This window comes from Sulfitobacter aquimarinus, from assembly GCF_040149565.1.
Taxonomy (GTDB): Bacteria; Pseudomonadota; Alphaproteobacteria; order Rhodobacterales; family Rhodobacteraceae; genus Sulfitobacter; species Sulfitobacter aquimarinus.
The window spans coordinates 224,322-333,103 of record NZ_JBEFLO010000001.1 but is presented as its reverse complement, the minus strand read 5'-3'; the positions used below and the strand labels follow the sequence as shown (position 1 = coordinate 333,103).

The window sequence follows — 108,782 nt, the reverse complement described above, 5'->3', positions numbered from 1 at the left end:
CGATGTGGCGGCGGTGCGCAAGGGCAAGAAGACCATCGCGCTCTCGATTTCCGGCGTGGCCATTGCCCTGCCGCTCGCCGCCTTTCCCGATCCGCCCGAAGCCGCGCGCGCCTTGGCCGCGATGCAAAGCTGGCAAGAGGCGGCGCAATGACGTCATCTCAGATGCGCTATCTTGTGCCTGATGCGGCATTGCCTGCCGGCACCGCAGCTGACGCCTTCCGCGTCGACCTAAATACATGGATCGAGGCCACACGATGAAGCAACCCTTGGGCGTTATTCTTGCAGGCGGGCAGGCCACGCGCATGGGCGGTGGCGACAAGGGCTTGCGGCTGTTGGGCGGTCAAACCCTGCTGGCGCGGGTCGAGGCGCGGCTGGCGCCCCAGGTGGCGGATGTCGCGCTCAATGCCAACGGCGATCCTGCACGGTTCGCTGCGATGGGGATGCCCGTGATCGCCGACAGTCTGGAGGGGTTCAACGGCCCGCTTGCGGGCGTTTTGGCCGGCCTTGATTGGGCAGCTGCACAAGGGGCCGAGACGATCGTGACGGTTGCCGCTGACACGCCGTTCTTTCCCTGCGATCTGGTGCCGCAGCTTCTGCTTGCGTCCGAGGGGATGGCCCATCCGCTGGTCCTTGCCGCCACGCCCGATGCCAAGCGGGGGCGCGCACGGCATCCGACCTTTGGCCTGTGGCCCGTGGCTTTGCGCGACGATTTGCGTGACGCGCTGAACGGCGGTCTGCGCAAGGTCGTGCTGTGGAGCGATCAGCATCAGGGCCGCGAGGCGATGTTCCCTGATGAGACTGCCTTTTTCAACGTGAACACCCCCGATGATCTGGCCCATGCGGAGACGATGTTATGAATATCTACGGTGTCACGGGCTGGAAGAACGCTGGCAAAACCGGCCTGATGGAACGGTTGGTGACCGAGATCACGGGCCGCGGTATGACCGTTTCAACAGTGAAGCACGCGCATCATAGTTTTGACGTCGATCACCCCGGCAAGGACAGCTTTCGCCACCGCGAGGCTGGGGCCAGTCAGGTGCTGCTGGCCTCGCGCAATCGCATCGCCCTGATGCACGAATTGCGCGACGCGCCAGAGCCGCCTTTGGCCGATCTGCTTGCGCAACTGGCCCCTGTCGATCTGGTGCTGGTCGAAGGCTATAAGCGCGACAGCCACGCAAAGATCGAGGCGCACCGCAGCATTACGGGCAACCCGCTTATTGCACCCGATGATCCCACCATTCGGGCTGTTGCCTCGGATACGGCGCTTGCGCTGGACCGCCCTGTTTTTGATCTGGATGACACAACGGCCATCGCAGATTTCATCTTGCGGGACTTGGGGATGTGAGCGGCTTTGACACGATCCTTGTGGCCGATTGGTCCGCGGGCAAACGCGCAGGACCAACCCCGCGCAAGGATGCCATTTGGATCGGGATCACCCGCGATAGTGTCTCGCACGACCCCGTCTATTGCCGCAGCCGCCAAGAGGCCGAGGCGCAGATCGCGCAAATCATCGCGGAAGAGGTCGCCGCAGGCCGCCGGGTGCTCTGCGGCTTTGATTTCCCCTTTGGCTATCCCATAGGGTTCGCCCGCCATGTGACGGGGGCGGATGATCCCTTTGCTCTGTGGGACTGGTTCGAGAGGCAGATCACCGACGCCCCTGACGGCACCAACAACCGCTATGACGTGGCCGAGACGTTGAACGCGATGTTCGAGGGCGCAGGCCCGTTCTGGGGCAAGCCACATGCTGAAAAATGGCCGGATGTTCCTTACCGCAAAGCGGGTATCGTCTATGACCTATGCGCGGAAAAGCGGGTGTGCGATGCACGGGCCAAAGCGTCCTCATCGTGTTTTCAGCTGGCTTTTCCGCCCACGGTCGGAGGGCAGATGATGGTGGGCCTGCCCATGCTCAACCGCTTGCGGCGGATGCAGGGCGTGGCCGTTTGGCCGTTCCAGCCATGGGAGGACGCGCCCGTGGTGCTGGCCGAAGTCTGGCCGGGCGTGATTGAGGGGGCCGTTCGGTCGCAGCTGGCGCAGGAGGGTGCGGATGCGATCCGCGACAGCGTGCAGGTGCGGCTGCTGGCCGATGCGTTGGCGCGGCTGCCCGCGCCCGAGCTTGCCGCGCATATGGCCGATCTCGCGCCCGAAGCGAGCGAGGAAGCGTGGATTTTGGGGGCCGGCCTGACGGACCGTTTGGAGGCACTGGTGCAGCCTGCGCCGACCTTGCGAAACGACTGTTTTGCGCTTCCTCAAGGTGTGCATTGGACACCCGTGGACGAGGCGTTGGACCTTTTGCGGGCGCGACTAGCCTGTGTGACGCGGCACGAAACAGTGCCGTTGGCCGATGCAAAAGGCCGCATTGCGGCCTGCGATTTGGGTGCGGTGCGCGCCAATCCGCCGTTGCCCAATACGGCTGTGGATGGCTACGGGTTTGCTGGTGGGCGGGCGGATGGACGGCACCGTCTGCCTTTGGTCGTGGGGCGTGCGGCGGCGGGGGATGCGCCAACCGTTGTCCCGACGGGGCACGCGATACGCGTGCTGACGGGGGCGGCGCTGCCGCAGGGCGTGGATACCGTGATCTTGCAAGAGGACGTCACGGTTGCAGACGGCCACGTCATCTTTCAAGGCGCAATGAAACAGGGCGCAAACACCCGCAAATCGGGCGAAGACGTAGAGGCGGGCGACCCCGTTCTGCACCGAGGGCGCGTGATCACGGCGGCTGATCTGGCGCTGTTGGCCGCGACGGGAGTGGCCGAGGTTGTGGTGCATACCCCCCTGCGCGTCGGCGTGCTGTCGACGGGGGATGAATTGGTCGAGGCAGGCGCATATGCGGCTGAAGGCCAGATATATGACGCCAACCGCCCTATGTTGCTGGCGCTGATTGCTGCGATGGGGCACCGGCCCGTTGATCTGGGCCGCGCCCCTGATGACCGCGCTGCGTTGCGCGGGTGTCTGGACGGCGCGGTGGGGCAGGTGGATGCCGTGTTGACCAGCGGTGGTGCGTCTGCGGGCGACGAAGACCATGTCTCGGCGCTGCTGCGGGAGGCAGGGGCCATGGCGCTTTGGCGCATCGCAATCAAACCGGGCCGCCCGCTCGCGCTGGGCATGTGGAGCGGGGTGCCGGTGTTTGGCCTGCCGGGCAATCCGGTGGCCGCGATGGTGTGCAGCCTGATCTTTGCCCGCCCTGCTTTGGCGCAGTTGGCAGGTGCGCAATGGCAAAGCCCCCAAGGTTTCATGGTGCCCGCAGCATTCACAAAAACCAAAAAGGCAGGTCGCCGTGAATACCTGCGCGCGCGCATGCGCGAGGGCCGTGTAGAGGTCTTTTCCTCCGAAGGATCGGGGCGTATTTCGGGGCTAAGCTGGGCAGAAGGTCTGGTCGAGCTAGATGACAAAGCGCAAGAGGTGAAAGAGGGCGATCCGGTCCGTTATATCCCTTTTGCCAGTTTTGGCGTTTAGGAGACGAGATATGTGGAAGACATCCATCGCACTGATGTGTCTGGCGGGCGCGGCCCAGGCCGCGGATTGCACGGGCGCGTCCTTGCGGTTTGTAGAAAGTGCACCGCGCGACCGTTTTGAATTGCAGATCGGCACGCAGCCGTTGCGGGCCGTGACGGTTGATTTGCGCGGCTCTGCGGGGCGGTTGATCTTTGACACCGAAGACGGCGGCACGGGCGTCGAGGTGTTCCAACCCCTGCGTGATGAAGGTGGCACGCAGGCAAGCGATGTGGCCGACGGGGCAGAGGTGATCAAGGTCGCGCTGCGCGAAACAGCTGCGGGCGGGCGGGCCGCGTTCTCGATTGATGTGGACGACAGGATGACGTCATCCGATTTGGGGCAAATCCGCGTGACAGGGGGCGAGATGGCAGGCGCCACCGCGATCTTCGAGACGGCGGATGGCACGCAGATCAAGGCGGTGTTTGACGACCGCAACCGTGCGCAGGTCTGTTCCTGACGGGTTAGTCGAAAGTTCCCGCAACGCGCCCCAGCAACATAAAGGCGCGTGCGCTGCGGGTGTCTGCCATGGCGGATACTTCGGCGTCGCTGGCGACTTTTTCAAACTCTGAAAACAGCTTGTCAAAGCGGCGCAAAAAGTGGTGTGCGGCGTCGCGGAAGATCGGGTCTTGCTTCATGCGCCCTGCCGTCAGCGCAAGAGACGAGCGGTCGCGGATACCGCCCAATGCGGCTACAGCGCGGCCACGGGACCCTTGGCCGAACATGCGCCAGATTTCGGGGCGGGCGCGGTCTGGGCGTAAATCATCCATATAGATGCCGTCCTGGCTGAGCAGGGTCAAAATGTCCTGCGCGGCCTGTATCAGTTGCGATGCGTTTCGGTCCTGCATGGCGCGGCGGAGCGCGGCAAAGCCTTCCTCGTCCTCGGCGGTTTCGGGGAAATTCAGCGCACGGATCAGATCATCCCCCTCAACGGGCGGGGCCATATCGGTGGTCTGGGTGCCCAGCTCAAGCGCGGGTTGATCTTGTGAGGGGGCTTCGGCAACGGGGGCGGCAACGGCGCGGGGCGGGTCTTCGCGGCGGGTCGAGAAGGTGGCAAGCGCGGTTTCAGTCTTGCGCGTGGCTGCTGCGATCTCGTCCAGTTTGCGGCTGACCGATGGGCCTGCGCCGCCTTGTTGCTGCGCGATATAGGCCTGACGGATGGCATCAATCGCGGCCTGCAAACGCTGGCTTTCTTCGCGCATGACACGGCTTGCCCGCGCCGCTGTGGCCGCGACCCAGATCATGGCGACAGGCATAAAGATCGCCAGCATCGTCATCAGAAAGCGCAATCCGCCCTGACCTTCGGGGGTCGGGGCCTGTGGCAGGAAGACGAAAAAGATCAAACAGCCCAGCAACCACAGGACAGACATGACCACGGCTGTGATCTCGATCCCTGTTATGCCTTCGGACCGCGCCTTGTCATAGATACCAAGGGGGGTGGGGCGGCTGGCCGCGGGCTTGCCGCTGCTTTTGCGTGCCGCCGCAGGGGCGCGAACGGGGGGCTGTTCGGGGGCAGAGGCTGCAGAGGGGGCGTCAGACATGATCCGCACTCCGCTTACGCATAGACGATCTTGAGAACCTCATAGGATTTCCCACCCCCCGGTGTGCGCACTTCGACACTATCCCCTTCGTCCTTGCCGATCAGTGCACGGGCGATGGGCGACTTGATGTTGAGCAGGCCTTTCTCGATGTTGGCCTCGTATTCTCCAACAATCTGATAGGTCTTTTCCTCATCGGTATCTTCATCCACCAACGTCACGCGCGCGCCGAATTTGATGGTGCCGGACAGCTTGGCGGGGTCGATCACCTCGGCCAGTGAAATAGCACCTTCCAGCTCTTTCACGCGGCCTTCGATGAAGGACTGCTTTTCCTTGGCCGAATGGTATTCGGCGTTTTCGGACAGATCGCCGTGCTCACGCGCTTCGGCGATGGCCGTGATGATGGCGGGGCGCTCAACGGTTTTGAGGTGCTTAAGCTCGGTCTCGAGGGCGATGTGGCCCTCGCGGGTCATTGGAATTTTTTCCATGGCGTATCATGTCCGTCATACTAAGGCGCGCCCCGATGGAATTTCGGAGCGCGTGTTGGTGTTGCCTGTTACCTGACCCAAGTTATGCGTCAAATGCAAGCGGATAAGGCGCGGGCGCTGGCGTGGTTTCGCCTAGTGGCAGCGGGGTGTGATATAGTTGGCGAGCTCGTATTCGGTGTCGTCATGGTTCTGGATATAGCGCCGCCTTGCCAGCGGGTGTGCGAGCCAAACAGGCTTTGCATCCAGCTGGCCGCCGCGCCCACTGCCTGAGCCTTGATGCGTGTGCGCTGAACAACCCTGCCGATGCGGCGGCAGCCAAGGGGGAGGGGTCCGCTATGTGATGGGCGACATGCGCTGTTAGCGCTCACTGCGGAAGTGTCAGGCAGAAAATGATAAATCTGCACGGAAATTGACCCCTTCGGGCCGTTTTTACGCCTCGTCGTGATTGCAAAGATGCAGGCCAGCCGCTACCTCGGTCCAAACCGTTTTTACGCAAAGGGAGCGCCCACATGGCCGAGATGACACGCGAAGCGATGGAATATGACGTTGTAATCGTGGGGGCGGGTCCTGCGGGCCTGTCGGCTGCGATCCGGCTCAAACAGCTGGACGCCGATTGCAACATTGTTGTGCTTGAGAAGGGCTCGGAAGTGGGCGCGCATATCCTGTCGGGCGCTGTGCTGGACCCGTGTGGCCTTGATGCGCTGATTCCTGACTGGAAAGACAAAGGCGCGCCGCTGAACGTGCCGGTGATCGAGGATAACTTTTACGCATTGGGCGAGCAGGGCGAAGTACGCATCCCCAACTTCCCCATGCCCCCGCTGATGAACAACCACGGCAACTACATCGTCTCCATGGGCAACGTCTGCCGCTGGATGGCAGAACAGGCCGAGGAAATGGGCGTGGAGATTTTCCCCGGCATGGCGTGCTCGGAACTCGTCTATGGCGAGAACGGCGAAGTCAAAGGTGTTGTCGCGGGCGAGATGGGCTTGGGTGCCGATGGCAAGCCCGGCCCCTCATACGAGCCGGGCATGGAGTTGCATGGCAAATACGTGTTCCTGTCCGAGGGCGTGCGCGGCAGCCTGTCCAAGCAGGTGATCGCGAAATACGATCTGGCCAAAGGCAAAGAGCCGCAGAAATATGGCCTTGGCATGAAAGAAATCTGGGAGATTGATCCCGCCAAGCACAAAGAAGGTTCCGTCACGCATACGATGGGCTGGCCATTGGGCAGCAAAGCGGGCGGCGGTTCGTTCATCTACCACCTTGAAAACAATCAGGTCTATGTGGGTTTTGTCGTCCATCTTGGCTATAAAAACCCGCATGTCTTCCCCTATATGGAATTCCAGCAGTTCAAGCATCACCCGATGGTGGCCGAACTGCTGAAAGGCGGCAAACGTGTCGCTTACGGTGCGCGTGCGATCACCGAAGGCGGCTACCAGTCCATGCCCAAGATGGTGGCCCCCGGCGTGGCGCTGCTGGGCTGTTCTGTCGGCATGGTCAACGTGCCGCGCATCAAGGGCAACCACAACGCGATGCTTTCGGGCAAAGCGGCGGCCGAAGCGGCACATGCTGCGATGGCGGCGGGCCGTTCAGGCGATGAGCTGCCTGACTATGAGGCAGAGGTCCGTGACGGCGAGATCGGCAAAGACCTCTACAAAGTGCGCAACGTCAAGCCGCTGTGGTCGAAATTCGGCCTCGTTGCCTCGCTGGCCGTTGGTGGCTTTGACATGTGGTGCAACACGCTGTTCGGCGGCTCGCTTTTGGGTACCATGGGGCACGGCAAATCCGACGCCGACGCGACCGAGGAAGCCTCCAAGCATGAAGAGATCAAATACCCCAAGCCGGACGGCACGCTCAGCTTTGACCGCCTGACCAATGTGGCGTTCTCGTTTACCAACCACGAAGAAAGCCAGCCCGCGCACCTGACGTTGAAAGACGAGACTGTGCCTGTGGAAGTGAACCTTGCAAAATACGCGGGCCCCTCGGCACGCTATTGCCCTGCGGGTGTGTATGAGTTCGTCGAGAAAGACGGCAAGGACGCCTTTGTCATCAACTTTCAGAACTGTGTGCATTGTAAAACATGTGACATCAAAGACCCCAGCCAGAACATCGTCTGGACCACGCCTCAGGGCGGGGACGGTCCGAACTATCCTAACATGTGATACGCATCTTAATGCGATAGGAACTGCCGCTCCCTATGACGGGGGCGGCAGTTTGCGTTTGTAGGGGGCGGTTCACGCTGGCGTGTGATTGTGCGGGTGCCATTGCGTGGCCGCGCAAACATGCTAGCCTGTGATAAAAGAAAAGAGGCATGAGCAGATGCAGAAATTTATGAAAACAGCCAGCGCGGTGGCCTTGGTGTTGGCCTTGGCCGCTCCTGCGGGCGCGCAGTCGCTGGCGGGGTCCTATCTGGCGGGGCGCAGCGCGGCGGTGAACAATGACTTCAAGGCAGCGGCTGAATACTACAGCGCGGCCATGGCGCGGGATGCGGGCAACGTCGAGCTGATGGACGACGCGGTGCTGGCCTATCTGGCGCTGGGTCGGATTGACCGCGCATTGCCGCTTGGCCGTGCGATCATCGCCTCGGGCCAACGCTCGCAGGGGGCGCGGATGGTGTTGACCGCCGGTATGATCGACGACGGCGAATATGCCGCATTGGCGCAGCGCGAAATCCAGACCGAAGGCATCAGCCCGTGGGTCGACGGGTTGGTCAAGGCGTGGTCGCTGATCGGTGCAGATGATGTTGACGGGGCGATGGCGCAATTCGACGCCATCTCGACCGAGGCGGGGATGACGGGCGTTGTCTCCTACCACAAGGCCTTGGCGCTGGGCACATTGGGCCGCTACGCCGAGGCAAACGCCTTGTTTGAAGGCGACGGGCCCGGTGCCGCTGCCCGTACGCGGCGCGGTGTGATTGCGCGGGCCGAGATTTTGTCGCAACTGGATCGCAACGCAGACGCCGTCAAGCTGATTGCCGATACGTTCAACGGTGCCACAGATCCCGAACTGGACAGCCTGATCCAACGGCTCGACGCGGGCGAGACGCTGCCCTTTACCCACGCCCCCACCGCCCGTGCGGGACTGGGTGAGGTTTTCTATACCTTCGCGGCCCTTTTGCGTGCCGAACAGGCCAGCGATTATTACACGTTGCTCTACGCCCGCATCGCCCGCCACCTGCGCCCCGAGCATGTGGATGCGCTGTTGCTGACGGCAGATTTGTTGGAAAGCCTTGGTCAGAATGAACTGGCGATTGATGAATACCGCAAGATTGACGCGAATGACCCCGCCTATCACGTGGCCGAGCTGGGCCGTGCCGCGGCGCTGCGTCGGTTGGACAAGGCCGACCAAGCGATCGAAGTGCTGGAGCAATTGGCCAAAAGCCACGGTGATCTGGCGGTTGTGCACTCGACCCTTGGTGATGTGCTGCGCGCCCAAGACGAAGAACAGGCCGCGATCGAGGCTTATACCCGTGCGCTGGACCTCACTGCCGAGGGCGACAACCGTGCGTGGTTCTTGCACTTCTCGCGGGGCATCGCCCATTCGCGTGATGGGGATACCGTAAAGGCCGAAGAGGACTTTCGCGCCGCCCTTGCGATCAACCCTGACCAGCCGCAGGTTCTGAATTACCTTGGCTATTCACTGGTGGAGGAACAGCGCAAGCTGGACGAGGCGCTGGATATGATCGAACGCGCTGTCGCGGCCAGCCCCGACAGTGGCTATATCGTGGACAGTCTGGGTTGGGTCTATTTCCGCCTTGGCCGCTACCCCGAGGCGGTCGTGCAGATGGAACGCGCCGTTGAGCTGGAGGCCGTGGACCCCGTGGTCAACGACCACTTGGGCGATGTCTATTGGGCCGTGGGCCGCAAGCGCGAGGCGCAGTTCCAGTGGAAGCGTGCCCTGTCGTTTATCCAGTTCAGCACCTCGGACACCGAGGCCGACCCCGACCGCATCCGCCGCAAGCTGGAGGTCGGGCTGGACGAAGTGCTGGCAGAGGAAGGCGCCGAGCCGTTGACGCTGGCCAATGACGACTGAGGCGTTTGCGCCCGCAAAGATAAACCTCACACTGCATGTGACGGGCCAGCGGGCTGACGGGTATCACTTGTTGGACAGTCTGGTGGTTTTTGCGGATGTGGGGGACCGGCTGCGGTTCGATCCGGCGGGTGATTTGCGTCTGACGGTGGACGGGCCATTTGCGGACGGTGTGCCAGCGGACAATCGCAATCTGGTCTGGAAGGCGGCGGAGCTTGCGGGCTGGACGGGGCATATCCATCTGACAAAGAACCTGCCCCATGGCGGCGGGATCGGCGGCGGCTCGTCCGATGCGGCGGCGGTGCTGCGCGTGCTGAACTATGGGGCGGACGCCTTGTCATTGGGCGCGGATGTGCCCGTTTGCCTGCAGCCCCGCGCCGCACGGATGCAAGGGATCGGGGGCGATGTGACGCCCCTGCACGATGATCTGACGTTCTTTGCCGTGCTTGTGAACCCCGCTTTGCATGTCCCGACACCTGCGGTCTTCAAAACCCTGAAGGAAAAGGAAAACCCCGCGATGGCGGCGTTTCCTGCGGAGGGGGTGGCACTGAGCGCATGGATGGATTGGTTGAAGGCGCAACGCAATGATCTGGAGGCGCCCGCCATTGCGGCCGCCCCACAGATCGCCGATGTCCTTACGGCTCTGCGCGGGACACCTGATGTAATGCTTGCGCGCATGTCAGGCTCTGGCTCGACCTGTTTCGGGCTTTATCCAACGGCGCAGACGGCGCGTGCGGCAGCGGCCGCACTGGCCGCCGAGTATCCGCAGTGGTGGTGCGTGGAAACGGTGCTTAGTTAATCCGCGCCACGACGTAGTCGGCCATATCGGTCAGCATGTCCTTGATCTCATGCGCGGGCAGGGCGTCCAATGCCGCTTTTGCCTTTGCCGCCCACGCCAGCGCGTCTTTGCGCGTGGTGGCAAGCGTGCCGTGCTTGTTCAGCAGCGCCAGCGCGTGATCCAGATCACCGTCTTCTTGCTGGCCCTTCTCGATCGTACGGACCCAGAAGGCGCGCTCGTCCGCGTCGGCCAGTGCAATGGCTTTAATCACGGGCAGGGTCAACTTACGCTCGCGGAAATCATCGCCGATGTTCTTACCCGTGGCAGAGGCATCGCCCTGGTAATCCAGCAGGTCATCCACGATCTGAAAGGCGATCCCCAAAGCATCGCCATAGTCAAAGAGTGCCTGAACCTGACTTTGTGGCGCGTCTGCAATCAGACCGCCGACCTCGGTCGCCGCTGAGAACAGCGCCGCCGTCTTGCCGCGCACGATTTGCAAATATGTGCTCTCGTCCGTGGCCAGATTGCGGGCGGCGGTGAGTTGCAGCACTTCACCCTCCGCAATGGTCGCGGCCGCGTTGGACAGGATGCGCATGACGGGCATCGATCCCGGCTCGGTCATCAACTGGAAGCTGCGGGCAAACAGATAGTCGCCCACCAGCACGGACGATTGGTTGTCCCAGAGCAGGTTCGCCGTCGGCCGCCCGCGCCGCTGTTCGCTTTCATCCACGACATCGTCGTGCAGCAGCGTGGCGGTGTGAATGAACTCCACCGTGGCGGCCAGATGGATGTGGTAGGGGCCGCCGTAGCCACACATGGCCGCCGCCGCCAGTGTCAGCATCGGGCGCACGCGCTTGCCGCCTGCGCCAACCAGATGGGCGGTGACTTCGGGAATGCGCGGCGCGTGTTCCGAGGCCATACGCTCGGTGATCAGCGCGCTCACGGCCTCCATCTCTGTTGCCAAGGCGGTGGCCAGTCGTTCGTGTGGTTTCCGGCTCATCTGGTCGCTCATTTTACCGCATCCTAGCGCTCGACATTGGGGCGTGCCCCAGATTACATCACTGTCATGAAAGAACTACTGCGCAGCACCGATCCTACGATCATCGCCTTTGCCACAGCCCTGTTGCAGGGCGAGGATATAGACTGCTTCTCGCTCGACGACAATATGAGCATCCTTGAAGGCGGCATCGGGATTTTCCCGCGCAGATTGATGGTGCGCGAGGATGATCACACAGCCGCCCTGCGCGTGATCACCGACAACGAGATTCCGTTGGGCAAGTGAGCGACGACGACCTCAGCCATGACGCGTTTCTGGGCGGCCTGTTGCATCTGTGGCAGCCCCGCACGGGATACCGCGCAGGCGTCGATCCCGTGCTGCTCAGCGCCACTATACCAGCGGTTTCGGGGCAATCGGTGCTGGAGCTGGGCTGTGGTGTGGGGGCGGCAATCCTGTGCCTTGGGGCGCGTGTATCGGGGTTGCAGCTGACAGGCGTCGAGCGTGAACAGATCTATGCGCGGCTTGCCGAACGCAATGGCGCGGACAGTTTGGAGGTGGTCGAGGCGGACATCGCAGCCCTTCCATTGACGTTACGTCAGCGTCAATTTGACCACGTTCTTGTGAACCCGCCCTACTGGCGACGCAGTGCTTCGGTCGCGGCGGACAACCGCGTGCGCGAGGCCGCCCTGGGCGAGGCGACTCCGCTGGCGTTGTGGATCACCACGGCGGCCAAACGGTTACGCCCGCGTGGCCAGCTGCATGTGATCCACCGCGCCGAGCGGTTGCCCGATCTGTTGGCAGCACTTCCCCACGATATGGGCAGCATCGAGGTCCTGCCCATCGCAGCCCGCACAGGCCGCGCGGCAGAGCGTGTGATTTTGCGAACGATCAAATCGGGACGGGCGGATTTTCGCCTGCATGCGCCGCTGATTCTGCATCGCGGCGACAGCCATGCGGACGGGGACCAGTATACGCCACAGGTCCGTGCGGCCTTGCGTGCTGGGGCGATGCTGGAATTTTAAGCGGCGTTAAGGCGTTGTTCACACCTTCTGGGCCTATGCTGCGGGGCGGCGTGACTTTGGAGGGAAGTCATGCTTGACTGAAGATGCACTTTAACAACTGGAGGAAGTATGTCCCTAAACGCACATCTTGAAACGTTGAAAAAGAAGCACCGCGACATGAGCGAGGCGATTGAGGTTGCCCAACGTGCCCCGGGCGTAGACGGTTTGGAACTGTCCAATATGAAAAAGCAAAAAATGCGGTTGAAGGAAGAAATCACCCGTCTATCGAGTTAGCGGTTTTCTGAAAAGCTGGCGCGCGCTGCGATCAGCGCGCCGCCAGTGATTAACAACGCGGCCCAAAGCAGGGTCATGCTGGGCGCTGAGATGCCCACAGCCACCAAGACAAGCGTAGACAAAAGCGGCGCGGCATAGGAGCTGGTTCCAAGAAGCTGAATGTCCCCGCGCTTGCACCCGATGTCCCAAACATAGAACGCAAAGCCGACTGGCCCAAGGCCCAGTGCCGCGATGCTGGCCCAGCCCACCATGGTTGCGGGCAGGACGGTGTCCTCGAACATCAGGTGTAGTGGAAACGACAGTAGGCTGGTCCCGATGCAAAACACTGCCACGCTGGCCGTGGGCGCATCCCCCACCAGCCGTGACAACACCGAATACCCCGCCCAAGTGAAGGCTGCCAGCAAAGCCAGCAAGTAGCCCGATAGGGATGCTGTGTTCAGGCCCGTGCCTCCGCCGCCGATAATCAGCGCCGCACCGGCAAAGCCAAGGATTGCGCCGATCACATGGCCCGCACGCAGCTTTTCGGAGGGGAGCAGCCCCGAGAATACGACAATCAGCAAAGGCCAAAGATAGGCGATCAGCCCCGCTTCGGCAGCGGGGGCAAGGCGGAGGGCCGAGAAATACATCAAATGGTAGGCAAATAGACCCAGCGTGCCGAAGAGGTAGACGCGCAGCGGCACCTGCCGCATCTGGGCCGCACTGCCTGTGACCGCCGCCCAAACCAGCCCGACCACACCGCCGATCCCGAAGGCCAATGTATTGAGCAGCAACGGCGGTGTCGGGGCAGAGCCTACGGTAAACAGCGCCAGCAGCGCCCAAAGAAGAACTGCTACAAATCCGGTGGCTGTGGCTTTGGTACGGGTCATCAAGAGGCGCCTTCAATGATGGTGAGGTTGGCGGTGATATGCGCGGTTTTCTCGATCTCCGCTAGTATCCAGTCGCGGAACATTGCGATTTGGGGGCGTGTCTCCATCCCCTTCAGGCACAAAAAGCTGAACCGCGCCCCCGTGTTGAGGGCGGTCGGAAAAGGCGCGACCAGCCGCCCCTCGTCCAGATCCTTGACCACCAAGGCGCGGCGGCCCAGCACCATGCCAACACCAGCCAATGCCGCGTCGACGGCATGATCCGCCTGCGAAAACCGTGGGCCGTTGACCGGAGTGAATGGCGTACCCATCGCTTCGAACCACGTCGACCATCCCATCGGCGCGGGCAGGAAGCTGATGGATTCGTCAAAGATCAGCGGGGCGTCTTTGAGGCTCTCTACCGTTGGATATTGCGCGGCAAGTGCGGGCGTCATCACCGGCATGATCCATTCGTCGGCGAGCGGGATTGAATAGAGGTCCGGCGTGGCCTTGTCACTAAACCTGATCGCCACATCGACATTGTCGCGGGCCAGATCCATCCTGTGCAACCCAGCGGCAAAGCGCAGCTCGACCTCGGGGTGTGCTTGGGCAAAGTCATATAGGCGCGGGGCCAGCCATTTGGCAGTAAAGGCGGGGCCTGCGGTCACGGTCAGGGTTTGCGTATCTTGGGTGCGTTGCGCGGCACGCCATGCGGTGGCGAGGGTTTGGAAGCCCTCGGCGGCCCCCGTGGACAGGGCTGCGCCCGCCTCGGTCAGTTCAACAGCGCGGTTCAGGCGACGAAACAGCGGCGCGCCCAGATGTTCCTCAAGGGATTTGATCTGGAATGACAAGGCGGCGGGGGTCACGTTGAGCTCGGCCGCCGCTTGAGCAAAGGACATATGTCGCGCAGCGGCGTCAAAGGCGCGTAGCGCGGTGAGAGGAGGAAGGCGGTTGGACATGCTTCAGTTAAGTACAGCTTAAGTGAAGCATTGGAAAGTCTCGTTTGTACGAATGCTATGCGGGGGCCATATTGGGGTCAGACCAGAGAGATTGATCCGAACCGGATTAGCCACAGGAGAAACGATATGTTTGAAGCCACAACAAACCCCGCCGCCCGCACTGCCATGAACTCTGCCCATGCCGTCCGTGGCCAGATGATGGCCGACTTTTTTGCGTGGTTGCGTCGGGCATAATTTTCCGCTGACTGTGTGCACGCAGTCTTACGGAATAAAACGGGGCCGGTGGTTTGATCCACCGGCCCCGACTTGTTTACGCGGCGCAGTTGTTAGACGAAGAATTGCCCGCCGTTGGCCGTAATGGTCGACCCGTTAATGAAACCTGCGTCGTCGGCCACCAGGAATGATACCGCGCGCGCGATTTCCTCAGGCTCACCCAGACGACCCGTCGGGATTTGCGCGATGATGCTTTCGCGTACTTTTTCCGGCACGGCCATAACCATATCTGTCCCGATATAGCCGGGGCAGATGGCGTTGGCGGTGATGTTGGCGCGTGCGCCTTCTTGGGCCAGCGATTTCACGATGCCCAGATCACCCGCCTTTGTCGCGGCATAGTTCACTTGCGCGAACTGTCCTTTTTGACCGTTGATCGAAGAGATCACGACGATGCGGCCAAATTTGCGCTCGCGCATGCCAGGCCAGACGGGGTGGACGGTGTTGAACACGCCGGTCAGGTTGGTGTCGATGACTTCGTGCCACTGCTGCGGCGTCATTTTGTGGAACGGTGCGTCACGGGTGATGCCCGCATTGGCCACAACCACTTCGATGGGGCCAAGGTCGGCTTCGACCTGTTCGATGCCCGCTTTTGAACTGTCGTAGTCGGCCACGTTCCATTTGTAGGTTTTGATGCCGGTCTCGGCCGTGAAGGCGCTGGCGGCTTCGTCATTGCCTGCATAGGTCGCAGCAACGGTATAGCCCTTTTCCTTGAGTTCTTTGGAAATGGCGGCGCCGATTCCGCGGCTCCCTCCGGTGACAAGTGCGACGCGGGACATGTGATTCTCCTAAAAAATTGGTCGTGAAATCTTATTGCCGTATAAAGGGTGGGCGCGCAACTATATTGCGCGCCCAATTTGATTATGCGCGCTCAAGGCACATGGCAACGCCCATGCCGCCACCGATGCACAGCGTGGCCAGACCTTTTTTCGCGCCGCGACGCTTCATCTCGAACACCAATGTGTTGAGGATCCGCGCACCCGAGGCACCGATGGGGTGGCCGATAGCAATCGCGCCGCCATTGACGTTCACGATGGCAGGGTCCCAGCCCATGTCCTTGTTCACAGCACAGGCTTGGGCGGCGAAAGCTTCGTTTGCTTCAACCAGATCAAGGTCTTCGGCTTTCCAGCCTGCCTTTTCCAGCGCAGCGCGTGAGGCATAGATCGGGCCTGCGCCCATGATGGACGGGTCAAGGCCGACGGTGGCATAAGACGCGATCCGCGCCAGCGGCTCGATCCCGCGCTTTTCGGCGTTTTCAGCGGACATCAGCAAAGCACCCGCAGCACCGTCGTTCAGGCCGGACGCGTTGGCCGCCGTGACAGAGCCGTCTTTGGTGAAGGCGGGGCGCATCTTGGCCATCGCGTCGATGTTTGCGCCGTGGCGGATGTATTCGTCTGCGTCGACGATGGTGTCGCCTTTACGGCCCGGCACAGTGTAGGCAAAGATTTCGTCCTGGAAACGGCCCTCTTTTTGGGCGGATTCGGCCTTGTTCTGCGATGCAACGGCGAATTCATCCTGCGCCTCACGGGTGATCTGCCATTTGTCGGCAACGTTTTCCGCCGTCTGACCCATGTGGTAGCCGTTGAAGGCATCCCACAGGCCGTCTTTGATCATCGTGTCGATCAGCTTCATGTCGCCCATTTTCTGACCCGCACGCAAGGCTTGGGCGTGGGGGGACATGGTCATGTTTTCCTGACCACCTGTGGCAACAATCTCGGCATCGCCAAGCTGGATGTGCTGGGCGCCCAACGCGACCGAGCGCAGACCAGAGCCGCAGACCTGATTGATCGACCATGCGGCAGACGCGATGGGCAGACCCGCGTTCACATGCGCCTGACGGGCGGGGTTCTGGCCCTGACCTGCGGTCAGCACCTGACCCAGAATAGTTTCGGAGACCTCGGCGGCGTCAACGCCCGCGCGGGCCACGATTTCTTTCAGCATGGCAGCACCCAGATCATGGGCGGGGGTGTTGGCGAAGGACCCCCCGAAGCTGCCAACGGCAGTACGGGCGGCGGAGGCGATAACGACATTGGTCATGGAAAGCGGTCCTCTTGTTTGACACAGATCACAGAGGACGAATGTAAATGATGTGCGTAAAAACCAACGCCATCTGCCCCCTGCATTGGCTCATTTCGTATCGCATCTGCTGCGACGCGGCAAGCGCGGGGGTAGAGGGGGCGCGGCGTCGGGTCAGGCCCGACGGGGTCGTTTGGGGGCTTCCATCCAGTCAGGCAAGGTTGTGGGCGCTGCAAAATAATATCCCTGCAGGCAGTCGATCCCGATCTGGGTTGCAAGATGCGCGTCGGCTTCTGTCTCGATGGATTCGGCAACGCTGAGCATGCCGAATTCCAATGCGATGGCGTGCAGCGCACGCACGATGGACTGGTTGTCGGGGTTGCCTGCCATGCCGCGAATGAACTGGCCCGATATCTTGACGATGTCGAAATCGAAGTCTTTGAAATGACGGATCGCCAGTGTGCCCGCGCCGAAATTATCCAAGGCAAAGCAGATGCCCTTGGGCTGCAACCGCGCCATGAAATCCACCACTAATTCAGGAACTTGCATGGTCGAGTTTTCGGTAATCTCAAGGATCAGACGGCTGCCGATCTGCGGAGTTTCGTTCAGAAACCGATTGAGGCAATTCATCCACGGCCGATACCCGATCGACCGCGCAGACATGTTGATAGATAGCCGTAATTCGGGGTGATGGCGCAGTGTGTTCAACCCGTGGCGCAGGGCCAGCACGTCAATCTCGCGGCCTGTGTCGGTGTCTTCGATCCTGCCCATAAATTCGCGGGCAGGGATGACGCGGCCTGTGGGGTCCAGCACGCGGATCAACCCTTCGTGGAACGCGATGTCGCCCGAGGTCAGCCCGTGCATCACCGGTTGAAAGGCCAGCAGGGTCTGGTTGTGGGCGATCGCATCCTGCACCATCTCCATCGTGCTTTTGCTTTGCTGGGTGATGGCAAATTCCAGCGGGCTATGGCCGCCTTCGGGGATGTTGGCCATCCTGCGTTTGTGTAACCCTTGCATGCCGCTGTCCTTTGTCGCTGCCTTTCGGGGGACAGTGCGCCTTGGGCGCTAAAGAGGTGTTAACGGTCAAATTTTGTGCCAAATGTAGCGAAACGGGAGGGGCGATCACATGACACGGTGCGAATGGGCAGGGCCCGAGCAGATATACATCGACTATCACGATACCGAATGGGGCGTGCCGGAGTACGACAGCCGTGCGTTGTGGGAAAAACTGATCCTTGACGGGTTTCAGGCGGGCCTGAGCTGGATCACGATCCTGAAAAAGCGTGACGCGTTTCGCGCGGCCTTTGAAGGGTTCGACCCGCATGTGATTGCCAATTGGGGCGAAGGCGACGTGCAGCGCCTACTGGGCAACGCAGGTATCATCCGCCACCGCGGCAAGATCGAGGCGACAATTACCAACGCGCAAGCGTGGCTGCGGATGGAAGAGCAGGGCGGTTTTGACACGTTCATGTGGAACTATGTCGGCGGTGCGCCCTTGCAAAACCGTTTTGAGCGGCAAGCGGATGTGCCGCCAAAGACAGCGCTCTCCGAGCGTGTGTCAAAAGATCTGAAAAAGGCGGGGTTTAAATTCTGCGGCCCCACGATTGTCTATGCGTGGATGGAGGCCTGTGGATTGGTCAACGATCACTTGGTGGGCTGCCCGCGCCACGCGGACTGTTCCGCGATGCGGCGGTAAGCGTTGCACGGAACGCGCCGCCAAGGCGCGGCTATTATATAGCGCAGAGGCCTGAATGCATCACGGTGCACCAAGTGCGCGGGCGCAGTCCGGTAAGCATTGACCGCCCCGGCGATCGGGCAAAGACTGCACTGAAAAAAAGTGCAGGAGCGCACAGGATGAAACTTTCGATCTTTCCAGTCTTGGTTGTCTTGGCGGGCCTTTCCGCCTGTACGACATCGCAGCCAACGGACCGCGGAGCACAGCTTTATGCCGCCAATTGTGTGGTGTGCCACGGCAGGACGGCCACTGGCGACGGGCCTATGGCGGCAAGCCTGACACCGCGCCCTGCAAACCTGACGCTTCTTGCCCGCAGCAACGGTGGTGTCTTCCCGGCAGACGATGTGATCGCGCAAATCTATGGCTATAGCGGGCGGCACCAATTGGGCGGCATGCCCGATTTTGGTACTGATCTGGCGGGGCCAACGGTGGACTGGACCTCGGCCACGGGGGAGGTGATCGACACGCCAAGATCGTTGATTGATCTGGTGCGCTATCTTGAGGGTATCCAGCAGTAACAAACGTGCGGCAGCGATGGTGCGTATATTTTGGCAAGACGCATTGACTCCGTGCCCCTTATCCCTGTATCGCCGCCCCTGTTGGTGTTGGTGAGCCCCGTGAGGGGGTCTCTGTCGGGGTGAAAACCCAAAGGACAACGCCCTTCACGCTTTTATCATCCCGAAAAGTGGGAACCGGTTTTCGGACAAGATGATGAAGCATAAATTGAAAGAAGGAGAACAGCCGTGACTAAACGCACCGCTGCCAAGCACAAAATTGACCGCCGCATGGGCGAAAACATCTGGGGCCGCGCAAAATCCCCGGTGAACCGTCGTGAATATGGCCCCGGCCAGCACGGTCAGCGCCGCAAGGGCAAGATTTCCGATTTCGGTATCCAGCTGCGCGCCAAGCAAAAGCTTAAAGGTTACTACGGCGACCTGACAGAAAAGCAGTTCCGCCGCATCTACGGCGAAGCCGAGCGTGTAAAAGGCGATACAGGTGAAAACCTGATCGGTCTGCTGGAGCGTCGCCTGGACGCGGTTGTGTACCGCGCCAAGTTCGTGGCAACCGTTTTTGCCGCACGCCAGTTCGTGAACCACCGCCACGTCCGCGTGAACGGCAAACTCGTGAACATCCCCTCCTACCGCGTGAAAGAGGGTGACGTGATCGAAGTACGTGACCGTTCCAAGCAGATGGTAGCACTGGTTGAAGCCACACAGCTGCCTGAGCGTGACGTGCCTGACTACATCGAGGCCGACCATTCAAAAATGACCGCAACATTCGTGCGCACGCCATCCTTGGGCGACGTACCTTATCCAGTGGTGATGGAACCCAACCTTGTGGTGGAATTCTACGCGAAGAACTAATCTTCTCCGCACCGAGTTTGAAAGGGCCGCATCACAGTATGCGGCCCTTTTTCGTTTCGACTTGCCCTATGTGGCGGCACACCGCTGAGGCGGCCGTGCTGCGGCAAGATGGTGGTGGCGCAAACCCCTTCTCGCGGCTAAAACTGGCGTAGAATAGAACTGGACGATGCTTATGACACAGATGATCACACCCCAACCCGGTATCATGGATATCGCGCTTTATCAGGGCGGTGCGTCGCATGTGGAGGGGCATAACAACGTCCTCAAGCTCAGCTCGAACGAGAACCCGTTCGGCCCGTCCCCCGCCGCGATAAAGGCCTATGAGGCCGAGGCGCGGATGCTGCACCGTTATCCCAGCTCGGACCACACCGAATTGCGCGAGGCCATCGGCGATGTCTGGAGCGTGGATCCCGCGCGGGTGATCTGCGGCGCGGGCTCGGACGAGATCATCGCGTTCCTGTGTCAGGCCTACGCGGGCCCCGGCACCGAAGTAATCCATACCGAACACGGCTTTGCCATGTACCGCATTTCGGCGCTGGCGGCAGGCGCCACGCCCGTCGAGGTGCCCGAGCGTGAGCGGGTTACAGACGTTGACGCGATCCTTGCCGCCTGCACCGACAAGACGCGGCTGGTGTTTCTGGCCAACCCCAACAACCCCACCGGCACGATGATCGGGCAGGCGGATGTGGCGCGGCTGGCCGAAGGTATCCCCGCGCAGGCGCTGCTTGTGCTGGACGGTGCCTATGCCGAATATGTCGAGGGCTATGACGGTGGTGCGGCGCTGGTTGAAGCGCGCCAGAATGTCGTGATGACCCGCACGTTTTCAAAGATTTACGGCCTTGGCGGCCTGCGCGTGGGCTGGGGCTATGGCCCGTCGCATGTGATCGACGTCCTCAACCGCGTGCGCGGCCCGTTCAACCTTGGCAATGCAGGGATTGCTGCGGCGACGGCGGCCATGCGTGATGTGGCTTACGTCAATCATTGCCGAACCGAGAACGCCAAATGGCGCACGTGGCTGGCGGATAATCTGGCAGAGCTGGGCGTGCCATCTGACGTCTCGCTCGCCAACTTTATCCTTGCGCGGTTTGCCTCGCAGGAAGAAGCTGTTGCCTGCGATGCCTACCTCAAGACCCAAGGGCTGATCGTGCGCTTGGTGGCGGGCTATAACCTGCCCACTTGCTTGCGGATCACTGTCGGGGACGAGAGTGGATGCAAGCGCATCGTACACGCCATCCGCCAGTTCAAGGAGAGCTGAGCATGGCACAGATTTACGATCGTGTGGCCTTGATCGGGCTTGGCCTGATCGCGTCTTCCATGTTCTGGGCGATGAAACGGGGGGGGCTTGCAGGCGAAGTCACGGGCTTTGCCCGCTCGGCTGAGACGCGCCAGACGGCCCGCGATATTGGCCTGTGTGACGTGGTCTGTGACGACATTCTCGATGCGGTGCGCGATGCCGATTTGGTGGTGCTATGTGTGCCTGTGGGTGTCATGGGCGCAGTCGCCGCGCAGATCGCACCTGCGCTGAAACAGGGCGCCACGGTCACGGATGTGGGATCGGTCAAGCGCGATGTCATCGACAGCGTTGCCCCGCACCTGCCGGAAGGCGTGCATTTTGTCGCTGGTCACCCGTTGGCGGGGACCGAACATTCCGGCCCGACCTCGGGCTTCGCTGAGCTTTTTGACAACCGCTGGTGCCTGCTGGTGCCTGCCGAAGGTTCGGACCCTGCCGCCACGGCGCAATTGCGTCATCTCTGGGAGGGGATGGGATCGAAGGTTGAGGAGATGGACGCCGACCACCACGATCTTGTGTTGGCCGTGACAAGCCATGCGCCCCACCTGATCGCCTATACGATGGTTGGTGTGGCTGATGACCTGCGGCGCGTGACTGACAGTGAGGTCATTCAGTATTCCGCCGCTGGCTTTCGTGACTTCACCCGCATTGCCGCCTCTGACCCCACCATGTGGCGCGATGTTTTCCTGAGCAACAAAGACGCGACGCTGGAAATCCTTGGCCGCTTCACCGAAGAGCTGTTCGCCCTGCAACGCGCCATCCGCCAAGGGGACGGCGACCATTTGCACGCGTATTTCACCCGCACCCGTGCCATTCGGCGCGGCATTATCGAGGCGGGGCAGGATACGGACGCGCCCGACTTTGGCCGCGGCGGCAAGGCATGAAACGGCTTACGCTTTTGCTTTGTGCGGTGGCCACCATCTCCTGTGCGGGTCCTGACGCGTCCAAGCGGCCGGAACTGCGGCCCGGCACGGGCCAGCCCGAGATCACGGCAGACGGCACGATTGACCGCTCGGCGATAGAGAACAGGCAAGGCGGGTTCTTCAAATCCATGCGCCCGCTCTTTCGATCCCCCAAAGCCGCCCGCGAAGCCCGCCAGCAACAGGCGGTCTTGGCGGCGGGGGCTGTGTGTGGCGATACCTCTATTCAGGGCGAGGCGATCGGCGCTGTTCCGGGCCGCATTGCTGGCTGCGGGATCGAGAACGCGGTGCGGATCACTTCCGTGTCGGGGGTGCGGCTAAGCACGAAGTCGACGATGGAATGTGGCACGGCGCGGGCGCTCAAGACGTGGGTGGACGGCAGCGCCAAGCCCGCGCTGTCGCGCAAGGGCGGCGGCCTGCGTGAGATCAAGGTCGCGGCGCATTACGCCTGCCGCCGTCGTAACAACGCCAAAACGGGCAAAATCTCGGAGCATGGCAAAGGCCGCGCCATTGATATTTCGGGCTTTACGCTGGTGGACGGGACGAAGATCACAGTCCTCAAAGGCTGGAACGCAGGGGGGACCCGCAAGGCGCTGCGCAAGATGCATGCCGACGCCTGCGGCCCGTTCGGCACGGTGTTGGGCCCCAAGGCGAACAAGTTCCACCTTGACCACTTTCACTTTGATACGGCGCGCTATCGCTCAGGCACTTATTGCCGTTAACGGATCACGATTCGGGGCGCAGGCCCAAGCGGGAAGAAACCGACGCGCATTTGGCCGTTCTGGAGTGTTACGGGCAGGTCCAGCGTGCCCTGCGCGTCTGACATCGCACCCAGCACGCTTTCGATGGTCGAAGTCCACTGCGCAGGCACATCGGTGCTGTCTGTGATCATGTTGAAAATTCGCTGCCAATTGCGGACTTGCACACGCACATCACCTGTCGGCACACCATTATTGTCGACGTTCAGATTGCCGCTTATCTCAAACCCCAATTGGTCCCATTCGGCGGTGAGCTGATTGATCGTGATGACGCGGGGCTGCGGACGGCTGTTGCGCAAGGCGCTGCGGTCCCACGGTCGGTCAAAGGTGACCACTATATCTGCAAGAATGGGGGCAAAGCTGTCTGCCCACGCATCGGGCACCTGCAACCCTTGGCGGATCAAACTACCTGGCGCGACACCAGTGGCAACGAGGGAGATGGCATAAGTTTCCGGCGCGGTGGTCTGGATCACATCGGTTGCTATTTCTTCAACGCTCAGGACGCGACCTTCAACAGCGTCAAGCGTGACTGCACGCGCCTTGCCGCGCATGGCCTCAAGCGCAAGCGCGGTTCCGGGGTGCAGGTTCAGATCGGCTTGCATCCCGTCCGACATGAGGGTCAGCGGCCCTTGGGCCGCGGTAAAGGTGATCGGTTCGGCAGGCAGGGTCACAGCCACGTCCCCCGGCCAATAGACAGGCGAGGCAATGCTGATGTGCGGTATCTTCAGCGCCGTTTGTGCGGCGGGGTCACTCAGGGTGATGTCGCGCAGCGTGGTGCCGATCCGCAGGGGAAAGCCGCTGCGGGCAGCTTGGGCCACGGTGACGTCCAGCCCGCTGTCACGCTGGCCTTGCCAAAACGCATCCAGCCCTTTTTGCATCGCACCGGTGGCGATCCACCACCAGCCGCCCCACAAAAGCGCGCAGACCAAGAGTATTTTCACCAACCACCGTTTCACGGGCAACGCCCCTCTTTTCATCCGTCCTCAGGTGGGGTTTACCTGCCGCAACACAGGAGAACCAGATGGCTATGTGGGTATTCGGCTACGGCAGCTTGCTTTGGAACCCGGGATTCGACGTCGCGGAGAGCGTGATTGCCACGCTGCCCGACTACGCCCGCTCGTTCTGTATGCGTTCGATCCATCACCGTGGCACGGAGGCCGACCCCGGTCTGGTGCTGGCGCTGGACCAACAGGCAGGGCAGGTCTGCACAGGTATCGCATTGCGCGTGCAACCGGGTTCTGAGGCGCAGACGCTGGCCTATCTGCGCGAGCGGGAGCTGATTTCCTCGGCTTATGTCGAGAAGGAGCTGGCGGTCGCGTTGGAAGATGGACGCACTGTCACAGCGCTGATCTATGTGATCGACGAGGCGCACGAGCAATATTGCGGTGACTTGCCGTTGGAGGAGCAGGCGCAGATCATCGCGCGGGCCGTCGGCGGACGCGGGCCAAATACGGAATATCTGTATAATACCGCCGATCACCTGACCTCGGTCGGGTTGGAAGACGCCGCGTTGAACTGGCTTGCCGCACGTGTGCGCGAGATTACTGCATAAACCCTTTGGTTTGGCGACGTTTCGGGTTAACGTCTAAAGCGATAATAATAAGGTCAGGAGCAGGGGCGCATGGCGCAGCCAGACCGCGAGGCGAAACCGCAGTTTTCACAACCCGTACGGCAGATCACACTGATGTTGCTGGTGCTCGGCTTGTCCGGCTTTGGCGTGTTTGTCGCCTTGCCACGTGTCTTGCCTGTCTTTCAGGCGAACCCTTATCTGAACGGGTTTATCTTCTTTGTTTTTGTGATCGGTGTGGTCGCCTGTTTCTATCAGGTGTTGCAGCTGATCGGCTCGGTCCGCTGGATCGAGAATTTTGCATCCGATAATGATACCCCCGACGGCAAGCCGCCGCAGATGCTGTCGCCCTTGGCCGCTTTGCTGCGCACACGGGGCGCGCGGATGCAGGTAAGCGCGTCTTCCACACGCTCGATCCTTGATAGTGTGTCAACGCGGATCGACGAGGCGCGAGAGATCACGCGCTATATCGTCAATACGCTGATTTTCCTTGGCCTTCTGGGCACGTTCTACGGCCTTGCGACAACGGTGCCCGCCATTGTGGACACCATCCGCAGCCTTGCGCCGCAAGACGGCGAGGGCAGCACAGATGTCTTTAACCGCTTGATGACGGGGCTGGAATCGCAACTTGCGGGGATGGGCGTTGCTTTTGCCTCGTCGCTGTTGGGGTTGGCGGGATCATTGATTGTGGGGCTGTTGGAGCTTTTTGCGGGCCACGGCCAGAACCGGTTTTATCAAGAGCTGGAAGATTGGCTCAGCTCGATCACCCGCGTTGGATTTGCCGCGGGCGGCGATGAAAGCACGCCTGAACAGGCACTGATGGCAGGGATGGTCGATCACATGGCCGAGCAGATGGAGCAGATGCAAGAGATGTTCAGCCGCTCGGAAGCGGGGCGCGCCGAGATGGAGCAGAGCCTTGGCAGTCTGGCCACAGCGATTGAGCGGATGGCCGTGCAATTGGGCGATCAGGGCGGCACTGGGGACGGGCTGGACCGGATCGTTGCGGGGCAGGAACGCATGATCGCAGTGCTGGAGGACCGCGAAGCCGCGCCTGTCGAGACTGGCGGGAATGATGCCGAAAGCCGGATGCGCCTACGCTCGATCGACGTGCAGATGCTGCGCATTCTCGAAGAAATCTCGGCGGGGCGGCAAGAGACGATGGCAGAGCTGCGCCAAGAGCTGTCTTATTTGACCAAGGCGCTGTCATCGCCACGCAGTGCGACAGAGCCGCGCCGTATGCGGGCCACCGGCAAACCCGGCGGCGGGGAGCGCTAGCCGTGGCGCTGTCGCGCAGAACGGGTGCGCGGTTTCAGGCCTCGATCTGGCCCGGGTTTGTAGACGCGATGACGGGCCTTTTGCTGGTGCTGATGTTTGTGCTGACCATTTTTATGGTCGTGCAATTTGTGCTGACAGAGCAAATTTCCGGACAAGAGACAGAGCTGGACGAACTGTCTGGCGAAGTTGCGGCCCTTGCGCAGGCATTGGGGTTGGAGCAGCGGACCAACACGGATTTGCAAGCCCGTGTCGGGGCGTTGCGCTCTTCGCTGGTGGATGCCGAGACGCGGGCGTCGGATCAAGCCGCGCTCATCGCTGCGTTGCAGTCCGAGCGTGACACTCAAGCCGAGGCGCTAAACGCGGCGCAAATGCGGATCACAGGGTTTGAAGCGCAAGTCGCGGCCTTGATTGCTGATCGCGATACGGCGCTGGGCACGATTACCGATCTGGAGGCGCGAGAGGCAGCATTACTAAGCGAGCAGGAGGCGTTGAACCTTGCCCTTGCCGCCAGCCGTGAAGAGGTAGACGCGCAGGCCGAGGCCGCCCGATTGGCGGCAGCGCGGCGGGAGGCGTTGCAAGCGTTGGTCGCTGATCTCCGCGCCCGCAACAGCGATGCGCAGACCGAGATCGCAGGCCTGAGCGCCGAGGTAGCCGCCGCCCAAGAGGCCCTGTCCGAACAGGAAGCGGCGCAACTGGCCGATGCCGCCGCCGCCGAGGCGCTGCGTGCACGTCTGGAGGATGCCGATACCGAATTGACCGCGATGACCCTGTCGCTGGAGGCGCAGCGCAAGCGGGCAGAGGAAACGCTGACCCTTCTGGCGGCGGCCCGTGCCGCGGAGGAAGAGCTGGGTTTGCGCCTGTCCTCGGCCCTTGGGGCTGCCGAAACAACTGAGGGCCAGTTGCAAGCCAGTCTGGCAGACGCCGAGGCCCGCATTGCCGCGCTTGAGGCGCAGTTGAACGAGACGCAAACAGATACCGATGGGCGCCTGACCGACCTGCAATCACGCCTCGCCGCAGCTTTGGCCGCAAAGCTGGCCGCCGAGACGCAGGCAACCGAGACGCAGGACGAGGCCGCACGCCGCGCAGCGTTGTTGGCCCAGTCGCAAGAACTGTTGGCGCAAGAGCAAGCGACCTCGACGGCGGCGCAGCGCCAGACAGAATTGCTCAACCAGCAGGTCGCGGCTTTGCGGACGCAGTTGGGCGATTTACAGGGGTTGCTGGATCAGGCAGTGGAGGCAGACTCAGCACGGGAGGTGGAGCTGCAATCGCTTGGATCACAGCTGAACACCGCGCTGGCGCGGGTCGCCGCGGAGGAGCGGAAACGAGCTGAGCTGGAAGCGGCCGAGCGCAAGCGGCTGGAGGCCGAGACGAAGAACCTTGAGCAATACCGGTCAGAGTTCTTCGGACGGCTGCGCAGCGTGTTGGGCACGCAGGAAGGCGTGCGGATCGAGGGCGACCGCTTTGTCTTCAGCTCAGAAGTTCTTTTCCCGCCCGGTGGCGCGGACCTGTCCCGTGATGGCACGCGCGAGATTGCAAAGGTCGCAAATATCCTGCGCAACGTGGCCGCCGACATCCCCGAAGGAATTGATTGGGTGATCCGCGTGGATGGGCATACCGACAATGTGCCGTTGTCGGGGCAGGGCGAATTTGCGGACAACTGGGAGTTGAGCCAAGCGCGAGCCCTGTCTGTTGTGAAATATATGGCGAATTTTCTGGCCATTCCGCCGGATCGGTTGTCCGCCAACGGGTTCGGTCAATATCAGCCCGTAGACACCGCCAACACAAACGAGGCCCGCGCACGCAACCGCCGGATTGAATTGAAGTTTACCGAGAAATAACGCGCCTTAGGGCAGGGATAGAGTCACGTCCCGCTGGTCGATGACCTGTTTGCCGCGCAGTAACGTTGCAGTGCCGCGATAGGTGCCCGCAGCCCATTGCGTGCCGCGTCGCTTTTTCCCGATGGCGCGGAACGACTGCGCTTGGGCGCGCTTCAGCAGGACATCGCGGGCGATTACCTCGCCTGTCGGGCCATCGAGAGCCAAGCGGATGACATCGCCTTTTTGGGTGCCGAACATGAATGCATAGATGACCAGTGCATCGCTGTCGGGGGCGGGTGTGGGCACAGTATTGGCGCGTATCGCGCTGAATTCAGGGACATTTGCGGCAGTGCCGATGCTGATGATGCCGCCCGCGCGGTAGGAGGGCATGTCGGACCACAGGGTATCTTCTTCAACCACGCCGCAGGTGATTTTGCCGTCAGGTTCAAACGGGTCAACGACTGCGCCATCTTTGCGCACCGACAGATGAAGATGCGGGAATTCGGCGCGGCCTGACATGCCGACCTGACCAACCACATCGCCCGCCTCTATCTTTTGGCCCCGTGTTACCGTGACAGAGCCGCGGCGCAAATGGCAATACTGCGTCTCCCACCCGTCCGCGTGGCGCAGGACAAGGCCGTTGCCACATTCGCGCCCCTCGACGCTGGCGGCGGTTTCAGCCGAGTAGCGCACATCGTCCATCCCATCGCGCAGGCCAGCGACAACACCGTCCGCTGTGGCCAGAACATCAACGCCTTCGGCGATCATATCATCGGTGGGCAGGGCAAAATCCGTCCCCTTATGGCCATCATAGCTGAGGCCAGAACAGGCGAAATCGGACGCATCGCCAGAAGGATCATGGTCAACGTATTGCTGGATGAAGCAAGGGCCATCCAGATCGCAGTCAATTGGGTTGGACAAAGAGAAATCCCCCGCCGTGGCAGGCACAGCGAGGGACAAAAACGCAAGAAGCGTTGTGCGCATTATTCTGCGGTAAGCAACGGTGGCTTGTCGTCGGTGAGGCGCGGGTTATCGGGGCCCTCGATCACCAGATCGAGTTCGCCCTTCTTCACGCCCACTTTAACAACGCCACCTTTGGCCAATTTGCCGAACAGCAACTCTTCGGAGAGCGGCTTTTTGATGTATTCCTGAATGACACGGCCCAACGGACGTGCCCCCATTTTGTCATCATAGCCCTTGTCGCCCAGCCATTCGGCGGCTTTCGCGCTCAGCTCGATCGTGACGTTGCGGTCCATCAATTGCGCCTCAAGCTGCAGCACGAATTTCTCGACCACCTGCATGATGACCTTTTTCGGCAGTGCGCCGAAAGAGATCACCGCATCCAGACGGTTGCGGAATTCTGGCGTAAAAGTCCGCTCGATCGCGGCAGTGTCTTCGCCTGTGCGACGCTCGCGGCCAAAGCCGACAGCTTCTTTTGCTTGATCGGCAGCGCCCGCGTTCGAGGTCATGATCAGCACGACATTGCGGAAATCGACCGTGCGGCCGTTGTGATCGGTCAGCTTGCCGTGGTCCATCACCTGCAACAGGATGTTGTAGACGTCGGGGTGCGCTTTCTCCATCTCGTCGAGGAGCAGGACGCAGTGCGGGTCCTGATCGACGCCGTCGGTCAACATGCCGCCCTGATCAAACCCGACATAGCCGGGAGGGGCGCCGATGAGGCGGGAAACGGCGTGTTTCTCCATATACTCGGACATATCGAAGCGCAGGAGTTTGACACCCAGCGTATCGGCCAGTTGTTTTGCCACCTCGGTTTTACCCACGCCAGTGGGGCCTGCGAACAGGTAGTTGCCGATGGGTTTTTCAGGCTCGCGAAGACCGGCGCGGGCCAGTTTGATGGCCGAGGCCAGCGCATCAATCGCATCATCCTGACCAAACACCACGCGTTTGAGCGAGGCCTCAAGGTCTTTGAGCACAACAACATCGTCTTTGCTGACGTTCTTGGGCGGGATGCGTGCGATTTTGGCGACGACGTTTTCGACCTCTTTGGTGCCGATGGTTTTGCGGCGCTTGGAGGCGGGAACGAGGTGCTGAGCAGCGCCCGCTTCGTCGATGACGTCGATGGCGCTATCGGGCAGCTTGCGGTCGTTGATGTAGCGGTGCGCCAGCTCGACAGAGGTTTTGATCGCATCAGCAGTGTATTTGACGCTGTGATGATCCTCGAAGTAGGACTTGATGCCTTTGAGGATTTTCTGTGCGTCTTCTACCGAAGGCTCGTTCACGTCGATCTTTTGGAAACGACGCGCAAGGGCGCGGTCCTTTTCAAAATGCTGGCGGAACTCTTTATACGTGGTCGAGCCCATGGTGCGCAATTTGCCACCCGCAAGCGCGGGTTTCAGCAGGTTCGACGCATCCATCGCACCACCTGACGTGGCACCCGCACCGATGACGGTGTGGATTTCGTCGATGAACAATACGGCGTCGTCATGCTCTTCCAACTCGGTCACGACGGCTTTCAGGCGTTCTTCGAAATCACCACGGTAGCGGGTGCCAGCCAGCAACGCCCCCATGTCGAGCGAGAAAATGGTCGTCTCGGACAGCACTTCGGGGGTTTCGCCAGCCACGATCTTGCGGGCCAGCCCTTCGGCGATGGCGGTTTTACCCACACCGGGGTCGCCCACCAAAAGCGGGTTGTTCTTGCGGCGGCGGCAGAGCACCTGAATGCAACGCTCAACCTCGGAATCGCGGCCGATCAGCGGGTCCACATCGCCGTCGCGGGATTTCTTGTTCAAATCTACGCAGTATTTATCCAGCGCGGATTCTTTTTTGTCGCCTTCGGTGACGCCTTGCGGCTCTTCCTCGTGCTCTGGTGCGCCAGAGACGGGGCGTGCTTCGCCGAATGCGGGGTCTTTCGCGACGCCGTGGGCGATGAAATTGACCGCGTCATAGCGGGTCATGTCCTGCTCTTGCAGGAAGTAGGCGGCGTTGCTTTCCCGCTCTGCGAAAATGGCGACCAGCACGTTTGCGCCTGTCACTTCCGTGCGGCCCGAAGACTGCACGTGGATCGCGGCACGTTGGATCACGCGCTGGAAAGCAGCCGTTGGAACGGCTTCGGAACCTTCGACATCGGTGACGAGGTTGCTGAGGTCTTCGTCGATGAATTCCACCAACGTGTCGCGCAGTTCGTCCACATCGACCGAGCACGCTTGCATGACTTGCAGGGCGTCAGGCTCGTCCACCAGCGACAGCAACAAATGCTCCAGCGTGGCAAATTCGTGGCGGCGTGCATTCGCAAGCGCAAGGGCTGCGTGAATGGACTGCTCTAGAGTGTTCGAGAATGAAGGCACGTGCGTGCTCCTTTTCGATAGGGGTCGGTCAGGGGCGTGAAGTATGCCAGCGCCTGCGGTCGACCATGGCCTGATAGTATTAGAGTTTGGTTGATCGTGGGCAACCTTCAAGTCCTTTTTGAAATAAAGTTGTCACATTTGGTTTCAAGAGTATGAACAAAACGGTTTTGAGCCAATTTAAAGGCACGCAGATTACAGGCCGCGGGTGGCATAAGTTATTGGAACAGAAATTTATTGCGCCCGCAGTGGTGGTCAGAACCTGTCTTTTCGGCCTCTGATCTCGGCGAATACCTCTGCGTCGGTGGCATCTTGCAGCCCAAGGGTGGCTCGGATCGCGGGGTCCGCGGCGCGTAGAAACGGGTTGGTGGCACGCTCCAGCCCCAGCGTTGAGGGCACGGTAAACGCGTCATTGGCGCGGGCGGTGTCGATGTCGCTGATCCGTTGGAGCAGGTCGGTGTTGTCAGGGTCGACTGTTATGGCAAAGCGTGCATTTGACGCAGTGTATTCGTGACCCGAACAGATGAGTGTTTCATCCGGCCAAGACGCCATTTTCGACAGGCTGTCATGCATCTGCGCAGGCGTGCCTTCAAACAAGCGGCCGCACCCCATGGCCATCAGGCTGTCTGCGGTAAAGGCCATGGCGGCTTGGGGAGCGTAAAACGCAATGTGGCCCAAGGTATGCCCCGAGACATCCAGCACCTCGACCCGTGTGTCGCCCAGCATGAAATGATCCCCCTCGGCTAACGCATGATCCAGCGGGGGTAGGCGGTGGGCATCGGCGGCCCCGCCAAATACGGGCGCGGGGTAGTCGGGCAGCAGCGCGGGCAGCCCGTCAATATGATCGTAGTGGTGATGCGTCAGCCAAATCTGGTTCAGCGTCCACCCGCGTGCGGCAAGCTCGGCCTTGATGGGGCCCGCTTCCGGCACATCAATCAGTGCGATTGCACCGCTGGCCTTCTCACGCAGTAGGAAGGCATAGTTATCCGCCAGACAGGCGATTGTCACAAGGGTATGGGTTTCGGTCTCAATCGTCTGAGAGGGCATGGGCAAGGCTCCTGTGCTGCGCTAGACTGCACAGGATGGCGCAATAAGGGAGCGTGTCAATGCATCTTGATGTGCAGGATTTGCGGAATTTCTATTATCGCAGTGCCTTGGGGCGTGCAGCGCAGAAATCGTTGCGCGACCGTATGCTTGGCCTGTGGCCCGAGGCGCAGGGCCAGACTGTTGTTGGCTTTGGCTTTGCCGCGCCTTTGCTGCGCCCCTACCTCAAGGACGCGCGGCGGGTGATAACCCTGATGCCGGGGCCGCAAGGCGTGATGCCTTGGCCTGCGGGCATGGATAACACCTCCGTTCTGACAGAAGAGACATTGTGGCCGATCGAGACAGGGCATGTGGACAAGCTGGTGCTGCTGCACGGGTTAGAGACCTGCGAGCGGCCTTCGGATCTGTTGGAAGAATGTTGGCGCGTGCTGGGGCCGGGGGGCAAGGCGCTGTTTATTGTGCCGAACCGTGCGGGGCTGTGGGCGCGGCGCGACCGCACGCCGTTTGGCTATGGCAGGCCCTATTCGCCGGGGCAGCTGGATGCGCAATTGCGCAAGCACCAGTTTCTGCCCGAACGCCACGCAGGCGCGCTGTACCAGCTGCCCTCGGCCAAGCGGATGTGGATGAAATCAGGCGGCCTGTTTGAACGTGCTGGGCGTTCTGTGCCCACGATCATGGCAGGCGGCGCGTTTATGGTGGAAGCGACCAAGCTGGTCTATCCGCCCAAAGGCCGCGTTGCGCGCAAACGCAGCCGCGTGCCCTTGGGGGTTTTGGAACCTACGGTAAAGCCTGTCTAGCTGCCTGATTGATTTGCGAAGCGGTTATCACCCGTCAGAAAGCCGAATTCCTCACCACCCTCAGTGGGGAGGCCCATACTGATATCGCTTTCAGCCCTTCGAGCCGCAGCGTGCCCTCGAAGGCGTTGCCATTGGCGTTTGCGATAACGCGCATGGTCACGTCAGTGAAGTTACCTGCGGTGTTTTTACTCGGGCGAAAACGTTTGGACAAAGCCCGTGTCGAGGTCGCGGACAAGCTATGACGGATCGACGAGGAGCATGTCCTGTGCGGGATCGCATTCTGTCACGCGGCCGAACAGTCCGATTGCGGCACTACCATTCGGCCCAGTATCACAGGCCGAAACCTCGATCATATCCGCGCCATCGCCTGTGATATGAACTTCTTCTGCGTCCCCGCCGACCAATACGTTCGATTGCAGCAGATCATCGCCCGCGCCCCCGTCCAGCGTGGCGTCCAGCCCGAAATTGGCATCCGCTGAGCGCAGCGTGTCGTTGCCTTCGTTCCCTTGCAGTACAGCCGGACCAGAGGCGCCGTTGGCGACGAATGATAACAGATCATCGCCAGTCAGTCCTGAAATGGTGCCTCCGTCCGGGCCATCCTCTTGGATGTAGCCCGGGATCGTCAGAACATCATCGCCAGCCGTGCCGATCCTCGAAGGGAGCTAGTTACTTCTCTGTGAGGTTTCGGTGAAGAGATAGGCGGGGGTGTTGATCGGCGCGACAGAGCGGTCAATGAGGGACACCTCAACATCGGCTGCCGACAGGCCCGTCGTCCCCTCAAGGCGCACAACACCAGCAAAGGCGAGGCCGTCGTCATCGTCTGTCAACTCGATCCGCACGTCGGTATACGCGCCGCCGACGTTTTCGGTCAGCGTGATGGATTGCGTCAGCGCATCAACCGCTCCGCCCGGATCATAGGCGCTGACGTCGACGACGATCACATCTTCGCTGGCAGAAAAGTCCGTGATCTGCGCGACGATACCGTAGTCGACCGTGTCACTAATCCCCAACATAGGCGCGATTTCGACCGTATCCTCGCCTGCTCCTGTCGTGAAGGTATCAACCGTTTGCGTGGTTGCGGGAGTAAACAGCTCGGTCACGAGCAGATCATCACCTGCGCCACCGTCGAGCGTGCTTGGGTTGCTGAACTCGATCTCGCTGGCGATGATCGTGTCATTGCCTTCGCCGCCTTGCATCGCCAATGGGCCCGCATCGTCGCGGCCTTCGTGCAGCAACAGATCGTCGCCCGCACCGCCCGAGATCGTCTCGACGTCGACACCTGTGCCACCGGACGAGATATAGTCGTTGCCCGCCGTTGTATTGTCGCCTGCGCTCAGGTTGATGTCGGTAAGGGCAAGGTTGTTGACCCCTTCGAGGCGGATGACGGCCTGCGTTTGGGCAGCGCCTGCGTCAAGCGCGGTATAGGTCGCGATCACATCGGTATAGCTGCCGTCCTCGGCCACGGACAGCGAGAGACCGTTAAAGGCCACACCAGCGGCATCGTCATTGCCCGAGATAATGTTCAAAGTGTCGTCGTTGAGGTTGAAATCGGTGATGCTGCCCACTCGGATTACGCCACTGCTGACGCCCTCTTCGGGAAAGCTCAGATCGACGGTAAAGGTATCATTGCCGCCGCCGCCTTCCAGCGTGTCCTCCATGGTTTGCCCGCTGCGGGGGGTAAGGAGGACGAATGAGCTGAGTTGGTCGTCGCCTGTGCCGCCGCGCAACACCAAAGAGCCGCCGCGGTCCAGGCTGTCAAAGACCTCGATCACATCGTCACCGTCACCGCCAAAAAGCGTGCCACCAAGGCCGCGATCACTGGCTACGCCAGTCAGGGTGTCATCCCCTTGGTTGCCCGAAGCAATCCCGCTGGCAGCCGTGTAGTTGATAACATCGTTGCCCGCGCCGCCGCGCGCATCCGTATCAATGCCGCTTGCGTCGATCTGGTCATCGCCAGCTTCACCGCTCAGGATGCCTCCTGTGTTGTCGATACCTGTGCTGATGGTGTCATTCCCTGTGCCGCCGCGGATTGTGGCCTCGGTGCCGTCGACATCAAAGAAGTCGTTGTCATCGTCGCCCACAGCGGTGTTGCCGATCCCGCCGATGGAAAAGCTGTCGTCGCCGCGGCCGCCGTTCACGTCGTTATCGGTGCCGCGCACCTCAAAGGTATCTGCATCACGGCCGCCTTCGACGATGATGTTGTTGCCTGTCACGATAATCCGGTCTTCGCCTCCGCCCCCAAAGACAGACGCCCCATTGCCCAGCACATCAGCGGTGATGGTGTCGTCGCCTTCAAACCCGAAGATCGGGGCGTCCGACAGTGTGGTGATGACATCTGCGTCAGCGGTGCCTTCGCCCTCGACACCCGGATTGACGGGCGGCTCTGGTACAACAGGCGGCTCTGCTACGACGGGTGGTTCTGGTACGACGGGCGGTTCTGGATCAACCGGCGGTTCCGGCTCAACAGGTTCTGGTGGATCAATCGGATCTTGCGTATCGTCCTCACCGCTATCGAGCGCGGGAATAAAAAGAGCGATGCCCAACAAGGACAATAACAGAAGTGCAGACATGGTAACCCCCCAAAGGCATTGATCGCTCAATCCTTTGTTAACCATACGTAACTGTCAATGATTTCAGCGAGTTTCCCGCGAGAGTTGAGAAAGTGGGCGCTGGTGTGGGCCGGTTTGTTTCGGCAGTCGCAACAAACCGCGCATTCAGTCGTGTTTGTCGCTAAATTGGACGTTGGGTCAGGTCAGCGATGCAACCACCGTTGATATAAGAATCGACTCAATTTAACGTGAATGCGTCACCTGAGTGAAATTTAATCGCTATGCAAAAGGTCGCAGTTGGGCCAAGCCTTTGATTTTTATGTCCCTGCGGGTGAATGGACTTCACTATAGCATGTTGCGGCACGCTAATCTGTCTGCTACATCGCCCCTGATTTAACCGCTTGGAGACTTTTTCCAGGCCGCTCCAAGCCGCTGGTTTTGCCAATAGGGTGAGCCGGTGCAGACGTATGAGAGGATGGACGTGTCCGAACCAGCTTCGATCTCGACCGGTATTGCGCAACGCTATGCAACAGCCGTGTTTGAATTGGCTAAAGAAGCCAAGAAAGTTAAAGCCGTTGAAACGGATTTGACAACCCTGAATGATGCGATGACCAGCAGCGATGATTTCGCCGCCCTCATCCATTCGCCCATCTACACCCGCGAACAGCAAGGCGCTGCTATTACAGCACTCGCCAAGAAGATGAAGCTGTCGCCGATGATGGCCAACACACTTGCACTGATGGCGTCCAAGCGCCGTTTGTTCGTGCTGCCCCAACTGGTGCAGACGCTGCGCGATATTATCGCCGAGGACAAAGGTGAAGTGACTGCAGATGTGACATCCGCAAAAGCACTGACCAAGACGCAGTCCGACAAACTGGCCGCGTCTTTGAAGAAGACAGCCGGTAAAACCGTAACGCTACGCCAGACCGTTGATGAAAGCCTCATCGGCGGTTTGATTGTTAAAGTGGGCTCGAAGATGATCGACACGTCGATCCGCTCCAAGCTCGATTCCCTCCAGAATGTAATGAAAGAGGTCGGATAAATGGGTATCCAAGCGGCAGAAATTTCTGCAATCCTGAAGGACCAGATTAAGAACTTTGGTCAAGAAGCTGAAGTGGCCGAAGTTGGCCGCGTTCTTTCCGTCGGTGACGGTATTGCGCGCGTCTACGGCTTGGACAATGTCCAAGCGGGCGAGATGGTCGAATTCCCCGGTGGTATTCAGGGTATGGCCCTGAACCTCGAAGCGGACAACGTTGGTGTTGTTATCTTCGGTTCCGACCGCGACATTAAAGAGGGCGATACGGTCAAGCGTACGAACTCGATCGTGGACGTGCCAATCGGTGACGAACTGCTGGGCCGCGTTGTTGACGGCTTGGGCAACCCCATTGACGGCAAAGGCCCGATCGGCGCGAAAAAGCGCGGCTTGGCCGAAGTCAAAGCGCCGGGCATCATCCCGCGTAAATCGGTTCACGAGCCTATGGCGACTGGTCTGAAGTCTGTTGACGCGATGATCCCCGTTGGCCGTGGCCAGCGCGAATTGATCATTGGTGACCGCCAGACCGGTAAAACAGCTGTCGCACTCGACGCGATGCTGAACCAAGCGCAGGTTAACAAAGCGGCTGGCGACGACGAGAGCAAGAAAATGTACTGTGTGTACGTTGCGATCGGCCAGAAACGCTCGACTGTTGCGCAGCTTGTTAAAAAGCTCGAAGAAACAGGCGCGATTGAATACTCCATCGTTGTGGCTGCGACCGCGTCCGAGCCTGCACCGATGCAGTTCCTCGCACCATACTCCGCCACAGCCATGGCAGAGCACTTCCGCGACAACGGCCGCCACGCTTTGATCGTTTATGATGATCTTTCCAAGCAAGCGGTATCCTATCGCCAGATGTCCCTGCTGCTGCGTCGTCCGCCCGGGCGTGAAGCCTACCCAGGTGACGTTTTCTATCTCCACTCCCGCCTGCTTGAGCGTTCCGCCAAGCTGGGTGATGATGCAGGCAACGGCTCTCTGACAGCTCTGCCGATCATCGAAACCCAAGGTGGCGACGTTTCCGCGTTTATTCCGACCAACGTGATTTCGATCACCGACGGTCAGATCTTCCTTGAGACCGAATTGTTCTACCAAGGCATCCGCCCTGCTGTGAACACCGGTCTGTCGGTTTCGCGCGTTGGCTCCTCGGCCCAGACAAAGGCGATGTCCTCTGTTGCCGGCCCGGTGAAATTGTCGCTGGCTCAGTACCGTGAAATGGCTGCCTTTGCGCAGTTCGGTTCCGACCTTGACGCCTCCACCCAGCAGCTGCTGGCCCGTGGTGCGCGCCTGACCGAGCTGATGAAACAAGCGCAGTACAACCCGCTGACCAACGCCGAGATCGTTTGCGTGATCTATGCAGGTACAAACGGTTACCTCGACAAAGTCGACGTCAAAGACGTTGGCCGTTTCGAGGCTGCATTGCTCAAGCACCTGCGCAGCAAGAACAATGATCTTCTGGAAGACATCACCAACAACGACCGCAAGGTTAAAGGTGAGTTGGAAGATTCCATCAAGGCGGCTCTCGACGCGTTCGCTGCTGACTTCGCATAAGGGAGAGATAGCCAATGGCAAATCTCAAAGACCTTAAAAACCGGATCGCGAGTGTGAAAAACACCCGTAAGATCACGAAAGCCATGCAAATGGTTGCCGCGGCGAAACTTCGCCGCGCGCAGGAAGCTGCCGAAGCGTCCCGTCCTTATGCGGAACGTTTCAATGCTGTGATGGCGTCGCTTGCGGCGTCGGTAGGTGGATCGGATTCCGCGCCCAAACTCCTTAGCGGGACGGGCAAGGATGACGTGCATCTGCTGCTGGTTATGACGGCTGAAAAAGGTCTGTGCGGCGGGTTCAACTCGAACATCGCCAAAAAGGCCCGCGCCCATGCGCAAGAGCTGATTGCTGCCGGTAAGGAAGTCAAAATCCTCACCGTTGGTAAAAAGGGCCGTGACCAGCTAAAGCGTGATTTGAGCGATCACTTTGTCGGCCACGTCGACCTGACCGAAGTCAAACGCGTCGGCTATGCCGATGCGCAGGGCATCGCCAAGGACGTTCTGGGCCGGTTTGACGAGGGCGAATTCGACGTGTGTACGTTGTTCTTTGCCGAGTTCGTCAATGTGGTCACACAGATCCCGACAGCGTTGCAGATCGTTCCGGCCAAATTCGAAGAGACAGAGGGCAACGCGCCCGAAACTCTGTTCGATTACGAGCCATCCGAGGAAGCGATCCTTGCGGATCTTCTGCCACGTGGTGTGGCAACGGCGATCTTCTCGGCACTGTTGGAAAACGGTGCATCCGAGCAGGGCGCACGCATGTCCGCGATGGACAACGCGACGCGCAACGCAGGCGAGATGATCGATGATCTGACAATCGAGTACAACCGCTCGCGTCAGGCCGTCATCACCAACGAGCTGATCGAAATCATTTCCGGCGCGGAAGCGCTGTAAGATATTGGAGTAATACGACATGGCACAAGCAGTCGGCAAAATCACCCAAGTCATCGGCGCTGTCGTTGACGTACAGTTCGAGGATCACCTGCCGGAGATCCTCAACTCACTGACAACCGAGAATCAGGGCAAGAACCTGATCCTCGAAGTGGCCCAGCACCTGGGCGAAAACACGGTCCGTACCATTGCGATGGATGCGACCGAAGGTCTGGTTCGTGGCCAGAAAGTAACTGACAACGGTCAGCCGATTTCCGTTCCTGTTGGTAACGCCACACTGGGCCGCATCATGAACGTTGTGGGCGAGCCTATCGACGAAAAAGGCCCCGTTGCTGCGGACGAGACACGCTCGATCCACGCAGACGCGCCCGAGTTCGCCGAGCAAGCGACCACATCCGAAGTTCTGGAAACAGGCATCAAAGTGATCGACCTTCTGGCGCCATACGCCAAGGGTGGTAAAATTGGTCTGTTCGGTGGTGCCGGTGTTGGCAAAACCGTTCTGATTATGGAACTGATCAACAACATCGCCAAAGTGCACTCGGGCTTCTCCGTGTTCGCGGGTGTGGGTGAACGTACGCGTGAAGGGAATGACCTTTACCACGAGATGATCGAATCCAACGTTATCGTTCCTGACAACCTTACAGAGTCCAAAGTGGCGCTGGTTTACGGCCAGATGAACGAACCTCCAGGTGCGCGTATGCGTGTTGCCCTGACAGGTCTGACATTGGCCGAGCAGTTCCGCGACCAATCCGGTACAGACGTTCTGTTCTTCGTGGACAACATCTTCCGCTTCACACAGGCCGGTTCCGAAGTGTCCGCTCTGCTGGGTCGTATTCCTTCTGCTGTGGGCTACCAGCCGACACTCGCAACCGACATGGGCGCGATGCAGGAGCGTATTACCTCCACGAAGTCCGGTTCCATTACCTCCGTGCAAGCCGTTTACGTGCCTGCGGATGACCTTACCGACCCTGCACCAGCGACATCCTTTGCGCACCTCGACGCGACAACGGTTCTGGACCGCTCGATCTCGGAAAAAGGCATCTACCCTGCGGTTGATCCACTCGGTTCCACATCGCGTCTTCTCGATCCGCTCGTGATCGGTGAAGAGCACTACAAAGTGGCAACAGACGTTCAGCAGGTTCTGCAGCGTTACAAATCCTTGCAGGATATCATCGCCATTCTGGGCATGGACGAACTCAGCGAAGACGACAAACTGGCCGTGGCCCGTGCGCGTAAGATCGAGCGTTTCTTGTCCCAGCCGTTTGACGTTGCAAAGGTATTTACCGGCGCAGACGGCAAACAGGTGCCACTGGCAGAGACTGTTGAATCGTTCAAAGCGGTTGTCGCAGGCGAGTATGACCACCTGCCAGAGGGTGCGTTTTACATGGTAGGCGGCATCGAAGAAGTGAAGGCGAAAGCCGAGAAAATGGCAGCAGACGCGGCCTAAGGGAGCACTGAGCAATGGCAGACACGATGCAATTCGATCTGGTGTCGCCTGAGCGGCGCCTTGCCTCGGCCCAAGTGGCTTCGGTGCAGATCCCCGGTGCGGATGGCGACATGACGGCAATGCCCGATCATGCGCCAACCATCACCACGCTGCGCCCCGGCATCCTGACGGTGGACGGCCCTGACGGGCAGTCCGAATATGTGGTCACCGGCGGCTTCGCCGAGATCACAGCCACAGGCGTTTCTGTTCTGGCGGAGCGTGCGCTTGCGCGGGCCGACATGACCCAGGAAACCATGGACGAGATCATGGAAGAGGCGAAAAACACCTATACCACGGTGAAAGAAGCCTTTGAAAATGAGCCTGGCCCCGTAGATGACGCGGCCAAGCTGTTGTCGGACATGGTCGCCATGGGCGAGCACATGGGCCTCACAGCCAAAGAGTAATCCGCATTCAACGGATTGTTAAAAGGCCCTGCTGTTTCAGCGGGGCCTTTTGCGTTTCCATAGGCCCTTGATTTGCCATAGATATGTGACAAAGCATGTAAGATCGCTTTGGCAGAGGGACCAAGATGAAAAAACTGCGCAGCTCAATCGTTGGGGTCGACAGCGGGGACGAAATCCTGTTCGAGGATTTTGAGGACGGCGGAGAAATGTGGACGGGGCGTGGCCAACGTGAACGCCGCCGCCGGATCAAGTTTTCAGAGCGTTATTTAAGCGAGCCGACGGTGCAATTGTCTATTTCACTGTGGGACATGGACGCGGGCTCGGTCTTGCGGGCGGATGTGTCTGCCGAAGCGGTGACCGAAAAAGGCTTTGACATGGTGTTTCGCACCTGGGGCGATACCCGTGTCGCACGTGCGCGGATCGCGTGGACGGCGTTTGGTGAGCTGGAAGACGCAGATGCGTGGGATGTCGGCTAAGCTGCCTGTCCGACGATACTCTATGCCATGTAATTGAACGTCGGAATCGGCGTCTGCGGGTCTTTGCGCTTGTCCCGAAACGTCATACTTGTGACGAAGTGTTTGTATAATCTCGGTCCCAGACCCCGCGATAAGGACAAACAGGTGATATATTTTGCGCGCGCATTGTTTCTCTTGGGAACGCTACTGCTGAGCTGTGGGCTCTGCGTATTTGTCGGAAAGATACTGTTTAATACGTATCTGCCTGAAGACCTGAAAGGGTACTGGGTGGAAACCTGTGTGGCGATTATCGTTGGCACTTTGCTTGCATCGATTGCCCGGTTGCTGGGGAACGATCTGGTTGGCCCTAAAAGAGCGATCAAAGAGAAATCACAGAAGGGCTATGAAGCTTTCAGGCGCCAAGACAAAGTCACCAAGGCGCTTCAAGTTGATGATATCTTCTCCAGCTTTCTATATTTGCTCAAGAATATGGACTAGCTGATATGCAAAAAGGTGTCGCAAATTCAGAGTCGGACGAAGCAGCAGCCATTCAGAACCTGTCGGCTGATGATAGATCGGCATTTGAAGAGCTGAAACGCCAGCGCGATCTTCATCAGATCAGCGCGTACAAGTTTGAGGAAAGCAAGCAGGCGCTGTTGGGGGTCCAACCGGCCAAGGAGCGGGTGCTGTCCAACTGGTTTGTTCTGGCCTCAATCGCGGCATTCATTCTGCTTGGTAGCTATATTCTCTACCCGAGAAACACATCTAGTTTCTCCAATGTGGCGGATAACATGGTCACGAACTGGGGAGAAAGGAGTGTTCTCGCGCTTCCTGGCAAAGTCCGCCGCGTTAAGGAAACATCTGACGACGTAGCCGACCAGCTGTTCAAAGAGTGTGAACTGCTGGTCTGCGAAAGCCAGATGTATCCGAATGGGAGAAAGCCTGCGGATTAGGGCTTTGTCTTACTCCGCCGCGTATGTCCCGTCATAGATCGGACCCAGCGTGTCCTGCTCGAACAGGGAGGACACAGACGTGCCGTTCCAGATGTTCAGGATCGCTTGGGCAAAGATGGGGGCGGTGGGCACAACACGGATGTTTTCCGCATTTTTGATGGCGTCTGTGGGTTGGATGCTGTCCGTGATGACCAGAGATTTCATGACCGAATTTGTCACGCGTTCAACCGCAGGGCCGGACATGACGCCGTGGCTGATATAGGCGTGGACTTCTTTGGCACCGTTTTCCAGCAGGACTTCGGCGGCTTTGCACAGGGTGCCTGCGGTGTCGCAGATGTCGTCGATGATCAGGCAGGTTTTGCCAGTCACGTTGCCGATTACTGTCATCTCACTGACTTCGCCCGCTTTTTCACGGCGTTTGTCGACGATGGCCAGCGGCGCGTTCAAGCGTTTAGCCAACTCACGCGCACGCGCCACACCGCCCACGTCGGGCGAGATGATCAACAGATCGTCCATCTGGTCTTTGAATTGGTGTTTGATGTCCAGCGCGAAGACGGGCGAGGCATAAAGGTTATCGACCGGAATGTCGAAGAAGCCCTGAATCTGTGCGGCGTGCAGATCCATTGTCAGGATACGCTCGATCCCCGTGCCGACCATCATGTTGGCGACCAGTTTGGCTGTGATGGGCGTGCGGGCCTTTGTACGGCGGTCCTGGCGGGCGTAGCCAAAGTAGGGCAGCACGGCCGTGACGCGTTGCGCAGACGAGCGGCGCAGCGCGTCCGCCATGATGAGCAGTTCCATCAGGTTGTCATTGGCAGGGTTCGAGGTAGGCTGGATGATGAACATATCCTCGCCGCGCACGTTTTCGAAGACTTCGACAAAAATCTCGCCATCGTTGAAACGCTCTACGCGGGCATCGACAAGGCCGACATTCACGCCACGGTGCAGCGACATCCGCCGGGCGATTGCTTTGGCAAGTGGCATGTTGGCATTGCCGGAAATCAGCTTTGGCTCGGGGGTACTGGGCATGAGGGGGAGGCTCCGTGGCAGCGGTTTAACAGAATCGTTACGTTGTACAGGACCTAACATGCGCATAGGGTCGCGCATAGTATACAGACCCTTTGAGGAGCGCCTTATGACACAGATTGATTATTATTTCGCAACCCTGTCGCCCTATTGCTACCTTGGCGGGACGCGGTTGGAAGAGGTCGCGGCCAAGCATGGGGCGCAGATCAACTACAAGCCGTTTGATTTGATACAGGGCTTCGGGCGCACGGGGGGCACGCCGCCCAAAGACCGCCACCCCAGCCGGATCGCGTACCGCGCACAAGAGCTACCGCGTCAGGCGAAAAAGCTGGGGCTGCCGTTTAACATCAATCCCGCGCATTGGCCGACCAACGGAGCACCCGCGGCCTATGCTTTCATCAGCGCGCAGACGGCAGGGGGCGGTGATCTGGGGTTGCTGGCGCATCTGATCACCCGCGCTGTCTGGGCCGAGGATAAGGATATCGCCGAAGATAGCGTGATCCGTTCCTGTCTGAGCGCGGCTGGCTTTACGCCTGAACTGGCGGATAGCGGCTTGCTGGCGGGGGCCGAAACATACGCACGTAATCTGGAAGACGCGGTAGAGGCTGGCGCTTTTGGCGCGCCGTTCTATGTGATTGGCGAGCAGCGGTTTTGGGGACAGGACCGCATTGATGATATTGATCTATACCTGCAAGGAAAACTGTGAGCCTTCATACACATACGCACCATTTCGCGGGCGCCTCGCGGCAGGCTTTGGCCATTCATTGCACCCTTGGCCATGGCGGCGTGTGGCGCAGGCTGGCAGAGCTTCTCAAGGACGATCTGAGCGTGCTTGCCTTTGATTTGCCCAGCCACGGCAAGTCGGGCGAATGGGACCGCACCGGTAATGTGCATGATGTCGCGACCGACATGGCGCGGGCGTTAATCACGGAACCGATGGACCTGATTGGCCATTCCTTCGGGGCTACCGTCGCCCTGCGCATCGCCGCCGAAACACCAGAGCTGGTGCGCAGCCTGACCTTGATCGAGCCGGTGTTTTTTGCCGCCGCATGGGAGGACGAGCCCGCCTTGCAAGAGGCGCATGCCCGCGCCAATGCGCCTATGACAGCGGCCTTCGCATCTGGGGACGAGCGCGAAGCCGCGCGTGTGTTCAACCGCGATTGGGGCGACGGGACGCCGTGGGATACGATGCCGGCGCGAATGCAGGACCATCTGGCGCGGCTGGTGCATTACGTGCCTGCCAGCGCCCCGTTTTTGATCGACGATAGCGCGGGGCTGTTGAAACACGGCAAGCTCGCCCGTGCGGCGATGCCGACCGCCCTGATCGAGGGCGACCAATCCCCCGCGATGAGCGCGAAGGTCGCGATTGCCTTGCAAAAGCGTCTGCCCGACGCACAGCGGCATATCATCAAAGGGGTCGGGCATATGCTACCCGTGACGCATCCTGAAACCGTCGCGCCGCATGTGCGGGCGCTATTGGCGCGTAGCTAGGTCAAAAGTAGCTGAGGAATTCATCCACGCCCGCATCCGTTCTGGACCAGTCACAGACCAGCCGCGCAGACAACAGCTCGGCCGGGTCGCCCGTGTTCACATCGCCGCCCATGACATAGTATTTTGCCCCCGCTGCGTGCAGCTTTTGGTGGGTGGCGCGGGGGAAGCGGGTGAAGATCATGTTGGCCTGCGGCGTGTGCAGCAATTCCGCGCCTTTGTCGATCAACCCTTGGGTTAGGCGGGCGCAGGCGGCATTGGCGCTGCGGGCCATATCAAGCCACAGATCCTCCTCCAGATAGCCCGCCATCTGCGCAGACAAAAAACGGTGTTTAGAGAAAAGATGTGCGGCGCGTTTGCGGCGCAGCTCGAACTCCCATGCTTTTTCAGGGTCGAAAAAGATCACCGCTTCGACGCCCATGCAGCCGTTCTTGGTGCCGCCAAAGCTGACCACATCCACGCCTGATTTCCATGTCATCTCGGCCGCTGAGCAGCCCAGTGTGACCAGCGCATTGGCAAAGCGTGCGCCGTCCAGATGCACAGGCAGGTCTGCGGCCTTTGCCACAGCTGTTAGTGCCCGCAATTCGTCGAGGGTATGGACCGCGCCGAATTCCGTCACTTGAGTGATCGAGACAGCGCCCGCTTGGGCCATATGCACGTTGGTGTTTTGTGGGCGGCGGGCAATGGCTGCTTGCAACACCTCTGGCGTCATCTTGTCGTCGGTGGGGATCAGGGTCAGTTTCGCGCCGCCCGAATAGAACTCGGGCGCGTTGCATTCATCTTCTTCGATGTGGCTGTGTTGCGCGGCAAAAATCGTCTGCCACGGTTGGGTATAGCACGCGAGCGCCAGCGCATTGGCGGCGGTGCCAGTGGCGACCAGATAGACGGCGGCCTGCGGGGCCTCGAACAGGGTGCGGATGCTTTCGCGCACTTCGTCCATGATGGGGTCGTTGCCATAAGGCATGGCGTAGCCATCGTTCGCCGCCATCACGCGCTGCATGATTTGCGGGTGAACGGGGCCTGCGTTGTCAGAGGCGAAAAACATCAGGTTGGCTCCTCGATGATGTGGTCTTCCCAGTCTTCGAATGCGGTTTCCCATTCGCTGACCGTACGGTGGCGCATGGAGACACCGGCGGCGTGCACGCTGTCAGACGTACCAGTGATCAGCGGGTGCCAGTCGGGCAGGGCTTGGCCCTTCCACAAGCGGCGATAGGCGCAGGTTTGCGGCATCCAATAGGCGTGGTCGTCGATGTTCTCGGGCGTCATCACGATGCAATCGGGCACGAACTGGTGGCGGATGTCGTATTGCCCGCAGCGGCAGGTGGCATCGTCCAGCAAGCGGCAGGCGACATTGGTGAGCGCAACCTCGCCACTGTCTTCGTCCTCCAGCTTGTTCAGGCAACATTTCCCACAGCCGTCGCACAGGGCTTCCCACTCGCGCTTGTTCAGCGACTTGAGCGGTTTGCGCTCCCAGAACCGCTTGCCCAGACCCGAGCGGTCAATCGGGTCGTCGGCAGGCGCGCTCATAGCGCGGCCAGAATGGCGCGGGATTGGGCGCTGTCGGCGTCCATCTGGGTGATCAGCGCATCAAGGCTGTCGAAGTTCTCTTCGCCGCGCAAATGCTCGACCAGACCAACAGACAGGGGCGTGCCGTATAGATCGCCCTTGAAGTCGAAGATAAAGGTCTCGAGGTTGGGTTTGTTTTCCCCGAACATGGGCCGCACGCCCATCGACGCGACGCCGTGGTAGCTGCCCGCGTGGGGGCCTTCCAGCACATCCACCAGCACGGCATAGACCCCAAAAGCGGGCGGGTGCAGCCCGTCGATGGACATGTTGGCCGTGGGGTAGCCCAGCTCGCGACCGCGCTGTTCGCCGCCGATCACGGGGCCCTCGATTCGGTGCCAATGGCCCAGCATTGCGGCGGCATCGCGGGGGCGTGCCTCGCTCAGGGCGCGGCGGATCGCGGTGGAAGATATCGTCTGCTCTGTCTGTTCCAACAGCGGAGCGGTCGTCACGCCAAATCCAAGCTGCGCACCGTATTCGGCAAGGTCCGCCGCCGTGCCAGCCCGCCCTTTGCCAAAGCAGAAATCGGCCCCCACAACCACATGACGCAGGCCAAGGCCGCGGTGCAGGATCTTGTCGGCAAAATCATAGGGCGTGAGCGAAGCAAGCGCTGTATTGAACGGCAGCTGATACAGTTTCTCAACGCCCACCTTGGCAAGGCGCGAGGCGCGGGCCGCACTGCTCATCAACCGGAAGGGTGGGGCGTCGGGGGCGAAATAGGCGCGGGGATGCGGCTCGAACGTGACGATGCCAAGGGGCGCGTCAGGGGCGGCGTTCCGCGCCATTTCGATCACCGAGCGGTGGCCAAGGTGTACGCCGTCAAAATTGCCAATCGCGGCTGTGGCGCCGCGATCTGTCTCGTCTACAAACTGGTAGTCAGAAATGATCCGCATGGCTTTGAGTAGCCCTGCGGCGCGGTCAGTGCAAGGTCAGTCGAACTTGCGTGAGGGGGCCAGAACTGTTGCTTCGCCGACCAACACCTTTTTCCCATCAACCGAGCAGTGGCAATCCATCTTTACGATGCGCTTTGCGGGGTCGATGTCGGTGACCTTCACCTCCGCATAGACCGTGTCGCCAGGGCGCACGGGGCGCAGGAACTTCATCGTTTGACCGAGGTAGACGGTTCCGTGACCTGGCAATTGTTCCCCAATCACAGCCGAGATCAGGCCCGCAGTCAGCATCCCGTGGGCAATGCGCCCTTGGAAAATCGTGTCTTGGGCATAGTCGTCGTCAAGGTGCACGGGGTTGCGGTCGGTCGAGACGGTGGCGAACATCTCGATGTCCTCATCCGTCACCTGTTTGCGCAGGTAGCGGAACATGCCGATTTCGATGTCTTCGATGACGATGGTGCCGCGTGGAAGATTGTCCAACATGCTTGCCCTCTTGGTAATAAAAGTGCGGGCGATAAGCCCTGATTGGAACTTAATTACTTCGCACGCGCAGAAAAGCAAGGGGAAATTGTACTACCGAAGGTGGCCGATGGTGTAGGTCGGATCGGATTTTTCGGTTTCCAGATAGGCGGTTAGCGCGTCTTCGTCGGGCTGTGTAACGGTTTTTGTTTCCGCAGCGGCCAGCCCGCCCGAGATGAACAGCGAATCAATGCCCTCGTCGATGCCGCCTTTCACGTCCGTGAGGATGCCGTCGCCGATGGCGAGAATCTTGTCATCTGCGATTGAGTTGCCCAGCTTGTGCAGGCGGCGGCGGGCCAGATCATAGATCGGCGCGTGGGGTTTGCCGAAGTACAGGCTCTCTCCGCCCATTTCGGTGTACATCTTGGCCACGGCACCCGCGCACCATTCGCGGATGTCGCCACGGTCCACGACGATGTCGGGGTTGGCGCACAGCAATTTGAGGCCGCGAGCCAGTGATTTTTCCAGATCGGGGCGCCATGTCTCGGGGTCCGCACCAGCATCGAAGGGGCCGGTGCAGACGATGCCTGTGGCGTCCTCCAGCGGGACGCGGGTGATCTCGATCGGGTTTTCCAGAATATCGAGCGGGTCGAAAAAGCGGCTGTCGGTGACGGGGCCGTAGTGCCAGACCGCTTGGCCCACCACGCCGCGATACATGGCCGAGCGCGCAGAATCGCCCGAGGTGGCAATGGCGTCATAGGCATCTTCAGGGACTTTGAAGTGGATCAGCTGTTTGCTCACCCCTGCGCGGGGGCGCGGCGAGTTGGTGACAAGGATCACTTTGCCGCCTGTTTTGCGGTACTCTTGCAAGGCGGCAACAGCGCTGGGGATGGCGGTGACGCCGTTATGCACGCAGCCCCACAGGTCCACGAACAGCGCGTCGTAGCCTGCGGAGACTTCGGAAAGGGCGGTGATGATGCGGGTCATGGGGGGCGCTCCTGCGTGGGGTGTGTTGCACCGCAGATAACGGACCCTAGGGCAGGATGCAAAGGCATGAAAAAGGCCCCCTTGCGCGCAAGAGGGCCTGATCGTGTTTTATCGGGTCTGGTTTAGACCTTGAGGTTCGGGATGATTTGCTTTTTGCGGCTCATCACGCCGGGCAGGACGACGGTGTCGCCTGTGACTTCGGCCCCGAATGATTTCTCGGCGACGGTTTTGCTCAGCTCGTTGGGGATCAGCATGGTGGCTTCCTCATTGAGGATGTCGACCACGAAGAGCAGAACCTGATCCGCGCCGTCTTCCTCGGCAACGCCGGGCATGGCGGCCATCAGCGCGTCTTTGCGGTCCAGCACGGCGGCGGGGGAGGTGGTCTCGAGCACGGAGACGCGGAACTGCTTGCCGTCGACGGCGTATTCCTTGCTGTCCATGCGCAAAAGCTCGGCTTCGGAGAAGGAGGAGACGTCGGATTTCGCGGCGAACATTTGCGCTGCGTAGTCGGCAATGTCGACGCCAAGGCTTTCGGCCAGCGACCATGCGATGGCTTTGTCTTCTTGCGTGGTCGTGGGGGAGCGGAATTCCAGTGTGTCGGACAGGATGCAAGTGAGCATCGCGCCTTTGACGTCATTTGGCATCTGCGCCATGTCTTTACCAATCATTTTCCACATGATGGTGGCGGTGCAGGCCAAAGGTTCGATCCGGATCGGGATGGGGCCAGCCGTTTCCAGACCGCCAACCAGTTTGTGGTGGTCGATGATGGCGGTGATGTTGGCGTCGTTAATGTTGTCGGGCAATTCGGCAGGGTTGTTGGTGTCGACGATGACAACGTCCTGGCCTGCTTCGATGCCGCTGATAATTTCGGGCTTTTCGAGGTTCCAGTGGTCGAGCATGAACAGCGCTTCGGTGTTGGGTTCACCCAGCAGGGCGGGCTTGGCGGGGGTGCCCATGATCTCGGACAGATACCATGCCCAGACGATGGGGCTGCCTGTGCTGTCGGTGTCGGGGGATTTGTGGCCAAAAACGAGGGTGGTCATAGGGGGGCGCTCCTGCGGGGATTAACGTAGTTTGCGGCCTTATAACAGGATCGGGCGTGGTGTCACGGGGGGGGCCAAATCCTCTGAGAGGATTTGTGCACAAACTTTCGAGGAAAGTTTGGCGCAGCGTCTGGTAGCTGCGTCAGAGGCCCAGTTCTGCGCGCAGCTTTTTCGTGAGTTTGGCGACCACCATATCATAAGAGGCGCGGATATGCTCGCGCAGGCTGTCGTCCGACAGGCCCGGTTCTTCGTACTGCTGTATCCATTTCAAACCCCGCGACGCCATATAGGGTGCGGGCCGCAGACCCGGGCTATCGCTGAGGATTTCAAACGCCATGTGAGAGGCTTTGAACGTCACGGTTGCATCCGTTTGCCCCAACCCCACTACAGCAAACAGTTTACCGCCCACCTTATATACATCCGCATCACCCCATTGCACCACATGCGTGGCGTTGGGCAGGGAAGCACAAAAGGCGCAAAGCTCGTCTCGGGTCATGGGATCAGTTTAGGGGGTCGCGTGTCATTTGGGAATGGTGATAGTTTACGCAGCATGAGCCCGCGTGAGACTGATCTTTATCCCCCCGTCAAATCCTTTCTGGAGGATCAGGGGTACGTGGTGAAAGCCGAAGTGGGCGCGGCAGATGTTGTCGCCATCCGCGGCGCAGAGCCGCCTGTGGTGGTCGAGCTGAAGCTGGGGTTCTCACTTGCGCTCTTTCACCAATGCGTCGAGCGGCTGAAGGTGAGTGACGAGGTCTATATGGCCGTGGCGCATAAAACGGGCAAGCCGTTTTATAAAGCGGTGAAAGCCAATACCGCGCTTGCCCGTAGGCTGGGCCTTGGGTTGATGACGGTGCGGCTGGAGGATGGGTTGGTCACGGTGCATTGCGATCCCGGCCCCTATGCGCCACGCAAGAATGCCAAACGCAAGGCCACACTGCTGCGTGAGTTTGCGCGACGTCAGGGCGACCCCAATGACGGCGGGCAAACGCGGGCAGGCTTGGTCACGGCCTACAGGCAGGACGCGGTCAAAATCGCCGTCTACTTGTTTGAGGTCGGGGCCTGCAAAGGTGCCCATGTCGCCCGTGAGACGGGCGTAGACAAAGCGACCGCCATGATGCGCGCAAACCATTACGGTTGGTTCGAGAAGGTTGAGAAGGGCGTTTACGGCCTCACGCCCGCTGGTGCCGAGGCTGTGCAGGTTGCGGGCCGCGTGCTGGGCGCGGACTGATCTGCGGCGAGTATTTCCGAATTACAGTTACGGAAAATTTTTAGGGCAAGGGTTGTTGACTCGTCTCGGCGACCTGCCTACCTATCGGTCGTTGTCACTCCCCGAGGGTGAGTGCTAACGACTGGTCGCTTCGAACCGAACGGCCGGTAACAGAGATTAAACTTTGAGCAACAAGGAGCTACAAAGATGGCATTGACACCGCTTCACGACCGCGTGCTGGTTAAGCGCACAGAGAGCGAAGAGAAAACATCTGGCGGGCTGATCATTCCAGACAGCGCAAAAGAAAAGCCTTCCGAAGGCGAAGTTGTATCTGTTGGCGAAGGCGCCCGCAAAGACAGCGGCGAGCTGATCGCACCAGCGGTTAAAGCAGGCGACAAGGTTCTGTTCGGCAAATGGTCCGGCACAGAAGTAACTGTCGACGGCGAAGAAATGCTGATGATGAAAGAAAGCGATATCATGGGGATCCTGTCCTGATCACAGGGCAGGCGGGCCATATAGCCCCCTCACGACACGCTATCCCATCAAACTAATTTTAGGAGATTTTCGAAAATGGCTGCAAAAGACGTCAAATTCGGTACCGACGCGCGTAACTCAATGCTCAAGGGTGTGAACATCCTCGCAGACGCGGTCAAAGTAACACTGGGCCCCAAAGGCCGGAACGTTGTTCTGGACAAATCCTTTGGCGCGCCACGCATCACAAAAGACGGTGTATCTGTCGCCAAAGAGATCGAACTGGAAGACAAGTTCGAAAACATGGGCGCCCAGATGGTCAAGGAAGTTGCTTCCCGCACCAATGACGAAGCAGGCGACGGCACAACAACCGCGACTGTTCTGGCCCAAGCCATCGTGCGCGAAGGCATGAAATCGGTTGCCGCCGGCATGAACCCGATGGACCTCAAGCGCGGCATCGACATGGCGACTTCCGCCGTTGTTGAAGCCATCAAAAAAGCGGCGCGCCCTGTCTCCGACAGCGACGAAGTTGCACAGGTCGGCACGATCTCTGCCAACGGCGAAGCCGAAATCGGCCGTCAGATCGCAGACGCGATGCAGAAAGTCGGCAACGAAGGCGTGATCACTGTTGAAGAGAACAAAGGTCTGGAAACAGAAACCGATGTTGTTGAAGGCATGCAATTCGACCGCGGCTACCTGTCACCCTACTTTGTCACCAACCCTGACAAAATGACGGTTGAGCTGGAAGACGCGATCATCCTGCTGCACGAGAAGAAACTCTCTTCCCTCCAGCCAATGGTGCCGCTCTTGGAGCAAGTGATCCAGTCGCAAAAGCCCCTGCTGATCATCGCAGAAGATGTTGAAGGCGAAGCGCTTGCAACTCTCGTGGTCAACAAACTGCGCGGCGGTCTGAAAATCGCAGCCGTCAAAGCACCCGGTTTCGGTGATCGCCGCAAAGCGATGCTGCAAGACCTCGCGATCCTGACCGGTGGTCAGCTGATCTCCGAAGATCTGGGCATGAAGCTGGAATCCGTGACAATGGACATGCTGGGGACTGCCAAGAAAGTGCAGATCACCAAGGATGAAACCACCATCGTTGACGGTGCAGGCGAGAAAGCCGAGATCGAAGCGCGTGTCACACAGATCCGCAACCAGATCGAAGAAACCTCCTCTGACTATGACAAAGAGAAGCTGCAAGAGCGCGTTGCCAAACTGGCAGGCGGTGTTGCTGTGATCCGCGTCGGCGGCATGACCGAAGTTGAAGTGAAAGAGCGTAAAGACCGCGTCGATGACGCCTTGAACGCGACACGCGCAGCTGTGCAAGAAGGTATCGTCGTCGGTGGCGGTGTTGCTTTGGTACAGGGTGCAAAAGCGCTCGAAGGTCTGTCGGGTGCAAACAACGACCAGAACGTCGGTATCACAATCGTCCGCAAGGCGCTCGAAGCGCCGCTGCGCCAGATTGCCGAGAACTCCGGCGTGGACGGTTCCGTTGTTGCGGGCAAAATCCGCGAGAGCGACGACCTGACATTCGGCTTTAACGCACAAACCGAAGAATATGGCGACATGTTCAAGTTCGGCGTTATCGATCCGGCCAAAGTCTGCCGTACAGCCCTGCAAGACGCCGCGTCCATCGCGGGTCTGCTGATCACCACCGAAGCGATGGTTGGCGATAAGCCAAGCAAAGACGGCGGCGGCGGCATGGGCGGCGGCATGCCCGACATGGGCGGCATGGGCGGCATGATGTAAGACTGTTTTGCCTTAGGCAAAACGGTCGAACCCGACAGTGTCTTTTTCGCAGAAAAAGATCACGAGAAGGAATGCGACTTACATCTTCGACCCTGTCGTACTCCGACAGCGCAAAGGGCTCCCGTTCGGGGGCCCTTTGTTGCGTTGGGGGGGGCGCATCTGGAAAATACGCGGAAGATTCACGATAGCGTTAACGGGGCCGAAAGGCTTGCATCGCTATGTTTTGCAGTAGTTGATCAAAAAGGTGACTTATGACCCATAACGCTGCCCTTGCTTCTGCCGCCTCACAGGATGCGCCGCAAAGCGACATGCAGGATATCGATGACTTCATCTATTTGATGAGCCATGATGTCCGCGCTTCTGTGCGTGCGCTGTTGGAGCTGCCGCAGTGGATCGCAGAGGATCTTAAGGATGCTGGCGTTGAGGTGAGCGGACCTGTCGCGGATTCAATCGAAATGATGAACCGCCACACCGCGCGGCTTGACCGTATGCTGGTCGATCTATTGGCGTATTCGCGTGTCGGACGAATGCAGGAAGTGGTCAACATTGATGTGAACGCCTGTCTTGACGAGGTGCTTGCCGGACTTCGACTGCCCGACACGATGCATCTCGTCCGCGAGATCGGGTGCACGCAGGTCGTGATGGGTGTGCAAGACGCCTTGATGCTGTGGAGCGCGCTGATCGGGAATGCAATCAAACACCATGACACGAAATCAGGCACCATTGCAGTCCGCACACAGACCGAAGGTGCGATGGTCCGGTTTACCGTTTGCGATGATGGCCCCGGTATTCCGGAGCAATTCTATGCAAAGGCGCTGGGCGCGATGACGACCCTGCGCCCCCGTGACGAGGTTGAGGGAACGGGCATGGGCCTTGCCAATGTGCGTAGGATCGCGTCGCATTATGGCGGCTACATCAACTTGTCCGATACTCAGGGCGCGCAAAGCGGGCTGCGCGTTGATCTGGTCATTCCCCATGGAAACAGTGCGCTGGTTTGACCAGTGCCTGCAACTCTGCCCGACGCCCCTAATTTTAGCATAGTTCACGTCGAATACTGATCATTTGCGAGCACCTCTTGGGGCGTGCGTTCATATTTTCCTAGCTCTCCGTCACGTAACCTATGGGTGGTGAGTAAGAAGGGGAGAGTATGATATGTCATTGCCAGCCACAGTAATGGAATCCGAGGGCGGGCCCCGCCCTGAAAGAATAAAAGCGCTTTTGTTGGACGACAGCACGTTCGACCGCGCCCGCATTCGCAGGCTAAGTGACAAAACCCGCTTGATGGTCGACGTGACCGAGGTCTGCGATATGACGCAGATGAAAGAAGCCGTTGCCCGCGAAGGTTTTGATCTGATTCTGATTGATTATCGCCTGCCACAGGGCGACGGGTTGGAGGTGCTGGACTTTATCCAGCAAAGTGCGCTGAACCGTGACGCCGCCACGATCATGATCACCGGCAATGGCGATATGGAAACGGCTGTGACCGCCATGCGCAATGGCTGTCACGATTTCCTGACAAAGGAAGCGATGACTGCCGAGCAACTTCGTTTTGCCATGGTCGGCGCGATGGAGGCCGCCGCCAATCGGCGCGCTCTGGCCGCCCAAAGCCGCCAACAGCGAGAAGTGATACGAGCGGGTCTGAAAGACGCGCTGATGGACCGCGAGGTGCAGGGCGCTGTGGTTGCGCTCTTCCGTAACGAGGTCTCAAAGATGGCACAGCGTGGCCCCGTCGCCTATGCGGCCCAAGACCACAGTGATCTGGATGCGATCCTTGCGACACTCGGGGACGATGACGAGTTTATTTTTCGCTAGGGGCAAGGGGTGTTAATGCTTGGCCATCGGGGCGGGGCAGGATAGGCCCTAGGTCATGCGATTGATCCTGTTGACTACATTGACCATGTGCGCCTTTGCCGCCAATTCGGTTTTGACCCGCGCTGCGGTGGATGGGGGTCATATGACCCCGATGGACTTTGCCGTTTTGCGCGTGGCTGCGGGGGCCGCTATGTTGTGGGCTATCGCGCTTTGGCGCGGTGTATCGTTGGATTTGTTCAGCCGCGCACGGTTGCCGGGCGCAATCAGTCTGCTGGCCTATATGATTGGCTTTTCGCTGGCGTATTTGACGCTGGATGCAGGGCTGGGCGCGCTTATTCTCTTTGGTGTCACGCAGATCACGATGTTTGCCTATGGTGCGCTGACGGGCCAGCCGCCAACGGGTCGGCAATTGTCGGGGGCGGGCGTGGCCTTTGCGGGTCTTGTGCTGGTGCTTTGGCCCGGCGCGGACAGTGCGACAGACCCGCTTGGCGCGGCGTTGATGGTGTTGGCGGGCGTTGGATGGGGTGTCTATTCCATCGCGGGGCGCGCTGCGGCTGATCCGCTGGCGGCTACTGGTGCCAGCTTTGTTTTATGTCTTCCGGTTCTGGCGCTCACGCTGGTGGCGGGGGGGATCGACGGGGACGCGCTGGGCGTCATGCTCGCTGTGGTTTGTGGTGCTGTGACATCGGGACTGGGCTATGCGTTGTGGTACAATGTCTTACGCCAAATGTCGGGGGCCGTGGCCGCAGTGGTGCAGCTGAGCGTCCCAGTCCTTGCCATCATTGCAGGCGCTGTTTTATTGGGCGAAGCAGTGACACAGGTGGTTGTCCTTGCGGCGACCTTGGTAGTGGGCGGCATTGGCTGGGCTGTGACCGCTAAACGATAAGCGGCTCCAGCGGGTCATACATCGGCGCATCTGCGTCGCCCCATGCAACGGCGGCCAGACTGTCGGGTTTCACCCGCAACTGCGCCATCTGCGCCCGCGTCACCCATCGGCGGTCGGTCACAACCGCGTCTACATCCTGCCAGTCGTGATCCAACGCGGAAGCCGAGCGTAGGGTGCAGCGAAAATACACATCTACCTGATGGAAGCTGCCGTTCGGGTCGTGAAACTCGTTCACGAGGCAGGGCGCGCCTACGGTAATCTCCAGCCCCGTTTCCTCGAACACTTCGCGGATCAGGTTGTCGGGCAAGGCGCTGCCGCGTTCGACCCCGCCGCCGGGCGCGCACATCAGATCGCTTTTGCCGTCGGGCCATGCATTGACCAGCAGCAGGCGGTCCTTGTCCATGATGATCGCCCGCACAGCAAGGCGGGGGGGCTGGGTCGGGGTCATGGGCGGCCTTTTCCAACTGTGGTGCGCCGAGGGGGGATTACAACCGCGCAGATTGACACTACATAGCCAGCTATGAAGTTACCGATGATCATATGCGCCTTGTGTCTGGCGGCAAGTGCGGCAAATGCGGCGGGCACGCGCTGTGTTGTGCTGCTGCATGGCCTTGCGCGAACCGAGACGTCTTTTGCTTTGATGGAGGCCGCGTTGCAGGCGGATGGCTGGCGCGTTGTGCGCCCTGGCTACCCCTCGACCGAGGCCCCGATTGCCGAGTTGACACGCCAGACCCTGCCCGATGCCGTTGCTGCCTGCGGCACGGAGAAAGTTGATTTTGTCACCCATTCCATGGGCGGTATTCTGGTGCGCCAATGGGTCAGCGAGGTCGGGCCACAGCGGATCGGCCGTGTGGTGATGTTGGGACCGCCCAATCAGGGCAGCGAGGTCGTCGATACGCTGCGCGATGTGGTCGCATTTGACTGGATCAACGGCCCCGCGGGGTTGCAGATGGGAACGGGCGCTGACTCGCTGCCGCGCCGTCTGCCGCCCGTGAATTTTGAGTTGGGCGTGATCGCGGGTGCGCAATCGCTCAACCCCTATTTTTCCAGCCTGCTGCCGGGGGATGACGATGGCAAAGTCTCGGTTGCGTCCACGCGTGTTGCGGGAATGAAGACGCATCTGGTTTTGCCTGTGACCCATACTTTTATGATGAATAACCCGCGTGTGATCACCCAGACGGTGACGTTTTTGCAAACGGGGCGGTTTGATCCGGACCTGACGCTGCTGGACGCTGTGCTGGACCAGCTGGGCTGCCCCGAAGGCGGCTGTTTACCAGGGATCGAGGCACCAGATGCTCAACCTTGATTTGATCGGCGCAGAGGTGCTTGGGCCGGACGGGCTGCACCGTGACGGGTTGTCGTTTGCGCAGGGCGTGATCGTAGATGCGCCTGTTGGCCGCGCAGTGGATCTGAGCGGATATCTGGTCCTGCCCGGCATTGTCGATGTGCATGGCGACGGGTTCGAGCGGCACTTGGCCCCGCGCCGTGGTGCGATGAAGCAGATGTCCGAAGGGCTGATCGCCGTTGAGGCAGAGCTGGCGGCCAATGGAATCACCACGGCCACGCTGGCGCAGTTCATCAGCTGGGAAGGGGGCGTGCGCGGCTATGAATTTGCCGAGCAGGTGTTCACCCATCTGCGCGATATTGGCCCGACAATGGTGACCGACCTGCGCGGGCAACTGCGGTTCGAAACGCACCAGCTGGATTTCTACGATGAGCTTCCTGCCAAAATGGCAGAATGGGGTCTGCGGTATATCGTCTTCAACGACCACCTTCCCCATGACCGTTTGCGCGAAGGGCGACAGCCCCGCAGGTTGGTGTCGCAGGCGCTGAAGGCGCGGCGCAGCCCCGAGACGCATCTGGCCTTGATGCAGGCGCTGGAGGCGGCAAGTGACGAGGTGCCGCAGGCGTTGGATTGGCTTTGTGCGCAACTGGCCGCGCAAGGGATCGCGATGGGCAGCCATGATGATACGACTGCATCACAACGCGCAGAATGGGCAGCACGCGGCGTAAGCGTGGCAGAGTTTCCCGAAACGCTAGAGGCGGCAGAAGCCGCCGCAAATGCAGGCAACGCGGTGGTGATGGGGGCACCTAATGTGGTGCGGGGCGGCTCGCATAACCTCAACCTGTCGGCAATTGATCTGATTGCGATGGGCTATTGCGATGCGCTGGCCTCTGACTACCACTACCCTAGTGCGCGGCGGGCGGCCTTGATGTTGTGGCAAAACGGGATGCGGGATTTGAACGGTGCATGGGACATGGTCTCGGCGGGGCCTGCGCGGGTGCTGGGGTTGCAGGACCGCGGGGTGCTCAGTGCTGGAATGCGGGCGGATATGGTCGTGCTGGACCGAGAGACTTTGCGCGTCTGCGCCACCTTGGTTCAGGGACGCCTGAGCCACCTGAGCGGCGATATCGCAGCACGGTTTATGGGCTGAACGCCCGCCACGGGCGCAAATTTTTTAAGGAAAAAATTTGGCCAGAATTTTTGACAAAATTCTGTGCCCCACCGCAGAGGCTATTTCTGAATACGATTGACGTGACCCATTTTGCGCCCAGCCTTTGTCTCTACCTTACCATATAGATGGATGGCACAGCCGGGTTCGCGGGCGAGGGTCGGGACCTGAGCCACATCATCGCCAATCAAGTTCTCCATTACCACATCCGAGTGGCGGCTGCCATCGCCCAGAGGCCAGCCGGCAATGGCGCGAATGTGTTGTTCAAACTGGTCCACAGCACAGCCGTTTTGCGTCCAATGGCCCGAGTTATGCACGCGGGGTGCGATCTCGTTCACGATAAAGCCTTGCGGCGTGACAAAAAGCTCGACCCCCATCACGCCGACATAATCAAGCGCGTTGAGGATGTTTGCCGCCAGCAGTACCGCATCGGTGCGCAAGCGTGGCGGTAAAGTCGCTGGTACTGTTGTGGTGTGCAGGATGCCGTCTTTGTGGACATTCTGGCCCGGGTCATAGCAGGCGATTTCGCCCTGCGGGTTGCGCGCAGCGATGATCGAGATTTCGATGCTGAAATCCACGAAGCCTTCCAGCACGGCAGGGGCACCCGCCATATCGTCTAACGCGGCTGGCGCGTCATCCGCTGAGGAAAGCCGCGACTGGCCTTTGCCGTCGTAGCCAAAGCGGCGGGTTTTCAGGATGGCGGGCGTGCCAATCCGCGCGATCGCTGCATCAAGGCTTGCGGCATCGGTGATGTCCGCGAAGGGCGCAACAGTCAGGCCAATCTGTTGCAGGAAATTCTTTTCCACCAGCCTGTCTTGTGACGTACCAAGTGCGCGGCGGTTGGGATGGATAGGCGCAATCGCTTCGATCACGTCCAGCGCCGAAGTCGGGATGTTCTCGAACTCGTATGTGACCAGATCGACGGATTTCGCAAAAGCCGTCAGCGCCTCGACATCGTCATAGGATGCGGTGGTGACGCGGTGGGCCACATCTGCGGCGGGCGGGTTTTGGCCCGGCTCATAGACGTGGGTACGCAGGCCAAGGCGCGCGGCGGCGACGCTTAGCATACGGCCTAATTGCCCGCCGCCCAGAATGCCGATGGTTGCGCCTGTGGGAAGGGGGTCAGTCATCGGATGGGCTTTCTGGAATAGACGCGGAAAGGGCTTCGCGCCAGTCGTCAAGGCGCTGGGCGAGGTCTGGGTCATGCAGGGCAAGAATGCCAGCGGCCATGAGGGCGGCATTGGCCGCGCCTGCTGCGCCAATGGCCATCGTGGCAACAGGGTAGCCGCGCGGCATTTGAACGATAGAATAAAGACTGTCGACACCCGACAAAGCCTTGGTCTGGATCGGCACACCGATCACAGGCACCCGTGTTTTCGACGCCATCATACCGGGCAAATGGGCCGCCCCGCCCGCACCTGCGATAATGGCTTGTAAGCCGCGCCCAGCAGCGGTTTTGCCGTAGTCCCACAATCTGTCGGGTGTGCGGTGTGCCGACACGATCCGTTTCTCATATGCGATGCCAAGATCGTCCAGCAGGGTTGCGGCTTCGCGCATGGTGGGCCAATCGGATTGCGACCCCATAATGATACCAACGGGAGGAGTGTGCATAGGGCTGGGCCTTTGGTGTCAGGAACATAAACCAGCACTATAGCTATTCCGCTAAGGGGGGCAATGTGGTGGGGGGGAACAACTGGCGGCGCGGGCAAAATTTCATTCGAAATTTTGGGCACAGAGTTTCTTTGAAACTCTGGCTCAGGCGATAATATCGGGTGTCAGCCTGTCTTCGATCAGGGCGATCCGGTCTTTGAGCCGTAGTTTGCGCTTTTTAAGCCGTTGCAGGGTCAGCTGGTCCGCCGTTGCCTTTGCGCCAAGTGCATCTATCGCCTCGTTCAGATCACGATGCTCGCTCCGGCATACCTCTAGCTCAACGCGAAGGACGTCATCTGGGTTCATCGAATGGGTGTCGGTGGCGTTCATTTCGGCTCTGATTCTGGTAACTGCGCACATCTTTTACCTTATGCTTTAACCACCTCGACGCCTAGCCCTTGCGCGGGGGTAATGGAATTCCCATATTGTTTGTGTACCGCTGCCGAATGTCGGGGCGGGACAGGACTGTCGCTTGACCTAATGAGGACGTGTCGCACATGACGAAACTAACGCTTGCCTCTTATCCCCATATGTTGGGATTTGAACAGCTGGAGCGGATGCTGGAACGCAGCGCAAAATCCGGCAACGAAGGGTATCCGCCCTTTAACATCGAACAAACCTCCGACCGCAGCTACCGCATCACGCTGGCTGTTGCGGGTTTCCGCGAGGAAGATCTGTCAATCACCGTCGAGGACCGGCAACTGGTCATTCGGGGTAGACAAGGCGAAGACAACGAGGGCCGCGTGTTCCTGCACCGCGGCATCGCAGGCCGCCAGTTCCAGCGCAGTTTTGTGCTGGCCGACGGCGTAGAAGTGGGCGAGGCGCTGATGGAAAACGGGCTGCTGCACGTGGACCTGACCCAAGCCAAGCCTGAAACGGTCGTGCAAACGATCAGCATCCGAAAGGGGTAGACGACATGGAAGATACATCAATGACACAGGTTCAAGACCGCACTGTATATGTCAAAACGATTGCCGTGACGGACCTGCCCCGCGAAGTGCGCGATAAGGCCGAAGGGCTGGAACAGTTATTCGCCGTGCATGACGCCAAGGGCCAGCAACTGGCGCTGGTTGGTGACCGCGATCTGGCGTTCCACCTCGCACGGGAACATAATTACGCGCCTGTATTGGTACATTAAAACGGTTGACCGCCCTGCGGTTGAGACGTGAAAAAGGGGTCGCAGCTTTGCGGCCCCTTTTTTGATGGATGGATAGTATGGCGTTTGAATTTGACTGGATAGATGCCTTTACAGACAGCGTTTTCGGCGGCAATGGCTGCGCGGTGGTGCATGGCGGCGCGGGGCTGTCCGATGCGACCTGCATGGCCTATGTGGCGGAAACCTCGCTGGTGGAGTGTACATTCACAGGCCCGTCGGACATCGCGGACATCCGTGTGCGGTATTTTCTGGCCAGCCGCGAGATCCCCTTTGCGGGCCATCCGACAGTGGCCACAGTTGTCGCGATGCGAAGACGCGGCATGATCGCAGACGGCCCGCTGGTGTTGGAAACAGCCGCAGGGTTGGTGCCCGTCACGGTTGCGGGCGACACCGTCACGATGACCCAGATCGCGCCCGAGTTCGGCGCCAAGGTCGACCCTGCGTTAGTCGCCGCCGTGGGCGGGATCGACGCCTCTGACATTCTGCAGCAGCCACAGGTCGTCTCAACGGGGTTGCCATTCTGTGTAACGCTCGTGCGCGACCGCGCCACGCTGGAACGGCTTTCCCTCAACCTCGATGCGCTGCACCGCTACGCCGCAGCCCTTGGCACGGGGGGCACCGACGTGATGGAGCCGTTCTGGGTCACACTCGACGGGGCCAGTACGCAGGGTGACACGTTCTCGCGGCTTCTTATGGCACCGCCCAGCCCGCCAGAGGATCCGTTTACAGGCTCTGCCACGGGGTGCATGGCCAGCTACCTTTGGGCGCACGGCCTGATTGACACACCGCGGTTCATTGCCGAACAGGGGCACGGTTTGGGCCGCCCCGGGCAGGCGCAGGTTGAGGTGCTTGGCCCGCGGGACGCGATATCTGGCGTGAAGGTCAGCGGGCAGGGCGCGCTGGTCATGTCGGGGCAGGTCTACCTCGGCTAGGGGCGGCGTACTTGCACAGCTTGGGCCAGCTTCAGGGTCACGCTTTTGGCAAGTAGAGCCTCGATGGCGATGCAAATTCGCTCATCCTTGTGCATCAGCTTGCGGAATGCATCTGGCTCAAAGGTCGCGATGTGGCGATAGACTGGCAGATGCGCCGTTGGGATCACCCAGACACTGGCCCGCATACCCCACGCAAAAAGGCCAGCCCCGACGGAGCTGGCCTTTGGTCGTCTCTATATGGATCAGCGCTTAGGCTTTGATCAAACCCATGGATTCGAGCTTGAGCAGAACCTGATGGGCGCAGTTGTCCACGTCTACGTTTTCAGTCTCGACCGACAGCTCCGGGTTGGCAGGGACGTCATAGGGGTCTGAAATCCCTGTGAATTCCTTGATCTTGCCTTCGCGTGCCAGTTTGTACAGACCCTTGCGGTCGCGGCGTTCGCATTCCTCGATGGAGGTGGCGACGTGAACCTCGACAAAGGCGCCGAAGGCTTCGACATCTTCACGCACCGCACGGCGGGTTGTGGCATAGGGCGCGATGGGCGCGCAGATGGCGATGCCGCCGTTTTTCGTGATCTCTGACGCGACATAGCCGATGCGGCGGATGTTCAGATCGCGGTGCTCTTTGCTGAAGCCCAGCTCGGACGACAGGTTTTTGCGTACGATATCACCGTCCAGCAGTGTCACAGGGCGGCCGCCTTGCTCCATCAGTTTGACCATCAACGCGTTGGCGATGGTGGATTTGCCGGAACCGGAGAAACCTGTGAAGAAGACGGTAAAGCCTTGGCTTGCGCGTGGCGGTTTGGTGCGGCGCAGTTCCTTGACGACTTCGGGGAAGGAGAACCACTCAGGGATTTCCAGACCTTCGGCCAGACGGCGGCGCAGTTCGGTGCCCGAGATGTTGAGGATCGTGACGTCGTCCTTGTCTTTGATCTCGTCCATGGCCTCGTATTGGGCGCGTTCTGCGACCCAGACCATGTGTTTGAAATCGACCATTTCAATGCCCATTTCTTCCTGATGCGCGCGGAACAGCTCTTGCGCGTCGTAGGGGCCATAGAAATCTTCGCCCTGAGAGTTGTTGCCGGGACCTGCGTGGTCACGGCCCACGATGAAGTGGGTGCAGCCGTGGTTTTTACGGATCAGACCGTGCCAAACTGCCTCACGCGGGCCAGCCATACGCATGGCGAGGTTCAGCAGGGACATGGATGTGGTGGCCTGCGGGTATTGGTCCAGCACGGCCTCATAACAACGCACGCGGGTGAAGTGGTCCACATCGCCCGGCTTGGTCAGGCCCACAACGGGGTGGATCAGCAGGTTGGCTTGGGCTTCGCGGGCGGCGCGGAATGTCAGTTCCTGGTGGGCGCGGTGCAGCGGGTTGCGGGTTTGGAACGCAACCACTTTGCGCCAGCCCATTTTGCGGAAGTAGGCGCGCAATTCGTTGGGCGTGTCACGGCGTGCTTTGAAGTCATAGTGCACGGGCTGCTGGATGCCGGTTACGGGACCGCCAAGGTATACTTTGCCCGCTTGGTTGTGCAGGTAGTTTACCGCAGGGTGCGCATCATCATCGGCACCGAATACTTTTTCCGCTTCCAGCGCTTTGTTCGGCACCCAGTTGTCGGTGACGGTCATGGTCGCAAGGATCACGCCTTCCTGGTCGCGCAGGGCGATGTCCTGGCCTGCTTCCAGCGAGGCAGCGAACTCTTCGGAGACATCCAGCGTGATCGGCATGGGCCACAGTTGGCCGTCTGCAAGGCGCATGTTCTCAACAACGCCGTTATAGTCGGCCTCGGACAGGAACCCTTTGAGCGGGTTGAAGCCGCCGTTCATCAGCAGTTCCAGATCGCAGATCTGGCGCGGTGTCAGATCGTGGCTGACCATCTGGCCCGCGTCTGCTTTCATCTTCTGCGCGCTGTCGTAGGATACGTACAGTTCGGGGATCGGATCAAGGTTGCTCATCGTGAATTTTGTCCTGTAATTGAGGGGGGATAGGCCAGAAGTCGTCCCTGTCAGCTCTGCGTGCAGGGCGTCATATTCAGCGAATTTTCTGGTGAGGAATTGATCCGTGAGGCGGTTTTTGGTGGCCGCGCCACGGGGGGTGATTGCATAGGCATACCGCGCACGTTTGTCGGTGCCTTTGTGGTCTGTGATCTCGACAAGCCCTGCGTCGGTCGCCTGACGCAACAGCGCGTTTAAGCGGCCCAATGACACTCCGATCGCTTGCGCGGTCACCCGTTGTGACGCGTCAGACGCGATATCAAGCTGGCGCAGCAGCTTGAACATCTGGTCGTCTTGGTCAGAGGTGACTTTGGTGGACGAGGGGGGCATCAGGGCATCTCAAAGTTTGTTCATGTATGAACGTATACATGAAATCTTTGTTCATGGAAGAACAAACTTTGAGGCTCAATTATGACGTGTGGTTTCGGCAACGCCTGAGTTATCGGGCGCTGCCATTGGTTTTACGTCGCGTCGGACACCTCGGCGCCGTAGCCAAGGGGCAGAGACGTGTCTTTGCCCTCGTCATCGCCGACTTCAGCGAGGAAACGCTCGGCCTCCAGCGCGGCCATACAGCCCATGCCGGCGGATGTAACAGCCTGACGATAGACGTGATCGGTCAGATCGCCGGCAGCAAAGACACCGGGGATAGAGGTTGCCGTGCTGTCCGGCTTGGTCAAGACATAGCCGCCCATATGTGTTTCCAGCGTGTCTTTGACCAATTCGTTTGCGGGCGCGTGGCCGATGGCGACAAAGACGCCCTTGCAAGGAATGTCCGTGATCTCGCCCGTTTTGGTGTGCTTTACCTTGATGCCTTCGACGCCCAGCGGGCTGTCAGTGCCGTAAACTTCGTCCAGCTCATGGAACCACAGGGGTTCGATCTTGGGGTTCTTTTCCAGACGGTCGATCAGGATTTTCTCGGCGCGCAGCTCATCCCGGCGGTGGATCAGGGTGACTTTGGAGGCAAAGTTGGTGAGGAACAGCGCCTCCTCTACGGCCGTGTTGCCGCCACCGATCACGACGATCTCTTGGCCACGGTAGAAAAAGCCGTCGCAGGTGGCGCAGGCGGAGACGCCAAAGCCTTTGAACTTTTCTTCGCTTTCCAGCCCCAGCCATTTTGCCCGCGCGCCTGTGGCCAGCACAAGGGCATCGGCCACGTAGGTTGTGCCGCTGTCGCCCTTGGCGACAAAGGGGCGCTTGCTCAGATCAACGTCCAGAATGATGTCGCCGATGATCTCGGTGCCCATCGCTTTTGCGTGCGCTTCCATGCGGATCATCAGGTCCGGGCCCTGAACTTCGGTATCGCCGGGCCAGTTCTCGACCTCGGTGGTGGTGGTCAGCTGGCCGCCCGGTTCAATCCCTTGCACAAGGATCGGGTCCAGCATGGCACGGCTGGCGTAGACACCGGCAGTATAACCTGCGGGGCCGGAGCCGATAATCAAAAGCTTGGTCTTGCGTGTGTCGGCCATGGGGCACCTCTGGGTTGGCGTGAGTCTTTGTTGAACGTGATATATACGCGGGCTGGGCAGGCTTAAACCCCCGCGCTGAAGTGCGGTGGGGGCGGCGGGGCGCGGAATTTTCGAAAATTCCGGCCGAAAAATACGTATTTTTCGACCCCCGTGGCAAATGACGGGGGAAGTTAATGAATGTTGCGCTTGATTGAAACATTGTTGCGCGCATCTGCGCAATCTGTATAACAATCGAAAAGCTGCAAGGGGGTTACATGGCCGGTACACGACTTGATCCGATTGATCGGAAAATTCTTGCCGAATTGCAGGCGGACGGGCGCATGACCAATGTGGAGTTGGCAAAGCGTGTCGGCATATCCGCGCCGCCCTGTCTGCGCCGTGTGCGAACCTTGGAAGAACAAGGGTTTATCCGTGGATACCACGCCGAAGTTGACTCCCGTGCGTTGGGTTTCGAGGTGCAGGTTTTTGCGATGGTTGGCCTCAGCAGTCAGGCCGAGGCGGATCTGTCCGCGTTCGAGGAGCAGTGTCGCACGTGGTCACTTGTGCGTGAGTGTCACATGCTGAACGGGGAAGTGGACTTTATGCTGAAATGCGTGGCCCCCGATCTGTCCGGCTTTCAAAGCTTTTTGACCGAGCAATTGTTGACCGCCCCGAATGTCGCAAGCGTCAAGACATCGCTAGTAATACGAAACGCCAAGGATGACCCTGGCGTTCCGTTTGACGTTTTGGAGGAACGACTGCGCGTCGAAGCCTGAGAGAGCGGCCTCATACGCGTTTGAGAGATTAATGTGCGTCCAGTTCGGGCGCACGCGGGTGTGCCAACGGGCCGAAATCTGTCAGATGGCTGATCCGCGGGAAAAGCGAAACAAAGCGGTCGCGCAGCGCGTGGGACACTTCACGTGGCGCTGCTGTGCCGGGGTGATATGTTTCCATCTCGAACCCGTCCACATTGATTACGGCGTGCCGTGACAGGCAGATGTGGAACATGCGGGTGGGCGTTGGTGGCGTCACCTCGATCACGTTTACACCGTCTACGAATTTTGCAGCAGGGGTCAGCAATTGCTTGCCATCCGCCAGACCGCGCAGGTTGGCAGGGGTGTGCAAAATGCGCGCGCCTGGGCCAACGGTCAGCGTGCGTTCAGGGCGCGACTGGCCCAATGCGTCAGGCATAATTCGAATAAGCGGCGTGCGTTTGCCCGCATCCGCAGGAGAGAACGTGGATGTGCCAACCCATGTCAGCATCGCGGCTTCACCCGTCGAGGTTTGCACCATGTCACCCGGTTGCAGGTCTTCGACCGCGATGGGGCCCATTGTCGTCTGGATCAGGCTGCCGTGGGTGAATGCGGAAAACGCGTCTTCGAACAGGGGGATCGCCGGTGCCGTACTTTGCGCGATATAAAGGGAGTCGTCTTCGCGCAGCGCGGCGACTTCATAGGTGCGCTTTGGCATCTGGGTTGCAGCCATCTGGCCGTTTGATGTCGGCATAGAGGGAGTCATCATCGCGTACCCTGGTTTACGTGCTGCGGAACGTGCGGCAGCTGGATTAGCAGTCAGTGTCATGTGCGTAACCTATCTGGCTTGTCACATCCCTCGTCGGCCCCCACCGACAACGACGGAAATAACGTGGTGTGTCATTTCATGTCTTTCGTGAGGCCTAATTCGCCATGTTCCCGCCTCATTGTCAAAGGATGCGTGACATTTGACCGTGCTTGCGCGGCAATCTGTATAATTTGTCAGGGTTTGTTTCCGCATTTTCGAAGAACCTTGCCACATTTCTGCCGCTGTATGGACACGGGAGGGGGCAGAATCAGAAAACCCTCCCGCGAATCGACGCGAGAGGGTTGGTAAACATCAGACTTACGAGGGGGGGGGAGGTTATGTCGTCTGGTGTCGGGGTGTCTGGTGGATCAGGCGCTTTTGCGCAGAGGGGCCTGGGTCGCGTTGCGCTTTGCGATGAACGCGGCGCGGCGGGTGCCGCGGGCCCAAGGCATGACTGTGTCATTCTCGGCGGCGGCTTTTGTGATCGACTTGATGAAGCGTGTGTTGGTTTTCATGGCTCTGGTCCTCAGTATTTGCGTTGTTATGGGGCGTTGCCCTTGCTTGAGATCAATATGACAAAGCAATCGGGCCGGTTTGGGGCATTTACCTAAAAAATTTCGGTAATTTTCCGGGCAAGGCGCACCACATTGGGGCAACGCGGGCCACAATCGGCGCAAGGCCTTAGAAATAAGGGTGTTGCGCACGATTGTACTGGATACGGCAACAGTATTTCGGATTGTTTCCCGCGTGATTTGGGCGGGTCGGGGGCGGGTGCTGCCCCATTCGCGCCTAAATCACAGGGTGATGGCGGCGATCAGGCGGCCATAGTCCGCCTCTTTGGCGTGTGTCGTGCGGCGATACGAGTAGAACCGATCAGGATCAGAGAATGTGCAGTGGCGCGTCCACTCGGCATGGCCCACGCCTGCGGCCCGCAGACGGTTCAGGCCAAAGCCGGGCAAGTCGAACAACATCCTGTCGCCCTCTCCGTTGATGAAGTAGCGGGCAAAGTCGGGATCGGCGTCCATAAAGCTGTCCATGAACTCTGGTCCGACCTCATAGGCGCGCTGGCTGATCGCGGGGCCGATGCCCGCGACGATGTCTTCGCGGTTGGCGCCAAGGGCTTCCATCGCGTTTACCGTGGCGTGCAGTACGCCGTCCAACGCGCCGCGCCAGCCTGCGTGGGCGGCCCCGATTACGCCTGCCTTTGCGTCGGCAAACAGCACGGGCTGGCAATCAGCTGACAGTACCGACAAGGCAATCCCCGGTGTGGCCGTGACCAGCGCATCGGCGCGGGGTTTTTCGGCCATCGGCGCATCGACGGTAATGGCGGTTGCCGAATGGACCTGATGCACGCCCAGCAAATGATCCGGGGCCACGCCCATCGCCTCCGCGACACGGCCACGGTTGATGGCGACAATCTCGGCCTGATCAGAAGAGCCTTGGCCACAGTTCAGCCCCGCAAACACGCCCGACGACGCGCCACCGCGCCGCGTAAAGAACCCGTGTTTGGCGGGCAGTGCATCCAGCGTGAGAATTTCGAGCGTCATGTTTCTAGTCCCGGCAGCATGGGGGCACCGTGTGGCACGATGCCGAACGTCTTGAACAGGTTTCCCATTTCCTGCGGGTGCGTCAAGCGACGATGTGCCGCGATATGCGTATCAAGCGCCTCCCCGCTGAGGTTTTCTGCCAAAGCTTGTGCACGGGCGGTGATGCCTAACCGCTCAAGGAACACGCCTTGGGGTGTGATGCGGCTGCAGGTGGCAAGGGGGGTGGCGGCGGCGAAAAGCGCTTCAAAATCAACATGTGCGGTCAGGTCCGCCATGCCGGGTGCAGTCAGCGGATCGGTAGTTGCGTGGTTTTGAACCGCTTGTAATGTGTCGCCCAAGCTGCGCCAGTCGCCGTAGTCGAACACCAGCGCCGCCCCCGCGTGCGAAGCGATGCGGGCGGCGAGGGTCGACAGGATGGGGGCGGCACTGGGGCAGTCCTCGACCATGTCACCGTCTTTGGTATCGTCAAGGCGGGCGGCCAGCGCGGGCTGGGACTGTGCGGGGCCAAGGCCAAAGACAAGCGTGCCGTCCTGCACACCGACCTGCCGTTCGCGCCACCTGTCGCCATCACGCACGAACTGGCGGATGGGCAGGGCATCGAAGAATTCGTTGGCGACGGCAAACACAGGCAGCTCGGGCAAGGCTTCGATCGTGTCGATCCAAGCGGGCGTGTGCCCTGCAAGGGTTGCCGCCTGCTCGGCACGCAAGGCGGGCGATGCCTCCATCAGGGTGATTTGAGCGGCCTCGTGAAAGCCCTTCACGGCTTTGGTGGCGCGCAGGATGTCAGCTATAAGCGTGCCGCGCCCGGGACCGAGTTCCAGCAGCGCAAAGCGGGCAGGCGCGCCCTGGTCCAGCCAGCTCTGCGCGAGCGCGAGCCCGATCAGTTCGCCGAACATCTGGCTGATCTCCGGCGCGGTGATGAAATCGCCCTGCTTGCCAAAGGGGGGGCGCGTTGTATAGTAGCCCGCAGTCGGGTGCAGCAGGCAGGTGGATATATAGTCATCCAGCCGCATCGGCCCTTGGGCCGTGATCTGGGCGATGATCGTGTCGCGCAGGCTCATGCGGCGCGGCGGGCGCGGAGGATGAAAAAGACACCCACGGCGATCATCGGCAGGCACAACAGCTGCCCCATGGTGAGGCCATAACCGCCTGCGTGCAGGGCAAGGCCCAACGGATTGCCTCCGGTAACGAATTGCGCGTCAGGCTGGCGGACGAATTCAACCATGAACCGTGCGATGCCGTAGCCAGCAAGGAACGTGCCCATAATCAGACCCGGCGTTTTGAACGCGCCGCGACGCCAGACCAGCCAGACAAGGACCGCGCCCAGCAAAGCGCCCTCGAGCGCCGCCTCGTAGAGTTGTGAGGGGTGGCGGGCGCAAATGCCTGCGACATCCGCACAGTATTGGGCAGCTTGGGTGGGGAAGGCGACACCCCAGGGCAGATCGGTCGGGCGGCCCCACAGCTCGGCGTTGATGAAGTTGGCCAGACGCCCCAGCAGCAAACCGGGGAAAATGCCAAGAGCCACAAGATCGCCTGCGCTGGTGCGGGGGATTTTATAGCGGGCGGTATAGACGAACGCGGCAAGGATGACGCCCAACGCGCCCCCGTGAAAGGACATCCCCCCCTCCCACACGCGCAGGATTTGCGACGGGTTCGCGAGGTATATCGCGGGCTGATAGAACAACACATAGCCCAGACGCCCCCCAAGGATGACGCCAAGGATCACCCATGTGAGCAGATCTTCGATCTGTTGCGGGGTCATCACCGCCTGCCCATCGCGCCACAAGCGCGGGGTTCGGGCGGCGCGCAACACCAGCCGCCATCCTGCAAGGATACCAACGATGTAGGCCAGCGCATACCAGCGCAGCGCGAATGTCATGCCAAACAGCGAGATCGAAAATATCTCGGGCGAGATGTCGGGGAAGGGGATCAGGGCGTACATGCGGTGATTGAGCGCGGCTGGCGCGTGATGTCAACCTTGCAAGGGACACATGCACCCCCCATATAGGGTGTACAGCCACTGGAGAGACCCCGATGCAAACGCGTAACAAGATTTTTGACGACCTGAGCCAGATCATGACCAACGCTATGGGCGTGGCGCAAGGGGCCAAGGACGAAGCCGAGAATGCCATGAAGGGCATGATGGACCGCTGGCTGGCCGACCGCGACTTTGTGACACGCGAAGAATTTGATGCGGTGCGCGCCATGGCACAGAAAGCCCGCGAAGAGAACGAAGCGCTCAAATCGCGGCTGGACGCGCTGGACGCGAAGTCCTGAGCTTGCCCGCAGGCGGCGTGACCTGACGGATGCGCTGCCGCGCAACAGCTATTTTTATTTGCCATAGGATTAACTGATCGCCCCTGCACTGCGGGGGCGTTTTTACGATTTGTTGGGACTTTTCCGCGCATATCCACAAGGAATTGTGCGAATAACCGCTTTCGGGGCGGGTTATCCCCAGAAAAAGACTTGCCAGACTCTACCCTTGTCGCCACCATATGTTGTAGGACGTACAGGCAAACACGCGTTCAATTGCGTAAGCACCCAAAGTAAGGGGGCAGTAAATAGCTCCACCGCTTTGGCGATAATAATAAAGGTGGCATAATGGCACTGTCCGAGCAGTACCTAGAAGATGAGATTCACCCCATCGACATCGTAGAGTCGCTGGCGGCCCATCATGAGTGGGATTTCGACAGGATTTCAGACGAGCAAATTTCGATGACGGTCGAGGGCCAGTGGCGGACCTATTCGGTCACGCTGGCGTGGTCGGCCTATGACGAGACGCTGCGCCTGATCTGCACGTTCGAGATGGAGCCGCCCGAGGACAAGCTGCCCTCGCTTTATGGTTTGTTGAACGACGTGAACGACCGCTGTTGGGCGGGTGCGTTCACCTATTGGGCCGAACAGCAGATGATGGTTTATCGCTATGGTTTGGTGCTGGCGGGGGGGCATACTGCCTCGCCCGAGCAGGTAGATACCATGATCGCCGCCGCCGTGATGAGCGCCGAGCGGTATTATCCAGCCGTGCAGCTGGTTGTCTGGGGGGGCAAGACCCCGCAAGACGCGCTGCAAGTCGCCATTGCAGAGGCCTACGGGCGGGCGTAACTTTGGTCCCAACCGCAAGGAGGGGACGCAATGGAAAATTCACGTATCGCGCAGCAGGGGCTGGTGCTTTTGGGCTGCGGCAAGATGGGCTCGGCCATGTTGGCGGGCTGGCTGGCACGTGGGTTGCCTGCCGCGTCGGTCTGGGTCCGTGACCCTGCGCCGTCGGAGTGGCTGCAAGCCACGGGTGTGCGCCTTAACGAAGACCTGCCGCTGGCCCCTGCGATTGTCTTGGTCGCGGTGAAGCCGCAGATGATGGCCGAGGCGCTACCGACCCTGCGCCAGATGGGGAATGGCGAAACCCTGTTCGTGAGCGTGGCCGCCGGTACACCGATCACATTCTTTGAGGCGACTTTGGGCCAGCAGACCCCCGTAGTGCGGGCGATGCCGAACACGCCCGCCGCGATCTCGCAAGGGATCACGGCGATCGTCGGCAATACGCAGGCGGGCAATCAGGGGTTGGACGAGGCCGAATTGCTGCTGTCGGCCGTGGGCGAGGTCGTGCGGCTGGAGAACGAGGCGCAGATTGATGCGGTGACAGGTGTCAGCGGATCAGGGCCCGCATATGTTTTTCACATGATCGAAACACTGGCCGCCGCTGGGCGCGAACAGGGGCTGCCCGACGCGATGGCGTTGCAGTTGGCGCGTGCAACCGTTGCGGGTGCGGGCGCGCTGGCGATGGCCGCTGATGAAGACCCGTCAGAGTTGCGCGTGAATGTTACCAGCCCCAATGGCACGACCCAAGCCGCGCTAGAGGTTTTGATGGACCCTGAGTACGGCTTCCCTGCCTTGATGCGCCGTGCGGTTACGGCAGCAGCAGATCGCTCAAGGGAGCTGGCGCGTGGCTGAAATCTCATTCGACGACTTTATGAAAGTGGACATTCGCACGGGCCGCGTCACCCGCGCAGAACCTTTCCCCGAAGCGCGCAAACCTGCGATCAAGATGTGGATCGACTTTGGCGCCGAGATCGGAGAGCGTAAGACATCGGCGCAGATTACGGTGCATTACACACCCGAAAGCCTGATCGGCAAACAGGTCATGGCGGTGGTGAACTTCCCTGCGCGCCAGATTGGCCCGTTCATGTCCGAAGTGCTGGTGTTAGGCGTGCCTGACGCCGACGGGGCCATTGTGTTGGTCACACCAGACCAGGAAACGCCAAGCGGAGGGCGAATGCATTGAAAAAAGTACTTGTTACCAGAGTTTTACCGGATGACGTCTATCCCTTGCTTAACGGGTTGGACGTGGTGCGACGCGACATCACGACACCCCTGACGGGGGAGGAGCTGCGCGCCGCGTTGCGCGACTATGACGGGGTGCTTTGCACCTTGGGCGACCAGTTTTCAGGCGCGGTGTTTGCGGATGTGGCGGAGCCGCGTTGTAAGGTGCTGGCGAACTTCGGTGTGGGCTATAACCACATTGATGTCGCGGCGGCGCAGGCTGCGGGCGTGACCGTGACCAACACACCGGGCGCTGTGACCGATGCCACCGCAGATGTCGCGATGACCCTCATGCTGATGAGCGCACGCCGCGCAGGTGAGGGCGAGCGGCTGGTGCGTGCAGGCGCATGGGAGGGGTGGCATCCCACGCAAATGCTGGGTCTGCATCTCAGCGGGAAAACCGTCGGGATTGTCGGCATGGGCCGCATTGGACAGGCAATTGCGCGGCGGTGCCACTTTGGCTTTGGCATGGCGGTGCAGTACTTTGGCCGAGGAGCAAAAGAGCTGGATTTCGATGCTGAATTTGTCAGCGATCTGAGGGTTTTGGCGGGGCGGGTGGATGTTCTGGTCACCGCTGTGCCGGGCAGTCCGGAAACGCGTCACATCATCAATGGCGATGTGCTGGACGCCATGCAGCCCCATGCGCGGTTGATCAACATTGCCCGTGGCGATGTGGTTGACGAAGCTGCCCTGATCGACGCGCTCAGCCGTGGTCAAATCGGCGGTGCGGGCCTCGATGTGTATGAGTTCGAGCCGAAGGTGCCACAAGCGCTGATCGATCTGGATAACGTAGTGCTGTTGCCGCATCTGGGCACGGCAACCGAAGAAGTTCGGATTGATATGGGCCGTATGGCTGTCGAAAACCTACAGGCCTGTCTGCGCGGCGATATGCCCCCGAACAGGGTCTAGGTATCGCCGATTGCTTCGCGCCAATGTCGGCGGCACAGAGAGACGTATGTTTCGTTGCCGCCGACCTGCACCTGCGCCCCGTCACGCAGCACACGGCCTTGGGCATCATTGCGCACAACCATCGTCGCCTTCTTGCCGCAATGGCAAATGGTCCTGATCTCGCGCATCTCGTCGGACAGCGCCAGCAGCGCGGCCGAGCCTGGAAACAGCTTGCCGCGGAAATCGACCCGCAGCCCGTAGCACATGATCGGCACCCCCAGATCATCCACCGCACGGGCCAGTTGCCAGACTTGATCGTCGCTCAGAAAATGCGCCTCGTCGATGAAAATACAGGCGCAGGGACCTGTCGCAAGGCGGGCCTGTATCTTTTCAAACAGATCTTCGCCCAGATCAAAGGTGTCTGCGTCTTCCCCGATCCCGATGCGCGAGGCAATGCGCCCTTGACCCGCCCGATTATCCAGAAGCGCGGTTATAAGATAAGGCACCATCCCGCGCTCTTTATAGTTGTGCGCGGCCTGCAAAAGCACTGTGGATTTGCCGGCGTTCATGGTGGAGTAATTGAAATAAAGCTTGGCCATTTCGGCATTTATCTGCCTCGGATAGCAAAACGCAAGATAATCGCCCATTTTTTGCTGAAAGTTAGGGGGAATTGCACTAGGCCAGCTTCAAATTGCTCTATATGTTAATTCGGACGACATATTCGAATGAGGAAATGACGATGGATGCTGCCGGTAACTATCTGAAGAAACATACCGAGGCACTGGTGAAAGCCGTAGGCGTCGAAGCGGCCTGTGAAGTGACAGGTAAATCCAAGGCGACGTTGGGGCGGTATTATTCCGACCACGACGAACACGCGGATCGCTTCATGCCTGTCGACGCGGTTGCGGCGCTGGAAAAAGCGGCGGGATATCCCCATCTGACGCAGGCCCTGGCCGAGCTTTCGAGTGCGCATTTGCAGTATGACGAGCGGCGGCCCAACGACCAGTCTACGGGCACTGTGAATTCCGATGTCATCGCGCTGAGTCAACGTTTTGCGATGCTGATGGCCGAATACCAGCAATCCATGGAAGATGGCAAAATCTCGATCAATGAAGCGAAGCGATTGTTGAAAGAAACAACAATGTTGCAGCAGGTTCTGGTCGATATGAAGCTGCATCTGGAAGACGAAGGTGTCTGACGATCTGCCCGCTCTGGTGCAGGACAGCTTGCACCAGATCGACACGGATGCGTTGAACGCGCCCAACGGCCCCACCCACAAGCCCCGCATTCTGTTGCTCTACGGCTCGCTGCGCGACCAAAGTTATTCGCGCCGCGCGGCGGAAGAGGCGGCACGCATTCTGCGCCATCTGGGATGCGAGACAAAGCTGTTTGATCCACGCGGGCTGCCCCAGCCCGATGATGCCGATCCCGATCATCCTAAAGTAGCCGAGTTGCGTGAATTGGCCGTCTGGTCCGAAGGCATGGTGTGGTCCAGTCCCGAACGCCACGGCGCGATGACGGGTATCATGAAAACCCAGATTGATTGGCTCCCGCTGTCCTTGCAGGGGGGGATTCGCCCGACGCAAGGCAAGACGCTGGCGGTGATGCAGGTCTCGGGCGGGTCGCAGTCGTTTAATGCGGTCAACCAGATGCGCATTCTGGGCCGCTGGATGCGCATGGTGACCATTCCGAACCAGTCGAGCATCCCCAAAGCGTGGTTGGAGTTTGACAGCAAAGGGCGCCTGCCTGCAGGGCCATTCTATGCCCGCGTAGTGGATGTGATGGAGGAGCTGGTCAAGTTCACCTGGCTGGTGCGTGGACACGCAGAGTATCTGACCGACCGCTATTCAGAGCGGGTCGAGACGGCAGAGCAGGTGCATAAACGTGTGTCGGAGAAAGATGCCTAGCCGTGCTTTTGCACGATGACCGAGCCTACGGAATATCCCGCCCCGAACGAGCAGATCAGCCCCGTGTCGCCATCGGCCAGATCAGCTGAGTGTTTTGAAAAGGCAATGATCGACCCTGCCGAGGATGTGTTGGCGTAGTCTTGCAGGATGTTGGGTTGCTCGCCTGCTTCGGGCGTGCGGCCCAGAACCTTTTTGCCGATGAAATCGTTCATGGATTTGTTCGCCTGATGCAGCCAAATCCGTTTTAGATCATCCGCTTGGACGCCGTTGTCGGCCATATGGTCCGCGATATGCGTTGATACAAGCGGCAGCACTTCCTTGAACACTTTGCGCCCGTTTTGCATGAACTGCATGTCGCGGCGGTCGGCCACGCCATCGGGACGCGAGCGGCGCAAAAAGCCGTTATTGTTGCGGATGTTGTTGGAGAAGTCCGTAGCGCAACGTGTTGATTTGATTTCAAAATGAGTGCCTGTGGCGTCCTCGGTACGCTCGATCAACACGGCGGTGGCCACATCGCCAAAGATGAAGTGACAGTCGCGGTCGCGCCATTCCAGATGGGCCGAACAAATCTCGGGGTTGACCACCAAAGCCGAACGGATGGAGCCGGAGCGGATCATATCCGCGGCTGCCTGAATCCCGAAGGTAGCCGAGGAGCAGGCGACATTCATGTCGAAGGCAAAGCCGTTGATCTCGAGCAGGTTTTGAATTTCAATTGCAACGGCAGGGTAGGCGCGCTCAAGGTTGGAGGCGGCGCAAATCACGGCGTCCACGTCCGCGGCGGTCTTGCCCGCGTCTGCCAATGCCTTGTTCGCCGCATCCAGCGCCATTTCCGCCATCAACGAGGGTTCATCGTCGCTGCGTTGGCGCAGCAGCGGGTGCATCACCTTGGGGTCAAGGATACCTGTCTTGTCCATGACATAGCGCTGGTTGATGCCAGAGGCTTTGAACACGAACTCTTCGGAGGAATAGTCTTTGGCGACAAGATCACCTGCCTCGATCGCAGCTGCGTTTTCGGCGTTATAGATGTCCACATAGGCGTTGAAGGTCTCGACCAGCTCGGCGTTGGTGATGACCTCGGAGGGCGTGAAAACGCCAGAGCCTGTGATTGCGGGTGTGTACATCTCGTATTCCTCTTTATTCGCGGCAAGTTGCCCCGTGCGCCTGCTGTGGATAATTATTCAGGCCCCTCATGGATGTAAGAAGCCTAGCCCGTTTTGCAAACTCTGCCTACGGCAATCGCGCAGGCACCTTATCCCTGTAGTGACTTCACCTCGATGTCATCTTCGGCCTGCGCCTTGATCGCCAGCGCGGCGGCATAGGCCCCTGCGGCGGTCGTGTAGTAGGGGATGCGGTCATAAAGCGCGATGGAGCGGATGGACTTGCTGTCCTCAACCGCTTGCGCGCCTTCGGTGGTGTTCATCACAAGGTGGATCGCCTCGTCCTTCATCATGTCGGTGATGTCGGGACGGCCCTCGTAGACTTTGTTCACCGTCTCGCAAGCGATGCCTTGCTCTTTCAGCCAGGCGGCGGTGCCACGGGTCGCAATGATGTTAAAGGACTGTTCGCTCAGAATGCGGGCCGCGTTGACCACATCGGCGGTTTTATCCGCGTCTTTGATCGACAAAAAGACGTTACCCGTGCGCGGCAGGATCGTGCCCGCGCCCATCTGCGCCTTGAGGAAGGCGCGGGGGAAGTCGCGGTCCCAGCCCATCACCTCACCGGTTGAGCGCATCTCGGGGCCGAGGATCGTGTCCACACCGGGGAAACGGGCAAAGGGCAGCACGGCCTCTTTGACCGAGAACCAAGGCATGTTGGGATCGGCCAGCGTCATAGGATCACCCAGCGGCAGCACGTCTTTGTAGTCGGTGTTGGTGTCATAGGGCGCACGCAGCGGGAAGTTCGACAGCGGCTCGCCTGCCATGACGCGGGCGGCGATACTGGCGATCGCGGAATCGGTCGCTTTGGCTACGAACGGCACGGTGCGCGAGGCGCGTGGGTTGACCTCGATCAGGTAAATCTCACCGTCTTTGATGGCGAACTGGATGTTCATCAGGCCCACCACGTTCAGTCCCTTGGCCAGCGCTTTTGTCTGCACTTCGACCTGTTCGATGATCGCAGGATCAAGCGAGTAGGGCGGCAGGGAACACGCACTGTCGCCCGAGTGGACGCCCGCCTCTTCGATGTGCTGCATGATGCCTGCGACATGCACATCCGTGCCATCGCTGATGGCGTCTACGTCCAATTCAACCGCGCCGGACAAGTAGCTGTCAAGCAGCACGGGGCTGTCGCCCGACACGACGACGGCTTCGGAAATATAGCGTTCAAGCTGGCTTTGATCGCGCACGATTTCCATCGCACGGCCACCCAGAACATAGGACGGGCGGATCACCAGCGGGAAGCCGATGTCGGCGGCAATCTCAAGCGCTTCGGCGTCGGAGTGGGCGATGCCGTTGTGCGGTTGCTTCAGGCCCAGCTTTTGCACCAGATCGGCAAAACGCTCGCGGTCTTCTGCAAGGTCGATCATGTCGGGCGTGGTGCCAAGGATCGGGATACCTTCGTCTTGCAGGGCTTGGGCGATTTTCAACGGGGTCTGCCCGCCGAACTGTACGATCACACCGTGCAGCGTGCCGTTTTCCTGCTCGACCCGCAGGATTTCCATGACATGTTCCAGCGTCAGCGGCTCAAAATACAAACGGTCCGAGGTGTCGTAATCGGTCGAGACAGTCTCGGGGTTGCAGTTGACCATGATCGTCTCATAGCCCGCGTCGGTGAGGGCATAGCAGGCGTGGCAGCAGCAATAATCAAACTCGATTCCCTGTCCGATGCGGTTCGGGCCACCGCCAAGGATGACAACCTTTTTGCGGTCCGAAGGGCGTGCTTCGCATTCGGCCTCGCCCATCATGGGCGCCTCATAGGTCGAGTACATATAGGGGGTTTGCGCCTCGAACTCGGCGGCGCAGGTGTCGATGCGTTTGAACACGGCCTTCACGCCAAGGTTATGGCGCGCACGACGGATGTTGTCCTCGTCGCGGCCGGTGAGAAGGCCAAGGCGTGCATCGGTGAAACCCATCATTTTCAGCCTGCGCAGCGCGTCCTCGGTGACGGGCAGGCCGTTCTTGCGGACCTCTTCTTCGGCGTCGATGATCTCGCGGATGCGGTCAAGGAACCAAGGGTCGAACATGGTGGTGGCGTGGATGTCGTCGTTGGACATGCCATGGCGCATGGCCTGCGCGATGGTGCGCATACGGTCGGGCGTTGTCAGGCTGATCGCTTTGGTCAGGGCTGCCTTATCCGGCGCGCCTGCGATCTCGATCTCGTCAAATCCGGTCAGGCCCGATTCCATCGAGGCGAGCGCCTTTTGCAGGCTCTCGTGGATGGTGCGGCCAATGGCCATCGTCTCACCCACCGATTTCATCGCGGTGGTGAGATACGGCTCGGAGCCGGGGAATTTTTCGAACGCGAATTTCGGGATTTTGGTGACGACATAGTCGATGGACGGCTCGAACGAGGCAGGCGTCACGCCGGTGATGTCATTGTCCAGCTCGTCCAGCGTGAACCCTACGGCCAGCTTCGCCGCAATCTTGGCAATCGGGAAGCCTGTTGCTTTGGACGCCAGCGCGGAAGAGCGCGACACCCGCGGGTTCATCTCGATCACGACCATGCGGCCATCGGCGGGGTTCACGGCCCACTGCACGTTTGATCCGCCTGTCTCGACGCCGATCTCGCGCAGCACCGCGATCGAGTGGTTGCGCATGATCTGGTATTCTTTGTCCGTCAGGGTCAGCGCAGGGGCTACGGTGATAGAATCGCCTGTGTGTACGCCCATCGGGTCCACATTTTCGATGCTACAAACGATGATCGCATTATCTGCCGTGTCGCGCACGACCTCCATCTCGAATTCTTTCCAGCCCAGAAGGGATTCGTCGATCAGGATCTGGCCCATGGGCGAGGCATCCATGCCCGAGCGGCAGTAGAATTCGTAATCCTCGCGGTTGTAGGCGATGCCGCCGCCCGTGCCGCCCATCGTAAAGGCGGGGCGGATGATGGCAGGCAGGCCGATGTCCTCAAGCGATTCGAGCGCGAGGACGACGCCAGCGGCGAGGTCTTTCTTGCCGTCCGCGTCTTTGGGCGCGGTGCAGATCGTGGCGCGTGGGTTTTCGATGCCCAGACGGTCCATCGCTTCGCGGAACAACTGGCGGTCCTCTGCCATTTCAATGGCTTCGCGCTTGGCGCCGATCATCTCGACGTTGAATTTGTCCAGCACGCCCATTTCTTCCAAAGCGAGCGAGGTGTTCAGGCCCGTTTGCCCGCCCATGGTCGGCAACAGCGCGTCGGGGCGCTCTTTTTCGATGATCTTGGCGACGATCTCGGGGGTGATGGGCTCAATATAAGTGGCGTCGGCCAGCCCCGGATCGGTCATGATCGTCGCAGGGTTGGAATTGACGAGGATGACGCGGTAGCCTTCCTCTTTCAATGCCTTACAGGCTTGGGCGCCCGAGTAGTCGAATTCGCAGGCTTGCCCGATGACAATTGGCCCCGCCCCAATGATCATGATCGACTGGATGTCGGTTCTCTTTGGCATGGCGGCAGCCCCCTATGAATTTCGCAAACTTTCGCGGTTATAAGTGTTGGGCTGTGGGGTGCAAGGTGGAATCTTTGCCCGCGGGTCTACAGGCGGGGCGGGCAAAATCTCATAGAGATTTTGGGCACAGAATTTGGGACAAATTCTGGCGCTACTGCGCGATGAGTTCGAGCCAGCCTAAAGCTGCGGCAAGGATGATGAAGCCAACAAAGAGCCCAATCGCGATGAGCCAATGTATAAACGTCTTGCGGCGCTTGCCTTCTTTGGGGAACCAGCGGAATTTACGTAACCACCCCAGCACGATGTCCATGAACATCAAGACGAACAGGACATGGCGGAAAAATACATAGAAAAACAAGATGGCCAGAACCGTACCAGCCATGACGTTCGTGGGGCTGATTTCCCAGCTGTAGCTGGCAGTGGAGGCTGTGTATGTGGTTTCCATATGGCCTCAACTGTCCAGAAATGCGCGCACGGCGGCCTCAAACGCGCGGGGGCGTTCCGCGTGCAACCAATGGCTGGCACGGGGCAGTTTCGCAAAACGTGCGGCAGGGAACAGCGGTTTGATCAGGGGGCGGTGTTCGGGCAAGACATAGTCGCTTTCGGCCCCGCTGAGGAAGAGTGTCGCGCCCTCAAAGCTGCCCGTCACGTCCGGAAAGCCGATGATGTGATCCATCTGCGCGTCCAATACGTCCAGATTAAGCCGCCACTGTTTGCCCGCAACATCCAGCGATTGGGTGAAGAAGCTCTGCAACTGGGGCGGCACGCCTTGAGCTGCCAATTGCTCTGCCGCTTCCGAGCGGCGGGTCACCACGCTTAGATCAACCGCTTTCATTGCGGCAATCTGGTGGGATTGGGAGTGGTCATAGGGGACTGGCGCAATATCGGCCACGATCAGGCGGCGCAGCAACTCAGGATGGCGCAGCGCCATCACCATGGATGCCTTGCCCCCCATCGAATGACCGCACAGGTCCACGGGACCACCGATATGGCGGATCAGCTCGGCCAGATCATCGGCCATGTCCTCATAGGTCTGCGTCTGTGCCCGCGGGCTGTGCCCGTGGTTGCGCATGTCGGGCGTGATCACACGGCGGGTGTCCGACAGCCGTTTGGCAATCACCCCCCAGTTGCGCCCCGAACCATAGAGCCCGTGTGCAATGACCAGCGGCGGGGTGTCCGCAGGGCTTTCCCCGAATTCAGTAAAACTCAGCATCCCATAGCCCTAGCGCCATTGCAGCGCAGAGGCCAGCAGCTTAGACAGACAGATATGATCACCGACAAGGATATGGCAGCCAAGTCACGCAAATTGCGCGGGTTGATGCAGCAAAAGCTGGACGTGCGCGGGCGCGATCTTCGGCAATCGTTGCGGCGTGCGGGGCGGCGGTTGCCGCGCGGGGTGCGCAAAAGCGGCGCGGCCCTGATGCGCGCAGAAATGTTGGCGCATAACCCCAAGACCGCGAGGCAGATCGATGCCGAACAGGTCCAACAGGACTATGACAAACTGTACAACCATCTGCATACCATCGACGTGGACGAGGTTCGCAAATCGCGCCTGCTGAGCATTACAGGCGCGATTGTTGCCAATATCATTCTGGTTGCGGTGTTGTTTATCGTCTGGCTGTGGTGGCGCGGCTACGTTTGATCGGCGTTGTATTGCGCGTCCGTGACATGCTCCAGCCATGTGACCGAGGTGCCGTCCAGTTCTTCCTGAAGGGCAATGTGGGTCATTGCGACATCTTTTGCCGCACCGTGCCAGTGTACTTCCTCAGGCTCGAAATAGACGGTGTCGCCAGGGCGGATCACTTCTATGGGGCCGCCCTTTCGTTGCACCAACCCTTTGCCCGCCGTCACGATCAGCGTCTGGCCCAGCGGATGGGTGTGCCACGCAGTCCTTGCACCTGCTTCAAATGTCACGGTCACGCCGCGTAGGCGGGCGGGTGCCGGCGTGTTGATCAGCGGGTCCATGCGCACGGTGCCCGTGAAATAGTCGGTCGGGCCTTTGGTGGACGGGCGCGAGCCTGCGGGGTGGATGATCATGGGCGGTGTCCTACAGGATAGGTTAAACTCGGGTATGTTGCATCGAAAAAAACTTAATGAAAAGAGACGGTAGAGGCGCGGCAAAGGTCCGCCTGGAACCCACTGTAGCAAAGGCTACACGGGTAAGCCCGTCACATAATAGACTGGTAAAACGACCGATAGAATATGAGCAAGCGATGCCAGTGGGGGTTCCATCACAACTCCCAAGGTCGATTTCTCCATGCGGAACATTTTTGCCGTTTTGTCTCGGTATCGCTGAGAAAATGCCAACAAGACACCGTATGTCCCAAGTACGGACACGGCGACAACGGCGAAGTTTTCATCTTGTGTCATAGCTGAGACCTTTGGATTTTTGGCCGGGCAATTTTGAGCAAAGTTCGCAAACCAGACCTTCCCCTGAAAACAAAAAAGGCCCCGACATTTCTGTCGGGGCCTTTGCTCAATGTCGTGGCGGTGCGTCTACAGGTTCGGGTAGATCGGGAAGTTGGCGCACATGGCTTCGACTTCCGCTTTTACCTTGGCCTCGATGTCCGCGTTGCCTTCTTCGCCGTTTGCGGCCAATCCGTCGACGACTTCAATGATCCAGTCGGCGATCTGGCGGAACTCATCTTCGCCAAAGCCGCGTGTGGTCCCCGCAGGGGAGCCGAGGCGGATGCCCGATGTGACCATCGGCTTTTCCGGGTCAAACGGCACGCCGTTTTTGTTGCAGGTGATATGCGCACGGCCCAAGGCCTTGTCCACGATGTTGCCTGTTACGCCTTTGGGGCGCAGATCAACCAGCACGACATGGGTGTCGGTGCCGTGGGTCACGGTGTCCAGCCCGCCTTTGATCAACTGGTCTGACAGCGCTTGGGCGTTGGCAATGACCTGTTTGATGTAGGTTTTGAATTCTGGCTGCAGCGCCTCGCCAAAGGCGACGGCTTTGGCCGCGATCACATGCATCAGCGGGCCGCCCTGAATGCCGGGGAAGATGGCCGAGTTGAACTTTTTCGCCAGCGCCTCGTCATTGGTGACGATCATCCCGCCACGCGGGCCGCGCAGGGTTTTATGCGTGGTTGTGGTGGCCACATGCGCGTGCGGGAAGGGGGAGGGGTGCTCTCCTGCGGCGACGAGGCCCGCGAAATGCGCCATGTCCACGTGCAGGTAAGCGCCCACGCTGTCCGCAATCTCGCGCATGCGTTTGAAATCAATCTGGCGGGGGATGGCAGAGCCGCCGGCGATGATCATCTTTGGCTGATGTTCCGTGGCAAGGGCTTGGACTTGATCATAGTCCAGCAGGTTATCCTCACGCCTTACGCCGTATTGAATGGCGTTGAACCATTTGCCCGACTGGTTCGGCTTTGCGCCGTGGGTCAGGTGGCCGCCTGCGTCAAGGCTCATCCCCAGTATGGTGTCGCCCGGTTGCAGCAGCGCCTGAAACACACCCTGGTTCGCTTGTGAGCCCGAGTTGGGCTGCACATTGGCAAAGTTACAGTTGAACAGCTCGCAGGCGCGGTCGATGGCCAATTGCTCGGCCACGTCGACGTGCTGGCAACCGCCATAGTAGCGGCGGCCCGGATAGCCTTCGGCGTATTTGTTGGTCATCACGCCGCCTTGGGCCTCCATCACGGCGGCCGAGACGATGTTTTCGGAGGCGATCAGCTCGATCTCGTTGCGCTGGCGGGCAAGTTCGTTGTTCGTGGCCTCGGCAATCGCCGGGTCGGTATCGGCCAGAGAGCGGGTGAAGAAAGTGTTGGTTTTGGTCGTCATGGAATAGGCTCCTTGAGCGTGAGGGTCCGTTTGGGCGTTTCGTATCGGAAACAATCCCCCGCGTGAAGATGTGAAAGCGACGTGGTATGTATTAGTTGTGGTGCGCAGGGTGTGCAGCCCGCTTTTTGCCGCAGGGGGCGATTTGCACGGGCGGCGCTGGCGCGTGGCGGAATATTATGTTTGTCTGCGTAAACAGCGGCGCGGATCGGAAACATTATGCCCCAGAAAATTGCCTTTTTGGCCAGTTCGACACCCGTGGCGCAGACCGCACGGGCGGCGCTTATCGGGCGGTACGGAAATGTTGCGCCTGAACAGGCCGAGGTGATTGTCGCGCTGGGCGGGGACGGCTTTATGCTGCAAACCCTGCACGAGACGCAAAGCCTGCCTGCGCCTGTTTACGGGATGAACCGCGGGACAATCGGATTTTTGATGAACACCTACGCCGAAAGCGATTTGCGCGACCGGCTAGAGGCAGCGGAGGAGGCGGAGATCAATCCGCTGTCGATGCGGGCCACGCATGAGGACGGGCGTGTGTCTGATGCGCTGGCGCTGAACGAGGTGGCTTTGTTGCGGCAGGGACCGCAGGCTGCCAAGCTGCAAATCACCGTAGACGGGCGATTGCGGATGCAGGAACTGGTCTGTGATGGCGCGTTGGTTGCAACGCCAGCGGGGTCGACCGCCTATAACTATTCAGCCCACGGGCCCATCCTGCCGATTGAGGCGGATGTGCTGGCGTTAACGGCTGTCGCCGCGTTCCGCCCGCGCCGCTGGCGCGGGGCGTTGCTGCCCAAGACGGCGACGGTGCGGTTTGATGTGCTAGAGCCAGGTAAGCGGCCCGTGATGGCGGATGCGGATGGCACAAGCTACCGCGATGTGATTGCGGTCGAGATCCGGTCGGAGCCGAGCATCATCCATAAGATCCTGTTTGACCCGGGGCACGGGTTGGAGGAGCGGTTGATTTCCGAGCAATTCACCTGAGAGGGTAGCGTGTTCGGCAACTGCGGGATTGAGTTTAAGAGCAAAATAAAGAAAAGGGCTGCGCGCGGGGGACTGGTGGTGCTTTAGTATGCCTGCGTGATCTTGGCGCAGCGGGGTGGGGCGTTTGTGTTTGGCTTGTGTTGACGCTCGGCGCTGTGATGAAGGGGGCGGGCGTGTTGTGGGGCCTGCAAAACGGGGGGCGCAAGTGTTGGCATGGAGGCAACGCAAACGCAAAAAATGTGGAACTTTTACCGGATGCCGGGGTTGGGACTGTGAAGCGGCTGGCAGATGACTTGAAGTGATTTGCCGCTGGAAACACGACAGACAAAGATTGGAGACCCGATATGAACTGGGACACAATTCAAGGCAACTGGAAGCAATTCAAAGGTCAGGCACAGCAGAACTGGGGCGAGTTGACCGACGATGATCTGGACCGTGCCGAAGGCAACCGTGAAGAGCTGGAAGGCCGTATTCAAGAGAAATACGGTAAGACCAAGGACGAGGTCAAAGAAGAGGTGGATGCGTTCATCGCCAAGCTTTGAACGCGAAACACTCTAATTGATTGAGCGGCTCCCCCTTTGAGGGGAGCCGTTTTCGTTTAGTCTTTGGCGTAGCCGATAGACTGGAGCGCGGTCTTTATCTCGTCCAAAATGGCGGGGTCATCGATGGTCGCGGGCAGTTTGAATGGCGCACTATCGGCGATCTTTACCATTGTCGCACGCAGGATTTTACCTGATCGCGTTTTGGGTAGGCGATCCACCACCAGCGCCAGTTTGAACGCCGCGACGGGTCCGATCTGGTCGCGGATACGTTGGACGCATTCTGCGGTAATCTCGTCATGGGGGCGGTTCACACCGTTGGTTAGGCAGACAAAGCCCATGGGCGCCTGACCCTTGAGCGGATCACTCACCCCGATCACGGCACATTCGGCAACGTCCGGGTGCCCTGCGAGGACCTCTTCCATCGCACCTGTGCTGAGGCGGTGGCCCGCCACGTTAATCACATCATCGGTACGCGCCATGATATAAAGATAGCCGTCTTCGTCGATCATGCCTGCGTCGCCTGTCTCGTAGAAGCCAGGGAAGGCGGTGAGATAGCTTTTGCGAAAGCGATCTTCGGCGTTCCACAGGGTGGGCAGGGTGCCTGGTGGCAAGGGCAGTTTGATCGCAATCGCGCCCAGCTCCCCTGCGGGCATGGGGTGGCCAGCTTCATCAAGGATTTGCACGTCATAGCCGGGCATCGGCACCGTGGGGGAGCCGATTTTGACGGGCAGCGCCTCCAGCCCCGCAGGGTTGCCCGCGATGGTAAAGCCAGTCTCGGTCTGCCACCAATGGTCATAGACGGGCTTGCCCAATACGTCCTGCGCCCAGACGATTGTATCAGGATCCGCACGCTCGCCCGCCAAGTATAGCGCACGCAGGCAGGAGATGTCGTATTTGCCGACCTCCAGCCCTTTGGGGTCTTCGCGTTTTACGGCGCGGATGGCGGTGGGGGCGGTGAAAAAGCTGCGTACGTTGTGTTCGGATATCACGCGCCAGAAGGTGCCTGCATCGGGGGTGCCCACGGGCTTGCCCTCGAACACCACGGTGGTGTTGCCGTGGACCAACGGCCCGTAAGCGATATAGCTGTGGCCGACGACCCAGCCTACGTCGGACGCGGCCCAGAAGACGTCACCTGGATCGACGTTGTAGATGTTTTTCATCGTCCAGTTCAGCGCCACCAGATGCCCCGCCGTGTGGCGCACGACCCCTTTTGGCGCACCCGTGGTACCAGAGGTATAGAGGATATAGGCAGGATGGTTGCCCGCAACGGCGATACAAGGGGCGGGGGTGCCCGAGGCGATCGCCTCGTTCCACTCGATATCGCGGCCTTCAATCAGATCGCAGGGTGCCTCTTTGCGTTGCAGGATGATGCAGGCGTCGGGTTTGTGGTCGGCCAACTCGATCGCACCGTCGAGGAGAGGTTTGTAATGCACCGTGCGGTTCGGCTCGAGCCCGCAAGACGCGGCGATGATCGCCTTGGGCGCGCAATCGTCGATGCGCACGGCCAGCTCGTTCGCGGCAAAGCCGCCAAACACGACTGAATGCACGGCCCCGATGCGCGCACAGGCAAGCATGGCTTCGATCGCTTCGGGCACCATGGGCATGTAAATAATGACGCGGTCGCCTTTTGTGACGCCTTGCGCCACCAGCGCGCCGGCCAAGGCGGCCACACGGGTCTGCAATTCGGCAAAGGTAATGGTGCGTTTTGTGTCGGTGATGGGGCTGTCGTAAATGATAGCGGCCTGTGCTGCGCGGCCGTTTTCGACGTGGCGGTCAACGGCATTATAGCAAGCGTTCAGATGGGCATCGGCGTACCACTCATAGAGGTCATTGCCCTTGTCGAACAACGCCTGCCGGGGCGGTGTGATCCAGTCGATGGCCTGCGCCTGTTCCAGCCAGAAGGCTTCCGGATCGTCTTTGGCGGCTTGATAAACGTCTGCGTATCCCATTGCGGTATTCTCCCATAACCTGCCCACTGTTTGGCGGTGGAACGGGCAGGCGGCAAGCATTTTTGGCAAAGGGGGGTGCGAAGATGTAAACGAATTTACACCCCCGCCTGTCGCATCAGCCGTAATTATCGACGGGCGTGCCCGCGATGGCAGCCATGTTCAGCAACCCCCGCGCGGTGATCGAGGGGGAGACGACATGCGCGCGATTGCCCATGCCCATCAGAATGGGCCCAACCTCCAGCCCGCTGCCCTTCATCTTCAGAATGTTGCGCACACCCGAGGCCGCATCGGCATGGGCAAAGACCAGCACATTGGCCGGCCCCTCCATCCGGTTGTGCGGGAACAGACGGGCGCGCAGTTCGGGATCAAGGGCCGTGTCGATATTCATCTCGCCCTCGTAGCAAAAGTCGTGGCCCCCTTCGTCCAAAATCGCAATCGCCCCGCGCAACCGCGAGCCGGAGCCCGCACCCTGATTGCCGAATTGCGACTGCGAACACATGGCCACGTTGGGCGTGATGCCAAAGCGGCGGACGTGGCGGGCAGCGCCAATAGCGATTTCGGCCAATTGCTCGGAGGTGGGGTGCTGGTGAACCTGGGTATCGGCGATAAACAGCGGGCCGTCTTCGAGGATCATCATCGACAGCGCCCCGTGCGCACGGCGGCCATCGCGGCCAAGCACTTGTTCGATATAGTTGAGATGCCAGCGGGTTTCACCGAAGGTGCCACAAATCAGGCTGTCGGCTTCTTCGCGGTGGACCATCACGGCGCCAATGGCGGTGGTGTTGGTGCGCATGATTGCACGGGCAATGTCGGGCGAGACACCGCGTCGCGCCAACAGGCCGTGGTACGTTTCCCAATAGTCGCGGTAGCGCGGATCGTTTTGCGGGTTCACCACATCCATGTCGCGCCCGATCTGCAAGGTCAGCCCCGCCTTTTCCATCCGCCGTTCAATGACTTCAGGGCGGCCAATCAGGATGGGGCGTTCGGTGGTTTCTTCCAGCATGGCTTGGGCGCAGCGCAGCACCCGCTCGTCCTCGCCTTCGGCAAAGACAATGCGGCGCGGCGCTGCGCGGGCAGCTTGGAAGACAGGGCGCATCAGCAGGGCGGATTTAAAGACCGAGCTGTCGAGGTTGGCTTTATAAGCCTCGATATCTTCAATCGGCCGCGTGGCGACTCCGGTTTCCATCGCCGCTTTGGCCACGGCGGAGGAGACAATGCCCACAAGGCGCGGGTCAAAGGGTTTGGGGATCAGATAATCCGCGCCAAAGGTCAGCTGCTCGCCCTGATAGGCGGCGGCGGCCTCGGCGCTGGTTGTTTCGCGGGCTAGGGCGGCGATGCCCTCGATACAGGCGATCTTCATCTCGTCGTTGATGGTGGTCGCCCCCACGTCCAGCGCACCGCGGAAGATGAAGGGAAAACACAGTACGTTGTTGACCTGATTGGGGAAATCCGACCGCCCCGTGGCGATGATGGCGTTGGGAGAGACAGCGCGGGCCTCTTCCGGCATAATTTCGGGGGTGGGGTTGGCTAGGGCAAAGATGATCGGCGCATCGGCCATTTTCGCCACCATCTCGGGCTTGAGCACATTCGGCCCGCTGAGGCCCAGAAACAGGTCGGCCCCGTCGATCACATCATCCAGCGTGCGCAGATCGGATTTCTGCGCATATTCGGATTTGATCGGGTTCATATCGACCTCGCGGCCCTCGTAAACCAGCCCGTGAATGTCGCACAGCCAGACGTTCTCGCGTTTGACACCCAGCTTGAGCAGCATGTTAAGGCACGCGATCCCCGCCGCTCCACCGCCCGTGCTGACGATCTTGATATCTTCGAACCTTTTGCCCGCAACATGCAGCGCGTTGGTGGCCGCAGCACCCACCACAATCGCTGTGCCGTGCTGGTCGTCGTGGAACACGGGGATGTTCATCCGCTCGTTGCAAATCCGCTCAACGGTGAAACAATCAGGGGCTTTGATGTCCTCAAGGTTGATCGCGCCAAAGGACGGCTCCAACGCGCAGACGATCTCGGCCAGTTTTTCGGGGTCGGACTGATCCACCTCGATGTCGAAACAATCGATGTTGGCGAACTTCTTGAACAGAACCGCCTTGCCCTCCATCACCGGTTTGGAGGCCAGCGCGCCGATGTTTCCCAGCCCCAACACCGCCGTGCCATTGGTCACCACCGCCACAAGATTTGCGCGGGAGGTATAGAGCGCAGCCGTCGACGGGTCTTCCTTGATCTCGATGCAGGCCTCGGCCACGCCGGGGCTGTAGGCGCGTGCCAGATCACGGCCATTGGCCAGCGGCTTGGTCGCCCGCACCTCCAGCTTTCCGGGTTTCGGGAAGGCGTGATAATCAAGCGCGGCTTGGCGGTTTTTGGCGGAATCGGACATGGGAAACCTCGGGGATTTGAATTTAGTTTAGTATTAAACTATTTTTGATCGAAGGCTAGACGCGAAGTGTTAAGAGTTCGTGCTCTGCGGGTTTGTACGTTTCAATTTCCCCGCGAAATGCCTCTCCCATCTTGGGGCAGAGGCGGCTAGGGTGGAAGGCCAGACAAAAGGGATTCCCACCATGACAGATTTGCGGCAGGCGGCAATGGCGGTGCGTGAAAACGCACATGCTCCTTATTCGGGGTTCAAAGTAGGGGCTGCGATACGCGCAGCATCGGGGGCGGTTTACCGCGGCTGCAACGTCGAAAACGTGGCCTATCCCGAAGGGACCTGCGCCGAAGCGGGCGCAATTGCGGCGATGGTCGCGGCAGGTGAGACCGCTCTGGCCGAGGTTTATGTAGTCGCGGGATCACCCCTGCCTGTGACGCCCTGCGGCGGCTGCCGACAAAAACTGGCCGAATTTGGGGGCGCGGATGTGCAGGTCACCATGGCGACCACGCAAGGCACTGAAGACATGCTCACCATCGGGCAATTGTTGCCCGGTGCGTTTGATCCCTCGTTTTTGGGGGCCTAGATGAACGCGCAATCGATTCTGGCCAAGCTGCGCCATGACGCCCCCCTTAGCGTCGAGGACGTCACATGGGTTGCCGCAGCCCTTGCCGATCAGCGGATGAGCGATGCGCAAGCGGGGGCCTTTGCTATGGGCGTGTGCCGCAACGGGCTGGACCGTGCGGCGCGTGTGGCCCTGACGCAGGCGATGTGTGCATCGGGACAGGTTCTGAAATGGCAGATGGACCAACCGGTATTGGACAAACACTCAACAGGTGGTGTTGGCGATTGCGCAAGCCTGATCCTTGCGCCCGCGCTTGCGGCCTGCGGCGCTTATGTTCCCATGATCTCGGGGCGGGGGTTGGGCCATACGGGTGGCACCCTCGATAAGCTTGAGGCGATCCCCGGGGTTAGCGTCATGCTGGACGAGGCGCGATTGCGTGCGGTGGTTGGGCAGGTCGGCTGTGCCATTGTCGGGGCGACGGGCGATATTGCCCCTGCGGACCGCCGCCTTTACGGCGTACGCGATGTGACGGCGACGGTGGACAGTCTGGACCTGATCACCGCCTCGATCCTCAGCAAAAAGCTGGCGGCGGGCGTTGATGGTCTGGTGCTGGACGTGAAAACAGGCTCTGGCGCGTTTATGAAGGATGTTGGTGCGGCGCGGGCCTTGGCGCGGGCTTTGGTCGAGACGGCGAATGCCGCAGGCTGCCCCACCCGCGCCGTGATCAGCGACATGAGCCAGCCTTTGGTGCCCAGCCTTGGAAACGCGCTGGAGGTGGCCGAGGTGATGCGTGTTCTGTGCGGGGATGCGCAGGGCGCGATTGTTGATCTATGCGCAGCGCTGGGCGCTGTGTTGTTGGCCGGTGCGCAGCTTGCCGAGGACGAGGCCGCAGGCGCGCAGATGATCCGCGCCGCGATCGCAAATGGCCACGCCGCCGAGCGGTTCGGCGCGATGATCGCAGCCCTTGGCGGGCCTGTGCGCTTTGTCGATGACTGGCAACGTTTCCTGCCGGAGGCCACCGTGGTGCGCGAAGTCACGGCCCAGCAGTCAGGCTATGTCCAAAGCATCGATGGCGAAGCCCTGGGCCATGCGGTTGTCGCTCTTGGCGGGGGGCGTGTGGTTGAAAGTGATACGGTCAACCCCGCTGTCGGCCTGTCCGATGTGGCGCGTCTTGGCGGGTACATCGAGAAGGGGCAGCCGCTGGCCGTGATCCATGCCGCCCGCCCTGCGCAGGCGGACCGCGCCGTGACGCAGGTGCGCGATGCACTCGCTTTGGCGGATGCGCCAGCCCCCACACCCGACCTGATTATCGAGCATATCACATGACCGCCCGCCGCGCCTTTTTGGTTGTAATGGATTCGGCTGGCATCGGCGGCGCGCCCGACGCGGCAGAGTTCTTTAATGGCGACAGGTCCGACAGAGGCGCCAACACAATCGGCCACATCGCGCAGGCCTGTGCGCAGGGCCAGTGCGAAGAGGGCCGAACAGGTCCGATAAACCTTCCCACCCTCAGCGCGCTGGGCTTGGGGGCTGCAATCACCCACGCCAGCGGGCTGCACATCCCTGACTTTGATGTGCCGCTGACGGGCACTTGGGGCGCTGCCACCGAAATATCACAGGGCAAGGACACGCCCTCGGGCCATTGGGAGCTCGCAGGTCTTCCTGTGCCGTGGGATTGGGCATATTTTCCGGACAAAGAAGACTCGTTCGATGCGGATCTAATCGCGCAGGTCTGTGCGGCGGCGGGCAGTGACGGCATCCTTGGCAATTGCCACGCGCCCGGCACCGCGATTATCGAGCGTTTCGGCGCCGAGCATATGCGCACAGGCGCACCCATCTGCTATACCTCTGCCGACAGCGTCTTCCAGATCGCGGCACATGAAGAAACCTTTGGCCTCGACCGCTTGCTCGCGCTGTGCGAGGCAATCGCGCCCATCCTGCACAAGCGCCGCGTGGGCCGCGTGATTGCGCGGCCTTTCATCGGCAACGAAGTGGACGGCTTCACCCGCACGCCGCATCGCCGCGATTACGCGATCATGCCGCCGCGCCCCGTGCTCAGCAATTGGGCGCAGGACGCAGGCCGCGCCACTTTTGCAGTGGGCAAGATCGGTGACATCTTTTCGATGCAGGGGTTCGACGCGGTGCGCAAAGGCACCGATGCGCAGCTGATGGGGCATCTGGGCGATCTGGTGCGCGACGCACCGGAGGGCAGCTTTACCTTCGCCAATTTCGTCGAGTTCGACAGCCTTTATGGCCACCGCCGCGATGTGTCGGGCTATGCTCGGGCATTGGAGTGGTTCGACGCCGCGATTGCGCCCTTGGTCGCAAATCTGCGACAGGGCGACATCATGGTCTTCACCGCCGACCACGGCAATGACCCCACATGGAGCGGCACCGACCACACCCGCGAACGTGTGCCTGTTTTGATAGCAGGCGCAGGGGTGGGCAATCTGGGACATATCGGTTTTACCGATGTGGCGGGTTTTGTTGCCGCGCATCTGGGGATAGAAGTGCCCTCAGCATAAATAATGGAGCCTGACATGAGCGATCCGCATCTTACCGTCGTCGATCACCCGCTGGTACAGCACAAACTGACCATCATGCGCGACCGCGACACGCCCACGGCCGTGTTCCGCCAGCTCTTGCGTGAAATCAGCCAGCTGCTGGCCTATGAGGTCACGCGCGGTCTGCCGATGACCACCAAACAGATCGAGACGCCGATGCAGCCGATGGACGCGCCCACGCTGGACGGCAAAAAGCTGGCGCTTATCTCGATCCTGCGAGCAGGCAACGGGTTACTGGACGGTGTGTTGGAGCTGATCCCCTCGGCGCGGGTGGGGTTTGTCGGGCTGTACCGTGACGAAGAAACGCTGCAACCCGTTCAGTACTATTTCAAAGTCCCCGAAGCGATGGAGGACCGTGTGGTGATCGCGGTTGATCCGATGCTGGCCACGGGCAACTCTTCGGTGGCGGCGATTGATCTGCTGAAGCAATCAGGTGCCACCAATATCCGTTTCCTGTGTCTGCTGGCCGCACCCGAAGGCATCGCCCGCATGAAAGAAGCGCATCCCGACGTGCAGATCGTCACCGCCGCCGTGGATGAAAAACTGAACGAGCTGGGCTATATCGTGCCGGGGCTGGGCGATGCAGGCGACCGGATGTTCGGTACGAAATAACGAATCATTTCCGCCGATTCGGTTAACAAAACAGGGCTTTGCCTGCTTTTGGGCGGGCAGGGCCACACAGACCTCGGGTATTTATTGCCGATTCGAAGGCAATATGGCAAAATTAAGGCGATTGTTGCGGCGGCTACTTTACTCACCTCGACGGCTTTGACATGCTTTGCGGATAATTCTGTGGGGGCATGAATGAAACTTAAGAACCTATTCGCAATCGCTTTTATCATGAGTACGGTCAGCGCAGGCGCGTTGTCGGCGCAAACCCGTCCGGGCAGCGAGCCTGCGGAGTTTCCGCCAACGTCCTATAAGGGCAAACAATACGTCGACAGCAAAGGCTGTGTGTTCATTCGTGCGGGCATTGACGGCAACGTATCGTGGGTGCCGCGCCTGACGCGCAAACGCGATGGCGTCTGCGGCTTCCGCCCGACCTTTGCCAATCAAGTGACCGAACCTGCGCCAGCGCCCAAGGCCAAACCTGCGCCCAAGCCTGTTCAAACCGCCGCAGCCAAGCCTGCGCCGAAACCCGTCGCTGCCGCGCCCAAGGTCAAGCCGAAGCCCGCGCCCAAGCGCGTTGTAAAAGCCTCACCCAAGGTCAAGCCAAAGCCAAAGCGCGTTGCCAAAGTGATCCGCCAGCAGGCGCCGCGTCCCGCCGCGCCGCTGATCGTCGAAAAGGCACCAACGCAGGTCAAACGCGTTCAGCGCGTTGTGCGCCCGACCCGCACCGCCACCGTTCAGGGTGAATCGGCCTGCCCGGGTGTCTCGGGCATCAGCAGCCGCTACATGGTCCGTGGCGCATTGGAGGTCCGCTGTGGGCCCCAAACCGCAGGCATCGTCGGGGCGCGGATCTCTACCGCGCCGACGCCGCGTGTTGCGGCCCCAGTGAAGCGTCGCAAGCTGGTACAGATGCAAGCGCCGCAGCAAGTGGCCTCGGCCCAAGGTCCGATCACCGTGCCAAAGCACCGCCGCATCGTGCCGCGCCATGTTGCAGTGAACCGTGTGAACACGACCGATGTGCGGGTGCCACGTGGCTATAAGCGCGTCTGGAATGACGACCGCCTCAACCCAAATAGGGCCGAACAGACCCTTGCGGGCCACGAGGCGATGAACATGATCTGGACCTCGACCGTGCCGCGCCGCCTGATCAATCAGGCAAACGGCGAAGACGTTACGGCCTCGGTGGCGCTGGTCTATCCTTACACGGATTTCAAACGCCAGCAGCGTGAGTTGGGTGAGGTGACAATCGTGCAGCGTCAGGGCCAGACCCTGAAGCGGATCGTGCGCAATGTAACGGGCGTCTTTTCTGCACAGCCGCGTCAGGCGCGTGTGGCAACGGTCAACCGCCAACCTGTCTACTCCAGCCGCTCAACCCCGAAAGCCGCGCCAAAGGCCACGGCAAAACGCGCCCAGCCCAAGGCTGAGGTAGCGGGTCGCGGTTTCGTGCAAGTGGGCAAGTTCACGGATACGGCTGCGGCGCACCGTATGGCGAAAAAGGTACAGCGTATGGGGATGCCCGTGCGCGTGGGCCGCTACACCCGCAACGGCCAGACAACGCGTCTGGTTATCGCAGGCCCCTTTGGCGGTGATGCCGCCGTGGGCCGTGCGGTGAACCGTTTGCGCGGCGCAGGCTACAACGCCTTCGCCCGCTAACTGCACATTGCAATGACAATCAGAATGGCCCGTCGGAGAGTATCCGGCGGGCCATTTCTTTTGCCCATGCCGCATAAATGACAGGGCCGGGGTGAAACCCGTCCTCGGCCATGTCCTTCGGGTCCAGCGTGTCGGGGAAATGCAGGTAGGTACAGTCGCCCTCTGTCTGCAACGCGGCGGCAAGGGCGGTATCAAACCGCTCAGCCCGCCGTCCCAACAGCCAGCGCAGCGGGTTAGGCAGCAATGGAAACGCACCAACTGGCGGGATTTGCGTGACATAGAGACGGCGCAGGCCGCACCGCGTTCGCAGCACCTCGCGCAGTTGCGCATGGCGGCGCAGCCAACCCGCACGCAGGCCGCCGCGGGTCACATCGTTCACGCCCAGAATGATGAGGGCGATGTCCGCTTTGGGCAGATCCTCGGTCTTTAGTCGGGTCAACATTGACGGCGTGGTGGCGCCAGTGCCACCACAGCATCCTGCACGATCACCCGCCGCAGATGCCTTGTAGGCGCAACCATGTGCTGTCTGGCAGCAACGGCTCGGTCTGGCGGTTCTGCATCGGGTCGCCTTCGATCAGGGCCAGCACGGATTCCCCTGTGATATCGCGCGCACGTGCAAAGGGTGTGGCGCGGACGTCCGACGCCTCGAACAGAGCCAGCAGATTGCCCGTGTCAGGGATAAAGGACGGGGCCGTCATCAGATGTTCGGCATAGGCATCAAGGGCGGTGTCCGAGATTTCGCCTGTGGTGAGCAGGCGGAAGTTCTCCCATGGGCCCACAACATCCAAAAGCTCGGCCAGCGGGTCGCGTTCGACCTGCAAGGCCAGCTCGGACAGGATATAGCCTGCGGCGACGTCGGGTTCTTCCCAATCCTCGAATACGGTGCGGTCCAACACGATTACCCCACCGGGCAGGTGCAGGCCCGGACGGCCGAGCGCTGGCACAACGGCCAGTTTCTGCGTCTCGAGCCGCGTGCCAAGGCGGCGCAGGGCGCGCAGGCCCGCAGGGTCATTGCACATGGGGCCGGTCACGCGCTGCATCCGCTCGATCAAGGCGACGCCGATTGCCTCGCGTTTGACTTGGGGGACCACGCGCAGGGTATTGTCACGCATCGCAGCGGGCAACCAGAACAGCACCAGCCCCGCCACGGCAGCGACTGACAGGGCAACGCCCAGCCAGCGCAGCCGCCCGGGACGCGGGCGGCTTTTGGCGATCGCGCTGCGCAACGTCTCAATGGCGTCGATCATCTCGGATTCGTTGGCGGGCAGTTCGAGCGTTTCGCCTTCGTCCCCGTCGGGGTGATAGATTGCAGGGCTGCTGGTGCCATTGCTACGCGCTACTGCGGCCAGTGACCAATGGGTGATCGCCCTGTCGTTCATATCCGTGATCATCAAGGTCGCATCGCCAATAGAGACGATAACCTCGCGCCGTTGCCCGTCGGGATCGGGCCGCCACAGGCCTGTCGCCTCAAGGCGGTCGTATTTGGGAAGCGCAGTCATGGATATATGCTCGGGGTTGTTATCGGGGCACATTATCACTTCAATGGGGCAGAGCAATGGGGAGGGTGCCATATGCAGATCAGGAAGGCAGTGCCCGACGACGTGAGCGCGGTTGCGCAAATATGGCATCTGGGTTGGCATCTGGCCCATGCGGGGCTGGTTGACGCAGATCTGGTGGCGCTGCGCACCCCTGCGGAGTTTCTGGAACGCAGCCGGATGCATCTCGCCAAGACAAGCGTGATTGAAGTGGCGAGCAGTGTGGCGGGATTCTGTATGGTCGACGGGAACGAGGTCTATCAGTTTTATGTCAGTCCCGACTACCATGGCTGCGGCGTTGCTGCTGCCTTGATGAAGGGGGCAGAGGCTGCGGTTGCGGGGCCTGTTGCATGGCTGGGCTGCGCGCAGGGCAACGAGCGTGCGGCCGCGTTTTACCGCAAAGCTGGTTGGGTCAATGTGCGCAGCTGTGCGGCGCAGGTCGAGACCTTGTCCGGCCCTCGCAGCGTTCAGGAATGGATATTCGAAAAGGCGCTATGACGCACGGCAGCTGCAAATTTTTAAGAAAAATTTGTGCACAAATTTTCGCGAAAATTTGGCGGCTAGCCTAAAGCGTTGCGGCCAGTTTGCGAAGTTCGAACTTCTGGATTTTGCCTGTCGAGGTTTTTGGCAACTCCTGAAATATGACCTTTTTAGGTGTCTTGAACCCTGCCAATGTCTCTCTCGTAAATGCGATCAGGGTCGCCTCATCCACCTGCGCGTCGGGTTTCAGCTCGATAAAGGCGCAAGGCACTTCGCCCCATTTCACATCCGGTTTTGCCACCACTGCCGCCAGCATCACAGCGTCATGCCCCATAAGCGTGCTTTCAATCTCCACGGAGGAGATATTCTCCCCGCCCGAAATGATGATGTCTTTGGCGCGATCCGCGATCTGGATATAGCCATCGCCATGCTGCACGGCCAAATCGCCCGAATGGAAATACCCGCCTGCAAAGGCCTCGGCTGTGGCGTCGGGGTTTTTCAGATAGCCCTTCATCACCGAATTACCGCGGATCATAATTTCGCCCTGCGTGGCGGCATCGCGCGGGACCTCACGCATGTCTGTGTCCATCACAGTGATCCGTTCCATCATCGGAAAGGCCACCCCTTGGCGCGACTTTACCGCCGCAAGGTCGGACTTGTCCAACCCGCCCCATTCGTCCTCGCGCCAGATACATTCGGTCACGTGGCCGTAGGTTTCGGTCAGCCCGTAGACATGGGTGACGTTAAACCCCAGCGCCTCGATCTTGCCCAGCGTTGCAGGGGCAGGGGGCGCACCTGCGGTAAACACTTCAACCGCGTGGTCAAAGGGGCGTTGTTCATCCGCGCCTGCATTCACCATCATGTTGAGCACGATAGGCGCGCCGCCGAAATGCGTGACCTTCTCGTCCGCGATGGCGTCAAAGATGGCCTTGGCCGTGATGTCGCGGGCGCAGACCAGTGTGCCGCCGATCAAGGGCATCATCCATGTGTGGTTCCAGCCGTTGCAATGGAACAGCGGCACAATTTGCATGAATACCGGATGCAGCACCATCCGCCAGCTGATCACCGTCCCCATCGTCATCAGATAGGCACCGCGGTGGTGGTAGACCACGCCCTTGGGCCGCCCCGTTGTCCCTGATGTGTAATTGAGCGCGAGGCTCTCCCATTCGTCTTGCGGCATGTCCCAGTCAAAGGCAGGATCGCCGCCCGCGATGACGTCCTCATAAACGGGATGCCGCCCCGTGGCGGGAAAGCCTGCGGCGGTGTCGGGCACTTCGATAATCTTGGGCGCAGGCCCGTCAAGGCGGGCAATGGCGGCTTCGGCCAGTTCAACAAATTGCGTATCGGCCAGAATGACGGACGCGCCGCCGTGGTCAAAGATATAGGCGACAGTATCCACGTCCAGCCGCGTGTTGATTGTGTTCAGGACGCCGCCGCAGGCAGGCACGCCGAAATGCGCTTCGGCCTGAGCGGGGGTGTTGGGCAGCAAAGTGGCAACCACATCGCCAGAGGCCACACCCATTGTGCGCAGGGCCGATGCAAGCCGGCTACAGCGCGCATAATACTGCGCATAGGTGACGCGGTGATCGCCGTAGACAACGGCAAGACGGTCGGCAAAAACATCCGCCGCACGGCGCATATGCGACAAGGGGGTGAGCGCGACATAATTCGCCGCGCATTTGTCCAAACCGGTTTCGTCCTGCATCCAGCCCATCAAAAGCCCTCCCGCTGATGGTTGTTCCGCAAAGCGCGCATACGAAATGCCATAGTCGCCCCGCTTTCGACACGATATGCAGGGCAGCAGAATATGCAATCACCAAAGATAACACTGAACAGATCGGACCCCCGCGATGAGCACCACAGCCCTGCACCCCCGCATTGCAGCCCTGTCGGTCCTTGGCGGCATGTTTGCATTGGGGATTGCCGATAACTTCGTCCCCTATATCTCCGAGACGGGGTCGCTGTGGCAGTTCCACATGGTGCGCGGCGTGCTGGCAGTGGTGTTGCTGATGTTGGTGGCCCTTGCAGGGGTAGGTGTGATCCGGCCCAAAAGCTGGCGTGCCGTGCTGGGGCGCAGCTTGTTTCCCGCGACGGCGATGCTGATTTACTTTGGCTGTTTGTCGGTGCTGCCGATCGGCGTTGTGGTGGCGGGGCTGTTTACCGCGCCGCTGTTTGTGTTGCTGATCTCGGTCCTGTTTCAGGGCGCGCGGGTGGGGCCCATGCGCATCGCGGCTGTGCTGCTGGGGTTTGTTGGTGCGCTGATGGTGATCCAGCCCGATCCGCGTGCGCTAGACCCCGTCGCCTTTCTGCCCATCGTGGCGGGGATGCTCTATGCGGTGGGGGCTGTGGTCACGCGAATCTGGTGCGCGGATGAAGGGGCGATTGCGCTTTCGGCCGGGTTTTTCGGGATGCTGGCGTTGTTCGGTGCTGTGGGGGTGCTGATCCTGCCTGCGGGCGGGCCAGAGGGGTTTGAGGGGTTTGTGCTGCGCGGATGGGTGCCGCTGACGGGGGCCATGTGGTTCTGGATCGCGGTGCAGGCGGTGGGATCGATCATCGGGATCGGCCTGATCTTTCGCGGCTACCTTTTGGGCGAGGCGGGATATGTGGCAGTGTTCGAATACTCCTTGTTGGTTTTTGCCAGCTTTTGGGCGTGGGTTCTGTGGGATCAAAGCGTCGGCCCGCTGGCGCTGTTTGGCATGGTGCTGATCGCGGGGGCAGGGGCTGTGATCACTCTGCGCAGTGACACAGACGTGCCCGTGCGCGGCGTCAAAGCCGCGAGCGATCTGCAATGATCCTGTCGCGCGGTCGCAAATACCTGTTCATCCATGCGCCCAAAACGGGCGGCACCTCGATGGCGCTGGCGTTAGAGGCACGGGCGATGAAGGACGACATGATGCTGGGCGACACACCCAAAGCGCGTCAGCGGCGCGGCAGGTTGAAAGACGTGCAAACGGCGGGTCGGTTGTGGAAACATTCGACGCTGGCAGATCTGGACGGGCTGGTGCAGACGGAAGAGCTGGACGATCTGTTCATCTTCACGCTTGTGCGTAATCCGTGGGACCGCATGGTCAGCTATTATCACTGGCTACAAGCGCAGGACTTTGCGCACCCCTCTGTCACCTTGGCCAAAACCGTATCTTTCGAGGCGTTCGTGGCAGACCCCGCAATCGCACGCAGCTTCGCGCAGGCACCAGCGGCGTCTTATGTCACAGATGTGCAGGGCTGCGTGCGGGCAGACCTCTTTATCCGGCTTGAGCATTTTGCCCATGACATTCGTCCGCTAGAGGCCCACCTGGGTTTTGCGCTGTCGCTGCCGCATGTAAACAAAAGCGACCGCGCCGCAGATTACCGCAGCGCCTATTCCGAACAGTCGCGCAGCGCGGTCGCGACCATGTGCGCGCGCGATATCGCAGATTTTGGATACGCGTTTTAGAATCGTTTTCTCGCATAGAGGGAAATTCGGGCTTTCTTCCCCGTCACGTTCATCTTCTCGGCGAAAATTGTTTTCAATTCGTTTCTAATTTTGTTCAATTTGACAGAATTACCGGAGTGATCGGCGACAATGCCCCAAATCTGCCCTGATCATGTCCCTTCGCTGCCCTTCGAATCGATGAAATTGGTTTCATCAACACGGCGCACCTGAAAACAGGGCGCACAACACAGCGCTAAAATTGGCGCACATCGAGGGACTGGAAGAAACATGTTTGGATTGGGACTCAAGACGAAACAACCGACACACCGCGCTGTCGAGATGACTGGCGCTTATGACGGTGGGATTGCAACGCTCAGCCATGGTTTGATGGCAGGTACACGGGTTGCCAGCAACCTGGGATGGCGTGCGATTGACGCGCTGGCCGTTGGCGACATGGTCCTGACCTTTGACCACGGCATGCAGGAGATCACCGAAATCCGCCGCGCCCATATGTGGTTGGACGCCCCCGAAACAGCCGAAAACATGTGGCCCGTTGTCATCCCTGAGGGGGCGCTGGGCAACCGTGAAGAGCTGGTTCTGCTCCCCGATCAAGGTGTGATGGTCGAAAGCGACGCCGCCCTTGATTTTCACGGTGATCCGTTTGCCGTTCTGACCGCCCATAGCCTGTGTGGCTTGCGCGGCATCCGCCGCCGCCAGCCCATGCAGCGGGTTGAGCTGATCGCTGTTTACTTCGCCCATGACGAAGTGATCTATGCCGAAGGCGGCGCGCTGATCCACTGCCCGCGTGATATGTCCTCGCTTGATAAGTTTCTTGATGCAGGCGCGGCCACCTATGTTGTGCTGTCCGGTGAAGAAGCCGAAGACCTTGCCGATCACATCTGCATCGAAGACCAGATCATGGCCCGCGACGCCGCGGCCCCCCAGTACGCATGATCTGACGATACGAACAAATTTAGTTCCGTTTGTTGAGGGGAGGTCGAGTGTTGCGGCCTCCCTTTTTCTTTGCTCAAAAGTCGCACCATAAAAAAAGGGGCGCATGAAGCGCCCCTTTGTCTGGTCTATGAAAGCTGGCTTTACGCCGCTTTCTCTGCATCTGGCCCGAACCGACCATAGAAGGTCTGGTTCTTCGCTGCCATCTCACGCAGCAGGTCTGGGCATTTGAACCGCTCGCCGAATTGCGCTTCGAGCTGGTCACAGCGTTCCGCTGCGTAGGGCGTGCCGATCATGTCGAGCCATGACAGCGGGCCACCGGACCACGGTGCGAAGCCCCAGCCAAGGATCGCGCCCACATCGCCTTCGCGGATGTCCATCAGCACGCCTTCTTCCAGCGCACGCACCGCTTCCAGCACTTGCACAAACATCAGACGGTCCTGGACGTCTTGCAGTGGGGGCTGTTCTTCGGCCAGCGGGTATTTGTCGTGCATACCTTTCCAGTATCCCTGACGCTTGCCCTTTTCGTCATAGTCGAAATAGCCCGCCTTTGCCTTGCGGCCCAAGCGGCCTTTCTCTTCCATCCAGACGATCAGATCATCAGCCTCGGAGGCAGGGTAGGCGTTGCCCATCGCGGCCTTGGTAGCGCGCATGATCTTGGTCGCCAGATCAATCGACGTCTCGTCGCCCAGCTGCACGGGACCAACAGGGAAGCCCAGCATTTGCGCGGCTTGGTCGATGTACCAAGGCGCGATGCCCTCGGTGATCATGCGGTTCGCTTCGCCGCCGTAAGGGATGATGCAGCGATTGGCATAGAAGAACCGCGCATCGTTGACGACGATCGGCGTCTTGCGGATCTGGCGCACATAATCGAGCGCTTTGGCCACGGCGCGGTCGCCCGTGTTGGCACCTTTGATGATCTCGACCAGCAACATCCGCTCAACAGGGCTGAAGAAGTGGATGCCGATGAACTGGTCCTGACGCGAGGACGCTTTGGCCAGATCGCTAATGGGCAGGGTCGAGGTGTTGGAGGCAAAGATGCAATCCTCGGGGATGACCGCTTCGACTTTTTGGGTCATCTCGGCCTTCACCTTGGGGTCCTCAAACACCGCTTCGATGATCAGATCGCAGCCCTTGAGCGCGTCCAGATCAGGCGTGGCGGTGATCAGCGACAGCAGCGCCTCTTTCTTCTCTGGCGTTGCTTTCTTGCGGGCAATGCCCTTGTCCATGAACGCCTCGGAGTAGGCTTTGCCCTTGTCGGCGGCCGCTTGGTCGCGGTCGATCAGAACGACCTCGATGCCCGCCTGCGCGGAGACGAGTGCGATACCCGCGCCCATCATGCCAGCGCCCAAAACGCCCAGCTTTTTGACGCGCTGGTCGGGGATGCCTTCGGGGCGCACAGCGCCTTTTTCCAGCGCTTCCTTGTTCAGGAACAGCGACCGGATCATGGCCGAGGACGAGGGGTTCAGCAAAACGGAAGTGAACCACCGCGCCTCGATCTTGAGGGCTGTGTCGAAGGGCACAAGCGCGCCTTCGTATACCGCAGACAACAGCGCCTTCGCCGCAGGGTAGACGCCTTTGGTCTTGGCGTGCACCATCGCAGAGGCACCCACAAAGGTCATGAAACCCGCAGGGTGGTAGGGTGTGCCGCCCGGCATTTTGTAGCCCTTTGCATCCCAAGGCTTGAGGATGTCTGCGTCCTTTGCACCCAGCACCCAAGCGCGGGCATCGGCCATCGCATCATCGCTGACCTCGTGAATAATACCCGCTTTTTGCGCGGCGGCAGGCGCCAGCATCTTGCCCTCCAACAACAACGGAGAAGCGGCCATCGCGCCCAGCATGCGCACAAGGCGCGTGGTGCCACCGGCACCGGGGAAGATGCCAACCTGAATTTCGGGCAGGCCGATGCGGGCCTTGGGGTTGTTGGCGGCAAAGATGCGGTGCGTGGCAAGCGGCAGTTCAAGCCCGATGCCTGCGGCCGTGCCGGGCAGGACAGCGGCAATCGGCTTGCCACCCTTGTTGGTTTTCGGGTCCATGCCTGCACGCTCGATCTTGCGCAGCAGGTGGTGCATGCGCATCGTGCCCTCGAACAGGCCCTTGGCAGGATCATCGCCCGCCTCGGCCTTCATGTCGGCCAGCAGGTTCAGGTCCATACCGCCCGCAAAGCTGCCTGCTTTGCCAGAGGTGATGATGATGCCTTTTACCGCATCGTCGGCCAGTGCCTGATCGGTCAGCCTATCAAGGTCTTCAAGGCCCTCGATGGACATCACGTTCATGGACTTGTCAGTCACGTCCCAAACGATGGTGGCGATGCCGTCGGCATCTGTGGTCATTGTAAAATCAGCCATGATTTTTCCTTAGGTCTAAAGGCCCTTTGCGGGGGCCGGAATTTTGTGGGGTGCATCTGCACCGGTTCATTTGGACAGCTTTATGTCCGTTGTACTCATCTCGGGGCCGTCGGGCAGGTGGTCACCATCCTCGACGGCAGGTCTCAGCACCGGGAAAGCGGTGTTCTCAATCGCATGGTCTGCACTGCTCACCCGCCAGATCGCGTCACGCCCGCGGTCCAGAACCATTCTGGACAGGTAAGGCGCTATATCCCGCAGCCCGTTCACCAGCGTGTTGGTGGTATGGGTGCCGATGATCTTGTCGGGGCCTACAAATTGCGCCTCTTGCACCAGCCGGATGTGGTCGGTGATTTTGCGCACCCGCATGGATTGATATGACGCATCCAGCGCTGCCCGCAGCTGCTCTACCTCGGAATAGACTGTCGCACCGCCATTGGTTGCCAAGCTGAAGGGGAGTTGCAGACAGGCGATACACCCGTCTAAATCCCCCGCCAACAACCGGTCGGAAATACGATCAGCAAGTCTTTGGTAGATCACTGCGGGCATGGGTTAGACCCGCTCGATGATTGTTGCTGCTCCCATACCTGACGCGATGCACAGGGTTGCAAGGCCGACCTCTTTGTCCGCGCGCTCCAACTCGTCCAGCAGCGTGCCAATGATCATCGCACCCGTGGCGCCCAGCGGGTGACCCATCGCGATGGAACCGCCGTTTACGTTGACCTTGTCGTGGTCGACGTCAAAGGCTTGCATAAACCGCATCACAACAGAGGCGAACGCCTCGTTCACTTCGAACAAATCAATGTCGTCGATGGTCATGCCGTTGTCGGCAAGAATTTTCTCGGTCACGGGCACAGGACCTGTCAGCATGATCGTAGGGTCGGTGCCGATCTTGGCCGTGGCACGGATGCGAGCACGGGGCTTCAGGCCGTATTTCTCGCCGAATTCCTTGTTGCCGATCAGCACGGCGGCGGCACCGTCCACGATGCCACTGGAGTTGCCCGCGTGGTGGATGTGGTTGATCTTTTCCAGATGCGGGTACTTCATCAGCGCGATGTTATCAAAGCCGGGCATGACTTCGCCCATCTGCTGGAACGCAGGGTTCAGGCTGCCAAGGCTTTGCATGTCCGTCTGCGGGCGCATGTATTCGTCATGGCTCAGAATTTCCAACCCGTTTTGGTCGCGGATGGTGATCACGGACTTGTCGAACCGCCCCTCGTCCCACGCCTTTTTGGCGCGCTGCTGGCTGGCAATGGCAAGCTGGTCGGCGTCTGTGCGGCTAAAGCCGTATTCGGTGGCGATAATATCAGCCGAGATGCCCTGCGGCACGAAGTACTGATCAATTGCGATGCTGGGATCAGCTGCAATGGCTGCCCCGTCACTGCCCATCGCGACGCGGCCCATCATTTCAACACCGCCCGCGATATAGGCCATGCCCGCACCGCCGCGCACTTGGTTGGCGGCAAGGTTGACGGCCTCCATGCCTGAGGCACAAAAGCGGTTGATCGCAAGGCCGGGGATACGCTCGTCCAGATCAGAGGCCAGCACGGCAGAGCGTGCAAGACAGCCGCCTTGCTCCATCACTTGGGTTACATTGCCCCAGATCACGTCCTCGACGGCGTGACCCTCAAGGTTGTTGCGCTCTTTCACAGCGTTCAACGTCAGGGCCGAGAGACGCAGCGATGTCAGCTCGTGAAGGGCGCCGTCTTTGCGGCCTTTGCCACGCGGGGTGCGCAGCGCGTCATAGATATATGCTTCGGTCATGTGATAGTGTCCTTATGGTTGGTCTTGAGTCACAGGCTGCAGCAATCAGGGCTGCAATCTGGTGTACAATCGGGTGAATCATCTGCACCGCCGCCTTTGCCACGCGCGCAATAGCATCCCGCAGAGCAGGGGTCGCAGTAGTCATACCAGCGCGTCTTCTTTTCGGGCTGGTTCGGTGTCTCGTCGTTCTGTGTATCGGAATGCAGCGCCATCGCTGCTTGTTGGCAGTCATGAAACCGCCGCAGGATCGAAGGCAAAGCGCGCAGCAGGCCGTTGTCGGCTATGGCGTGTTTGGTAAACCCCCAACACCCCGCGCCCCCATACGCCAACCTATAGGCACAGCCATAGCCTTTGCGCGGCGATAAAAACCGCTGGTAGCCACCAATGGCTGTCAAAGCAGGTTGGCGCAACATCGATCAGGCGCGATCCGCAGGAGAGCCGGGCATCAGATCATAGGGCGCTTTCCACCCTTCAACCTGTGAAATCCGGCCCAGCCAAGCGTCGATATTCGGGTGCGCTGTGCGGTCAAAGCCGAATGGCTCGGGGTAATACAAATACCCGCAACAGCTCATATCCGCGTTGGTGATCTCGTTGCCAACAATCCAGTCGCGCCCCTCAAGATGGGTGTTGAGCACATCATAGGCCGCCGCAAGACGACCCTGATGGAAGCCGATGACCTCTTGCGGGCGCTTGTCTTCGGGCAAAAAGTTCATCAGGAACCGCGTCATGCCAGCAATCGAGCTGAGCTTGTGATTGTCCCACAAAACCCACCGCAAAATCTCGCGCCGCTCTGCCGCGTCCTTGCCGCCGAACTTGCCGGATTTTTCGGACACATAGTCCTGAATGACACCAGATTGCGTTAACCTCACATCCCCGTCCACCATAACCGGTGCTTCTCCAAGGTTGTTGATCTGGGCACGGTAATCAGGCGTCCGCGTCTCGCCGCCAAAGAAATCGACCTTCACAGGCTCCCAAGCCAAACCGGACAATTCCAGCGCCAACGCCGCCTTATACGCATTGCCGCTTTCGCCAAAGCAGTAGAGTTTAATTGTCATAGGTCACTTCCTGTTGCTGGTGGTGTAAGCGGGCAAGCCCGCATGAGTTTAGAAGGCAAAATGAAGCCGGTGTGTCGAGCGGGATAGAAACGGTGCGCGGGGCGGTTGGGCCTTCTTTATTTTGCCCTTAAACTCAATCCCGTGCTCTCAACTTGCGCAGGGGGTTACAGATTGCGCGCGATCAACTCCTTCATGATTTCGTTGGTGCCGCCATAGATGCGCTGCACGCGGGCGTCCGCCCACATTTCTCCGATGGCATATTCTTGCATGAAGCCATAACCGCCGTGCAATTGCAGACACTCGTCCAGGACTTCGCCTTGGGTATCCGTCATCCAGTATTTCGCCATCGCGGCGCGGTCTACGGTCAGCTCTCCGCGCAGGTGCTCGGCGATGCATTGATCAAGGAAGGCGCGGGCGATGGTGGTTTTGGTTTTGCACTCTGCCAGCTTGAACCGCGTGTTCTGGAACTGGGTGAGCGGGCCGCCAAAGGCTTCGCGCTCTTTGCAGTATTTGATGGTACGCTCGACCGCGCCTTCCATTGCACCCACTGCTTCGCAGGCGATAATCAGCCGCTCTTGAGGCAGTTGCTTCATCATCTGGTAGAAGCCCTGGCCCTCTTCACCGCCGAGGATGTTTTCCGGCGGAATTTCGACGTTATCGAAAAACAGCTCGGAGGTATCAGAGGCGTGTTTGCCGATTTTCTCAAGATTGCGGCCGCGTTGGAAGCCGTTTGCGCCTTCTGTCTCGACCACAACAAGGCTCACGCCCTTGGAGCCAAGCGCGGGGTCGGTTTTGGCGGCGACGATGATCAGTTCGGCGTGCTGGCCGTTGGTGATAAAGGTCTTTTGGCCCGACAAACGGTAGGCGTTTCCGTCTTTGATCGCCTTCGTCTTGATGCTTTGCACATCCGATCCGGTGGACGGCTCGGTCATCGCCAGCGCGCCGATCATCTCGCCTGCGATCATCTTGGGCAACCAGCGTTTCTTTTGCTCTTCGGTGCCGTAAGCCAACACATAGTGCGCCACGATGCCCGAGTGGATCGAGTGGCCCCAGCTGGCCAGATTGGCGCGGGCCGCCTCGATCAGGATCGCGGCCTCGTGGCCAAAGTCGCCGCCTGCGCCGCCGTATTCTTCGGGGATCGAGGGGCACAACAGGCCCAGCTCAGCCGCTTCATTCCACGCCGAGCGGTCCATTTCGGACTGCTTGCGCCATGTCTCGAAACGTGGCGACCATTCGGTGTTGATGAAGTTGGCGGCCATATCGGCCAGCATCTGATGCTCGTCGGTCATCCATGGGGAGGAGGTTGATGCAAAATCTTTCATGGGGTTATCCGATCACTTTCGTTGTGCCTTGGGGAAATTTGACACCTTGGAATTCTGGGTAGGCTTCGCGCATCAGTTCGAACTGGCGGCCCTCGTCGATGCGGATCAGGTACCATGTGCCTGCCTCCTCAAGAGCGAGTGTATTGTTGTCTGATTGCAGCTTTTGCGCGCCCGGCACCTGCACAACGGTCTGCGTGGGGATCAAGCCGTAGGGGCGACCCGAGGGCGTCGTCAGGAAGGTCGCCTGATCCAGCGCCATCTTGAAAGATACGATCTCGACCTTTGCGCTCACCTCACGGGTGAGTTTGGCCATTTCGCGGCGCAGTTGCTTTTCGGATACGCCGCCTTCCGCTGCAATTGCGGCGATCAGCCGGGGCGGGATGACGTTAATGACTTCGGTCATATTGCCGTTTACAAAGGCGCGCTCGAAACTGTCGATCCGCTGTGCGATGGCCGCACGGTCGTCTGCGGGCAGGTTGTAGGGTGCGGCACAGGCCGCAAGAAACATGATAGCGGCGGCAAGGGATGTGCGGATCATGAACGTTTCTCCCGTTATCTTTTGCGGTCGTCTAGGTCGGAGTTGAATAGCCGCAGCCGTGCAGTCAGGTTTTCCTCATTCATCACCGAGGCAAAGTTTTCAAAGAGGAACGACAGTGCCTCGCCCTCGTCCAATCCCGCCTCTGCGCTGAATTTCTTGAGGCGGCGATAGCCGTCTTCCGTCATGGCGACGGGAAAGCGGCGGGTGAGGCGAAAGCGTTTTGGCACAGGGGTCTCTCCGGTGGGTAAAAGGGGGCGGGGGTGGTGCCCCCGCCGCCACTTTAGAAGTTTGCAGCCTCCAGCGCCATAACGGTGTCCGCGCCCGACTGGATGCGGGTCAGGTGCAGCGCCGTCGCGGGCAGCTGGCGTGCCATATAGTAGCGCCCCGTTGTCAGTTTTGTCTCATGGAACGTGGCGTCGGAGGTGCCATTCGCCAAGGCCTCAAGCGAGGCTTTGCCCATCATG

116 protein-coding genes and 1 pseudogene (2 of these 117 cut by a window edge) are annotated in these 108,782 nt (G+C 60.1%); 62 read left to right on the top strand and 55 right to left on the bottom strand.

Features of this window, described 5'->3' with window-relative positions; all coding sequences use genetic code 11:
* The 5 genes from ABMC88_RS01660 to ABMC88_RS01640 all read left to right on the top strand — a co-directional run.
* Positions 1-151: the final stretch of a hypothetical protein gene (locus ABMC88_RS01660; RefSeq protein ID WP_349575094.1), read on the top strand. The gene continues 401 nt to the left of window position 1, outside the view; the window shows 151 of its 552 coding nt (coding positions 402-552); the start codon falls outside the window, past its left edge; the stop codon is at positions 149-151.
* 103 nt (positions 152-254) lie between these two features.
* Positions 255-857, top strand: a complete 603-nt coding sequence (mobA, locus tag ABMC88_RS01655; protein WP_349575093.1) for a molybdenum cofactor guanylyltransferase MobA — start codon at positions 255-257, stop codon at positions 855-857.
* Positions 854-1,345 carry a molybdopterin-guanine dinucleotide biosynthesis protein B gene (gene mobB / locus ABMC88_RS01650; RefSeq protein WP_349575092.1) on the top strand — a complete coding sequence of 164 codons (492 nt, stop codon included), beginning with the start codon at positions 854-856 and terminating at the stop codon, positions 1,343-1,345. The genes mobA and mobB overlap by 4 nt, the downstream gene beginning before the upstream one ends.
* A complete protein-coding gene (locus ABMC88_RS01645; protein WP_349575091.1) occupies positions 1,342-3,453 on the top strand; it encodes a molybdopterin-binding protein in 2,112 nt (703 codons plus the stop codon). Before mobB ends, ABMC88_RS01645 begins: the two co-directional genes overlap by 4 nt.
* A gap of 10 nt (positions 3,454-3,463) precedes the next feature.
* Complete coding sequence (locus ABMC88_RS01640; protein WP_349575090.1) at positions 3,464-3,949, top strand: aggregation factor core; 486 nt, start codon at positions 3,464-3,466, stop codon at positions 3,947-3,949.
* Positions 3,950-3,953: 4 nt separating this feature from the next.
* On the opposite strand, the gene ABMC88_RS01635 is transcribed toward ABMC88_RS01640, so the two are convergent.
* Positions 3,954-5,030, bottom strand: coding sequence for a hypothetical protein (locus ABMC88_RS01635; RefSeq protein ID WP_349575089.1), 1,077 nt, complete (start codon positions 5,028-5,030; stop codon positions 3,954-3,956).
* Positions 5,031-5,044: 14 nt separating this feature from the next.
* Positions 5,045-5,515 carry a transcription elongation factor GreA gene (gene greA / locus ABMC88_RS01630; RefSeq protein ID WP_349575088.1) on the bottom strand — a complete coding sequence of 157 codons (471 nt, stop codon included), beginning with the start codon at positions 5,513-5,515 and terminating at the stop codon, positions 5,045-5,047.
* Between the two features lie 509 nt (positions 5,516-6,024).
* Between greA and ABMC88_RS01625 the strand changes: the two genes are divergently transcribed.
* From ABMC88_RS01625 to ABMC88_RS01615, 3 genes are all read left to right on the top strand, one after another.
* Positions 6,025-7,674: an electron transfer flavoprotein-ubiquinone oxidoreductase gene (locus ABMC88_RS01625; RefSeq protein WP_349575087.1), complete on the top strand. Its 1,650-nt coding sequence runs from the start codon at positions 6,025-6,027 to the stop codon at positions 7,672-7,674.
* 169 nt (positions 7,675-7,843) lie between these two features.
* A complete protein-coding gene (locus ABMC88_RS01620) occupies positions 7,844-9,544 on the top strand; it encodes a tetratricopeptide repeat protein (protein ID WP_349575086.1) in 1,701 nt (566 codons plus the stop codon).
* Positions 9,534-10,340 (top strand): 4-(cytidine 5'-diphospho)-2-C-methyl-D-erythritol kinase, encoded by an 807-nt coding sequence (locus ABMC88_RS01615; protein WP_349575085.1) that lies wholly within the window; start codon positions 9,534-9,536, stop codon positions 10,338-10,340. The genes ABMC88_RS01620 and ABMC88_RS01615 overlap by 11 nt, the downstream gene beginning before the upstream one ends.
* Here the strand turns inward: ABMC88_RS01615 and ABMC88_RS01610 are convergent.
* The gene (locus ABMC88_RS01610; RefSeq protein ID WP_439655558.1) at positions 10,333-11,319 is read right to left on the bottom strand and encodes a polyprenyl synthetase family protein; all 987 of its coding nucleotides are present in this window, start codon (positions 11,317-11,319) and stop codon (positions 10,333-10,335) included. The genes ABMC88_RS01615 and ABMC88_RS01610 overlap by 8 nt on opposite strands.
* A 66-nt stretch (positions 11,320-11,385) precedes the next feature.
* Here ABMC88_RS01610 and ABMC88_RS01605 point away from each other — a divergent pair, with 66 nt between their 5' ends.
* The 3 genes from ABMC88_RS01605 (at position 11,386) to ABMC88_RS01595 (ending at position 12,611) form a co-directional block, all read left to right on the top strand.
* Positions 11,386-11,601: a putative signal transducing protein gene (locus ABMC88_RS01605; RefSeq protein ID WP_349575083.1), complete on the top strand. Its 216-nt coding sequence runs from the start codon at positions 11,386-11,388 to the stop codon at positions 11,599-11,601.
* The gene (locus tag ABMC88_RS01600; RefSeq protein WP_349575082.1) at positions 11,598-12,338 is read left to right on the top strand and encodes a tRNA1(Val) (adenine(37)-N6)-methyltransferase; all 741 of its coding nucleotides are present in this window, start codon (positions 11,598-11,600) and stop codon (positions 12,336-12,338) included. The genes ABMC88_RS01605 and ABMC88_RS01600 overlap by 4 nt, the downstream gene beginning before the upstream one ends.
* Positions 12,339-12,446: 108 nt before the next feature.
* Positions 12,447-12,611, top strand: coding sequence for a YdcH family protein (locus ABMC88_RS01595; RefSeq protein ID WP_349575081.1), 165 nt, complete (start codon positions 12,447-12,449; stop codon positions 12,609-12,611).
* Here ABMC88_RS01595 and yddG read toward each other — a convergent pair.
* From yddG to ABMC88_RS01570, 5 genes are all read right to left on the bottom strand, one after another.
* Positions 12,608-13,477: an aromatic amino acid exporter YddG gene (gene yddG, locus ABMC88_RS01590; protein WP_349575080.1), complete on the bottom strand. Its 870-nt coding sequence runs from the start codon at positions 13,475-13,477 to the stop codon at positions 12,608-12,610. The two genes, ABMC88_RS01595 and yddG, sit on opposite strands and share 4 nt — an antisense overlap.
* On the bottom strand, positions 13,477-14,412 hold the full coding sequence (locus ABMC88_RS01585) for a transcriptional regulator GcvA (RefSeq protein ID WP_349575079.1): 936 nt from the start codon (positions 14,410-14,412) through the stop codon (positions 13,477-13,479). Before ABMC88_RS01585 ends, yddG begins: the two co-directional genes overlap by 1 nt.
* Before the next feature lie 326 nt (positions 14,413-14,738).
* The gene (gene phbB / locus ABMC88_RS01580; RefSeq protein WP_349575078.1) at positions 14,739-15,461 is read right to left on the bottom strand and encodes an acetoacetyl-CoA reductase; all 723 of its coding nucleotides are present in this window, start codon (positions 15,459-15,461) and stop codon (positions 14,739-14,741) included.
* Between the two features lie 82 nt (positions 15,462-15,543).
* A complete protein-coding gene (locus ABMC88_RS01575; RefSeq protein WP_349575077.1) occupies positions 15,544-16,719 on the bottom strand; it encodes an acetyl-CoA C-acetyltransferase in 1,176 nt (391 codons plus the stop codon).
* A 153-nt stretch (positions 16,720-16,872) separates the two neighbouring features.
* Positions 16,873-17,715, bottom strand: coding sequence for an EAL domain-containing protein (locus ABMC88_RS01570; RefSeq protein WP_349575076.1), 843 nt, complete (start codon positions 17,713-17,715; stop codon positions 16,873-16,875).
* A gap of 109 nt (positions 17,716-17,824) precedes the next feature.
* Between ABMC88_RS01570 and ABMC88_RS01565 the strand changes: the two genes are divergently transcribed.
* From ABMC88_RS01565 to ABMC88_RS01540, 6 genes are all read left to right on the top strand, one after another.
* Positions 17,825-18,394: a DNA-3-methyladenine glycosylase I gene (locus ABMC88_RS01565; protein WP_349575075.1), complete on the top strand. Its 570-nt coding sequence runs from the start codon at positions 17,825-17,827 to the stop codon at positions 18,392-18,394.
* Positions 18,395-18,552: 158 nt separating this feature from the next.
* A complete protein-coding gene (locus ABMC88_RS01560) occupies positions 18,553-18,951 on the top strand; it encodes a c-type cytochrome (protein WP_349575074.1) in 399 nt (132 codons plus the stop codon).
* Between the two features lie 225 nt (positions 18,952-19,176).
* On the top strand, positions 19,177-19,797 hold the full coding sequence (gene rpsD / locus ABMC88_RS01555; protein WP_349575073.1) for a 30S ribosomal protein S4: 621 nt from the start codon (positions 19,177-19,179) through the stop codon (positions 19,795-19,797).
* 172 nt (positions 19,798-19,969) lie between these two features.
* Complete coding sequence (hisC, locus tag ABMC88_RS01550; protein WP_349575072.1) at positions 19,970-21,052, top strand: histidinol-phosphate transaminase; 1,083 nt, start codon at positions 19,970-19,972, stop codon at positions 21,050-21,052.
* A 2-nt stretch (positions 21,053-21,054) separates the two neighbouring features.
* Complete coding sequence (locus ABMC88_RS01545; RefSeq protein ID WP_349575071.1) at positions 21,055-21,972, top strand: prephenate/arogenate dehydrogenase family protein; 918 nt, start codon at positions 21,055-21,057, stop codon at positions 21,970-21,972.
* The gene (locus ABMC88_RS01540; RefSeq protein ID WP_349575070.1) at positions 21,969-22,730 is read left to right on the top strand and encodes an extensin-like domain-containing protein; all 762 of its coding nucleotides are present in this window, start codon (positions 21,969-21,971) and stop codon (positions 22,728-22,730) included. Before ABMC88_RS01545 ends, ABMC88_RS01540 begins: the two co-directional genes overlap by 4 nt.
* Here ABMC88_RS01540 and ABMC88_RS01535 read toward each other — a convergent pair.
* Positions 22,727-23,722, bottom strand: coding sequence for a DUF2125 domain-containing protein (locus ABMC88_RS01535; RefSeq protein WP_349575069.1), 996 nt, complete (start codon positions 23,720-23,722; stop codon positions 22,727-22,729). The genes ABMC88_RS01540 and ABMC88_RS01535 overlap by 4 nt on opposite strands.
* A gap of 65 nt (positions 23,723-23,787) precedes the next feature.
* Here ABMC88_RS01535 and ABMC88_RS01530 point away from each other — a divergent pair, with 65 nt between their 5' ends.
* From ABMC88_RS01530 to ABMC88_RS01520, 3 genes are all read left to right on the top strand, one after another.
* Positions 23,788-24,318: a gamma-glutamylcyclotransferase gene (locus ABMC88_RS01530; RefSeq protein WP_349575068.1), complete on the top strand. Its 531-nt coding sequence runs from the start codon at positions 23,788-23,790 to the stop codon at positions 24,316-24,318.
* A gap of 69 nt (positions 24,319-24,387) precedes the next feature.
* Positions 24,388-25,608, top strand: a complete 1,221-nt coding sequence (locus ABMC88_RS01525; RefSeq protein WP_349575067.1) for a biopolymer transporter ExbB — start codon at positions 24,388-24,390, stop codon at positions 25,606-25,608.
* Positions 25,609-25,610: 2 nt separating this feature from the next.
* Positions 25,611-27,446: a peptidoglycan -binding protein gene (locus tag ABMC88_RS01520; RefSeq protein ID WP_349575066.1), complete on the top strand. Its 1,836-nt coding sequence runs from the start codon at positions 25,611-25,613 to the stop codon at positions 27,444-27,446.
* Positions 27,447-27,452: 6 nt separating this feature from the next.
* On the opposite strand, the gene ABMC88_RS01515 is transcribed toward ABMC88_RS01520, so the two are convergent.
* The 3 genes from ABMC88_RS01515 to gloB all read right to left on the bottom strand — a co-directional run bounded on the left by ABMC88_RS01515 (position 27,453) and on the right by gloB (position 31,774).
* Complete coding sequence (locus tag ABMC88_RS01515) at positions 27,453-28,409, bottom strand: M23 family metallopeptidase (protein WP_349575065.1); 957 nt, start codon at positions 28,407-28,409, stop codon at positions 27,453-27,455.
* Complete coding sequence (gene clpA / locus ABMC88_RS01510) at positions 28,409-30,730, bottom strand: ATP-dependent Clp protease ATP-binding subunit ClpA (protein ID WP_349575064.1); 2,322 nt, start codon at positions 30,728-30,730, stop codon at positions 28,409-28,411. Before clpA ends, ABMC88_RS01515 begins: the two co-directional genes overlap by 1 nt.
* Before the next feature lie 252 nt (positions 30,731-30,982).
* Positions 30,983-31,774, bottom strand: a complete 792-nt coding sequence (gene gloB, locus ABMC88_RS01505; RefSeq protein WP_349575063.1) for a hydroxyacylglutathione hydrolase — start codon at positions 31,772-31,774, stop codon at positions 30,983-30,985.
* A gap of 59 nt (positions 31,775-31,833) precedes the next feature.
* Between gloB and ABMC88_RS01500 the strand changes: the two genes are divergently transcribed.
* A complete protein-coding gene (locus ABMC88_RS01500) occupies positions 31,834-32,568 on the top strand; it encodes a methyltransferase domain-containing protein (protein WP_349575062.1) in 735 nt (244 codons plus the stop codon).
* A 662-nt stretch (positions 32,569-33,230) separates the two neighbouring features.
* Here the strand turns inward: ABMC88_RS01500 and ABMC88_RS01495 are convergent.
* Entirely contained in the window at positions 33,231-35,138 is a 1,908-nt protein-coding gene (locus ABMC88_RS01495) for a hypothetical protein (RefSeq protein WP_349575061.1), read from the bottom strand.
* A 460-nt stretch (positions 35,139-35,598) separates the two neighbouring features.
* Between ABMC88_RS01495 and ABMC88_RS01490 the strand changes: the two genes are divergently transcribed.
* The 8 genes from ABMC88_RS01490 to ABMC88_RS01455 all read left to right on the top strand — a co-directional run bounded on the left by ABMC88_RS01490 (position 35,599) and on the right by ABMC88_RS01455 (position 41,883).
* On the top strand, positions 35,599-36,159 hold the full coding sequence (locus ABMC88_RS01490) for a F0F1 ATP synthase subunit delta (RefSeq protein ID WP_349575060.1): 561 nt from the start codon (positions 35,599-35,601) through the stop codon (positions 36,157-36,159).
* A complete protein-coding gene (gene atpA / locus ABMC88_RS01485) occupies positions 36,160-37,698 on the top strand; it encodes a F0F1 ATP synthase subunit alpha (RefSeq protein WP_349575059.1) in 1,539 nt (512 codons plus the stop codon).
* Between the two features lie 14 nt (positions 37,699-37,712).
* Positions 37,713-38,588: a F0F1 ATP synthase subunit gamma gene (locus ABMC88_RS01480; RefSeq protein ID WP_349575058.1), complete on the top strand. Its 876-nt coding sequence runs from the start codon at positions 37,713-37,715 to the stop codon at positions 38,586-38,588.
* Positions 38,589-38,607: 19 nt separating this feature from the next.
* Positions 38,608-40,032, top strand: coding sequence for a F0F1 ATP synthase subunit beta (gene atpD, locus ABMC88_RS01475; protein WP_349575057.1), 1,425 nt, complete (start codon positions 38,608-38,610; stop codon positions 40,030-40,032).
* Positions 40,033-40,046: 14 nt separating this feature from the next.
* Entirely contained in the window at positions 40,047-40,475 is a 429-nt protein-coding gene (locus ABMC88_RS01470) for a F0F1 ATP synthase subunit epsilon (RefSeq protein ID WP_349575056.1), read from the top strand.
* A gap of 125 nt (positions 40,476-40,600) precedes the next feature.
* Positions 40,601-40,951: an H-type lectin domain-containing protein gene (locus tag ABMC88_RS01465; RefSeq protein WP_349575055.1), complete on the top strand. Its 351-nt coding sequence runs from the start codon at positions 40,601-40,603 to the stop codon at positions 40,949-40,951.
* A 144-nt stretch (positions 40,952-41,095) separates the two neighbouring features.
* Entirely contained in the window at positions 41,096-41,428 is a 333-nt protein-coding gene (locus ABMC88_RS01460) for a hypothetical protein (RefSeq protein ID WP_349575054.1), read from the top strand.
* Positions 41,429-41,433: 5 nt separating this feature from the next.
* Positions 41,434-41,883, top strand: coding sequence for a hypothetical protein (locus ABMC88_RS01455; protein ID WP_349575053.1), 450 nt, complete (start codon positions 41,434-41,436; stop codon positions 41,881-41,883).
* 9 nt (positions 41,884-41,892) lie between these two features.
* Here ABMC88_RS01455 and ABMC88_RS01450 read toward each other — a convergent pair whose 3' ends face one another.
* On the bottom strand, positions 41,893-42,912 hold the full coding sequence (locus ABMC88_RS01450) for a ribose-phosphate pyrophosphokinase (protein WP_349575052.1): 1,020 nt from the start codon (positions 42,910-42,912) through the stop codon (positions 41,893-41,895).
* 106 nt (positions 42,913-43,018) lie between these two features.
* Here ABMC88_RS01450 and ABMC88_RS01445 point away from each other — a divergent pair, with 106 nt between their 5' ends.
* Both ABMC88_RS01445 and ABMC88_RS01440 read left to right on the top strand, forming a co-directional pair.
* Entirely contained in the window at positions 43,019-43,615 is a 597-nt protein-coding gene (locus tag ABMC88_RS01445) for a 2-hydroxychromene-2-carboxylate isomerase (RefSeq protein WP_349575051.1), read from the top strand.
* Positions 43,612-44,400 carry an alpha/beta fold hydrolase gene (locus ABMC88_RS01440; RefSeq protein WP_349575050.1) on the top strand — a complete coding sequence of 263 codons (789 nt, stop codon included), beginning with the start codon at positions 43,612-43,614 and terminating at the stop codon, positions 44,398-44,400. The genes ABMC88_RS01445 and ABMC88_RS01440 overlap by 4 nt, the downstream gene beginning before the upstream one ends.
* Before the next feature lies 1 nt (position 44,401).
* On the opposite strand, the gene ABMC88_RS01435 is transcribed toward ABMC88_RS01440, so the two are convergent.
* The 7 genes from ABMC88_RS01435 to ABMC88_RS01405 form a co-directional block, all read right to left on the bottom strand.
* On the bottom strand, positions 44,402-45,442 hold the full coding sequence (locus ABMC88_RS01435; protein ID WP_349575049.1) for a threonine aldolase family protein: 1,041 nt from the start codon (positions 45,440-45,442) through the stop codon (positions 44,402-44,404).
* A complete protein-coding gene (locus ABMC88_RS01430) occupies positions 45,442-45,924 on the bottom strand; it encodes a YcgN family cysteine cluster protein (protein WP_349575048.1) in 483 nt (160 codons plus the stop codon). The genes ABMC88_RS01435 and ABMC88_RS01430 overlap by 1 nt, the downstream gene beginning before the upstream one ends.
* Positions 45,921-46,853 carry a bifunctional riboflavin kinase/FAD synthetase gene (locus ABMC88_RS01425; protein ID WP_349575047.1) on the bottom strand — a complete coding sequence of 311 codons (933 nt, stop codon included), beginning with the start codon at positions 46,851-46,853 and terminating at the stop codon, positions 45,921-45,923. The genes ABMC88_RS01430 and ABMC88_RS01425 overlap by 4 nt, the downstream gene beginning before the upstream one ends.
* A gap of 36 nt (positions 46,854-46,889) precedes the next feature.
* On the bottom strand, positions 46,890-47,333 hold the full coding sequence (locus ABMC88_RS01420; protein ID WP_349575046.1) for a MaoC family dehydratase: 444 nt from the start codon (positions 47,331-47,333) through the stop codon (positions 46,890-46,892).
* Positions 47,334-47,423: 90 nt separating this feature from the next.
* Positions 47,424-48,296 (bottom strand): TIGR01459 family HAD-type hydrolase, encoded by an 873-nt coding sequence (locus tag ABMC88_RS01415; RefSeq protein ID WP_349575045.1) that lies wholly within the window; start codon positions 48,294-48,296, stop codon positions 47,424-47,426.
* 122 nt (positions 48,297-48,418) lie between these two features.
* On the bottom strand, positions 48,419-49,339 hold the full coding sequence (locus ABMC88_RS01410; RefSeq protein ID WP_349575044.1) for a manganese-dependent inorganic pyrophosphatase: 921 nt from the start codon (positions 49,337-49,339) through the stop codon (positions 48,419-48,421).
* Between the two features lie 142 nt (positions 49,340-49,481).
* A complete protein-coding gene (locus tag ABMC88_RS01405) occupies positions 49,482-49,835 on the bottom strand; it encodes an MmcQ/YjbR family DNA-binding protein (protein WP_349575043.1) in 354 nt (117 codons plus the stop codon).
* Positions 49,836-49,889: 54 nt separating this feature from the next.
* Between ABMC88_RS01405 and ABMC88_RS01400 the strand changes: the two genes are divergently transcribed.
* The 6 genes from ABMC88_RS01400 to ABMC88_RS01375 all read left to right on the top strand — a co-directional run bounded on the left by ABMC88_RS01400 (position 49,890) and on the right by ABMC88_RS01375 (position 55,461).
* Complete coding sequence (locus tag ABMC88_RS01400; RefSeq protein ID WP_349575042.1) at positions 49,890-50,567, top strand: DUF2161 domain-containing phosphodiesterase; 678 nt, start codon at positions 49,890-49,892, stop codon at positions 50,565-50,567.
* Positions 50,568-50,753: 186 nt separating this feature from the next.
* Positions 50,754-51,041 (top strand): co-chaperone GroES, encoded by a 288-nt coding sequence (locus ABMC88_RS01395; RefSeq protein ID WP_349575041.1) that lies wholly within the window; start codon positions 50,754-50,756, stop codon positions 51,039-51,041.
* Positions 51,042-51,116: 75 nt separating this feature from the next.
* Positions 51,117-52,763 (top strand): chaperonin GroEL, encoded by a 1,647-nt coding sequence (gene groL / locus ABMC88_RS01390; RefSeq protein WP_349575040.1) that lies wholly within the window; start codon positions 51,117-51,119, stop codon positions 52,761-52,763.
* Between the two features lie 251 nt (positions 52,764-53,014).
* A complete protein-coding gene (locus tag ABMC88_RS01385; protein ID WP_349575039.1) occupies positions 53,015-53,761 on the top strand; it encodes a sensor histidine kinase in 747 nt (248 codons plus the stop codon).
* 154 nt (positions 53,762-53,915) lie between these two features.
* The gene (locus ABMC88_RS01380; RefSeq protein ID WP_349575038.1) at positions 53,916-54,575 is read left to right on the top strand and encodes a response regulator; all 660 of its coding nucleotides are present in this window, start codon (positions 53,916-53,918) and stop codon (positions 54,573-54,575) included.
* Positions 54,576-54,630: 55 nt separating this feature from the next.
* Positions 54,631-55,461 (top strand): DMT family transporter, encoded by an 831-nt coding sequence (locus tag ABMC88_RS01375; RefSeq protein WP_349575037.1) that lies wholly within the window; start codon positions 54,631-54,633, stop codon positions 55,459-55,461.
* Here the strand turns inward: ABMC88_RS01375 and ABMC88_RS01370 are convergent.
* Entirely contained in the window at positions 55,451-55,909 is a 459-nt protein-coding gene (locus tag ABMC88_RS01370; protein ID WP_349575036.1) for an NUDIX domain-containing protein, read from the bottom strand. The two genes, ABMC88_RS01375 and ABMC88_RS01370, sit on opposite strands and share 11 nt — an antisense overlap.
* 84 nt (positions 55,910-55,993) lie before the next feature.
* On the opposite strand from ABMC88_RS01370, the gene ABMC88_RS01365 reads away from it, so the two are divergent.
* Positions 55,994-56,767, top strand: a complete 774-nt coding sequence (locus ABMC88_RS01365; RefSeq protein WP_349575035.1) for an alpha/beta fold hydrolase — start codon at positions 55,994-55,996, stop codon at positions 56,765-56,767.
* A complete protein-coding gene (locus tag ABMC88_RS01360; RefSeq protein WP_349575034.1) occupies positions 56,754-57,896 on the top strand; it encodes an alpha-D-ribose 1-methylphosphonate 5-triphosphate diphosphatase in 1,143 nt (380 codons plus the stop codon). Before ABMC88_RS01365 ends, ABMC88_RS01360 begins: the two co-directional genes overlap by 14 nt.
* An 80-nt stretch (positions 57,897-57,976) precedes the next feature.
* Here ABMC88_RS01360 and ABMC88_RS01355 read toward each other — a convergent pair whose 3' ends face one another.
* The 3 genes from ABMC88_RS01355 to ABMC88_RS01345 all read right to left on the bottom strand — a co-directional run bounded on the left by ABMC88_RS01355 (position 57,977) and on the right by ABMC88_RS01345 (position 59,894).
* Complete coding sequence (locus tag ABMC88_RS01355) at positions 57,977-59,044, bottom strand: 5-(carboxyamino)imidazole ribonucleotide synthase (protein ID WP_349575033.1); 1,068 nt, start codon at positions 59,042-59,044, stop codon at positions 57,977-57,979.
* The gene (gene purE, locus ABMC88_RS01350) at positions 59,037-59,525 is read right to left on the bottom strand and encodes a 5-(carboxyamino)imidazole ribonucleotide mutase (RefSeq protein ID WP_349575032.1); all 489 of its coding nucleotides are present in this window, start codon (positions 59,523-59,525) and stop codon (positions 59,037-59,039) included. The genes ABMC88_RS01355 and purE overlap by 8 nt, the downstream gene beginning before the upstream one ends.
* Positions 59,526-59,669: 144 nt before the next feature.
* The gene (locus ABMC88_RS01345) at positions 59,670-59,894 is read right to left on the bottom strand and encodes a YdcH family protein (protein WP_349575031.1); all 225 of its coding nucleotides are present in this window, start codon (positions 59,892-59,894) and stop codon (positions 59,670-59,672) included.
* A 167-nt stretch (positions 59,895-60,061) separates the two neighbouring features.
* Here ABMC88_RS01345 and ABMC88_RS01340 point away from each other — a divergent pair, with 167 nt between their 5' ends.
* From ABMC88_RS01340 to ABMC88_RS01330, 3 genes are all read left to right on the top strand, one after another.
* Positions 60,062-60,475 (top strand): Hsp20 family protein, encoded by a 414-nt coding sequence (locus tag ABMC88_RS01340; RefSeq protein WP_349575030.1) that lies wholly within the window; start codon positions 60,062-60,064, stop codon positions 60,473-60,475.
* Between the two features lie 5 nt (positions 60,476-60,480).
* Positions 60,481-60,702 (top strand): DUF1150 family protein, encoded by a 222-nt coding sequence (locus ABMC88_RS01335; protein ID WP_349575029.1) that lies wholly within the window; start codon positions 60,481-60,483, stop codon positions 60,700-60,702.
* 77 nt (positions 60,703-60,779) lie between these two features.
* Complete coding sequence (locus ABMC88_RS01330; protein WP_349575028.1) at positions 60,780-61,652, top strand: PhzF family phenazine biosynthesis protein; 873 nt, start codon at positions 60,780-60,782, stop codon at positions 61,650-61,652.
* On the opposite strand, the gene ABMC88_RS01325 is transcribed toward ABMC88_RS01330, so the two are convergent.
* The 3 genes from ABMC88_RS01325 to trxB all read right to left on the bottom strand — a co-directional run bounded on the left by ABMC88_RS01325 (position 61,649) and on the right by trxB (position 65,113).
* Complete coding sequence (locus ABMC88_RS01325) at positions 61,649-61,837, bottom strand: hypothetical protein (RefSeq protein ID WP_349575027.1); 189 nt, start codon at positions 61,835-61,837, stop codon at positions 61,649-61,651. The two genes, ABMC88_RS01330 and ABMC88_RS01325, sit on opposite strands and share 4 nt — an antisense overlap.
* 64 nt (positions 61,838-61,901) lie before the next feature.
* Positions 61,902-63,977 carry a bifunctional sulfate adenylyltransferase/adenylylsulfate kinase gene (locus ABMC88_RS01320; RefSeq protein WP_349575026.1) on the bottom strand — a complete coding sequence of 692 codons (2,076 nt, stop codon included), beginning with the start codon at positions 63,975-63,977 and terminating at the stop codon, positions 61,902-61,904.
* 131 nt (positions 63,978-64,108) lie between these two features.
* The gene (gene trxB / locus ABMC88_RS01315) at positions 64,109-65,113 is read right to left on the bottom strand and encodes a thioredoxin-disulfide reductase (protein ID WP_349575025.1); all 1,005 of its coding nucleotides are present in this window, start codon (positions 65,111-65,113) and stop codon (positions 64,109-64,111) included.
* 254 nt (positions 65,114-65,367) lie between these two features.
* Here trxB and ABMC88_RS01310 point away from each other — a divergent pair, with 254 nt between their 5' ends.
* Positions 65,368-65,868 carry an Lrp/AsnC family transcriptional regulator gene (locus tag ABMC88_RS01310; protein WP_349575024.1) on the top strand — a complete coding sequence of 167 codons (501 nt, stop codon included), beginning with the start codon at positions 65,368-65,370 and terminating at the stop codon, positions 65,866-65,868.
* A gap of 28 nt (positions 65,869-65,896) precedes the next feature.
* Here the strand turns inward: ABMC88_RS01310 and ABMC88_RS01305 are convergent, their stop codons facing one another.
* The 5 genes from ABMC88_RS01305 to lgt form a co-directional block, all read right to left on the bottom strand.
* Entirely contained in the window at positions 65,897-66,598 is a 702-nt protein-coding gene (locus ABMC88_RS01305; protein ID WP_349575023.1) for a Hint domain-containing protein, read from the bottom strand.
* A gap of 422 nt (positions 66,599-67,020) precedes the next feature.
* Positions 67,021-67,167 carry a hypothetical protein gene (locus tag ABMC88_RS01300; RefSeq protein WP_349575022.1) on the bottom strand — a complete coding sequence of 49 codons (147 nt, stop codon included), beginning with the start codon at positions 67,165-67,167 and terminating at the stop codon, positions 67,021-67,023.
* Between the two features lie 279 nt (positions 67,168-67,446).
* Positions 67,447-68,199: a peptidoglycan editing factor PgeF gene (gene pgeF / locus ABMC88_RS01295; protein ID WP_349575021.1), complete on the bottom strand. Its 753-nt coding sequence runs from the start codon at positions 68,197-68,199 to the stop codon at positions 67,447-67,449.
* The gene (locus tag ABMC88_RS01290; RefSeq protein ID WP_349575020.1) at positions 68,196-69,260 is read right to left on the bottom strand and encodes a class I SAM-dependent methyltransferase; all 1,065 of its coding nucleotides are present in this window, start codon (positions 69,258-69,260) and stop codon (positions 68,196-68,198) included. The genes pgeF and ABMC88_RS01290 overlap by 4 nt, the downstream gene beginning before the upstream one ends.
* Positions 69,257-70,141: a prolipoprotein diacylglyceryl transferase gene (gene lgt / locus ABMC88_RS01285; protein WP_349575019.1), complete on the bottom strand. Its 885-nt coding sequence runs from the start codon at positions 70,139-70,141 to the stop codon at positions 69,257-69,259. The genes ABMC88_RS01290 and lgt overlap by 4 nt, the downstream gene beginning before the upstream one ends.
* Before the next feature lie 92 nt (positions 70,142-70,233).
* Here lgt and ABMC88_RS01280 point away from each other — a divergent pair, with 92 nt between their 5' ends.
* The 5 genes from ABMC88_RS01280 to ABMC88_RS01260 all read left to right on the top strand — a co-directional run bounded on the left by ABMC88_RS01280 (position 70,234) and on the right by ABMC88_RS01260 (position 73,425).
* The gene (locus ABMC88_RS01280; protein ID WP_349575018.1) at positions 70,234-70,476 is read left to right on the top strand and encodes an accessory factor UbiK family protein; all 243 of its coding nucleotides are present in this window, start codon (positions 70,234-70,236) and stop codon (positions 70,474-70,476) included.
* A gap of 324 nt (positions 70,477-70,800) precedes the next feature.
* A complete protein-coding gene (locus ABMC88_RS01275; protein WP_349575017.1) occupies positions 70,801-71,301 on the top strand; it encodes a type III secretion system chaperone family protein in 501 nt (166 codons plus the stop codon).
* Between the two features lie 30 nt (positions 71,302-71,331).
* Complete coding sequence (gene proC, locus ABMC88_RS01270; RefSeq protein ID WP_349575016.1) at positions 71,332-72,147, top strand: pyrroline-5-carboxylate reductase; 816 nt, start codon at positions 71,332-71,334, stop codon at positions 72,145-72,147.
* The gene (locus tag ABMC88_RS01265; protein WP_349575015.1) at positions 72,140-72,478 is read left to right on the top strand and encodes a tRNA-binding protein; all 339 of its coding nucleotides are present in this window, start codon (positions 72,140-72,142) and stop codon (positions 72,476-72,478) included. The genes proC and ABMC88_RS01265 overlap by 8 nt, the downstream gene beginning before the upstream one ends.
* Entirely contained in the window at positions 72,475-73,425 is a 951-nt protein-coding gene (locus ABMC88_RS01260; protein ID WP_349575014.1) for a 2-hydroxyacid dehydrogenase, read from the top strand. The genes ABMC88_RS01265 and ABMC88_RS01260 overlap by 4 nt, the downstream gene beginning before the upstream one ends.
* On the opposite strand, the gene ABMC88_RS01255 is transcribed toward ABMC88_RS01260, so the two are convergent.
* Positions 73,422-74,003 carry a thymidine kinase gene (locus ABMC88_RS01255; protein ID WP_349575013.1) on the bottom strand — a complete coding sequence of 194 codons (582 nt, stop codon included), beginning with the start codon at positions 74,001-74,003 and terminating at the stop codon, positions 73,422-73,424. The two genes, ABMC88_RS01260 and ABMC88_RS01255, sit on opposite strands and share 4 nt — an antisense overlap.
* Positions 74,004-74,143: 140 nt before the next feature.
* Between ABMC88_RS01255 and ABMC88_RS01250 the strand changes: the two genes are divergently transcribed.
* Positions 74,144-74,602, top strand: coding sequence for a hypothetical protein (locus tag ABMC88_RS01250; protein ID WP_349575012.1), 459 nt, complete (start codon positions 74,144-74,146; stop codon positions 74,600-74,602).
* On the top strand, positions 74,595-75,311 hold the full coding sequence (gene arsH, locus ABMC88_RS01245; RefSeq protein ID WP_349575011.1) for an arsenical resistance protein ArsH: 717 nt from the start codon (positions 74,595-74,597) through the stop codon (positions 75,309-75,311). Before ABMC88_RS01250 ends, arsH begins: the two co-directional genes overlap by 8 nt.
* Here the strand turns inward: arsH and ABMC88_RS01240 are convergent.
* The 4 genes from ABMC88_RS01240 to ABMC88_RS01225 all read right to left on the bottom strand — a co-directional run bounded on the left by ABMC88_RS01240 (position 75,308) and on the right by ABMC88_RS01225 (position 81,106).
* On the bottom strand, positions 75,308-76,432 hold the full coding sequence (locus ABMC88_RS01240) for a beta-ketoacyl-ACP synthase III (RefSeq protein ID WP_349575010.1): 1,125 nt from the start codon (positions 76,430-76,432) through the stop codon (positions 75,308-75,310). The genes arsH and ABMC88_RS01240 overlap by 4 nt on opposite strands.
* 128 nt (positions 76,433-76,560) lie before the next feature.
* On the bottom strand, positions 76,561-79,893 hold the full coding sequence (carB, locus tag ABMC88_RS01235; protein WP_349575009.1) for a carbamoyl-phosphate synthase large subunit: 3,333 nt from the start codon (positions 79,891-79,893) through the stop codon (positions 76,561-76,563).
* A 151-nt stretch (positions 79,894-80,044) separates the two neighbouring features.
* A complete protein-coding gene (locus ABMC88_RS01230) occupies positions 80,045-80,338 on the bottom strand; it encodes a hypothetical protein (protein WP_349575008.1) in 294 nt (97 codons plus the stop codon).
* Between the two features lie 6 nt (positions 80,339-80,344).
* Positions 80,345-81,106 carry an alpha/beta fold hydrolase gene (locus tag ABMC88_RS01225; protein ID WP_349575007.1) on the bottom strand — a complete coding sequence of 254 codons (762 nt, stop codon included), beginning with the start codon at positions 81,104-81,106 and terminating at the stop codon, positions 80,345-80,347.
* Between the two features lie 54 nt (positions 81,107-81,160).
* Here ABMC88_RS01225 and ABMC88_RS01220 point away from each other — a divergent pair, with 54 nt between their 5' ends.
* Positions 81,161-81,535 carry a hypothetical protein gene (locus ABMC88_RS01220; RefSeq protein WP_349575006.1) on the top strand — a complete coding sequence of 125 codons (375 nt, stop codon included), beginning with the start codon at positions 81,161-81,163 and terminating at the stop codon, positions 81,533-81,535.
* Here the strand turns inward: ABMC88_RS01220 and ABMC88_RS01215 are convergent.
* The 3 genes from ABMC88_RS01215 to glyA form a co-directional block, all read right to left on the bottom strand.
* Positions 81,526-81,930, bottom strand: coding sequence for a (R)-mandelonitrile lyase (locus tag ABMC88_RS01215; protein WP_349575005.1), 405 nt, complete (start codon positions 81,928-81,930; stop codon positions 81,526-81,528). The genes ABMC88_RS01220 and ABMC88_RS01215 overlap by 10 nt on opposite strands.
* A gap of 114 nt (positions 81,931-82,044) precedes the next feature.
* Positions 82,045-82,263 carry a hypothetical protein gene (locus ABMC88_RS01210; RefSeq protein WP_349575004.1) on the bottom strand — a complete coding sequence of 73 codons (219 nt, stop codon included), beginning with the start codon at positions 82,261-82,263 and terminating at the stop codon, positions 82,045-82,047.
* Positions 82,264-82,389: 126 nt separating this feature from the next.
* On the bottom strand, positions 82,390-83,679 hold the full coding sequence (gene glyA, locus ABMC88_RS01205; RefSeq protein WP_349575003.1) for a serine hydroxymethyltransferase: 1,290 nt from the start codon (positions 83,677-83,679) through the stop codon (positions 82,390-82,392).
* A 216-nt stretch (positions 83,680-83,895) separates the two neighbouring features.
* On the opposite strand from glyA, the gene ABMC88_RS01200 reads away from it, so the two are divergent.
* The gene (locus ABMC88_RS01200; protein ID WP_349575002.1) at positions 83,896-84,657 is read left to right on the top strand and encodes an NAD kinase; all 762 of its coding nucleotides are present in this window, start codon (positions 83,896-83,898) and stop codon (positions 84,655-84,657) included.
* Between the two features lie 344 nt (positions 84,658-85,001).
* Complete coding sequence (locus ABMC88_RS01195; protein ID WP_349575001.1) at positions 85,002-85,199, top strand: CsbD family protein; 198 nt, start codon at positions 85,002-85,004, stop codon at positions 85,197-85,199.
* Between the two features lie 56 nt (positions 85,200-85,255).
* Here ABMC88_RS01195 and ABMC88_RS01190 read toward each other — a convergent pair whose 3' ends face one another.
* Together ABMC88_RS01190 and ABMC88_RS01185 are read right to left on the bottom strand one after the other, a co-directional pair.
* On the bottom strand, positions 85,256-87,148 hold the full coding sequence (locus ABMC88_RS01190) for an AMP-binding protein (RefSeq protein WP_349575000.1): 1,893 nt from the start codon (positions 87,146-87,148) through the stop codon (positions 85,256-85,258).
* A gap of 115 nt (positions 87,149-87,263) precedes the next feature.
* Positions 87,264-89,537, bottom strand: coding sequence for an NADP-dependent malic enzyme (locus tag ABMC88_RS01185; protein ID WP_349574999.1), 2,274 nt, complete (start codon positions 89,535-89,537; stop codon positions 87,264-87,266).
* A gap of 181 nt (positions 89,538-89,718) precedes the next feature.
* On the opposite strand from ABMC88_RS01185, the gene ABMC88_RS01180 reads away from it, so the two are divergent.
* The 5 genes from ABMC88_RS01180 (at position 89,719) to ABMC88_RS01160 (ending at position 94,916) form a co-directional block, all read left to right on the top strand.
* Positions 89,719-90,111: a cytidine deaminase gene (locus tag ABMC88_RS01180; protein ID WP_349574998.1), complete on the top strand. Its 393-nt coding sequence runs from the start codon at positions 89,719-89,721 to the stop codon at positions 90,109-90,111.
* Positions 90,112-91,416, top strand: coding sequence for a thymidine phosphorylase (locus tag ABMC88_RS01175; RefSeq protein WP_349574997.1), 1,305 nt, complete (start codon positions 90,112-90,114; stop codon positions 91,414-91,416).
* A complete protein-coding gene (locus ABMC88_RS01170) occupies positions 91,413-92,615 on the top strand; it encodes a phosphopentomutase (protein WP_349574996.1) in 1,203 nt (400 codons plus the stop codon). The genes ABMC88_RS01175 and ABMC88_RS01170 overlap by 4 nt, the downstream gene beginning before the upstream one ends.
* Positions 92,616-92,630: 15 nt before the next feature.
* Positions 92,631-93,266 carry a uracil phosphoribosyltransferase gene (gene upp, locus ABMC88_RS01165; protein ID WP_349574995.1) on the top strand — a complete coding sequence of 212 codons (636 nt, stop codon included), beginning with the start codon at positions 92,631-92,633 and terminating at the stop codon, positions 93,264-93,266.
* Between the two features lie 192 nt (positions 93,267-93,458).
* Positions 93,459-94,916 carry an SPOR domain-containing protein gene (locus ABMC88_RS01160; RefSeq protein WP_349574994.1) on the top strand — a complete coding sequence of 486 codons (1,458 nt, stop codon included), beginning with the start codon at positions 93,459-93,461 and terminating at the stop codon, positions 94,914-94,916.
* Positions 94,917-94,935: 19 nt separating this feature from the next.
* Here the strand turns inward: ABMC88_RS01160 and ABMC88_RS01155 are convergent.
* Together ABMC88_RS01155 and ABMC88_RS01150 are read right to left on the bottom strand one after the other, a co-directional pair.
* Positions 94,936-95,373, bottom strand: a pseudogene (locus tag ABMC88_RS01155) (SGNH/GDSL hydrolase family protein); the annotation flags it as partial.
* 28 nt (positions 95,374-95,401) lie between these two features.
* Positions 95,402-96,415 (bottom strand): hypothetical protein, encoded by a 1,014-nt coding sequence (locus ABMC88_RS01150; RefSeq protein ID WP_349574993.1) that lies wholly within the window; start codon positions 96,413-96,415, stop codon positions 95,402-95,404.
* 72 nt (positions 96,416-96,487) lie between these two features.
* Here ABMC88_RS01150 and ABMC88_RS01145 point away from each other — a divergent pair, with 72 nt between their 5' ends.
* Positions 96,488-96,949, top strand: a complete 462-nt coding sequence (locus ABMC88_RS01145; protein ID WP_349574992.1) for a GNAT family N-acetyltransferase — start codon at positions 96,488-96,490, stop codon at positions 96,947-96,949.
* Between the two features lie 67 nt (positions 96,950-97,016).
* Here ABMC88_RS01145 and ABMC88_RS01140 read toward each other — a convergent pair whose 3' ends face one another.
* The gene (locus tag ABMC88_RS01140) at positions 97,017-98,645 is read right to left on the bottom strand and encodes an AMP-binding protein (protein ID WP_349574991.1); all 1,629 of its coding nucleotides are present in this window, start codon (positions 98,643-98,645) and stop codon (positions 97,017-97,019) included.
* 136 nt (positions 98,646-98,781) lie between these two features.
* Here ABMC88_RS01140 and ABMC88_RS01135 point away from each other — a divergent pair, with 136 nt between their 5' ends.
* The 3 genes from ABMC88_RS01135 to ABMC88_RS01125 all read left to right on the top strand — a co-directional run bounded on the left by ABMC88_RS01135 (position 98,782) and on the right by ABMC88_RS01125 (position 101,297).
* Positions 98,782-99,723 carry a DMT family transporter gene (locus ABMC88_RS01135; RefSeq protein WP_349574990.1) on the top strand — a complete coding sequence of 314 codons (942 nt, stop codon included), beginning with the start codon at positions 98,782-98,784 and terminating at the stop codon, positions 99,721-99,723.
* Positions 99,720-100,364 carry a sulfotransferase family 2 domain-containing protein gene (locus tag ABMC88_RS01130; protein WP_349574989.1) on the top strand — a complete coding sequence of 215 codons (645 nt, stop codon included), beginning with the start codon at positions 99,720-99,722 and terminating at the stop codon, positions 100,362-100,364. The genes ABMC88_RS01135 and ABMC88_RS01130 overlap by 4 nt, the downstream gene beginning before the upstream one ends.
* A gap of 267 nt (positions 100,365-100,631) precedes the next feature.
* The gene (locus ABMC88_RS01125; protein WP_349574988.1) at positions 100,632-101,297 is read left to right on the top strand and encodes a Hint domain-containing protein; all 666 of its coding nucleotides are present in this window, start codon (positions 100,632-100,634) and stop codon (positions 101,295-101,297) included.
* A gap of 140 nt (positions 101,298-101,437) precedes the next feature.
* Here ABMC88_RS01125 and ABMC88_RS01120 read toward each other — a convergent pair whose 3' ends face one another.
* The 9 genes from ABMC88_RS01120 to ABMC88_RS01085 form a co-directional block, all read right to left on the bottom strand.
* A complete protein-coding gene (locus ABMC88_RS01120; RefSeq protein WP_349574987.1) occupies positions 101,438-103,642 on the bottom strand; it encodes a 3-hydroxyacyl-CoA dehydrogenase NAD-binding domain-containing protein in 2,205 nt (734 codons plus the stop codon).
* Positions 103,643-103,708: 66 nt separating this feature from the next.
* Positions 103,709-104,188 carry a hypothetical protein gene (locus tag ABMC88_RS01115; protein ID WP_349574986.1) on the bottom strand — a complete coding sequence of 160 codons (480 nt, stop codon included), beginning with the start codon at positions 104,186-104,188 and terminating at the stop codon, positions 103,709-103,711.
* 3 nt (positions 104,189-104,191) lie between these two features.
* Positions 104,192-105,403: an acetyl-CoA C-acetyltransferase gene (locus ABMC88_RS01110; protein WP_349574985.1), complete on the bottom strand. Its 1,212-nt coding sequence runs from the start codon at positions 105,401-105,403 to the stop codon at positions 104,192-104,194.
* A gap of 29 nt (positions 105,404-105,432) precedes the next feature.
* A complete protein-coding gene (yidD, locus tag ABMC88_RS18505) occupies positions 105,433-105,816 on the bottom strand; it encodes a membrane protein insertion efficiency factor YidD (protein ID WP_439655557.1) in 384 nt (127 codons plus the stop codon).
* A gap of 3 nt (positions 105,817-105,819) precedes the next feature.
* Positions 105,820-106,458 carry a glutathione S-transferase family protein gene (locus ABMC88_RS01105; RefSeq protein ID WP_349574984.1) on the bottom strand — a complete coding sequence of 213 codons (639 nt, stop codon included), beginning with the start codon at positions 106,456-106,458 and terminating at the stop codon, positions 105,820-105,822.
* 164 nt (positions 106,459-106,622) lie between these two features.
* Positions 106,623-107,780: an acyl-CoA dehydrogenase family protein gene (locus tag ABMC88_RS01100; protein ID WP_349574983.1), complete on the bottom strand. Its 1,158-nt coding sequence runs from the start codon at positions 107,778-107,780 to the stop codon at positions 106,623-106,625.
* A 4-nt stretch (positions 107,781-107,784) separates the two neighbouring features.
* Positions 107,785-108,318, bottom strand: a complete 534-nt coding sequence (locus tag ABMC88_RS01095) for a hypothetical protein (protein ID WP_349574982.1) — start codon at positions 108,316-108,318, stop codon at positions 107,785-107,787.
* A 14-nt stretch (positions 108,319-108,332) separates the two neighbouring features.
* Positions 108,333-108,545 carry a hypothetical protein gene (locus tag ABMC88_RS01090; RefSeq protein ID WP_349574981.1) on the bottom strand — a complete coding sequence of 71 codons (213 nt, stop codon included), beginning with the start codon at positions 108,543-108,545 and terminating at the stop codon, positions 108,333-108,335.
* A gap of 53 nt (positions 108,546-108,598) precedes the next feature.
* On the bottom strand, positions 108,599-108,782 hold the 3' end of the coding sequence (locus tag ABMC88_RS01085) for an acyl-CoA dehydrogenase C-terminal domain-containing protein (RefSeq protein ID WP_349574980.1). 1,598 nt of this gene lie beyond the right edge of the window; the window shows 184 of its 1,782 coding nt (coding positions 1,599-1,782); its start codon lies beyond the right edge, outside the window; the stop codon is at positions 108,599-108,601.

What these genes read in the sequence shown, in the direction of transcription:
- mobA (WP_349575093.1), top strand. Translation starts at nt 255, where the DNA reads ATGAAGCAACCCTTGGGCGTTATTCTTGCAGGCGGGCAGGCCACGCGC.
- mobB (WP_349575092.1), top strand. Translation starts at nt 854, where the DNA reads ATGAATATCTACGGTGTCACGGGCTGGAAGAACGCTGGCAAAACCGGC.
- ABMC88_RS01640 (WP_349575090.1), top strand. Translation starts at nt 3,464, where the DNA reads ATGTGGAAGACATCCATCGCACTGATGTGTCTGGCGGGCGCGGCCCAG.
- ABMC88_RS01635 (WP_349575089.1), bottom strand. Translation starts at nt 5,030, where the DNA reads ATGTCTGACGCCCCCTCTGCAGCCTCTGCCCCCGAACAGCCCCCCGTT.
- greA (WP_349575088.1), bottom strand. Translation starts at nt 5,515, where the DNA reads ATGGAAAAAATTCCAATGACCCGCGAGGGCCACATCGCCCTCGAGACC.
- ABMC88_RS01625 (WP_349575087.1), top strand. Translation starts at nt 6,025, where the DNA reads ATGGCCGAGATGACACGCGAAGCGATGGAATATGACGTTGTAATCGTG.
- ABMC88_RS01620 (WP_349575086.1), top strand. Translation starts at nt 7,844, where the DNA reads ATGAAAACAGCCAGCGCGGTGGCCTTGGTGTTGGCCTTGGCCGCTCCT.
- ABMC88_RS01615 (WP_349575085.1), top strand. Translation starts at nt 9,534, where the DNA reads ATGACGACTGAGGCGTTTGCGCCCGCAAAGATAAACCTCACACTGCAT.
- ABMC88_RS01610 (WP_439655558.1), bottom strand. Translation starts at nt 11,319, where the DNA reads ATGAGCCGGAAACCACACGAACGACTGGCCACCGCCTTGGCAACAGAG.
- ABMC88_RS01605 (WP_349575083.1), top strand. Translation starts at nt 11,386, where the DNA reads ATGAAAGAACTACTGCGCAGCACCGATCCTACGATCATCGCCTTTGCC.
- ABMC88_RS01595 (WP_349575081.1), top strand. Translation starts at nt 12,447, where the DNA reads ATGTCCCTAAACGCACATCTTGAAACGTTGAAAAAGAAGCACCGCGAC.
- yddG (WP_349575080.1), bottom strand. Translation starts at nt 13,477, where the DNA reads ATGACCCGTACCAAAGCCACAGCCACCGGATTTGTAGCAGTTCTTCTT.
- ABMC88_RS01585 (WP_349575079.1), bottom strand. Translation starts at nt 14,412, where the DNA reads ATGTCCAACCGCCTTCCTCCTCTCACCGCGCTACGCGCCTTTGACGCC.
- phbB (WP_349575078.1), bottom strand. Translation starts at nt 15,461, where the DNA reads ATGTCCCGCGTCGCACTTGTCACCGGAGGGAGCCGCGGAATCGGCGCC.
- ABMC88_RS01575 (WP_349575077.1), bottom strand. Translation starts at nt 16,719, where the DNA reads ATGACCAATGTCGTTATCGCCTCCGCCGCCCGTACTGCCGTTGGCAGC.
- ABMC88_RS01570 (WP_349575076.1), bottom strand. Translation starts at nt 17,715, where the DNA reads ATGCAAGGGTTACACAAACGCAGGATGGCCAACATCCCCGAAGGCGGC.
- ABMC88_RS01565 (WP_349575075.1), top strand. Translation starts at nt 17,825, where the DNA reads ATGACACGGTGCGAATGGGCAGGGCCCGAGCAGATATACATCGACTAT.
- ABMC88_RS01560 (WP_349575074.1), top strand. Translation starts at nt 18,553, where the DNA reads ATGAAACTTTCGATCTTTCCAGTCTTGGTTGTCTTGGCGGGCCTTTCC.
- hisC (WP_349575072.1), top strand. Translation starts at nt 19,970, where the DNA reads ATGACACAGATGATCACACCCCAACCCGGTATCATGGATATCGCGCTT.
- ABMC88_RS01545 (WP_349575071.1), top strand. Translation starts at nt 21,055, where the DNA reads ATGGCACAGATTTACGATCGTGTGGCCTTGATCGGGCTTGGCCTGATC.
- ABMC88_RS01540 (WP_349575070.1), top strand. Translation starts at nt 21,969, where the DNA reads ATGAAACGGCTTACGCTTTTGCTTTGTGCGGTGGCCACCATCTCCTGT.
- ABMC88_RS01530 (WP_349575068.1), top strand. Translation starts at nt 23,788, where the DNA reads ATGGCTATGTGGGTATTCGGCTACGGCAGCTTGCTTTGGAACCCGGGA.
- ABMC88_RS01525 (WP_349575067.1), top strand. Translation starts at nt 24,388, where the DNA reads ATGGCGCAGCCAGACCGCGAGGCGAAACCGCAGTTTTCACAACCCGTA.
- ABMC88_RS01515 (WP_349575065.1), bottom strand. Translation starts at nt 28,409, where the DNA reads ATGCGCACAACGCTTCTTGCGTTTTTGTCCCTCGCTGTGCCTGCCACG.
- gloB (WP_349575063.1), bottom strand. Translation starts at nt 31,774, where the DNA reads ATGCCCTCTCAGACGATTGAGACCGAAACCCATACCCTTGTGACAATC.
- ABMC88_RS01500 (WP_349575062.1), top strand. Translation starts at nt 31,834, where the DNA reads ATGCATCTTGATGTGCAGGATTTGCGGAATTTCTATTATCGCAGTGCC.
- ABMC88_RS01495 (WP_349575061.1), bottom strand. Translation starts at nt 35,138, where the DNA reads ATGTCTGCACTTCTGTTATTGTCCTTGTTGGGCATCGCTCTTTTTATT.
- atpA (WP_349575059.1), top strand. Translation starts at nt 36,160, where the DNA reads ATGGGTATCCAAGCGGCAGAAATTTCTGCAATCCTGAAGGACCAGATT.
- ABMC88_RS01480 (WP_349575058.1), top strand. Translation starts at nt 37,713, where the DNA reads ATGGCAAATCTCAAAGACCTTAAAAACCGGATCGCGAGTGTGAAAAAC.
- atpD (WP_349575057.1), top strand. Translation starts at nt 38,608, where the DNA reads ATGGCACAAGCAGTCGGCAAAATCACCCAAGTCATCGGCGCTGTCGTT.
- ABMC88_RS01470 (WP_349575056.1), top strand. Translation starts at nt 40,047, where the DNA reads ATGGCAGACACGATGCAATTCGATCTGGTGTCGCCTGAGCGGCGCCTT.
- ABMC88_RS01465 (WP_349575055.1), top strand. Translation starts at nt 40,601, where the DNA reads ATGAAAAAACTGCGCAGCTCAATCGTTGGGGTCGACAGCGGGGACGAA.
- ABMC88_RS01455 (WP_349575053.1), top strand. Translation starts at nt 41,434, where the DNA reads ATGCAAAAAGGTGTCGCAAATTCAGAGTCGGACGAAGCAGCAGCCATT.
- ABMC88_RS01450 (WP_349575052.1), bottom strand. Translation starts at nt 42,912, where the DNA reads ATGCCCAGTACCCCCGAGCCAAAGCTGATTTCCGGCAATGCCAACATG.
- ABMC88_RS01445 (WP_349575051.1), top strand. Translation starts at nt 43,019, where the DNA reads ATGACACAGATTGATTATTATTTCGCAACCCTGTCGCCCTATTGCTAC.
- ABMC88_RS01435 (WP_349575049.1), bottom strand. Translation starts at nt 45,442, where the DNA reads ATGTTTTTCGCCTCTGACAACGCAGGCCCCGTTCACCCGCAAATCATG.
- ABMC88_RS01430 (WP_349575048.1), bottom strand. Translation starts at nt 45,924, where the DNA reads ATGAGCGCGCCTGCCGACGACCCGATTGACCGCTCGGGTCTGGGCAAG.
- ABMC88_RS01425 (WP_349575047.1), bottom strand. Translation starts at nt 46,853, where the DNA reads ATGCGGATCATTTCTGACTACCAGTTTGTAGACGAGACAGATCGCGGC.
- ABMC88_RS01420 (WP_349575046.1), bottom strand. Translation starts at nt 47,333, where the DNA reads ATGTTGGACAATCTTCCACGCGGCACCATCGTCATCGAAGACATCGAA.
- ABMC88_RS01415 (WP_349575045.1), bottom strand. Translation starts at nt 48,296, where the DNA reads ATGACCCGCATCATCACCGCCCTTTCCGAAGTCTCCGCAGGCTACGAC.
- ABMC88_RS01410 (WP_349575044.1), bottom strand. Translation starts at nt 49,339, where the DNA reads ATGACCACCCTCGTTTTTGGCCACAAATCCCCCGACACCGACAGCACA.
- ABMC88_RS01405 (WP_349575043.1), bottom strand. Translation starts at nt 49,835, where the DNA reads ATGACCCGAGACGAGCTTTGCGCCTTTTGTGCTTCCCTGCCCAACGCC.
- ABMC88_RS01400 (WP_349575042.1), top strand. Translation starts at nt 49,890, where the DNA reads ATGAGCCCGCGTGAGACTGATCTTTATCCCCCCGTCAAATCCTTTCTG.
- ABMC88_RS01395 (WP_349575041.1), top strand. Translation starts at nt 50,754, where the DNA reads ATGGCATTGACACCGCTTCACGACCGCGTGCTGGTTAAGCGCACAGAG.
- groL (WP_349575040.1), top strand. Translation starts at nt 51,117, where the DNA reads ATGGCTGCAAAAGACGTCAAATTCGGTACCGACGCGCGTAACTCAATG.
- ABMC88_RS01385 (WP_349575039.1), top strand. Translation starts at nt 53,015, where the DNA reads ATGACCCATAACGCTGCCCTTGCTTCTGCCGCCTCACAGGATGCGCCG.
- ABMC88_RS01380 (WP_349575038.1), top strand. Translation starts at nt 53,916, where the DNA reads ATGTCATTGCCAGCCACAGTAATGGAATCCGAGGGCGGGCCCCGCCCT.
- ABMC88_RS01375 (WP_349575037.1), top strand. Translation starts at nt 54,631, where the DNA reads ATGCGATTGATCCTGTTGACTACATTGACCATGTGCGCCTTTGCCGCC.
- ABMC88_RS01370 (WP_349575036.1), bottom strand. Translation starts at nt 55,909, where the DNA reads ATGACCCCGACCCAGCCCCCCCGCCTTGCTGTGCGGGCGATCATCATG.
- ABMC88_RS01365 (WP_349575035.1), top strand. Translation starts at nt 55,994, where the DNA reads ATGATCATATGCGCCTTGTGTCTGGCGGCAAGTGCGGCAAATGCGGCG.
- ABMC88_RS01360 (WP_349575034.1), top strand. Translation starts at nt 56,754, where the DNA reads ATGCTCAACCTTGATTTGATCGGCGCAGAGGTGCTTGGGCCGGACGGG.
- ABMC88_RS01355 (WP_349575033.1), bottom strand. Translation starts at nt 59,044, where the DNA reads ATGACTGACCCCCTTCCCACAGGCGCAACCATCGGCATTCTGGGCGGC.
- purE (WP_349575032.1), bottom strand. Translation starts at nt 59,525, where the DNA reads ATGCACACTCCTCCCGTTGGTATCATTATGGGGTCGCAATCCGATTGG.
- ABMC88_RS01345 (WP_349575031.1), bottom strand. Translation starts at nt 59,894, where the DNA reads ATGAACGCCACCGACACCCATTCGATGAACCCAGATGACGTCCTTCGC.
- ABMC88_RS01340 (WP_349575030.1), top strand. Translation starts at nt 60,062, where the DNA reads ATGACGAAACTAACGCTTGCCTCTTATCCCCATATGTTGGGATTTGAA.
- ABMC88_RS01335 (WP_349575029.1), top strand. Translation starts at nt 60,481, where the DNA reads ATGGAAGATACATCAATGACACAGGTTCAAGACCGCACTGTATATGTC.
- ABMC88_RS01330 (WP_349575028.1), top strand. Translation starts at nt 60,780, where the DNA reads ATGGCGTTTGAATTTGACTGGATAGATGCCTTTACAGACAGCGTTTTC.
- ABMC88_RS01325 (WP_349575027.1), bottom strand. Translation starts at nt 61,837, where the DNA reads ATGCGGGCCAGTGTCTGGGTGATCCCAACGGCGCATCTGCCAGTCTAT.
- ABMC88_RS01320 (WP_349575026.1), bottom strand. Translation starts at nt 63,977, where the DNA reads ATGCCCCCCTCGTCCACCAAAGTCACCTCTGACCAAGACGACCAGATG.
- trxB (WP_349575025.1), bottom strand. Translation starts at nt 65,113, where the DNA reads ATGGCCGACACACGCAAGACCAAGCTTTTGATTATCGGCTCCGGCCCC.
- ABMC88_RS01310 (WP_349575024.1), top strand. Translation starts at nt 65,368, where the DNA reads ATGGCCGGTACACGACTTGATCCGATTGATCGGAAAATTCTTGCCGAA.
- ABMC88_RS01305 (WP_349575023.1), bottom strand. Translation starts at nt 66,598, where the DNA reads ATGCCGACATCAAACGGCCAGATGGCTGCAACCCAGATGCCAAAGCGC.
- ABMC88_RS01300 (WP_349575022.1), bottom strand. Translation starts at nt 67,167, where the DNA reads ATGAAAACCAACACACGCTTCATCAAGTCGATCACAAAAGCCGCCGCC.
- pgeF (WP_349575021.1), bottom strand. Translation starts at nt 68,199, where the DNA reads ATGACGCTCGAAATTCTCACGCTGGATGCACTGCCCGCCAAACACGGG.
- ABMC88_RS01290 (WP_349575020.1), bottom strand. Translation starts at nt 69,260, where the DNA reads ATGAGCCTGCGCGACACGATCATCGCCCAGATCACGGCCCAAGGGCCG.
- lgt (WP_349575019.1), bottom strand. Translation starts at nt 70,141, where the DNA reads ATGTACGCCCTGATCCCCTTCCCCGACATCTCGCCCGAGATATTTTCG.
- ABMC88_RS01280 (WP_349575018.1), top strand. Translation starts at nt 70,234, where the DNA reads ATGCAAACGCGTAACAAGATTTTTGACGACCTGAGCCAGATCATGACC.
- ABMC88_RS01275 (WP_349575017.1), top strand. Translation starts at nt 70,801, where the DNA reads ATGGCACTGTCCGAGCAGTACCTAGAAGATGAGATTCACCCCATCGAC.
- proC (WP_349575016.1), top strand. Translation starts at nt 71,332, where the DNA reads ATGGAAAATTCACGTATCGCGCAGCAGGGGCTGGTGCTTTTGGGCTGC.
- ABMC88_RS01255 (WP_349575013.1), bottom strand. Translation starts at nt 74,003, where the DNA reads ATGGCCAAGCTTTATTTCAATTACTCCACCATGAACGCCGGCAAATCC.
- ABMC88_RS01250 (WP_349575012.1), top strand. Translation starts at nt 74,144, where the DNA reads ATGGATGCTGCCGGTAACTATCTGAAGAAACATACCGAGGCACTGGTG.
- ABMC88_RS01240 (WP_349575010.1), bottom strand. Translation starts at nt 76,432, where the DNA reads ATGTACACACCCGCAATCACAGGCTCTGGCGTTTTCACGCCCTCCGAG.
- carB (WP_349575009.1), bottom strand. Translation starts at nt 79,893, where the DNA reads ATGCCAAAGAGAACCGACATCCAGTCGATCATGATCATTGGGGCGGGG.
- ABMC88_RS01230 (WP_349575008.1), bottom strand. Translation starts at nt 80,338, where the DNA reads ATGGAAACCACATACACAGCCTCCACTGCCAGCTACAGCTGGGAAATC.
- ABMC88_RS01225 (WP_349575007.1), bottom strand. Translation starts at nt 81,106, where the DNA reads ATGCTGAGTTTTACTGAATTCGGGGAAAGCCCTGCGGACACCCCGCCG.
- ABMC88_RS01220 (WP_349575006.1), top strand. Translation starts at nt 81,161, where the DNA reads ATGATCACCGACAAGGATATGGCAGCCAAGTCACGCAAATTGCGCGGG.
- ABMC88_RS01215 (WP_349575005.1), bottom strand. Translation starts at nt 81,930, where the DNA reads ATGATCATCCACCCCGCAGGCTCGCGCCCGTCCACCAAAGGCCCGACC.
- ABMC88_RS01210 (WP_349575004.1), bottom strand. Translation starts at nt 82,263, where the DNA reads ATGACACAAGATGAAAACTTCGCCGTTGTCGCCGTGTCCGTACTTGGG.
- glyA (WP_349575003.1), bottom strand. Translation starts at nt 83,679, where the DNA reads ATGACGACCAAAACCAACACTTTCTTCACCCGCTCTCTGGCCGATACC.
- ABMC88_RS01200 (WP_349575002.1), top strand. Translation starts at nt 83,896, where the DNA reads ATGCCCCAGAAAATTGCCTTTTTGGCCAGTTCGACACCCGTGGCGCAG.
- ABMC88_RS01195 (WP_349575001.1), top strand. Translation starts at nt 85,002, where the DNA reads ATGAACTGGGACACAATTCAAGGCAACTGGAAGCAATTCAAAGGTCAG.
- ABMC88_RS01190 (WP_349575000.1), bottom strand. Translation starts at nt 87,148, where the DNA reads ATGGGATACGCAGACGTTTATCAAGCCGCCAAAGACGATCCGGAAGCC.
- ABMC88_RS01185 (WP_349574999.1), bottom strand. Translation starts at nt 89,537, where the DNA reads ATGTCCGATTCCGCCAAAAACCGCCAAGCCGCGCTTGATTATCACGCC.
- ABMC88_RS01180 (WP_349574998.1), top strand. Translation starts at nt 89,719, where the DNA reads ATGACAGATTTGCGGCAGGCGGCAATGGCGGTGCGTGAAAACGCACAT.
- ABMC88_RS01175 (WP_349574997.1), top strand. Translation starts at nt 90,112, where the DNA reads ATGAACGCGCAATCGATTCTGGCCAAGCTGCGCCATGACGCCCCCCTT.
- ABMC88_RS01170 (WP_349574996.1), top strand. Translation starts at nt 91,413, where the DNA reads ATGACCGCCCGCCGCGCCTTTTTGGTTGTAATGGATTCGGCTGGCATC.
- upp (WP_349574995.1), top strand. Translation starts at nt 92,631, where the DNA reads ATGAGCGATCCGCATCTTACCGTCGTCGATCACCCGCTGGTACAGCAC.
- ABMC88_RS01160 (WP_349574994.1), top strand. Translation starts at nt 93,459, where the DNA reads ATGAAACTTAAGAACCTATTCGCAATCGCTTTTATCATGAGTACGGTC.
- ABMC88_RS01150 (WP_349574993.1), bottom strand. Translation starts at nt 96,415, where the DNA reads ATGACTGCGCTTCCCAAATACGACCGCCTTGAGGCGACAGGCCTGTGG.
- ABMC88_RS01145 (WP_349574992.1), top strand. Translation starts at nt 96,488, where the DNA reads ATGCAGATCAGGAAGGCAGTGCCCGACGACGTGAGCGCGGTTGCGCAA.
- ABMC88_RS01140 (WP_349574991.1), bottom strand. Translation starts at nt 98,645, where the DNA reads ATGGGCTGGATGCAGGACGAAACCGGTTTGGACAAATGCGCGGCGAAT.
- ABMC88_RS01135 (WP_349574990.1), top strand. Translation starts at nt 98,782, where the DNA reads ATGAGCACCACAGCCCTGCACCCCCGCATTGCAGCCCTGTCGGTCCTT.
- ABMC88_RS01130 (WP_349574989.1), top strand. Translation starts at nt 99,720, where the DNA reads ATGATCCTGTCGCGCGGTCGCAAATACCTGTTCATCCATGCGCCCAAA.
- ABMC88_RS01125 (WP_349574988.1), top strand. Translation starts at nt 100,632, where the DNA reads ATGTTTGGATTGGGACTCAAGACGAAACAACCGACACACCGCGCTGTC.
- ABMC88_RS01120 (WP_349574987.1), bottom strand. Translation starts at nt 103,642, where the DNA reads ATGGCTGATTTTACAATGACCACAGATGCCGACGGCATCGCCACCATC.
- ABMC88_RS01115 (WP_349574986.1), bottom strand. Translation starts at nt 104,188, where the DNA reads ATGCCCGCAGTGATCTACCAAAGACTTGCTGATCGTATTTCCGACCGG.
- ABMC88_RS01110 (WP_349574985.1), bottom strand. Translation starts at nt 105,403, where the DNA reads ATGACCGAAGCATATATCTATGACGCGCTGCGCACCCCGCGTGGCAAA.
- yidD (WP_439655557.1), bottom strand. Translation starts at nt 105,816, where the DNA reads ATGTTGCGCCAACCTGCTTTGACAGCCATTGGTGGCTACCAGCGGTTT.
- ABMC88_RS01105 (WP_349574984.1), bottom strand. Translation starts at nt 106,458, where the DNA reads ATGACAATTAAACTCTACTGCTTTGGCGAAAGCGGCAATGCGTATAAG.
- ABMC88_RS01100 (WP_349574983.1), bottom strand. Translation starts at nt 107,780, where the DNA reads ATGAAAGATTTTGCATCAACCTCCTCCCCATGGATGACCGACGAGCAT.
- ABMC88_RS01095 (WP_349574982.1), bottom strand. Translation starts at nt 108,318, where the DNA reads ATGATCCGCACATCCCTTGCCGCCGCTATCATGTTTCTTGCGGCCTGT.